86 protein-coding genes and 38 pseudogenes (2 of these 124 cut by a window edge) are annotated in these 115,343 nt (G+C 52.4%); 68 read left to right on the forward strand and 56 right to left on the reverse strand.

What is annotated here, in order from left to right:
• Positions 1-914, forward strand: a protein-coding gene (locus ACWWJF_RS10500) for an IS3 family transposase (protein WP_455869403.1) whose coding sequence is annotated in 2 segments (ribosomal slippage) — position 1 and positions 1-914 — 1,170 coding nt in all (it extends 255 nt beyond the left edge of the window). Because the reading frame shifts where the segments join, the coding sequence is not laid out codon by codon here.
• A gap of 164 nt (positions 915-1,078) precedes the next feature.
• Here the strand turns inward: ACWWJF_RS10500 and ACWWJF_RS10505 are convergent.
• Together ACWWJF_RS10505 and glpC (ACWWJF_RS10510) are read right to left on the reverse strand one after the other, a co-directional pair.
• Positions 1,079-1,774, reverse strand: coding sequence for a pirin family protein (locus ACWWJF_RS10505; RefSeq protein ID WP_455869404.1), 696 nt, complete (start codon positions 1,772-1,774; stop codon positions 1,079-1,081).
• A 273-nt stretch (positions 1,775-2,047) separates the two neighbouring features.
• Positions 2,048-2,836 (reverse strand): annotated as a pseudogene (gene glpC, locus ACWWJF_RS10510) (anaerobic glycerol-3-phosphate dehydrogenase subunit GlpC); the annotation flags it as partial.
• Between the two features lie 102 nt (positions 2,837-2,938).
• On the opposite strand from glpC (ACWWJF_RS10510), the gene ACWWJF_RS10515 reads away from it, so the two are divergent.
• Complete coding sequence (locus ACWWJF_RS10515) at positions 2,939-3,973, forward strand: IS481 family transposase (protein WP_455869405.1); 1,035 nt, start codon at positions 2,939-2,941, stop codon at positions 3,971-3,973.
• Between the two features lie 59 nt (positions 3,974-4,032).
• Here the strand turns inward: ACWWJF_RS10515 and glpC (ACWWJF_RS10520) are convergent.
• The 9 genes and pseudogenes from glpC (ACWWJF_RS10520) to glpA form a co-directional block, all read right to left on the reverse strand.
• Positions 4,033-4,203, reverse strand: a pseudogene (gene glpC, locus ACWWJF_RS10520) (anaerobic glycerol-3-phosphate dehydrogenase subunit GlpC); the annotation flags it as partial.
• 200 nt (positions 4,204-4,403) lie between these two features.
• Positions 4,404-5,723 carry an IS4 family transposase gene (locus tag ACWWJF_RS10525; RefSeq protein WP_455869406.1) on the reverse strand — a complete coding sequence of 440 codons (1,320 nt, stop codon included), beginning with the start codon at positions 5,721-5,723 and terminating at the stop codon, positions 4,404-4,406.
• 126 nt (positions 5,724-5,849) lie between these two features.
• Positions 5,850-6,041: pseudogene (glpC, locus tag ACWWJF_RS10530) on the reverse strand (anaerobic glycerol-3-phosphate dehydrogenase subunit GlpC); the annotation flags it as partial.
• Positions 6,042-6,196: 155 nt separating this feature from the next.
• Positions 6,197-6,478, reverse strand: a pseudogene (locus ACWWJF_RS10535) (helix-turn-helix domain-containing protein); the annotation flags it as partial.
• 78 nt (positions 6,479-6,556) lie between these two features.
• Complete coding sequence (locus ACWWJF_RS10540; RefSeq protein ID WP_455869117.1) at positions 6,557-7,888, reverse strand: IS4 family transposase; 1,332 nt, start codon at positions 7,886-7,888, stop codon at positions 6,557-6,559.
• Positions 7,889-7,991: 103 nt separating this feature from the next.
• Positions 7,992-8,108: pseudogene (locus ACWWJF_RS10545) on the reverse strand (hypothetical protein); the annotation flags it as partial.
• Positions 8,105-9,385 carry a glycerol-3-phosphate dehydrogenase subunit GlpB gene (glpB, locus tag ACWWJF_RS10550; protein WP_455871033.1) on the reverse strand — a complete coding sequence of 427 codons (1,281 nt, stop codon included), beginning with the start codon at positions 9,383-9,385 and terminating at the stop codon, positions 8,105-8,107. The gene glpB and the pseudogene ACWWJF_RS10545, both read right to left, overlap by 4 nt.
• Before the next feature lie 10 nt (positions 9,386-9,395).
• Positions 9,396-10,603, reverse strand: a protein-coding gene (locus ACWWJF_RS10555) for an IS3 family transposase (protein ID WP_455871034.1) whose coding sequence is annotated in 2 segments (ribosomal slippage) — positions 9,396-10,282 and positions 10,282-10,603 — 1,209 coding nt in all. Because the reading frame shifts where the segments join, the coding sequence is not laid out codon by codon here.
• Between the two features lie 92 nt (positions 10,604-10,695).
• A pseudogene (gene glpA / locus ACWWJF_RS10560) lies at positions 10,696-12,135 on the reverse strand (anaerobic glycerol-3-phosphate dehydrogenase subunit A); the annotation flags it as partial.
• 306 nt (positions 12,136-12,441) lie between these two features.
• Between glpA and glpT the strand changes: the two are divergent.
• The gene (glpT, locus tag ACWWJF_RS10565; protein WP_455869407.1) at positions 12,442-13,773 is read left to right on the forward strand and encodes a glycerol-3-phosphate transporter; all 1,332 of its coding nucleotides are present in this window, start codon (positions 12,442-12,444) and stop codon (positions 13,771-13,773) included.
• 66 nt (positions 13,774-13,839) lie between these two features.
• On the opposite strand, the gene yigL is transcribed toward glpT, so the two are convergent.
• Positions 13,840-14,646, reverse strand: coding sequence for a sugar/pyridoxal phosphate phosphatase YigL (gene yigL, locus ACWWJF_RS10570; protein ID WP_455869408.1), 807 nt, complete (start codon positions 14,644-14,646; stop codon positions 13,840-13,842).
• Positions 14,647-14,697: 51 nt separating this feature from the next.
• Entirely contained in the window at positions 14,698-15,708 is a 1,011-nt protein-coding gene (gene pldB, locus ACWWJF_RS10575) for a lysophospholipase L2 (protein WP_455871035.1), read from the reverse strand.
• Positions 15,709-15,922: 214 nt separating this feature from the next.
• Here pldB and rhtB point away from each other — a divergent pair, with 214 nt between their 5' ends.
• The gene (gene rhtB, locus ACWWJF_RS10580; protein ID WP_455869409.1) at positions 15,923-16,543 is read left to right on the forward strand and encodes a homoserine/homoserine lactone efflux protein; all 621 of its coding nucleotides are present in this window, start codon (positions 15,923-15,925) and stop codon (positions 16,541-16,543) included.
• A 62-nt stretch (positions 16,544-16,605) separates the two neighbouring features.
• Here the strand turns inward: rhtB and rhtC are convergent, their stop codons facing one another.
• The 4 genes from rhtC to pldA all read right to left on the reverse strand — a co-directional run bounded on the left by rhtC (position 16,606) and on the right by pldA (position 21,532).
• On the reverse strand, positions 16,606-17,223 hold the full coding sequence (gene rhtC, locus ACWWJF_RS10585) for a threonine export protein RhtC (protein WP_455871036.1): 618 nt from the start codon (positions 17,221-17,223) through the stop codon (positions 16,606-16,608).
• Between the two features lie 274 nt (positions 17,224-17,497).
• A complete protein-coding gene (locus tag ACWWJF_RS10590) occupies positions 17,498-18,517 on the reverse strand; it encodes an IS110 family RNA-guided transposase (RefSeq protein ID WP_455869238.1) in 1,020 nt (339 codons plus the stop codon).
• A gap of 187 nt (positions 18,518-18,704) precedes the next feature.
• Positions 18,705-20,537 (reverse strand): ATP-dependent DNA helicase RecQ, encoded by a 1,833-nt coding sequence (gene recQ / locus ACWWJF_RS10595; RefSeq protein ID WP_455869410.1) that lies wholly within the window; start codon positions 20,535-20,537, stop codon positions 18,705-18,707.
• A 128-nt stretch (positions 20,538-20,665) separates the two neighbouring features.
• Positions 20,666-21,532 (reverse strand): phospholipase A, encoded by an 867-nt coding sequence (pldA, locus tag ACWWJF_RS10600; RefSeq protein ID WP_455869411.1) that lies wholly within the window; start codon positions 21,530-21,532, stop codon positions 20,666-20,668.
• Positions 21,533-21,719: 187 nt separating this feature from the next.
• Here pldA and ACWWJF_RS10605 point away from each other — a divergent pair, with 187 nt between their 5' ends.
• The 4 genes from ACWWJF_RS10605 to rarD all read left to right on the forward strand — a co-directional run bounded on the left by ACWWJF_RS10605 (position 21,720) and on the right by rarD (position 26,189).
• Positions 21,720-22,739: an IS110 family RNA-guided transposase gene (locus ACWWJF_RS10605; protein ID WP_455869238.1), complete on the forward strand. Its 1,020-nt coding sequence runs from the start codon at positions 21,720-21,722 to the stop codon at positions 22,737-22,739.
• A 422-nt stretch (positions 22,740-23,161) separates the two neighbouring features.
• Complete coding sequence (locus ACWWJF_RS10610) at positions 23,162-24,181, forward strand: IS110 family RNA-guided transposase (protein WP_455869238.1); 1,020 nt, start codon at positions 23,162-23,164, stop codon at positions 24,179-24,181.
• Positions 24,182-24,627: 446 nt separating this feature from the next.
• On the forward strand, positions 24,628-25,134 hold the full coding sequence (locus ACWWJF_RS10615) for a thioesterase family protein (protein WP_455869412.1): 507 nt from the start codon (positions 24,628-24,630) through the stop codon (positions 25,132-25,134).
• A 146-nt stretch (positions 25,135-25,280) separates the two neighbouring features.
• The gene (rarD, locus tag ACWWJF_RS10620; RefSeq protein ID WP_455869413.1) at positions 25,281-26,189 is read left to right on the forward strand and encodes an EamA family transporter RarD; all 909 of its coding nucleotides are present in this window, start codon (positions 25,281-25,283) and stop codon (positions 26,187-26,189) included.
• Here rarD and ACWWJF_RS10625 read toward each other — a convergent pair.
• The 10 genes from ACWWJF_RS10625 to lptM all read right to left on the reverse strand — a co-directional run bounded on the left by ACWWJF_RS10625 (position 26,160) and on the right by lptM (position 36,481).
• Entirely contained in the window at positions 26,160-27,218 is a 1,059-nt protein-coding gene (locus ACWWJF_RS10625) for an AbrB family transcriptional regulator (RefSeq protein ID WP_455869414.1), read from the reverse strand. The genes rarD and ACWWJF_RS10625 overlap by 30 nt on opposite strands.
• 134 nt (positions 27,219-27,352) lie before the next feature.
• Positions 27,353-28,303 carry a magnesium/cobalt transporter CorA gene (corA, locus tag ACWWJF_RS10630; protein ID WP_195314450.1) on the reverse strand — a complete coding sequence of 317 codons (951 nt, stop codon included), beginning with the start codon at positions 28,301-28,303 and terminating at the stop codon, positions 27,353-27,355.
• A gap of 424 nt (positions 28,304-28,727) precedes the next feature.
• Positions 28,728-29,935, reverse strand: a protein-coding gene (locus ACWWJF_RS10635; protein WP_455871037.1) for an IS3 family transposase whose coding sequence is annotated in 2 segments (ribosomal slippage) — positions 28,728-29,614 and positions 29,614-29,935 — 1,209 coding nt in all. Because the reading frame shifts where the segments join, the coding sequence is not laid out codon by codon here.
• A 112-nt stretch (positions 29,936-30,047) separates the two neighbouring features.
• The gene (locus ACWWJF_RS10640; protein ID WP_455869415.1) at positions 30,048-30,794 is read right to left on the reverse strand and encodes a cyclase family protein; all 747 of its coding nucleotides are present in this window, start codon (positions 30,792-30,794) and stop codon (positions 30,048-30,050) included.
• Positions 30,795-30,842: 48 nt separating this feature from the next.
• On the reverse strand, positions 30,843-33,005 hold the full coding sequence (gene uvrD / locus ACWWJF_RS10645; RefSeq protein WP_455869416.1) for a DNA helicase II: 2,163 nt from the start codon (positions 33,003-33,005) through the stop codon (positions 30,843-30,845).
• A gap of 83 nt (positions 33,006-33,088) precedes the next feature.
• On the reverse strand, positions 33,089-33,805 hold the full coding sequence (gene yigB, locus ACWWJF_RS10650) for a 5-amino-6-(5-phospho-D-ribitylamino)uracil phosphatase YigB (RefSeq protein WP_455871038.1): 717 nt from the start codon (positions 33,803-33,805) through the stop codon (positions 33,089-33,091).
• Positions 33,805-34,722, reverse strand: coding sequence for a tyrosine recombinase XerC (gene xerC, locus ACWWJF_RS10655; protein ID WP_455869417.1), 918 nt, complete (start codon positions 34,720-34,722; stop codon positions 33,805-33,807). Before xerC ends, yigB begins: the two co-directional genes overlap by 1 nt.
• A complete protein-coding gene (locus ACWWJF_RS10660; protein ID WP_455869418.1) occupies positions 34,719-35,423 on the reverse strand; it encodes a DUF484 domain-containing protein in 705 nt (234 codons plus the stop codon). Before ACWWJF_RS10660 ends, xerC begins: the two co-directional genes overlap by 4 nt.
• A complete protein-coding gene (gene dapF / locus ACWWJF_RS10665) occupies positions 35,420-36,244 on the reverse strand; it encodes a diaminopimelate epimerase (protein ID WP_455869419.1) in 825 nt (274 codons plus the stop codon). The genes ACWWJF_RS10660 and dapF overlap by 4 nt, the downstream gene beginning before the upstream one ends.
• An 81-nt stretch (positions 36,245-36,325) precedes the next feature.
• Positions 36,326-36,481, reverse strand: a complete 156-nt coding sequence (gene lptM, locus ACWWJF_RS10670; RefSeq protein ID WP_455869420.1) for an LPS translocon maturation chaperone LptM — start codon at positions 36,479-36,481, stop codon at positions 36,326-36,328.
• A gap of 77 nt (positions 36,482-36,558) precedes the next feature.
• On the opposite strand from lptM, the gene cyaY reads away from it, so the two are divergent.
• Entirely contained in the window at positions 36,559-36,894 is a 336-nt protein-coding gene (cyaY, locus tag ACWWJF_RS10675; RefSeq protein WP_438814118.1) for an iron donor protein CyaY, read from the forward strand.
• A 41-nt stretch (positions 36,895-36,935) separates the two neighbouring features.
• Here the strand turns inward: cyaY and ACWWJF_RS10680 are convergent, their stop codons facing one another.
• Positions 36,936-39,491: a class I adenylate cyclase gene (locus ACWWJF_RS10680; protein WP_455869421.1), complete on the reverse strand. Its 2,556-nt coding sequence runs from the start codon at positions 39,489-39,491 to the stop codon at positions 36,936-36,938.
• Positions 39,492-39,825: 334 nt separating this feature from the next.
• On the opposite strand from ACWWJF_RS10680, the gene hemC reads away from it, so the two are divergent.
• The 5 genes and pseudogenes from hemC to ACWWJF_RS10705 all read left to right on the forward strand — a co-directional run.
• Entirely contained in the window at positions 39,826-40,767 is a 942-nt protein-coding gene (gene hemC / locus ACWWJF_RS10685; RefSeq protein WP_455869422.1) for a hydroxymethylbilane synthase, read from the forward strand.
• Entirely contained in the window at positions 40,764-41,504 is a 741-nt protein-coding gene (hemD, locus tag ACWWJF_RS10690; RefSeq protein ID WP_455869423.1) for a uroporphyrinogen-III synthase, read from the forward strand. The genes hemC and hemD overlap by 4 nt, the downstream gene beginning before the upstream one ends.
• Before the next feature lie 46 nt (positions 41,505-41,550).
• On the forward strand, positions 41,551-42,696 hold the full coding sequence (gene hemX / locus ACWWJF_RS10695; protein WP_455869424.1) for a uroporphyrinogen-III C-methyltransferase: 1,146 nt from the start codon (positions 41,551-41,553) through the stop codon (positions 42,694-42,696).
• 2 nt (positions 42,697-42,698) lie between these two features.
• Positions 42,699-43,889, forward strand: coding sequence for a protoheme IX biogenesis protein HemY (gene hemY / locus ACWWJF_RS10700; protein WP_455869425.1), 1,191 nt, complete (start codon positions 42,699-42,701; stop codon positions 43,887-43,889).
• Positions 43,890-44,339: 450 nt separating this feature from the next.
• Positions 44,340-44,905 (forward strand): annotated as a pseudogene (locus tag ACWWJF_RS10705) (helix-turn-helix domain-containing protein); the annotation flags it as partial.
• Between the two features lie 4 nt (positions 44,906-44,909).
• Here ACWWJF_RS10705 and ACWWJF_RS10710 read toward each other — a convergent pair.
• Positions 44,910-46,078 (reverse strand): IS3 family transposase gene (locus ACWWJF_RS10710; RefSeq protein ID WP_455869426.1). Its coding sequence is split into 2 segments (ribosomal slippage): positions 44,910-45,823 and positions 45,823-46,078, totalling 1,170 coding nucleotides; the frame shifts between segments, so codons are not numbered across the junction.
• Positions 46,079-46,152: 74 nt separating this feature from the next.
• Here ACWWJF_RS10710 and ACWWJF_RS10715 point away from each other — a divergent pair.
• From ACWWJF_RS10715 to ACWWJF_RS10735, 5 genes and pseudogenes are all read left to right on the forward strand, one after another.
• Positions 46,153-46,632, forward strand: a pseudogene (locus tag ACWWJF_RS10715) (integrase core domain-containing protein); the annotation flags it as partial.
• A 73-nt stretch (positions 46,633-46,705) separates the two neighbouring features.
• Positions 46,706-48,145 carry a glycoside hydrolase family 1 protein gene (locus ACWWJF_RS10720; protein ID WP_455869427.1) on the forward strand — a complete coding sequence of 480 codons (1,440 nt, stop codon included), beginning with the start codon at positions 46,706-46,708 and terminating at the stop codon, positions 48,143-48,145.
• Between the two features lie 482 nt (positions 48,146-48,627).
• Positions 48,628-49,796, forward strand: a protein-coding gene (locus tag ACWWJF_RS10725) for an IS3 family transposase (protein WP_455868400.1) whose coding sequence is annotated in 2 segments (ribosomal slippage) — positions 48,628-48,883 and positions 48,883-49,796 — 1,170 coding nt in all. Because the reading frame shifts where the segments join, the coding sequence is not laid out codon by codon here.
• Positions 49,797-49,804: 8 nt separating this feature from the next.
• Positions 49,805-50,497 (forward strand): annotated as a pseudogene (locus ACWWJF_RS10730) (IS110 family RNA-guided transposase); the annotation flags it as partial.
• 98 nt (positions 50,498-50,595) lie between these two features.
• The gene (locus tag ACWWJF_RS10735; RefSeq protein WP_455869428.1) at positions 50,596-50,862 is read left to right on the forward strand and encodes a transposase; all 267 of its coding nucleotides are present in this window, start codon (positions 50,596-50,598) and stop codon (positions 50,860-50,862) included.
• On the opposite strand, the gene ACWWJF_RS10740 is transcribed toward ACWWJF_RS10735, so the two are convergent.
• Complete coding sequence (locus ACWWJF_RS10740) at positions 50,809-51,048, reverse strand: hypothetical protein (protein WP_455868475.1); 240 nt, start codon at positions 51,046-51,048, stop codon at positions 50,809-50,811. The genes ACWWJF_RS10735 and ACWWJF_RS10740 overlap by 54 nt on opposite strands.
• Before the next feature lie 79 nt (positions 51,049-51,127).
• On the opposite strand from ACWWJF_RS10740, the pseudogene ACWWJF_RS10745 reads away from it, so the two are divergent.
• A pseudogene (locus ACWWJF_RS10745) lies at positions 51,128-51,844 on the forward strand (IS5 family transposase); the annotation flags it as partial.
• A gap of 53 nt (positions 51,845-51,897) precedes the next feature.
• Here the strand turns inward: ACWWJF_RS10745 and ACWWJF_RS10750 are convergent.
• Positions 51,898-52,358 (reverse strand): annotated as a pseudogene (locus ACWWJF_RS10750) (IS5 family transposase); the annotation flags it as partial.
• A gap of 398 nt (positions 52,359-52,756) precedes the next feature.
• On the opposite strand from ACWWJF_RS10750, the gene ACWWJF_RS10755 reads away from it, so the two are divergent.
• Genes ACWWJF_RS10755 through ACWWJF_RS10770 form a run of 4 tightly spaced genes read left to right on the forward strand, consistent with a single transcriptional unit; the run spans position 52,757 to position 56,706 of the window.
• Positions 52,757-52,996, forward strand: a complete 240-nt coding sequence (locus ACWWJF_RS10755; RefSeq protein ID WP_455869429.1) for a hypothetical protein — start codon at positions 52,757-52,759, stop codon at positions 52,994-52,996.
• Between the two features lie 27 nt (positions 52,997-53,023).
• Positions 53,024-53,749: a YjbF family lipoprotein gene (locus ACWWJF_RS10760; RefSeq protein ID WP_455869430.1), complete on the forward strand. Its 726-nt coding sequence runs from the start codon at positions 53,024-53,026 to the stop codon at positions 53,747-53,749.
• A 9-nt stretch (positions 53,750-53,758) separates the two neighbouring features.
• A complete protein-coding gene (locus ACWWJF_RS10765; RefSeq protein ID WP_455869431.1) occupies positions 53,759-54,538 on the forward strand; it encodes a capsule biosynthesis GfcC D2 domain-containing protein in 780 nt (259 codons plus the stop codon).
• The gene (locus tag ACWWJF_RS10770; RefSeq protein WP_455869432.1) at positions 54,538-56,706 is read left to right on the forward strand and encodes a YjbH domain-containing protein; all 2,169 of its coding nucleotides are present in this window, start codon (positions 54,538-54,540) and stop codon (positions 56,704-56,706) included. Before ACWWJF_RS10765 ends, ACWWJF_RS10770 begins: the two co-directional genes overlap by 1 nt.
• Positions 56,707-56,976: 270 nt before the next feature.
• Here the strand turns inward: ACWWJF_RS10770 and ACWWJF_RS10775 are convergent, their stop codons facing one another.
• On the reverse strand, positions 56,977-58,017 hold the full coding sequence (locus ACWWJF_RS10775) for an IS481 family transposase (RefSeq protein ID WP_455868673.1): 1,041 nt from the start codon (positions 58,015-58,017) through the stop codon (positions 56,977-56,979).
• A 69-nt stretch (positions 58,018-58,086) separates the two neighbouring features.
• Here ACWWJF_RS10775 and ACWWJF_RS10780 point away from each other — a divergent pair.
• A pseudogene (locus ACWWJF_RS10780) lies at positions 58,087-58,821 on the forward strand (IS4 family transposase); the annotation flags it as partial.
• Between the two features lie 53 nt (positions 58,822-58,874).
• Here the strand turns inward: ACWWJF_RS10780 and ACWWJF_RS10785 are convergent.
• Positions 58,875-59,569 (reverse strand): annotated as a pseudogene (locus ACWWJF_RS10785) (IS1 family transposase).
• Between the two features lie 58 nt (positions 59,570-59,627).
• Between ACWWJF_RS10785 and ACWWJF_RS10790 the strand changes: the two are divergent.
• Together ACWWJF_RS10790 and ACWWJF_RS10795 are read left to right on the forward strand one after the other, a co-directional pair.
• Positions 59,628-59,774, forward strand: a pseudogene (locus tag ACWWJF_RS10790) (transposase); the annotation flags it as partial.
• Positions 59,775-59,786: 12 nt separating this feature from the next.
• Positions 59,787-59,999, forward strand: a pseudogene (locus ACWWJF_RS10795) (IS110 family transposase); the annotation flags it as partial.
• On the opposite strand, the gene ACWWJF_RS10800 reads toward ACWWJF_RS10795, so the two are convergent.
• The gene (locus tag ACWWJF_RS10800) at positions 59,946-60,185 is read right to left on the reverse strand and encodes a hypothetical protein (protein WP_455868475.1); all 240 of its coding nucleotides are present in this window, start codon (positions 60,183-60,185) and stop codon (positions 59,946-59,948) included. The pseudogene ACWWJF_RS10795 and the gene ACWWJF_RS10800 sit on opposite strands and share 54 nt — an antisense overlap.
• Before the next feature lie 79 nt (positions 60,186-60,264).
• Here ACWWJF_RS10800 and ACWWJF_RS10805 point away from each other — a divergent pair.
• Positions 60,265-60,981, forward strand: a pseudogene (locus ACWWJF_RS10805) (IS5 family transposase); the annotation flags it as partial.
• 25 nt (positions 60,982-61,006) lie between these two features.
• Here the strand turns inward: ACWWJF_RS10805 and ACWWJF_RS10810 are convergent.
• Positions 61,007-62,167: pseudogene (locus ACWWJF_RS10810) on the reverse strand (IS3 family transposase).
• Between the two features lie 72 nt (positions 62,168-62,239).
• On the opposite strand from ACWWJF_RS10810, the pseudogene ACWWJF_RS10815 reads away from it, so the two are divergent.
• The 3 genes and pseudogenes from ACWWJF_RS10815 to ACWWJF_RS10825 form a co-directional block, all read left to right on the forward strand.
• Positions 62,240-62,464, forward strand: a pseudogene (locus ACWWJF_RS10815) (class II aldolase/adducin family protein); the annotation flags it as partial.
• A gap of 233 nt (positions 62,465-62,697) precedes the next feature.
• The gene (glpD, locus tag ACWWJF_RS10820; protein WP_455869433.1) at positions 62,698-64,197 is read left to right on the forward strand and encodes a glycerol-3-phosphate dehydrogenase; all 1,500 of its coding nucleotides are present in this window, start codon (positions 62,698-62,700) and stop codon (positions 64,195-64,197) included.
• 713 nt (positions 64,198-64,910) lie between these two features.
• The gene (locus ACWWJF_RS10825; RefSeq protein WP_455869434.1) at positions 64,911-65,561 is read left to right on the forward strand and encodes a ferredoxin-like protein; all 651 of its coding nucleotides are present in this window, start codon (positions 64,911-64,913) and stop codon (positions 65,559-65,561) included.
• On the opposite strand, the gene ACWWJF_RS10830 is transcribed toward ACWWJF_RS10825, so the two are convergent.
• Positions 65,536-66,230, reverse strand: a protein-coding gene (locus ACWWJF_RS10830; protein ID WP_455868638.1) for an IS1 family transposase whose coding sequence is annotated in 2 segments (ribosomal slippage) — positions 65,536-65,987 and positions 65,987-66,230 — 696 coding nt in all. Because the reading frame shifts where the segments join, the coding sequence is not laid out codon by codon here. The genes ACWWJF_RS10825 and ACWWJF_RS10830 overlap by 26 nt on opposite strands.
• A gap of 58 nt (positions 66,231-66,288) precedes the next feature.
• Between ACWWJF_RS10830 and ACWWJF_RS10835 the strand changes: the two are divergent.
• Positions 66,289-66,435: pseudogene (locus ACWWJF_RS10835) on the forward strand (transposase); the annotation flags it as partial.
• 216 nt (positions 66,436-66,651) lie between these two features.
• On the opposite strand, the pseudogene ACWWJF_RS10840 reads toward ACWWJF_RS10835, so the two are convergent.
• Positions 66,652-67,359: pseudogene (locus tag ACWWJF_RS10840) on the reverse strand (tyrosine-type recombinase/integrase); the annotation flags it as partial.
• A 12-nt stretch (positions 67,360-67,371) separates the two neighbouring features.
• On the opposite strand from ACWWJF_RS10840, the pseudogene ACWWJF_RS10845 reads away from it, so the two are divergent.
• Both ACWWJF_RS10845 and ACWWJF_RS10850 read left to right on the forward strand, forming a co-directional pair.
• Positions 67,372-67,599, forward strand: a pseudogene (locus ACWWJF_RS10845) (transposase); the annotation flags it as partial.
• Positions 67,600-67,779: 180 nt separating this feature from the next.
• Positions 67,780-68,759 (forward strand): annotated as a pseudogene (locus ACWWJF_RS10850) (IS3 family transposase); the annotation flags it as partial.
• Positions 68,760-68,795: 36 nt separating this feature from the next.
• On the opposite strand, the pseudogene ACWWJF_RS10855 reads toward ACWWJF_RS10850, so the two are convergent.
• Positions 68,796-68,909, reverse strand: a pseudogene (locus ACWWJF_RS10855) (Arm DNA-binding domain-containing protein); the annotation flags it as partial.
• A gap of 538 nt (positions 68,910-69,447) precedes the next feature.
• On the opposite strand from ACWWJF_RS10855, the gene ACWWJF_RS10860 reads away from it, so the two are divergent.
• A protein-coding gene (locus tag ACWWJF_RS10860; protein ID WP_455869435.1) for an IS3 family transposase occupies positions 69,448-70,616 on the forward strand; the annotation gives its coding sequence in 2 pieces (ribosomal slippage) (positions 69,448-69,703 and positions 69,703-70,616; 1,170 coding nt in all).
• A 203-nt stretch (positions 70,617-70,819) separates the two neighbouring features.
• Here the strand turns inward: ACWWJF_RS10860 and mltC are convergent.
• The 3 genes from mltC to mutY all read right to left on the reverse strand — a co-directional run bounded on the left by mltC (position 70,820) and on the right by mutY (position 73,368).
• On the reverse strand, positions 70,820-71,893 hold the full coding sequence (mltC, locus tag ACWWJF_RS10865; protein ID WP_455869436.1) for a membrane-bound lytic murein transglycosylase MltC: 1,074 nt from the start codon (positions 71,891-71,893) through the stop codon (positions 70,820-70,822).
• Between the two features lie 90 nt (positions 71,894-71,983).
• On the reverse strand, positions 71,984-72,256 hold the full coding sequence (locus tag ACWWJF_RS10870; RefSeq protein WP_196905913.1) for an oxidative damage protection protein: 273 nt from the start codon (positions 72,254-72,256) through the stop codon (positions 71,984-71,986).
• A 29-nt stretch (positions 72,257-72,285) separates the two neighbouring features.
• Complete coding sequence (gene mutY, locus ACWWJF_RS10875) at positions 72,286-73,368, reverse strand: A/G-specific adenine glycosylase (RefSeq protein ID WP_455869437.1); 1,083 nt, start codon at positions 73,366-73,368, stop codon at positions 72,286-72,288.
• 169 nt (positions 73,369-73,537) lie between these two features.
• Here mutY and trmB point away from each other — a divergent pair, with 169 nt between their 5' ends.
• The 4 genes and pseudogenes from trmB to ACWWJF_RS10895 form a co-directional block, all read left to right on the forward strand.
• Positions 73,538-74,257, forward strand: a complete 720-nt coding sequence (gene trmB, locus ACWWJF_RS10880; protein ID WP_455869438.1) for a tRNA (guanosine(46)-N7)-methyltransferase TrmB — start codon at positions 73,538-73,540, stop codon at positions 74,255-74,257.
• Positions 74,257-74,604 (forward strand): YggL family protein, encoded by a 348-nt coding sequence (locus ACWWJF_RS10885; protein WP_455869439.1) that lies wholly within the window; start codon positions 74,257-74,259, stop codon positions 74,602-74,604. Before trmB ends, ACWWJF_RS10885 begins: the two co-directional genes overlap by 1 nt.
• A 23-nt stretch (positions 74,605-74,627) precedes the next feature.
• On the forward strand, positions 74,628-75,341 hold the full coding sequence (locus ACWWJF_RS10890) for a DUF2884 domain-containing protein (protein ID WP_455869440.1): 714 nt from the start codon (positions 74,628-74,630) through the stop codon (positions 75,339-75,341).
• Between the two features lie 293 nt (positions 75,342-75,634).
• Positions 75,635-76,588, forward strand: a pseudogene (locus tag ACWWJF_RS10895) (IS256 family transposase); the annotation flags it as partial.
• A gap of 15 nt (positions 76,589-76,603) precedes the next feature.
• On the opposite strand, the gene ACWWJF_RS10900 reads toward ACWWJF_RS10895, so the two are convergent.
• From ACWWJF_RS10900 to ACWWJF_RS10915, 4 genes and pseudogenes are all read right to left on the reverse strand, one after another.
• Positions 76,604-77,295 (reverse strand): IS1 family transposase gene (locus tag ACWWJF_RS10900; protein ID WP_455871039.1). Its coding sequence is split into 2 segments (ribosomal slippage): positions 76,604-77,055 and positions 77,055-77,295, totalling 693 coding nucleotides; the frame shifts between segments, so codons are not numbered across the junction.
• A 103-nt stretch (positions 77,296-77,398) separates the two neighbouring features.
• On the reverse strand, positions 77,399-78,436 hold the full coding sequence (locus ACWWJF_RS10905) for an IS481 family transposase (RefSeq protein WP_455869441.1): 1,038 nt from the start codon (positions 78,434-78,436) through the stop codon (positions 77,399-77,401).
• Between the two features lie 103 nt (positions 78,437-78,539).
• Positions 78,540-79,519 (reverse strand): annotated as a pseudogene (locus tag ACWWJF_RS10910) (IS3 family transposase); the annotation flags it as partial.
• A gap of 186 nt (positions 79,520-79,705) precedes the next feature.
• Positions 79,706-81,037 (reverse strand): IS4 family transposase, encoded by a 1,332-nt coding sequence (locus ACWWJF_RS10915; RefSeq protein ID WP_455869442.1) that lies wholly within the window; start codon positions 81,035-81,037, stop codon positions 79,706-79,708.
• 267 nt (positions 81,038-81,304) lie between these two features.
• Here ACWWJF_RS10915 and ACWWJF_RS10920 point away from each other — a divergent pair.
• A protein-coding gene (locus ACWWJF_RS10920; protein ID WP_455868400.1) for an IS3 family transposase occupies positions 81,305-82,473 on the forward strand; the annotation gives its coding sequence in 2 pieces (ribosomal slippage) (positions 81,305-81,560 and positions 81,560-82,473; 1,170 coding nt in all).
• A gap of 10 nt (positions 82,474-82,483) precedes the next feature.
• Here the strand turns inward: ACWWJF_RS10920 and ACWWJF_RS10925 are convergent.
• Positions 82,484-82,633: pseudogene (locus tag ACWWJF_RS10925) on the reverse strand (transposase); the annotation flags it as partial.
• Positions 82,634-82,806: 173 nt separating this feature from the next.
• On the opposite strand from ACWWJF_RS10925, the pseudogene ACWWJF_RS10930 reads away from it, so the two are divergent.
• The 15 genes and pseudogenes from ACWWJF_RS10930 to ACWWJF_RS11000 all read left to right on the forward strand — a co-directional run.
• A pseudogene (locus tag ACWWJF_RS10930) lies at positions 82,807-83,067 on the forward strand (transposase); the annotation flags it as partial.
• Between the two features lie 219 nt (positions 83,068-83,286).
• A complete protein-coding gene (locus tag ACWWJF_RS10935) occupies positions 83,287-84,570 on the forward strand; it encodes a PrgH/EprH family type III secretion apparatus protein (RefSeq protein ID WP_455869443.1) in 1,284 nt (427 codons plus the stop codon).
• 13 nt (positions 84,571-84,583) lie between these two features.
• Complete coding sequence (locus ACWWJF_RS10940) at positions 84,584-84,850, forward strand: type III secretion system needle complex protein (protein ID WP_455869444.1); 267 nt, start codon at positions 84,584-84,586, stop codon at positions 84,848-84,850.
• 21 nt (positions 84,851-84,871) lie between these two features.
• Complete coding sequence (sctI, locus tag ACWWJF_RS10945) at positions 84,872-85,174, forward strand: type III secretion system inner rod subunit SctI (protein ID WP_455869445.1); 303 nt, start codon at positions 84,872-84,874, stop codon at positions 85,172-85,174.
• Positions 85,175-85,176: 2 nt separating this feature from the next.
• Complete coding sequence (locus ACWWJF_RS10950) at positions 85,177-85,986, forward strand: EscJ/YscJ/HrcJ family type III secretion inner membrane ring protein (protein WP_455869446.1); 810 nt, start codon at positions 85,177-85,179, stop codon at positions 85,984-85,986.
• A gap of 16 nt (positions 85,987-86,002) precedes the next feature.
• Complete coding sequence (locus tag ACWWJF_RS10955; RefSeq protein ID WP_455869447.1) at positions 86,003-86,572, forward strand: hypothetical protein; 570 nt, start codon at positions 86,003-86,005, stop codon at positions 86,570-86,572.
• On the forward strand, positions 86,556-87,269 hold the full coding sequence (locus tag ACWWJF_RS10960; RefSeq protein WP_455869448.1) for a hypothetical protein: 714 nt from the start codon (positions 86,556-86,558) through the stop codon (positions 87,267-87,269). Before ACWWJF_RS10955 ends, ACWWJF_RS10960 begins: the two co-directional genes overlap by 17 nt.
• Positions 87,270-87,272: 3 nt before the next feature.
• On the forward strand, positions 87,273-87,473 hold the full coding sequence (locus ACWWJF_RS10965) for a hypothetical protein (RefSeq protein WP_455869449.1): 201 nt from the start codon (positions 87,273-87,275) through the stop codon (positions 87,471-87,473).
• Complete coding sequence (locus ACWWJF_RS10970; RefSeq protein WP_455869450.1) at positions 87,439-88,035, forward strand: hypothetical protein; 597 nt, start codon at positions 87,439-87,441, stop codon at positions 88,033-88,035. The genes ACWWJF_RS10965 and ACWWJF_RS10970 overlap by 35 nt, the downstream gene beginning before the upstream one ends.
• A gap of 528 nt (positions 88,036-88,563) precedes the next feature.
• Positions 88,564-89,505 (forward strand): winged helix-turn-helix domain-containing protein, encoded by a 942-nt coding sequence (locus tag ACWWJF_RS10975; protein WP_455869451.1) that lies wholly within the window; start codon positions 88,564-88,566, stop codon positions 89,503-89,505.
• A gap of 66 nt (positions 89,506-89,571) precedes the next feature.
• Positions 89,572-89,757 (forward strand): annotated as a pseudogene (locus tag ACWWJF_RS10980) (ISL3 family transposase); the annotation flags it as partial.
• A 91-nt stretch (positions 89,758-89,848) separates the two neighbouring features.
• Positions 89,849-91,056 (forward strand): IS3 family transposase gene (locus ACWWJF_RS10985; protein WP_455870930.1). Its coding sequence is split into 2 segments (ribosomal slippage): positions 89,849-90,170 and positions 90,170-91,056, totalling 1,209 coding nucleotides; the frame shifts between segments, so codons are not numbered across the junction.
• Between the two features lie 36 nt (positions 91,057-91,092).
• Positions 91,093-91,482 (forward strand): annotated as a pseudogene (locus tag ACWWJF_RS10990) (helix-turn-helix domain-containing protein); the annotation flags it as partial.
• A gap of 72 nt (positions 91,483-91,554) precedes the next feature.
• Positions 91,555-91,677, forward strand: coding sequence for a hypothetical protein (locus tag ACWWJF_RS10995; protein WP_455868630.1), 123 nt, complete (start codon positions 91,555-91,557; stop codon positions 91,675-91,677).
• 147 nt (positions 91,678-91,824) lie between these two features.
• Positions 91,825-92,903: pseudogene (locus ACWWJF_RS11000) on the forward strand (IS3 family transposase); the annotation flags it as partial.
• A 31-nt stretch (positions 92,904-92,934) separates the two neighbouring features.
• Here ACWWJF_RS11000 and ACWWJF_RS11005 read toward each other — a convergent pair.
• The 3 genes and pseudogenes from ACWWJF_RS11005 to ACWWJF_RS11015 all read right to left on the reverse strand — a co-directional run bounded on the left by ACWWJF_RS11005 (position 92,935) and on the right by ACWWJF_RS11015 (position 95,273).
• Positions 92,935-93,776 (reverse strand): annotated as a pseudogene (locus ACWWJF_RS11005) (IS5 family transposase).
• Between the two features lie 313 nt (positions 93,777-94,089).
• Positions 94,090-94,350, reverse strand: coding sequence for a hypothetical protein (locus ACWWJF_RS11010; protein WP_455869452.1), 261 nt, complete (start codon positions 94,348-94,350; stop codon positions 94,090-94,092).
• 326 nt (positions 94,351-94,676) lie between these two features.
• Positions 94,677-95,273 carry a hypothetical protein gene (locus tag ACWWJF_RS11015; protein WP_455869453.1) on the reverse strand — a complete coding sequence of 199 codons (597 nt, stop codon included), beginning with the start codon at positions 95,271-95,273 and terminating at the stop codon, positions 94,677-94,679.
• 168 nt (positions 95,274-95,441) lie between these two features.
• Between ACWWJF_RS11015 and ACWWJF_RS11020 the strand changes: the two genes are divergently transcribed.
• The 3 genes and pseudogenes from ACWWJF_RS11020 (at position 95,442) to ACWWJF_RS11030 (ending at position 99,316) form a co-directional block, all read left to right on the forward strand.
• A complete protein-coding gene (locus ACWWJF_RS11020) occupies positions 95,442-96,773 on the forward strand; it encodes an IS4 family transposase (RefSeq protein WP_455869454.1) in 1,332 nt (443 codons plus the stop codon).
• Between the two features lie 182 nt (positions 96,774-96,955).
• Positions 96,956-98,163, forward strand: a protein-coding gene (locus ACWWJF_RS11025; RefSeq protein ID WP_455871030.1) for an IS3 family transposase whose coding sequence is annotated in 2 segments (ribosomal slippage) — positions 96,956-97,277 and positions 97,277-98,163 — 1,209 coding nt in all. Because the reading frame shifts where the segments join, the coding sequence is not laid out codon by codon here.
• 107 nt (positions 98,164-98,270) lie between these two features.
• Positions 98,271-99,316: pseudogene (locus ACWWJF_RS11030) on the forward strand (IS481 family transposase).
• 57 nt (positions 99,317-99,373) lie between these two features.
• Here ACWWJF_RS11030 and ACWWJF_RS11035 read toward each other — a convergent pair.
• Positions 99,374-100,192, reverse strand: a pseudogene (locus ACWWJF_RS11035) (IS4 family transposase); the annotation flags it as partial.
• Positions 100,193-100,403: 211 nt separating this feature from the next.
• Here ACWWJF_RS11035 and ACWWJF_RS11040 point away from each other — a divergent pair.
• Together ACWWJF_RS11040 and ACWWJF_RS11045 are read left to right on the forward strand one after the other, a co-directional pair.
• Entirely contained in the window at positions 100,404-100,826 is a 423-nt protein-coding gene (locus ACWWJF_RS11040) for an aminotransferase class I/II-fold pyridoxal phosphate-dependent enzyme (protein WP_455869455.1), read from the forward strand.
• 20 nt (positions 100,827-100,846) lie between these two features.
• The gene (locus ACWWJF_RS11045; protein ID WP_455869456.1) at positions 100,847-101,422 is read left to right on the forward strand and encodes an aminotransferase class I/II-fold pyridoxal phosphate-dependent enzyme; all 576 of its coding nucleotides are present in this window, start codon (positions 100,847-100,849) and stop codon (positions 101,420-101,422) included.
• Positions 101,423-101,482: 60 nt separating this feature from the next.
• Here ACWWJF_RS11045 and nifJ read toward each other — a convergent pair.
• Positions 101,483-104,504, reverse strand: a pseudogene (nifJ, locus tag ACWWJF_RS11050) (pyruvate:ferredoxin (flavodoxin) oxidoreductase); the annotation flags it as partial.
• Between the two features lie 73 nt (positions 104,505-104,577).
• On the opposite strand from nifJ, the gene ACWWJF_RS11055 reads away from it, so the two are divergent.
• The 3 genes and pseudogenes from ACWWJF_RS11055 (at position 104,578) to ACWWJF_RS11065 (ending at position 107,749) form a co-directional block, all read left to right on the forward strand.
• Positions 104,578-105,746 (forward strand): IS3 family transposase gene (locus ACWWJF_RS11055; protein ID WP_455868400.1). Its coding sequence is split into 2 segments (ribosomal slippage): positions 104,578-104,833 and positions 104,833-105,746, totalling 1,170 coding nucleotides; the frame shifts between segments, so codons are not numbered across the junction.
• 8 nt (positions 105,747-105,754) lie between these two features.
• A pseudogene (locus ACWWJF_RS11060) lies at positions 105,755-106,108 on the forward strand (transposase); the annotation flags it as partial.
• Positions 106,109-106,168: 60 nt separating this feature from the next.
• The gene (locus ACWWJF_RS11065; RefSeq protein WP_455871040.1) at positions 106,169-107,749 is read left to right on the forward strand and encodes a methyl-accepting chemotaxis protein; all 1,581 of its coding nucleotides are present in this window, start codon (positions 106,169-106,171) and stop codon (positions 107,747-107,749) included.
• A 43-nt stretch (positions 107,750-107,792) separates the two neighbouring features.
• Here the strand turns inward: ACWWJF_RS11065 and ACWWJF_RS11070 are convergent, their stop codons facing one another.
• Positions 107,793-107,948 carry a hypothetical protein gene (locus ACWWJF_RS11070; protein ID WP_455869457.1) on the reverse strand — a complete coding sequence of 52 codons (156 nt, stop codon included), beginning with the start codon at positions 107,946-107,948 and terminating at the stop codon, positions 107,793-107,795.
• Positions 107,949-108,077: 129 nt separating this feature from the next.
• Here ACWWJF_RS11070 and ACWWJF_RS11075 point away from each other — a divergent pair, with 129 nt between their 5' ends.
• Positions 108,078-109,409, forward strand: a complete 1,332-nt coding sequence (locus ACWWJF_RS11075) for an IS4 family transposase (RefSeq protein WP_455869458.1) — start codon at positions 108,078-108,080, stop codon at positions 109,407-109,409.
• On the opposite strand, the gene ACWWJF_RS11080 is transcribed toward ACWWJF_RS11075, so the two are convergent.
• Positions 109,374-110,066 carry an MATE family efflux transporter gene (locus ACWWJF_RS11080; RefSeq protein WP_455869459.1) on the reverse strand — a complete coding sequence of 231 codons (693 nt, stop codon included), beginning with the start codon at positions 110,064-110,066 and terminating at the stop codon, positions 109,374-109,376. The genes ACWWJF_RS11075 and ACWWJF_RS11080 overlap by 36 nt on opposite strands.
• Positions 110,067-110,134: 68 nt before the next feature.
• Positions 110,135-110,855 (reverse strand): annotated as a pseudogene (locus tag ACWWJF_RS11085) (IS5 family transposase); the annotation flags it as partial.
• A gap of 76 nt (positions 110,856-110,931) precedes the next feature.
• Here ACWWJF_RS11085 and ACWWJF_RS11090 point away from each other — a divergent pair.
• Entirely contained in the window at positions 110,932-111,171 is a 240-nt protein-coding gene (locus ACWWJF_RS11090) for a hypothetical protein (RefSeq protein WP_455868475.1), read from the forward strand.
• Here the strand turns inward: ACWWJF_RS11090 and ACWWJF_RS11095 are convergent.
• Both ACWWJF_RS11095 and ACWWJF_RS11100 read right to left on the reverse strand, forming a co-directional pair.
• Positions 111,118-112,122 carry an IS110 family RNA-guided transposase gene (locus ACWWJF_RS11095; RefSeq protein WP_455871041.1) on the reverse strand — a complete coding sequence of 335 codons (1,005 nt, stop codon included), beginning with the start codon at positions 112,120-112,122 and terminating at the stop codon, positions 111,118-111,120. The two genes, ACWWJF_RS11090 and ACWWJF_RS11095, sit on opposite strands and share 54 nt — an antisense overlap.
• Before the next feature lie 67 nt (positions 112,123-112,189).
• Positions 112,190-112,360 (reverse strand): annotated as a pseudogene (locus ACWWJF_RS11100) (transposase); the annotation flags it as partial.
• Between the two features lie 289 nt (positions 112,361-112,649).
• Here ACWWJF_RS11100 and eptA point away from each other — a divergent pair.
• The 3 genes and pseudogenes from eptA to pmrB form a co-directional block, all read left to right on the forward strand.
• Positions 112,650-114,017, forward strand: a pseudogene (eptA, locus tag ACWWJF_RS11105) (phosphoethanolamine transferase EptA); the annotation flags it as partial.
• A complete protein-coding gene (pmrA, locus tag ACWWJF_RS11110; RefSeq protein WP_455869460.1) occupies positions 114,014-114,682 on the forward strand; it encodes a two-component system response regulator PmrA in 669 nt (222 codons plus the stop codon). The pseudogene eptA and the gene pmrA, both read left to right, overlap by 4 nt.
• Positions 114,679-115,343: the 5' portion of a two-component system sensor histidine kinase PmrB gene (gene pmrB / locus ACWWJF_RS11115; RefSeq protein WP_455869461.1), read on the forward strand. 427 nt of this gene lie beyond the right edge of the window; 665 of the gene's 1,092 nt are visible here — the first part of the coding sequence; the start codon lies at positions 114,679-114,681; its stop codon lies off the right edge, out of view. The genes pmrA and pmrB overlap by 4 nt, the downstream gene beginning before the upstream one ends.

Raw genomic sequence — 115,343 nt, forward strand, 5'->3', positions numbered from 1 at the left:
GCTACGGCGCTCTTAATGTCGGACTCACTCAACGGTTCACGGTAGTCGACAGGCTGAGGGCGCGATACCCGGTCACGGCGTTGTGCCAAACTTTTGAGGTACATCGCAGCAGCTACAGGCACTGGCAGGCTTCCGCTAATGAACCCGACGGTGAGCGCGTGGTTAAGTGTAGCCGCGTCATGGAAGCCTGGAACGCCAGCGGCGGCTCTGCCGGCGCTCGAAGTATCGCGACCATCGTCACCGGCAGCTCTGGTGTCAAAATGGGGCGCTGGCTGGCTGGCAAGCTGATGAAGGAGCTGGGTATCGCCAGCTGCCAGCGACCGGCTCACAAATACAAACGCGGCGGCAATGAACACGTTGAAATACCGAACTATCTCAACCGCCAGTTCGCGGTTACCGCGCCGGATCAGGTCTGGTGCGGCGATGTGACCTACATCTGGACGGGCAAATGCTGGGCTTACCTTGCGGTGGTGCTAGATCTGTTCGCCCGCAAACCGGTGGGCTGGGCCATGTCGACGTCGCCGGACTCGGCGCTGACAGTTAAAGCGTTGCAGATGGCCTGGGAACTCCGGGGACAACCAACAGGAGTCATGTTCCACAGCGACCAGGGCAGCCACTATACCAGCCGTCAATACCGGCAAGCCCTGTGGCGCTGCCGGATAAAGCAGAGTATGAGTCGGCGGGGTAACTGCTGGGATAATGCGCCAATGGAGCGGTTCTTCCGCAGCCTGAAGACAGAATGGGTGCCGACAAAGGGTTACAACAGCTTCAGCGAAGCCCAGGACGCGATTATCCGCTACATCACGGGGTATTACAGCGCTATCCGGCCTCACTGGTATAACGGCGGCTTAACTCCAAACGAATCTGAGCGACTGTTCTACATACAGTCTAATGCGGTGGCCAATATTAGTTGACCACTACAATACCTGGCATGAAGAGAAAAGTGTCATCACCACGCAATCCTATGAAGATGTCGATGCAGTGTAGACCGACAGTGCAGCACTTTGCACGCTGCTTCCCGCAGAGGTTCCCTGAGAAAAGCAAAAAACGGTGCGTCACAGGTACGCACCGTTCTTGGTTACACCGGCGGCAGATCGAACAACAAGATTTCACTCTGTTGCGTGGCATGAATTGAGAGGGTTTCTTCATCCCATATCGCCAGCGCATCGCTTTCGCCTGCTGCCTGACCGTTGATTTCCACCTCTCCCCGTACCACCTGAATCCACACGCGACGGCCTGCCGGCACCTGATATACCGACTGCTCTTGGGCTTTCAGCGCCCAACGCGACAGCGTCATGTCCTGATATACCTTCAGCGAACCTTCACGTGCATACGGTGACAACACCAGTTGACGGCCCTGTGGTGCGTCAAAGCGTCGTTGTTCATAACGCGGCGTGATACCCGCTTTTTCCGGAATGATCCAAATCTGATACAAATGCAACAGCTCATCCTGACTGGCATTGTATTCCGAATGGCGAATCCCGGTGCCTGCACTCATGATCTGAAATTCACCCGCCGGAATCTGCTCCTTGTTTCCCATGCTGTCCTGATGTTCCACCGTACCGGACAGCACATAAGTCAGGATTTCCATGTCTTTGTGCGGGTGGGTGCCAAACCCTTGCCCACCTTCAATGCGGTCCTCGTTGATCACACGTAACGCAGATAACCCCATAAAGTTGGGATCGTAGTAGTCTGCAAAGGAGAAACTGTGCCAGCTATCCAGCCAACCGTGGTTCGCATGACCACGCGCCTCAGCCTGTCGTAAATAAATCATATCGCCTCCACAAATTTTGTCGTTATGTTAAGTCTACCGGGAGGTGGCGAATAAGAAAGCGTAAAAAACTCATCGCTCAGTTCAAAAAATTTAAAAGAGGCGGGGAGGATAAGCAAAAAAAAAGCCAGCACCCGAGCTGGCTAAATAAACACTGGAAGCAATGTGAGCAATGTCGTGCCTTCACAGCGAGGTCGTCAACGCATGAAAAGACATACGAGCGTCTCTCTGGAATGCATAACAATAATAATCATTATCATTCGCGTCTGTAAAGGATTATTTTTCCGTCGCCAGTGCGCGTGCTAATAACGTGATCGGGTGCTCACAAGGTTTACTGGTCGACATCTCTACCTGCCATTTGCAGGTTTCACAATCCGTGATCACCATATCCACTCCACTCTCCTCTATGTGGCGGAACAGCGGCGCGCCAATGCCCTGCGAGGTAGTGTCATTTTCCTTTTTAAAACCGTAAGTTATGGCGATACCGCAGCACTGGGATTCCAGCACCACCAGTTCCATCCCGGGAATACGGCGCAATAAATCCAGTGTGTAGGACGTCCACCCCATTTTCTCCATATGGCACGGCGTGTGATAAGCCACGCGTAGCGGCAGCGGATTCAGCGGCAGCGTTTTGCCTTGCTCTAACAGGCGATACAGCTCACGTGTTACCAGCGTAATGCTATCGCGTACCGCATGGTTATCGACCCCCAGCAAATGCGGGTATTCGTCACGCAGCGTTGCCGTACAGCTTGATGACGTCGCTACCACGGTAAGGTTTTTACCCTGAACCGCGCCTTCCAGATAGCCCACGTTTTGTTGCGCCTGCTTTCTGGCCTTGGTATGAAAACCGTTAGCAATCAGCGGTACACCGCAGCACTTCTCTTTTTCCAGCAGTTGCACGCCAATCCCCATCGCATTGAAGATGCGGATCAGGTCTTTGCCCAACTGCGGATGGTTGTAATTAACGTAGCAGCCGTGGAAGTATGCGATTTGCTCGCCAAACTGTTTTTGCGCTTCGGCTTGTTGACGATACCAGCGGCGGAAAGTGCCGAACGAGTATTTAGGTGTATTAGTCGCGACTTGATCTGACACTGGACCTTGAAAGGTTGAGAGTTACCGGTTTTGATATGGGTGTCGAATCCTTATACAAAACACGAGGTAACTCTCATGCTTCATACTAACAATCCCATCATCAAACACAAAGTCGGCCTGCTCAATCTCGCCGAAGAACTCGGTAACGTATCAAAAGCCTGTAAAATCATGGGGGTGTCACGCGACACGTTTTATCGCTATCAGGAACTGGCGGCAGAAGGCGGCATTGACGCTCTGGTTAACCAAAACCGCCGGGTTCCCAACCTGAAAAACCGTGCTGATGAAGCCACTGAACGTGCGGTTGTTGATTACGCCATTGAGTTCCCGGCTCATGGCCAGCACCGGACCAGTAATGAGCTGCGTAAAAAAGGCGTCTTCATTTCTGGCAGCGGTGTGCGCTCCATTTGGCAACGACACGATCTGGAAAACTTTCGTAAGCGCCTGAAGGCACTTGAGGAAAAAGTTGCCAGAGAAGGCATCGTACTTACTGATGCTCAAATCGCTGCACTGGAGAAGAAGGCGCACGACGACGAAGCCTGTGGTGAAATAGAGACTGCTCACCCGGGTTATCTGGGGTCGCAGGACACCTTCTACGTGGGTAATCTGAAAGGTGTTGGCCGTATCTACCAGCAGACGTTCGTGGATACGTACTCGAAAGTGGCGCACTGCAAGCTTTACACGAGTAAAGCACCGATCTCTGCCGCCGACCTGCTCAATGATCGCGTGCTGCCGTTCTACGAAGCTCAGGGGCTGCCAATGCTAAGAATACTGACGGACAGGGGGACGGAGTACTGCGGTAAAGTGGAACAACATGACTATCAGCTGTACTTGGCTATCAACGATATAGACCATACGAAAACGATGTCTCCGCAGACAAACGGTATCTGCGAGCGCTTCCATAAAACTATTTTGCAGGATTTTTATCAGGTTGCGTTCCGTAAGACGTTATACGAGGACCTAGAAAGTCTACAAAAGGATCTGGACAACTGGTTGTGGCATTACAATAATGAGCGAACTCATCAGGGTAAAATGTGCTGCGGGCGTACGCCAATGGCCACGTTACTTGATGGTAAACGAGTCTGGGCAGAAAAAAATCTGAACCAGATTTAATCTGACAGACACCTGTATAAATAACCGGTAACTGTCAGATCAGGTCTGAGCTAATACAATTTAGGCAACTGACGTCGATGGTCAATTTTCAGTGCTTTATCCAGCAACTGGCGCACCGGTTTCAGCCCGGTCGCCGCGTTCACTAATGGCGCAAACGGCTTGGATACCGTTCCCATCAGGTCGGTATGACTGAGGATGGTGTCACGCAGTGAAGGACGATGCGGGTTATAGCCATATCGTTATACACATCTTTTGGCCATTTTTGAACAGGATGCTCAGAACCCCGTGAATTAAGGCATTCAAGCCATCCCATTGGCTTTTTGAGGTTCAAAATGCTACTCTGAGATAAACCCGTAACTCATTGATTAAACAGTGCGTTAGAAAGATGTGTATAACGATATGGGTTATAGCCACCTCGTTATACACATCTCTATTCGTGCCTGAGCGCGCGTAGCGTTTCGGCGGCCGTCATGACTTTCTGCAAGCCTTTCCAGATAGTTTTTGCGCCTGGTTCACCGTCGCCTTTTCGAGCAAGAAAGCCTCCGAGTTGCGCAACTAAGCGCAATACTTCGTTTAGCTTAGGGCGGCCCTTGGGCATACGCTTGTTCATCAGTAGGTAAGCTCCATGAGTCTCGTCGGAATCAAAGAACAACATTGCGTCTAGCTCTGGACAGGTTCGTCCCATACGCATTAAATAGGCGATGCGCCATGCCACGATCATGAACAGCGCCAATGCCCGCTCAATGCGATCCACGGTCGATAACTGTAACGCTTCGACACAGCAGCCGTTCTTCAGCACATTGAAGAACATCTCGATTTCCCATCTAGCCCGATACCAGTCGATCAGCTCCACGATATCTTCTCGTCCTTCAGGTACGCGATTGCTCAGCAACCGCCACTCGACCGGCTTCACGCCTGCTGGCGGCTCAATTTCCTTGGCTATCACACAAGTCACTGCCAACCCGCAACGCAGCGACACTCGCTTCACGCGCAGCGCCTGTTTCACCGTACGCGCCTTCTGCCCCGCGCGAGCCGCCATAACGAATTGGATTTCTCCCACCGGCACGGTCTTTCCAACCTTCTGCCAAAGCTTCTCATTACAGTCCAGACTGCGATTATGAGTCGAGCGGATCAACCAGTCAGCCGGAGTGCCAAGGTCATCAGCGAGCTGCATCAACGCCTTGATATCCGCTTCGCGATCGGCTAAGTACACCAGACGTGTGTTTGGCAACTCCGAGGCGAGTTCAGCAACTCGCTCGTATCCCTCGAGCCAGCGCGTACTCTCCTTGATCCCATCGCGTTTTCCGTCTGCATCCTTCGGCTCTCTTGCCCACATCCACGCATCCAGTACGCCCAACCCCACGCGATCCGGACTGACCGCGTAGGTCGGATGCAGGTACAGACCACGCCTGGCTTCGTAGTTCAAGGGACCCAAGCCTTGGATTTGCTGCCCGTTGAAGTCAAGCTCGGTAGTGTCTTGGATACACAGCACAACCTCGTGTTCTCGGATCCTTTCCTGCGTACGCTGCCAGTGAGGTTGCAGAATGTCTCGCCATTCGAATGCTTGGTTCTCCATGAAGCGGTAAGCACCCAGCGTCTCAGACCATCCGAGGCACGCATGCGGAATGCTGGCTTGCGGATTCTCAGCCAGCCGTATCAAAAGCCCTTTGGCACGCTTATTGAGCCTCGTGTCACCAAGATTTACCCCTTCCAGTTCTTGGTGTGCCCAGCCATCTGAATCCCGTGTCATTTTTCAGCGCCGTAAATGGCGATAGTACACGTCGGTTTCACTTCATTTACAACCCCACCGGCTGCCTATTTCAGCCCGCTAACCCTTGGCATATAAGGCGTTGCGGACTTGTGTATAACGAGGTGGGTTATAGCGTGCTTTGGCGCGCTGAATGATATCACCAATTTTGACATCCGACGGGCAGGCCACTTCGCAGCGTTTGCAGTTGGTGCAATATTTCAGCGCCTCGTCATACTGTGCCGGATCTTTCAGACGCAGGCGTTCACCGTCCGGTCCGGTCTGTTTCGGCCCCGGATAAAGACATATCGTTATACACATCTTTCTAACGCACTGTTTAATCAATGAGTTACGGGTTTATCTCAGAGTGGCATTTTGAACCTCAAAAAGCCAATGGGATGGCTTGAATGCCTTAATTCACGGGGTTCTGAGCATCCTGTTCAAAAAATGGCCAAAAGATGTGTATAACGATATGGCTCATTACTGGTCCGGTGCTGGCCATGAGCCGGGAACTCAATGGCGTAATCAACAACCGCACGTTCAGTGGCTTCATCAGCACGGTTTTTCAGGTTGGGAACCCGGCGGTTTTGGTTAACCAGAGCGTCAATGCCGCCTTCTGCCGCCAGTTCCTGATAGCGATAAAACGTGTCGCGTGACACACCCATGATTTTACAGGCTTTTGATACGTTACCGAGTTCTTCGGCGAGATTGAGCAGGCCGGCTTTGTGTTTGATGATGGGATTGTTAGTATGAAGCATGAGAGTTACCTCGTGTTTTGTATAAGGATTCGACACCCATATCAAAACCGGTAACTCTCAACCTTTCAAGGTCCAGTGTCAGATCAAGTCGCGACTAATACATATTAGTTGACCACTACAGGCGGCCGTCATGACTTTCTGCAAGCCTTTCCTGATAGTTTTTGCGCCTGGTTCACCGTCGCCTTTTCGAGCAAGAAAGCCTCCCAGTTGCGCAACTAAGCGCAATACTTCGTTTAGCTTAGGGCGGCCCTTGGGCATACGCTTGTTCATCAGTAGGTAAGCGCCATGAGTCTCGTCGGAATCAAAGAACAACATTGCGTCCAGCTCTGGACAGGTTCGTCCCATACGCATTAAATAGGCGATGCGCCATGCCACGATCATGAACAGCGCCAATGCCCGCTCAATGCGATCCACGGTCGATAACTGTAACGCTTCGACACAGCAGCCGTTCTTCAGCACATTGAAGAACATCTCGATTTCCCATCTAGCCCGATACCAGTCGATCAGCTCCACGATATCTTCTCGTCCTTCAGGTACGCGATTGCTCAGCAACCGCCACTCGACCGGCTTCACGCCTGCTGGCGGCTCAATTTCCTTGGCTATCACACAAGTCACTGCCAACCCGCAACGCAGCGACACTCGCTTCACGCGCAGCGCCTGTTTCACCGTACGCGCCTTCTGCCCCGCGCGAGCCGCCATAACGAATTGGATTTCTCCCACCGGCACGGTCTTTCCAACCTTCTGCCAAAGCTTCTCATTACAGTCCAGACTGCGATTATGAGTCGAGCGGATCAACCAGTCAGCCGGAGTGCCAAGGTCATCAGCGAGCTGCATCAACGCCTTGATATCTGCTTCGCGATCGGCTAAGTACACCAGACGTGTGTTTGGCAACTCCGAGGCGAGTTCAGCAACTCGCTCGTATCCCTCGAGCCAGCGCGTACTCTCCTTGATCCCATCGCGTTTTCCGTCTGCATCCTTCGGCTCTCTTGCCCACATCCACGCATCCAGTACGCCCAACCCCACGCGATCCGGACTGACCGCGTAGGTCGAATGCAGGTACAGACCACGCCTGGCTTCGTAGTTCAAGGGACCCAAGCCTTGGATTTGCTGCCCGTTGAAGTCAAGCTCGGTAGTGTCTTGGATACACAGCACAACCTCGTGTTCTCGGATCCTTTCCTGCGTACGCTGCCAGTGAGGTTGCAGAATGTCTCGCCATTCGAATGCTTGGTTCTCCATGAAGCGGTAAGCACCCAGCGTCTCAGACCATCCGAGGCACGCATGCGGAATGCTGGCTTGCGGATTCTCAGCCAGCCGTATCAAAAGCCCTTTGGCGCGCTTATTGAGCCTCGTGTCACCAAGATTTACCCCTTCCAGTTCTTGGTGTGCCCAGCCATCTGAATCCCGTGTCATTTTTCAGCGCCGTAAATGGCGATAGTACACGTCGGTTTCACTTCATTTACAACCCCACCGGCTGCCTATTTCAGCCCGCTAACCCTTGGCATATAAGGCGTTGCGGACTTGTGTATAACGAGGTGGGATAAAGAGGATTCACCCGGGAAACCGGGCAGTAAGTGGTACACACCGTACACTTGATACAATTATCAAAACTGGTGTCATTGAGCAGGCTCATGCAACCGCCCCTTGCAGTAACGTATCGGCAACCGACAACGCGCCCAATAAAGATACCCCCGCGCCACAGCCCTGCGCCAGAGGATCAAACCCTGCCAATACTGCGCCAATCGCATAGACGCCGGGCACCGTGACGTCCTTGATACGCGGGCGCAACTTCTCGTCGGTTTTCACACCGAACAGGCGATACGGCTGAGGTGCCAGTACCTGTTCCCGGCTCCAGTCGCTACGCAGCGCGGCATAGTGCACATCAAAACCAAACACCGGCTCCACAACGCGATCACACTCTGCCACCAGCCCGTTGTTAAAGAAGCTACCGCTGGCTAGCACCACATGCTGAGCCCACAACGGGATCTCGACATGATTACGGGTATAAAGCGCCTTTTCTGTTATTCCCAGGACGGCACGCTCGACTTTATCGCCCGGCATCACCATGCCGCCCAATTGGCGGAAACGGCGCACCATCGCCTGATGCAAGCGAACCCCTGGTAACGACGGCGGAAGTGTCGGCAATAGACTGACAGGTTTGCCCAAGGCACTTTGCAGCATAGCCACGGCATCCGGCGTATCCAGTCCCAGGCAAGCCGGTAAAATGACGGCATCGTGATCAGCGCTCAGCCGCGTCAATTCCGCCAGCAATGCGCTGGCGTTTTCCGGCAGATCCAGCACGCGAGCAATATTTACCGCGCGGAACTCGCTGGGGTTACCGCGCAGACGATCCAACGCGGGTAGACGTAAATCGGCACTCTTTGCCGCAATGCCCTGCGCTTGCAGCGCATCAGCCACGATAGAGGCCTGGAAATCCAGAAAGCCTTCAATGCCCACAATCAGCGGAGCGCGCCATGCCAGCGGTTTGCCCTGTTCCCGCGTGACAATTTCCGGTGGACTCAGCCAGCATGGGCGATATTTTCCGAGCGGCGTCAAACGCAGGTGGTTTTGTTGATGGCTGCCCGTCATGGTCGCGCCACAGCGCGCCAATAAGGCTTCGGCTTCTGGCACCCAACGGCGTACAGCGGCCTCACCCATCAGCGAATAGGGATGCCCGGGAGCCTGACTTGCCAGCGCTGACAGCGCCTCAAGGGGATGGTGAACCGGCTCACCATCCGGCAGAAAGGACAGCAGATCCAGCGATCCCGAAGAGAAATGCAAGGCGCTTTGTCCTGAACTGACAATGGCGCAGTGTTTTCCTTGCTCAGCCAAACGAATACCGCAGGTGAGCCCGGCTAACCCGCCACCGATAATGACGACGTCTGATCTTGACCCACCATCTCCGGACAGCTTTTGTATCTTAAGTTAACGATGCCCGCTGGCGCCGATATTCTCTTGGGGAGTTGTATCCCAGCGCACTGTGCGGATGGTTTTCATTGTAATGATTGAACGCCGCTGCAAGATTCTTCAGCGCTGTTCGCACATCGGGTTTTGGCATGAAGGCGATGTAATCTTCCTTCATCGTCTTCACGAACCGTTCTGCCATGCCGTTACTCTGTGGACTGCTCACTGCTGTTGTGCAGGGCTCCAGATTCAGTTCTCTGGCGAACTTCCGCGTTTCATGCGCTGTGTACGCTGAACCATTATCCGTCAGCCATTGCACTGGTTTATCCGGCAGCGCGCTACCGAAGCGTTTTTCCACCGACCTCAGCATCACATCCTGCACGGTTGAACTGTCATAACCCCTGGTGCTCGCTGCCCAGTCTATGGCCTCCCGGTCGCAGCAGTCCAGTGCGAACGTCACCCGCAGCTTCTCGCCGTTGTCACAACCGAACTCGAAGCCATCTGAGCACCAGCGCATATCGCTCTCTGCTACCGCGATTTTGCCTTTATGCTCCCGCTTCGGACGTTCAGTTTTATCATGCAACAACAGCAGGTTATGCTCGCTCATTATCCTGTAAAGCCGTTTGGCGTTCACCGGTGGAAGTCCCTCTGCACGACGTTGCTTACGCAGGATACCCCACACTCGGCGGTAACCGTAACTGGGCATGTCGCTGATGATACGGAGGATGTCCGATAATATCTCAGCATCAGCTTCGTCATTACGCCGGTTGCTGCGCCTGTCCAGCCAGTCGGCAGAACGGTTAACCCGCAGTGACAGCTGCGCACGCGACACGCTCATGGCGCGGCTGACCAGAGCTATTCCCCGTCCTTTGGCAACAAGGGCGCGTGCGCTATCCATTTTCGCGACTGGCGGTACTCCACTGCTTCTTTGAGGATCTCAACTTCCATCGTCTTCTTACCCAGAAGGCGCTGTAGCTCCCGGACCTGCTTGAGGGCAGTCGCCAGCGCCGAAGCTGGAACCACTTCTTCTCCGGCCGCAACGGCGGTGAGGCTTCCTTCCTGGTATTGCTTCTTCCACTTAAACAAAAGGCTGGGCTGGATGCCATGCAGGCGGGCTACATGGGAGACGTTCATCCCCGGCTCCATTGTCTGCTGAATGATGGCGATTTTCTCTTGCGGAGTTTTACGCTTACGGACTTCTTGCCCTAACAGGATCCCGGTCATTTCAAAATTAGCATGATTGTTAGACATATATCTAAGCCTATCTCTTATCTGGAGATACAGCGACTGTCTGGTGTTACAGGGGGCTACATCACACAGAGCTCGCCCTGACAGGTTCCCATCCCGACACGGGTACGCCGCCGCAGATCAATCAGGTTGTTAACCTTGAGTGCTTCCACGGCATAGCGAACTTCCCCCGCCGTCACCGCTTCGCATTCTCACACCAGACTGCTGTCGGCATATTCTCCAGACAGCACTTGCGCGGCGCGATCGCCGTGGCGGTAAATCGCGGACCCGCGCAGCGGTGCAGAAAATGCGCGCTTGCCAGACGTTGCGGCAGCAGGTTGTTGCGTAGACGAGCTGGAGGAGCCTGGCAGTGGTCGTTCCGCTGTGGTGCAGCGCGCACTGTGCCCCAGCTTTTCACACTCCTTGTCGGTGACCCACTCCGCCATCAGGCGGTACGTCATTAATTTGCCGCCGGTAATGGTGACAAACCCTTCCAACCCGTCGCGACTGGCATGGTCAAGCAGCACGATGCCGCGACTTACGCTGCGCCCGCTCGGATCATTGTCGCTTGCCACCAGCGGACGCACGCCCGCATAGGCGCGCAAAATGCGCGTCTGGGCCATCATCGGCGCCAGCTTCGCCCCTCCACGCATCAGGATCTCTACCTCTTGCGGCGTGACGGACATGTTGTCTATCTGGTCATAGTCCACGCGGGTTGAGGTTGTACCGATCAGCGAAATGGTGTCACCCGGCACCAAAATGTCGGCATCGGCAGGCTTACGGCAGCGGTTGATCACCATATTGTTGATACGGTGGCCTAGAATCAGCAATGCGCCTTTGGCAGGGAACATACGCACGCGCAAATCCGCATATTCGGCAATGAGCTGTCCCCAGATGCCAGCGGCGTTAATCACCACCTGCGCATAGAGATCGAGAGTACGTTGTTGTTTATGGTCGAAAACGCGCACGCCGGTGACACGATCGCCCTGACGTATCAGTCCCAGCACTTCGTGGTAGGTCAATACTTCCGCCCCGTGTTCGCAGGCATCCATCATATTGGCGGTGGTGAGTCGGAACGGATCAACGGTGCCATCCGGCACCCGCACCGCGCCAATCAACTGCGGGTTAGCGGCAGGCTCGAGGCGCAGCGCTTCCTGCGGATCAATCGCCTGTGCATTGATACCCGCCTGCTGACAGGCCGCGATAAACTGGGATTGATAAGCCAGATCGTCTTCAGGCAGTGTCAGGAACAGGTCATCGGTTGGCTCCACGCAGTGCCGAGCGATGCGTCGTAAAATCTGGTTTTCTTCAATACATTCGCGCGCGGATTCACTGTCAGTTACCGCATAGCGAGAACCGCTGTGCAGCAACCCGTGGTTACGCCCGGTCGCGCCTGTCGCGATGTCGAAGCGCTCCAGTAGCAAGCAACGCAGTCCCCTGAGTGCCAGGTCACGCAAGGTTCCCGCGCCAGTCGCGCCGCCGCCAATCACGATAACGTCGGTTTCGCGGTAGGCTGTGCTGTTTTCCATGATGGTGTCACCTTTCCGGATCTTCATTAAGGGTATTCAGACACAGAAAAGAAATGATTGATAAAGAGCAAATTCGAGCAAAAAACGAAAATAACGAACCGGATATGTAACCGTTTCGCGATAAAAGTCACACCAAAATGAGGTCTATCGGGGGGCATTTTGTTAAGTAAAGCACAATAATTGAACGACCGTCATAAAAATGTAACATTTTAGCGGTGGCTCACATTGAAACCCTGCGCCATTTCGCTAACATACGCGCGATTTAGCACAAAATAATTATCGCTTTTAAGCGTATTGGAGAACGTTATGCTGAGTATTTTTAAACCCGCCCAGCACCAGCCCAGAGTGAGCGACGATCGGGTCGATCCTCTATACCGTCGTCTGCGCTGGCAGATTTTTTTTGGGATCTTTTTCGGTTATGCCGCTTACTATCTAGTAAGAAAAAACTTCGCATTAGCCATGCCGTACCTGATTGAACAGGGGTTCTCTCGCGGTGACCTTGGCTTTGCGTTATCAGGGATTTCTATCGCCTATGGTTTTTCCAAATTTATAATGGGCTCCATCTCCGACCGTTCCAACTCGCGCGTATTCTTGCCCGCAGGGTTGATTCTGGCGGCGGCAGTGATGCTGTTTATGGGCTTTGTGCCTTGGGCAACATCAAGCATCGCTATCATGTTTGTACTGCTGTTCCTGTGTGGCTGGTTCCAGGGCATGGGGTGGCCGCCGTGCGGGCGCACCATGGTGCACTGGTGGTCGCAGAAAGAGCGCGGCGGTATTGTTTCTGTCTGGAACTGCGCCCACAACGTGGGTGGCGGGATCCCACCGCTGCTGTTCCTGCTGGGGATGGCCTGGTTCCATGACTGGAGAGCAGCGCTCTACATGCCGGCGTTTGGCGCGATCCTGATTGCGGTGTTCGCTTTCGTGATGATGCGCGACACCCCGCAATCCTGCGGTCTGCCACCGATTGAAGAGTACAAAAATGACTACCCGGTGGACTACACCGAAACCTCAGAGAAGGAACTGACGGCAAAAGAGATCTTCATGCAGTATGTGTTCCCGAACAAGCTGCTGTGGTATATCGCGATTGCCAACGTGTTCGTCTACCTGCTGCGCTACGGTATTCTCGACTGGTCACCGACCTACCTGAAAGAAGTGAAACACTTCGCACTGGATAAATCCTCCTGGGCTTACTTCCTGTACGAATATGCGGGGATCCCTGGCACGTTGCTGTGCGGTTGGATGTCTGACAAGGTGTTCAAGGGCAATCGTGGTGCTACCGGGGTGTTCTTTATGACGCTGGTCACCATTGCCACCGTGGTTTACTGGCTGAACCCGGCGGGCAATCCGGGCATCGATATGGCCTGCATGATTGTTATCGGTTTCCTGATCTACGGCCCTGTCATGCTGATCGGCCTGCACGCGCTGGAACTGGCACCGAAAAAAGCGGCGGGTACAGCGGCAGGCTTTACCGGACTGTTCGGTTACCTCGGCGGCTCCGTTGCAGCCAGCGCCATCGTCGGCTACACCGTTGACTTCTTCGGTTGGGACGGCGGCTTTATGGTGATGATCGGCGGCAGCGTCATAGCGGTAGTACTGCTGTTTATCACCATGATCAATGAGAAAAAACATAAGGCGTAAATGGAGAAACGCGCCTAATCGCAAGCTCCTTCTGTCTGCTGGCGGCCTTGGCCGCCAGCAACACCCTCACACCGCAGAGAGAAACAGACGACGCAACGCGTGCGCTACCGCATCGTCCGCATTGCTGCCAATGACTTCCAGTTGCGGCAGTAAATCTTTCAAGCGCTGATGCGCCTTGCGCATAATGCATCCTTTACCGGCCATCGACAGCATTTCAAAATCGTTCATGCCATCGCCAAACGCAATGCACGACGTCAGGGTATGCCCCACCAGTTTGGCGACTTGCTCCAACGCATGGCCTTTGGATACGCCGCCCGCCATCACTTCCAGACAGCTCAGCGTGGAAAAGCTCACGTTAACCCGATCGCCCCAGCGTGCATTGATCGCCTCTTCCAACGGCAGCAGCTTCTCATGGCTGTCACAGGTGAAGAACACTTTACTCACACCATCAGTGCCGAGCAGGCCCGGTTCAAACAGTTTGTATTTGAATACTGACTCCTGAAAAAAGCGTTCCTCTTCTGGACGAGAACGGCTCATAAACCATTCATCGTCACGGTAGACGTGCGTCAGCATCTCCGGGTTGCGGTACACCATGCCGTAGAGGTCGTGTGCAATATCCTGATCCAGATTGTGACTGAAGATCAGTTCCCCCTGGGTGTTGTGCACGCGCGCGCCGTTAGAGGTGATCATAAAAGCGCTGATGCCAAGCCCGTCACGAATCTGCGCTACATCCAGATGATGCCGCCCGGTGGCAAACACAAAGTGGATGCCCTGTGCGGTCAACAGTTTCAGGGTCTCTTTGGCGAATGGAGACAGCGTGTGGTCTGACGACAGCAGCGTGCCATCTAAATCGGAAGCAACGACGTGATACATAACAGTGAACTCTCACCTCTAAGGGAAATGGCGCGGCGTTGGCCGCAACATTTACGGATATTGTGCAAAATGGTTGAGAATATGGGTAAACACCTGCGCCCGAATCCCATCTTCTTCGAATAACAGTTCATGGCGGGCACCCGCAATCACCACCGGAGTACCACCAACGCAGGGGTGTCCGGCTTCAGCCAACGCCTGACAAAACGCATCCTGACTGTGATTATCCACCACGATATCCTCCTGTGCCTGAAGCAGCAGCAAGGGGGTGGTAATGTGCGCAGCCAGTGCCATCAGTTCACGCCCGGCAGCCATCGATTCCCGCATCCAGTGATAGGTCAGGCCGCCAACACGCAGGCCGGGTTCATCGGCATAGGCACGCACGCTGCGACGGTAACGCTCACGGCTGTGCGTTAGCACGTTGATCAAATAGGGCAGCGGACGCCATTGCCCAGTGCCGATAGCATAATAATCGCGAATGCGCGGGTGCAGTTCCGCCCTGGCAACAATGCGTGAAGCCAACCAGCCCGGCATCGGCAATTTAATGCCACACATGGGCGCACACAGCGCCACGGCATCGAATGCATCCGGCCGACGTGCCAAAAAATGCCCCAGGATCGCACCGCTCATTGAGTGGGCGAGCGCAAAGCAGCGCTGGTAGCGCAAGGGCTCGGCCGTTTTCACCGCATCCACATGGTGCAACCAGAATTGCTCGACGTCGTCTACGTAGTCACCAAAGCGTACCACATGGCCACGATCACCGTCTTCCAGCATCCGCCCGGAGCGCCCCTGGCCGCGATGATCCATGATCAGCACATCATAACCCGCCTGGAACAAATCGTAGGCGACTTCACCATACTTTACATAGCCTTCGATGCGGCCGGGAAACACCACCACCAAACGCGCGTGCTCTGGAGCGGTAAAGCGTACAAAGCGGATCGGCACATCATCAACGCCGGGAAATTCTCCCTCTTCACGCTGACGCCAGAAATCCAACAGCGTCCCGGTGACAAAGGCAGAAAACTGTTTTTCTCTTAATAATAGGCCGGAAATTTCGGGTGACATCACGTTTCTCCTTGCTGCACGGCACCGCGCTAGCCCCCTGCCACGCGGGGACTACCAGAGAGTTTTGTGATCGCTGGCACAACAATCAGCAATGGCGTATTGTGGCACATTCGGTCGCAATGTTTAACCACGTAACGCATCGGTAAACCCTTCAGTCTCCGTTGCGGCGATCGCAAACAATGCCAATGCAACAACATGCAATCAGGAAGCAGCTATGACCCTCGACTGGTGGTTAACCTATCTTCTCACAACGCTTATTCTCAGCCTTTCTCCGGGGGCCGGTGCTATCAATACCATGAGCACTGCCATCAGTCACGGCTATCGCGGTGCGGCGGCATCCATCGCCGGTCTGCAAGTCGGGCTGGCTATCCATATCGTATTGGTAGGTATCGGTCTTGGCGCGCTGCTATCGCAATCGCTGCTGGCTTTTGACATTCTGAAATGGCTTGGTGCCGCTTATCTGATCTGGCTCGGTATCCAGCAGTGGCGCGCGGCTGGTTCACTCGATCTGCATGCGCTGGCGGGCACCCTGCCCCGCCGCCAGCTGTTTCGTCGTGCCGTTCTGGTCAACCTTACCAACCCGAAAAGCATCGTTTTTCTGGCGGCGCTGTTCCCACAGTTTATCGTGCCGCATCAGCCGCAGGTTGCTCAGTATCTGATTTTGGTGGTGACCACTGTGGCGGTCGATATTGTGGTGATGATCGGTTACGCCACGCTCGCCACTCGCATTGCTGTATGGCTGAAAGGGGCGCGCCAAATCCGCCTGCTCAACCGGCTGTTTGGCTCGTTGTTTATGCTGGTCGGCGCGCTACTGGCAACGGCGCGTAAGGTGTAATCCGTCACTCGCCGCCAACCGGCGGCGAGGACAAAACAGCGGGAGTGCTACGCCATGCTCGCTTAGCGCGAAATAATCAGATGTAGCCCAAAGCCGGTAAACAGCACCCCCGCCAGACCATCAATCCATTTAGCCAAACGCTGATAGCCGCGGCGCATTGCAGGCAAGGCAAACACCATTGCCACCAGGCTAAACCACAGCAGCGTTTCCAGAGAGATTAATGCAAACAGCCCCCAGCGCGCACTGGTGCCAACGCTATCGCCCACAAACAGAGAGAATACGCTGCCGAAATAGATAAGCGCTTTCGGGTTGGCGAGGTTGGTCAGCAAACCGCGCATAAAGGTTTTCCCTTTCGAAGGCAGTTCTACCGTTTCAACCGTTTGCAGCTCCCCTTTGCGACGCGCTGCGCGCAACATCTGCAATCCCATCCAGCACAGATACAATCCACCGCCGATGGTAATAGCATCGTGCAACCACGCCATTTTTTGCAGTAACAGGTGCAACCCCATCAACGCAATGGCCGCCCACACCATTACCCCAAGAGAAATCCCCAAAACGCCCATCATGGCTTCTTTGCGCGAGCGACTCGCCGCCGTCTGGGAAACAAAAAAGAAATCCGGTCCCGGGCTCATCAATGCCACGAAGTGCACCATCGCCACGGTCAAAAACAACATCATGATATTTATATGAACGCATCCCGTTTGCAAGGCATCCATTATTTTGACATTGACGGGTAGGTTGCAGCTTTATATCCGGCTTTTTTGCAGCCATAAAGCTGCGAGCCCCTACGTAATCCGCTGATTCACGCCTCATTTCCTTAGCGAGCTTTAAGCTCAAAAAATCATTCAGGTTTAGCGAGTCCCGGTCTTACCTGTCTTTGTCATCACGCTGGCCACCAGAGCAACCTTTTTGCATTCACCCTTTTTAAGAGTAAATAGTTATCGGTATCAGCGATTAATAGGGCCTGATACTGACATGATTTTTATCGTACTTACGCTCATGGGCGGCTAGCGCCCACACAGTTCGCGCCAGCTTATTTGCCATCGCCACGATAGCCACACCGGTCGGACGCCGTTTTTTAAGTTCCGTTATCCATGGCCCAGGCTCTTTAGCAACTAACGAAGCGGCTCTTGCCCCATGGATAAACAGCGTTCGCAGATAGGTGTCACCACGTTTGCTTATCCCCAGCAGCCGAACTTTCCCCCCGGAACCCGTCTGCTTCGGCACCAGACCGACATAAGCAGCGAACTGTCTGCCGGATTTAAACGCTGAGGCTTCCCCCATGGTGGCAACTGCCGCTGTGGCGATTAACGGCCCCACGCCGGGAATTTCCATCAGCCGTTTACAGGTTTCGTTCTGCCGGGCCACGCTGTTAAGCTGTTTTTCAAGGCCATCTATCAGCATGTCCAGCTCATTCAGTCTGTTGTACTGGTCTTCCAGCACGGTGATGAGATACGGCGGCAGCTTCGTTTTCAGCCGCTCCAGTGCAGCCGGTAGCTCCCTGTCCATCGCTGCCCGACCTTTATGGATGGTTTCGCCAAACTCCAGTAATGTTCCGTGCAGCGCGTTAATCTGTGCAGTTCTGAACTTCACCAGTTGTCTGCGTGAACGGTGCAGAACCAGTACCGATTGCTGTTCTTCCGTTTTTACGGCTATCGCCTTGCCTGGCTGCTGTACCGCCATCCAGATAGCGCGGGCATCCATGACATCATTCTTGTTGCCCATGACGAACGCCTTGACGAACCGTCCCTGCATCAGCCGGACTTTATGCCCCAGCTTTTCCAGTTCCCGGGCCCAGTGCTGAGAGCCTCCACAGGCCTCCATGCCAATCAGGCAAGGCTCCCGGTTACTGAAGAACGTCAGAAAATCCTTGCTGCGCAGCTGCTTGTCCACCACTTCACCTGTGTGCTCATTGACGAAGTGAACCTGAATCAGATGCTTTGCGATATCAACGCCAACCGGTGTATATTTCATGCTGTGGAGTCTCCAGTCTGAGGGAGCTTTATGCATCCCGTATTGGGCACCATGATGCCGGAAATCTGCGAGGCTCCACACCTGCCGACTTCACTCTTTCAACCATCATTCTGCTCCGCGCTTAAAGAGGTGGGATGCGTTCATTACATTTCCTTTTTTACCACAGAGTCTAGAAATTCAAGTCCGATCAGCGCACATCGTCACCATCGTCCAGATGTTCACGGATCAGCGACATAAATGGCGTACCGAATCGCTCCAGTTTACGCTGCCCGACGCCGTTAATCGTCAGCAATTCGCTTGCCGTCACCGGCAAGCGATCAGCCATTTCCAGCAGCGTGGCATCACTGAACACCACATAAGGCGGGATATCGCCCTCATCAGCAATGGCTTTGCGTAGTTTGCGCAGTTTGGCAAACAGCTTGCGATCGTAAAGCCCGGTGTACGATTTTTGGTTCGCTTTCGGCTTCAGGTTAACCACGCGAGGTACCGCCAACTGCAAAGGTATCTCACCGCGCAGCACCGGACGGGCCGATTCGGTCAGTTGTACCGCTGAGTGCAATGCAATATTTTGCGTGAGGAACCCCAGGTGAATCAGTTGGCGCAGCACGCTGACCCAATGCTCATGCGATTGCTCACGGCCAATGCCGTACACTGGCAGCTTGTCGTGTCCCCATTCGCGAATACGCTGGTTATTAGCCCCGCGCAACACTTCCACCACATAGCCCAGGCCAAAGCGCTGCCCCACCCGATATACGCAGGAGAGCGCCTTTTGCGCATCCACCAGGCCATCATAGCGCTTAGGTGGATCGAGGCAGATATCACAGTTACCGCAAGGGGCATGCCGCCCTTCACCAAAATAGTTAAGCAACACCAGACGGCGGCAGGTTTGCGCCTCCGCGAACGCCCCCATCGCGTTCAACTTGTGTCGTTCAATTTCTTGCTGCGGGCCCGGCGGTTTTTCCTCAAGGCAGCGGCGCAACCACGCCATGTCAGCCGGATCGTAAAACAGCGCGGCTTCCGCAGGCAGGCCATCTCGCCCGGCACGCCCGGTCTCCTGATAGTAGGATTCGATCGTGCGTGGGATATCAAAGTGCACCACAAAGCGCACGTTGGGTTTGTTAATACCCATGCCAAAGGCGACGGTGGCTACCACCACTTGCAAATCGTCACGTTGAAACGCTTCCTGTACCTGCGCACGCCGTTCGTTGTCCAAGCCAGCATGATAGGCCGCCACGCTGAGGCCACGATTTTGCAGACGCGCACTGATATCCTCCACCTTCGCCCGGCTGTTGCAATAAATGATGCCGCTTTTACCGCGCTGACCCTGCACAAACATCCACAGTTGATCGAGCGGTTTAAATTTCTCCACCAGCGTATAGCGGATATTGGGCCTGTCGAAGCTGCTCAGATGAATATGCGGTTCGTGCAGATCGAGCAGGCGCACAATATCACTGCGCGTAGCGTCGTCGGCGGTTGCCGTCAAGGCAACCACTGGCAGCGTGGGGAAACGCTGCTTGATTTGCCCAAGGGCGCGGTATTCCGGGCGGAAATCATGCCCCCACTGGGAGATACAGTGCGCTTCGTCGATGGCAATCAGTGCCGGATTCCACTGAGCAAGCTGGTCAAAGAAGCTGTCCGTGGTTAAACGCTCCGGCGCGATATACAGCAGCTTGATTTCACCGCTGCGACAGCGGGTCATCACGTCCCACTGCTGCTCACGAGTCTGGGTCGAGTTCAGGCAGGCGGCAGTCACGCCGTAGGCAAGAAGCTGATCCACCTGGTCTTTCATCAAAGAGATCAGCGGAGACACCACCAACGCCAGGCCATCCAGCACCAATGCGGGGATCTGGTAGCACAGCGATTTCCCGCCCCCGGTCGGCATGATCACCAGACAATCCTGACCGTTGACCGCAGTCCGAATGACCGCATCCTGGCCGGGACGGAATTGCTGATAACCGAACGTATCGCGTAGAACCTGAGCCGCTAACGCTTCCTTATTTAACACTTCCGCCGTAGACACGCGTTCCCCGATCCTCTTTGCATCACATCAGCCCGTGGCCGATAAAATCAAACAGGCGCTATTTTCAGCGCCTGTGATAAAAACTGCAATCTTTTGACCACGAGAATTATTTTTTCTGAAAACGCGCCTCAAAAGATATCGTTCAACATCACACCGACACCGTAACGCGTCTGCCGATGGTTGTAGTCGATCATCGATTCGCCGTAGCCGCTAAACACCTTGGTATAGAAGCGTACATGCCTGGTTATCGGATAGCTCCACCCCAACTCTGCGTTGCCGTAACCGCTGTTCCAGTTGTAATGCCCTGCGACGCTGAAAATGCTGTCGCCCCAAACGTAGCCAACACGAACTCGATAATACCCCAGATACTTGGTGATATCCGGGTTGTCATCCTTGCGGTCTGGGATCAGGAACCAGGGTTTAAGATCCACCTTCCAGTTGCCGTTTTGCGCCATCAGGCGCATATAGGCGCGATCCCAACTGCGCGAAGTTGGATCTGCCTTGCCGTTAGATTGATGATTCAGCCCCACTTCCACATCGCGCAATGTCCATCCGCCCAAACTGTAATCGGTCGCCCAGCCAAGAAATATCTGTGGTTCATAGTTAGTTTCACGAAACGGTGAGGATTCATCGGCATTCGACATCTGCCACCAGGATTGCTGGGTATAAGAGACGCCCAACAGCGAATTGTCGCCCATGATGCCGCGCCAGATGGGGAAGGCCAGACTCAACTGAAAATTCACTTCATCTTTACGCGCTTCTTTGGCCCAGTCGTAACTGCTGATCGCTTGTTTATTGATGTTGGTGGTGTAGGTATAAAGCAGATAGTTGCTTTCATAAGGATAAAGGATAAAAGGGTTATCATGGTCTTGCAGCAAATTGGCAATAATGCTGCCACGCACTGCGTGCCTGTCGTGTACAACTTGAACTTTTGCTTCTTCTGCCTGAACTTGTGCCGCCAACAAGAGCGCCACTACGCCCGCAATTTTGCGCATACGGTATCTCCGACCAACATGAAAGTAAGGAAATGTAATGAACGCATCCCACCTCTTTAAGCTTAAGCGCGGAGCAGAATGATGGTTGAAAGAGTGAAGTCGGCAGGTGTGGAGCCTCGCAGATTTCCGGCATCATGGTGCCCAATACGGGATGCATAAAGCTCCCTCAGACTGGAGACTCCACAGCATGAAATATACACCGGTTGGCGTTGATATCGCAAAGCATCTGATTCAGGTTCACTTCGTCAATGAGCACACAGGTGAAGTGGTGGACAAGCAGCTGCGCAGCAAGGATTTTCTGACGTTCTTCAGTAACCGGGAGCCTTGCCTGATTGGCATGGAGGCCTGTGGAGGCTCTCAGCACTGGGCCCGGGAACTGGAAAAGCTGGGGCATAAAGTCCGGCTGATGCAGGGACGGTTCGTCAAGGCGTTCGTCATGGGCAACAAGAATGATGTCATGGATGCCCGCGCTATCTGGATGGCGGTACAGCAGCCAGGCAAGGCGATAGCCGTAAAAACGGAAGAACAGCAATCGGTACTGGTTCTGCACCGTTCACGCAGACAACTGGTGAAGTTCAGAACTGCACAGATTAACGCGCTGCACGGAACATTACTGGAGTTTGGCGAAACCATCCATAAAGGTCGGGCAGCGATGGACAGGGAGCTACCGGCTGCACTGGAGCGGCTGAAAACGAAGCTGCCGCCGTATCTCATCACCGTGCTGGAAGACCAGTACAACAGACTGAATGAGCTGGACATGCTGATAGATGGCCTTGAAAAACAGCTTAACAGCGTGGCCCGGCAGAACGAAACCTGTAAACGGCTGATGGAAATTCCCGGCGTGGGGCCGTTAATCGCCACAGCGGCAGTTGCCACCATGGGGGAAGCCTCAGCGTTTAAATCCGGCAGACAGTTCGCTGCTTATGTCGGTCTGGTGCCGAAGCAGACGGGTTCCGGGGGGAAAGTTCGGCTGCTGGGGATAAGCAAACGTGGTGACACCTATCTGCGAACGCTGTTTATCCATGGGGCAAGAGCCGCTTCGTTAGTTGCTAAAGAGCCTGGGCCATGGATAACGGAACTTAAAAAACGGCGTCCGACCGGTGTGGCTATCGTGGCGATGGCAAATAAGCTGGCGCGAACTGTGTGGGCGCTAGCCGCCCATGAGCGTAAGTACGATAAAAATCATGTCAGTATCAGGCCCTATTAATCGCTGATACCGATAACTATTTACTCTTAAAAAGGGTGAATGCAAAAAGGTTGCTCTGGTGGCCAGCGTGATGACAAAGACAGGTAAGACCGGGACTCGCTAAACCTGAATGATTTTTTGAGCTTAAAGCTCGCTAAGGAAATGAGGCGTGAGTCAGCGGATTACATAGGGGCTCGCAGCTTTATGGCTGCAAAAAAGCCGGATATAAAGCTGCAACCTACCCGTCAATGTCAAAATAATGGATGCCTTGCAAACGGGATGCGTTCATATAAAATGTAATGAACGCATCCCACCTCTTTAAGCGCGGAGCAGAATGATGGTTGAAAGAGTGAAGTCGGCAGGTGTGGAGCCTCGCAGATTTCCGGCATCATGGTGCCCAATACGGGATGCATAAAGCTCCCTCAGACTGGAGACTCCACAGCATGAAATATACACCGGTTGGCGTTGATATCGCAAAGCATCTGATTCAGGTTCACTTCGTCAATGAGCACACAGGTGAAGTGGTGGACAAGCAGCTGCGCAGCAAGGATTTTCTGACGTTCTTCAGTAACCGGGAGCCTTGCCTGATTGGCATGGAGGCCTGTGGAGGCTCTCAGCACTGGGCCCGGGAACTGGAAAAGCTGGGGCATAAAGTCCGGCTGATGCAGGGACGGTTCGTCAAGGCGTTCGTCATGGGCAACAAGAATGATGTCATGGATGCCCGCGCTATCTGGATGGCGGTACAGCAGCCAGGCAAGGCGATAGCCGTAAAAACGGAAGAACAGCAATCGGTACTGGTTCTGCACCGTTCACGCAGACAACTGGTGAAGTTCAGAACTGCACAGATTAACGCGCTGCACGGAACATTACTGGAGTTTGGCGAAACCATCCATAAAGGTCGGGCAGCGATGGACAGGGAGCTACCGGCTGCACTGGAGCGGCTGAAAACGAAGCTGCCGCCGTATCTCATCACCGTGCTGGAAGACCAGTACAACAGACTGAATGAGCTGGACATGCTGATAGATGGCCTTGAAAAACAGCTTAACAGCGTGGCCCGGCAGAACGAAACCTGTAAACGGCTGATGGAAATTCCCGGCGTGGGGCCGTTAATCGCCACAGCGGCAGTTGCCACCATGGGGGAAGCCTCAGCGTTTAAATCCGGCAGACAGTTCGCTGCTTATGTCGGTCTGGTGCCGAAGCAGACGGGTTCCGGGGGGAAAGTTCGGCTGCTGGGGATAAGCAAACGTGGTGACACCTATCTGCGAACGCTGTTTATCCATGGGGCAAGAGCCGCTTCGTTAGTTGCTAAAGAGCCTGGGCCATGGATAACGGAACTTAAAAAACGGCGTCCGACCGGTGTGGCTATCGTGGCGATGGCAAATAAGCTGGCGCGAACTGTGTGGGCGCTAGCCGCCCATGAGCGTAAGTACGATAAAAATCATGTCAGTATCAGGCCCTATTAATCGCTGATACCGATAACTATTTACTCTTAAAAAGGGTGAATGCAAAAAGGTTGCTCTGGTGGCCAGCGTGATGACAAAGACAGGTAAGACCGGGACTCGCTAAACCTGAATGATTTTTTGAGCTTAAAGCTCGCTAAGGAAATGAGGCGTGAGTCAGCGGATTACATAGGGGCTCGCAGCTTTATGGCTGCAAAAAAGCCGGATATAAAGCTGCAACCTACCCGTCAATGTCAAAATAATGGATGCCTTGCAAACGGGATGCGTTCATATAAAAATGATAGACACGCTCGTTATTATTCTAGCTTCATAATCTGTACTTGAATCATCCACTTCCTAGTTATTCATGCTTTTCTCAAAAGAAACAGAAGCGCATCATAAAACAAACAAAAATTTAACGTTAAACTATCCTTATTCTCTGTTCCGATCGTTACTGAGGGCCGCCCGCTATGTCATTACCGCTTGTCCAGCAGGATGACACGCTTCCCCCTGATGCCATGCTGCCTCAGGAGAGCGTTCGCCAACGCGTCAGCGACATATTTATTTATCAGATGCCCTTCAACCGGGAACTGGGGCTTGAACTGCATGAGTTTGAAGCCGACCATGCCATTTTGGTGTTTGATCGTCAGGAGCGATTGGTCGGCAATGCGTTGCAAAAAATTCTCCACGGTGGTGTGATCGCCGCCGGGCTGGATGTGGCCGCCGGGCTGGTCTGCGTTGGCAGTGCGCTGTTACGGCACCGCAGTATCAGCGTTCAGGAATTTCACCAGCGACTGGCACGCATGGGCACCATTGATGTGCGCGTGGACTATCTGCGCCCGGGCCGCGGCGAGCACTTTACCCTGACCTGCACGCTGCTGAGTGGGGGCAATAAAATCGCCGTGGCGCGCGCCGAGTTGCACAACGAGGCACGGGTGCATATCGCCATTGCCACGGCCACCTATATCGTCGGATAACGCCGAATTATTCGCACGGTAACGATATAAAAGGCTGAATAATCCTATTTTACCAAAACGAAGCACCAAAACGGGAAGGAAAGATGAAAGTCACTGCGGTTTAGCGTAGAGTACTCCCTCTTCAGTCCGTTGAGTAAGCCTTCCACATGAATGAACAGCAATCACGCCAGGGTGTGTTATTCGCCCTTGGTGCCTATTTTATTTGGGGCATCGCACCCGTCTACTTCAAGCTGATTGGCGCAGTGCCTGCCACAGAAATTCTTACGCACCGGATTATCTGGTCGTTTCTCTTCATGCTGGTTTTGGTGAGCATCAGCCGCAAATGGCGTCAGGTACAACACGTCATGGGATCACCCAAAACGCTGCTGATGCTGGCACTGACCGCCGTGCTGGTGGGCGGCAACTGGCTGCTCTACATTTGGGCGGTAAACCATAATCACATTCTGGAAGCCAGCCTGGGCTATTTTATCAATCCACTGGTTAACGTGATGCTGGGAATGATTTTTCTCGGTGAGCGCTTCCGCCGCCTGCAATGGTGCGCGGTACTGTTGGCGTTCAGCGGCGTGTTGATTCAGCTCTGGCAGTTTGGCTCCGTGCCGGTGATTGCTCTAGCGCTGGCCTTTAGTTTTGCGATCTATGGCCTGTTGCGTAAGAAACTCGGCGTAGACGGCCAGACCGGCATGCTGATTGAAACCCTGTGGTTGCTGCCTGCGGCAATTATCTATTTGTTTTTTATCGCCGATACACCGAGCAGCCACCTTGGCAATAACAGCACGACGCTCAATCTGCTGTTAGTCAGCGCAGGCATCGTGACCACCGTGCCGCTGCTGTTTTTCACCGCCGCCGCCGTGAGAATGCGCCTGTCTACGCTCGGGTTCTTCCAGTACCTCGGCCCGACGCTGATGTTTATCATCGCTGTCACGCTCTATGGCGAGCCGCTCGGCAGCGACAAAATGGTGGCATTTGGCTTTATCTGGGCGGCGCTGGCGTTGTTTATCATCGATGCCCTCATCGCCCAGCGGAAATTACGTCGCGTTCAGCGCCGTGTGGCGTGAGATGTAGCGTGACAACACCGGGCTAAACAGCAGCGTCGAAAACAGCCTCAGGGTTTGCATCGCAATAACAAAGGCCATGTCAACGTGACTGCCCGCTGCAATGACCGCAATGGAGTCCAGCCCACCAGGGCTGGTCGCCAGATAGGCGGTAAGAATATGCACCGGCAGCAACAGCGTTACCCCGTAAGCCATCCCTCCACACAGTACCATCAGGCCGACGATAGAGGCCATCATCTGTGGCAAGGTGCGGATGGCCAGCAGAAAAATCGGGCGAGTAAAGCTTAAGCCCACACTCCAACCGATAAATGCATAGGCCAATGACAGTATCCACTCCGGCGTTTGCAGCGTCAGCTTACCCGTCGAGTGTAGCGCGGCACCGAGGATCATCGGTCCCAGCAGTGCGCCGGACGGCAGGCGCAGCCAGCGCCCCAACAGCACGCCGCAGCATGCCACACCGAGTGTGGCAAAAAAACGCCAGTCGAGAGCAGGAAACCAGATCAGCGCGGCGGTATTATGCGCTGCCGTTTCACCAAGGCTCAAGCGCGCTACAAATGCGGCAGCAGCCGTCACCATCAGCACGCGCAGGTATTGCATAAACGCCACCAGACGCACGTCGGCACCAAATTCGCTCGACATAGCAACCATGGCCGAGGCACAGCCGGGTGATGCGCCCCAGGCCCCAGTGGTGCCGGGCAAGGCGCTGAACTTAACCAGTAACCAGCCAGAAAAGCCGCTGGCGGCAAGGGTTGCCACCAAAATGCCCAACACTAACGGCCATTCTTGCAACAGCGGGCTCAAGATAGAGAGGGAAAGGCTCTGCGCCACCAGACAGCCAAGGATGGCATTAGCGGCCCAAAAATACGCAGGAGGCATACGGATCGTCGCCCCTTTCAACCCCATGGCGACGCCGACCATCATCGGCCCTAACAGAAACGCGGCCGGAACATGGAACCACTGCAATACCAACCCCAGCAGCAGAGAAGCAACCAACAGCACTCCCCACTGCGCCAAGGGCGAAACCCTTCCCATAGCGACAATCTGATATGACAATACCTGTAGAGGTTTTATTCTAAACAGAAGGGAGGGCTAATGAATATGGAAATGATCGTAGAAGCCAAAAATGAGCGCGTTCCCGGCTTACGCCGGGAAGCATAGCACTATGGTTACAGCCAGTTTTTGCGCTTGAAGTAGAGATACGGAGCCAATCCTGCCAGGATCATCAGCACGATAGCCCCCGGGTAACCAAACGACCAGTGCAGTTCCGGCATAAACTCAAAGTTCATCCCATAGCTGGACGCCACCAGCGTCGGCGGCAGAAACACCACGGAAACCACCGAGAAGATCTTGATAATGCGGCTCTGCTCGATATTGATAAAGCCCATCGCCGCCTGCATCAGGAAGTTAACCTTCTGAAACAGAGATTCATTGTGCGGCAACAGGGATTCGATATCGCGCAGGATCTCACGCGCCTGTTCCAGTTGCCCGCTCGGCAGGCGCGCGCGACGTACCAGAAAATTCAACGCACGTTGGGTATCCATCAAACACAGGCGTACCTTCCAACCCACATCTTCCAATTCCGCCAGCGTCGAGAGCGCTTCGTCGTACTCTTCGCCCTGACGCCCTTCCATGATCACGCGACTGAGCGATTCCAGATCGCTATAGATGTTTTCGATTTCATCGGCCAGCTGTTCAATCTTGGTTTCAAACAGATCGAGCAACAGTTCGTAGGCGTTACCGTCTACCAGCGTCTGGTTGCGCGCGCGCATCCGGTACAGACGAAAGGCCGGTAACTCGCGCTCACGCAGCGTGTACAAACGCCCGTCGCGAATGGTGAATGCCACGGTGGAGTTTCCAGCGTGATCGTCCGCGTCTTCGAAGAAGAAAAAGGAGTGGATATGCAGGCCGTCTTCGTCTTCGAAGAAACGAGCCGATGCTTCGATATCTTCCAGTTCAGGGCGCGTTGCCAGGCTCTGCCCCAACCGGTTTTGCACCAGCTCACGCTCTTCATCTTCAGGCTCGACCAAATCCACCCACACGGAGGCGGCAATATCATCGGTGTCGTCCAGTTCCAGACGGGATAAACGGCAGTTATCCAGTTTAAATGCGCTCAGCATAGGCCATTTGCTCCTAGTGCGATAACAGAGAAAGACGGACGCGTTGAAGCACAGAAACGGTGATGACAGGGCACCAACAGGTTTCGAACCGACGGTGCTGACTCAATTTGATGACGGAGGGATACAACATCACCGATAACCACCGGGGCTACCGATATAACAGCGGGAAGCCTTAGAAATGGTTAGTAATCAATTGATTAATGAGCCAGTATCGACTGGGTGTGTCCAAGGCGGGGCCCTCCGGGAATAATGATGGGAGCATGTTACGCCGAGATGAAAAAGCCTGTCAACTTTTAAACTGTGACAGTTAAAAGATGCCCGAATTGTTCAATTCTGCCTAGAACGATAAGCACATGCGGCGAAGGTGACTTTCCCGCTCCGCCTCCATGATCTTGACCCACCATCTCCGGACAGCTTTTGTATCTTAAGTTAACGATGCCCGCTGGCGCCGATATTCTCTTGGGGAGTTGTATCCCAGCGCACTGTGCGGATGGTTTTCATTGTAATGATTGAACGCCGCTGCAAGATTCTTCAGCGCTGTTCGCACATCGGGTTTTGGCATGAAGGCGATGTAATCTTCCTTCATCGTCTTCACGAACCGTTCTGCCATGCCGTTACTCTGTGGACTGCTCACTGCTGTTGTGCAGGGCTCCAGATTCAGTTCTCTGGCGAACTTCCGCGTTTCATGCGCTGTGTACGCTGAACCATTATCCGTCAGCCATTGCACTGGTTTATCCGGCAGCGCGCTACCGAAGCGTTTTTCCACCGACCTCAGCATCACATCCTGCACGGTTGAACTGTCATAACCCCTGGTGCTCGCTGCCCAGTCTATGGCCTCCCGGTCGCAGCAGTCCAGTGCGAACGTCACCCGCAGCTTCTCGCCGTTGTCACAACCGAACTCGAAGCCATCTGAGCACCAGCGCATATCGCTCTCTGCTACCGCGATTTTGCCTTTATGCTCCCGCTTCGGACGTTCAGTTTTATCATGCAACAACAGCAGGTTATGCTCGCTCATTATCCTGTAAAGCCGTTTGGCGTTCACCGGTGGAAATCCCTCTGCACGACGTTGCTTACGCAGGATACCCCACACTCGGCGGTAACCGTAACTGGGCATGTCGCTGATGATACGGAGGATGTCCGATAATATCTCAGCATCAGCTTCGTCATTACGCCGGTTGCTGCGCCTGTCCAGCCAGTCGGCAGAACGGTTAACCCGCAGTGACAGCTGCGCACGCGACACGCTCATGGCGCGGCTGACCAGAGCTATTCCCCGTCCTTTGGCAACAAGGGCGCGTGCGCTATCCATTTTCGCGACTGGCGGTACTCCACTGCTTCTTTGAGGATCTCAACTTCCATCGTCTTCTTACCCAGAAGGCGCTGTAGCTCCCGGACCTGCTTGAGGGCAGTCGCCAGCGCCGAAGCTGGAACCACTTCTTCTGCGGCCGCAACGGCGGTGAGGCTTCCTTCCTGGTATTGCTTCTTCCACTTAAACAAAAGGCTGGGCTGGATGCCATGCAGGCGGGCTACATGGGAGACGTTCATCCCCGGCTCCATTGTCTGCTGAATGATGGCGATTTTCTCTTGCGGAGTTTTACGCTTACGGACTTCTTGCCCTAACAGGATCCCGGTCATTTCAAAATTAGCATGATTGTTAGACATATATCTAAGCCTATCTCTTATCTGGAGATACAGCGACTGTCTGGTGTTACAGGGGGCTACATCACCCGCTCCGCCTCCATACCGTTTAGCACTCATCGTCAGGCAGATAGGCAATCGCCCGAACCGGAAAGCCCGGCACACCGGCAAAATTGGGAAAGCTGACCTGAAGATACGCCCCGACAGCAGGCACCTGATCCAGGTTGTTCATCACCTCGACCTGCCAGGCATCGCGATCGAGCACATAGAATTCGCCAATCAGCCCATTGTTGCGACGAAAATCCACGGCGGCATCAGTGTCCAGTGTTTCATGGCCGACGGCAGCAATCTGGCGCTGTTCAAACAAAAAGCGCAATGCCTCTATGGACCAACCCGGCGTATGGCTATTGCCTTCGGCATCGTTGTTGGCAAAGGCCTGCGCATCCGGCCAGCGCTTGCTCCAACCGCTGGCGAACGCCACAAAGCAACCCGATAGGATCTGACCGTATTGTTGCTCGAAATCCACAATGTCCTGAACACCGAGACGGTAGTCGGCATCCTGTGCCACAGCCTCCTGCTTGTGGATCACGCGCAACGGCAGCAACAATGCCTTGTTGGCAAGACCATCCAGACAGCGTTTGCCCAGAGAAAAATGCGCAGGGGCATCAATGTGCGTACCCGTCTGGGTTACAAAGGTGAGCTGTTGGGCAAAAAAGCCATCCTGCTCAACCGTATACAGCGTGTTACGCTGCACGCCGGGAAACGCGCTAAAGATCGGGATTGATTCTGTTACGCTGTGCGTCAGGTCTACCCATTTCTTGCCACGCAGGGCAGTGATTATCTCGTCTAACGTCATCCCGGTTGCTCTCCTTTTCTGTCAAACGCGACAGTGTTGATGCCTGCGCTATACCGTCTCCAACCGCGCATAGGCGGCGACCAGCCACTTGATACCTTGTCCCTGGAAAGCGACCTGTAAACGGCAATGCTCACCGCTGCCTTCCAGATTGATGATGGTCCCTTCGCCAAATTTGTCATGGCGCACCCGCTGGCCCAAAGCATAGCCGCTGTCACTTTGGCTCACTGGCGTACCCAAGCGCTGGTGATTGACTGGACGAGACACGCTGGCACGCAGGCGCACTTCCTCCACGCACTCGACAGGCAGTTCACCAACAAAACGCGATGGGCGATGATAGGTTTCCTTGCCGTACAACCGCCGGCTTTCGGCATAGGTCAGGGTGAGCTTCTGCATGGCGCGCGTCACGCCGACATAGGCCAGACGGCGCTCCTCTTCGAGACGCCCGCCCTCATCCAGCGACATCTGGCTCGGGAACATGCCCTCTTCCATGCCAACGATAAATACCTGAGGAAACTCCAGCCCTTTAGCGGAGTGCAGCGTCATCAGTTGCACCGCATCCTGATAAGCATCAGCCTGCCCTTCCCCCGCTTCCAATGCTGCGTGAGAGAGAAACGCCTGCAACGGCATCAGGTCCATGTCTTCTTCCTGATAGCTGAACTGGCGCGTTGCCGTCACCAGTTCTTCCAGGTTTTCTACCCGCGCTTGCCCTTTCTCGCCGTTCTCCTGCTCATACATCTGCCACAGGCCGGAATCTTTGATAGCGCGGTCGGTTTGCACGTGCAGCGGCAAATCGGCGGTTTCATAGGCCAGTGCTTCCACCAACTCGAGGAAGCGCTGCAACGCCGAAGCAGCTCGCCCTGCCAGCGCTTTTTCCTGCAACAGCACGCGGCTGGATTGCCACAGCGTCACCTGTCGATCGCGCGCAGTTTGACGAACCACATCCAAGGTGCGATCGCCAATACCGCGCGTTGGGGTATTCACCACGCGCTCAAAGGCAGCATCATCATTGCGGTTGGCAATCAGGCGCAAATAGGCGAGCGCATCTTTGATTTCCTGACGTTCGAAGAAGCGCATGCCGCCATAAATTCGGTACGGCATGTTCTGTTGTAGCAAGGCCTCTTCCAGCACGCGTGATTGGGCGTTGCTGCGATACAGGATGGCGTTTTCCTTGAGTGCGCCGCCATTTTCCTGCCACACCTTGATGCGATTAACCACAAAACGGGCTTCATCCAGCTCGTTAAACGCGCAGTACAAGGAGATCGGGTCCCCCTGCGCATCTTCCGTCCACAGGTTTTTACCCAACCGCCCGCCGTTGTGTGCAATCAGCGCATTAGCCGCAGTAAGAATATTGCCGGTGGAGCGATAGTTCTGCTCCAGACGAATGGTTTCGGCTTTGGGGAAGTCATTTAAAAACAGCTGGATGTTTTCTACCTGCGCCCCGCGCCAGCCATAAATTGACTGATCGTCATCACCGACGATCATCACGCTGGCGGTGTCTCCCGCCAGCATGCGGATCCAGGCGTACTGAATACGGTTGGTATCCTGAAATTCGTCCACCAGAATATTGGTGAAGCGCTCGCGGTAGTGACTGAGAATATGGGGTTTATTCAGCCACATTTCGTGAGCGCGCAGCAGGAGTTCGGCAAAATCGACCAGTCCGGCGCGATCGCACGCTTCCTGATAGGCCTGATATACCTTGAGCCAGGTTTGCTCAACGGGATTGCCATAGCTTTCGATATGCTGTGGGCGCAGACCTTCGTCTTTCTTGCCATTGATGTACCACATCGCCTGGCGCGCCGGCCACTGTTTGTCATCCAGATTCAGCGCCCGAATCAGGCGCTTGAGCAGACGCAGTTGATCTTCACTGTCCAGAATCTGAAAATCCTGCGGCAAACCGGCATCAAGATGGTGAGCGCGCAGCAGGCGGTGCGCCAGACCGTGGAAAGTGCCGATCCACATGCCGCCCTGACTGGTGCCGATCAAATGCTCGATACGGTGACGCATCTCCGCCGCCGCCTTGTTGGTAAACGTCACCGCCATGATGGAATAGGGTGAGCACTGCTCAACGGACGTCAACCAGGCGATACGATGCACCAGCACCCGCGTTTTGCCGCTTCCGGCGCCCGCCAGTACAAGAAGATTCCCACGCGGCGCGGCAACCACATCGCGCTGTTTATTGTTCAGGCCATCAAGAAGTTCAGAAACGTCCATCGGTAGAGTTATCCGTTAACAGACAAGCAGTAACCCCAGGGGCACTTACTTCACTGGTAATTTATACAGCTAAATTAGCAGAATTATAGCAGCGTTGTGAGCAATGCCAACCGTGAAATTTCCACATGCGGCAATAGCCGCGCATCGTCAATCTTCATCAGGTTGCCTTCATGCCGGTTAATCCAGCACGCTTGCAAGCCATTACGCACCGCACCGGCCACGTCGGTGGTCAAGTCGTCACCCACGTGCAGAATCTGCCCCGGAGCCACGCCCATCGCCTGCGCTGCCCGATGATACATATCACCAAAGGGTTTGGCGCGACCGTCCGGCCCCGCGCGCAAGATAAACCGAAAGTAGCGATCCAGCCCGAAGCGGCTGGGATCGGCATTGCCATTGGTGATAGCCACCAGCGGCCAGCGCTGGGACAAGGCGTGCAACGTATCATGGGTTTCCTGCGTCGGGGTAATCTGGCTGCGCCAGTGAGCAAAGTGCGCCATCGCCTGCGCTGCACCTTGGCTCGCCGTCACCGCGTCCAGCCCCGCCTCCAGCAACAATTGCGCGACTGCCCGCCGACGCCACTCGGTGACATCATGGTATATCTCCGGCTCCTGTTCACGCAGCACTTCGCGAATACGCTGTAAATCGCTGGACTGCACCGCGCTCATAGCAGGGTGAAAGGCTTGCAGAAAGCGCACCGATTCCAGTTGGGTGCGCTGAATTACTTCACGGTTATCGTACAGCGTATCGTCTAAATCAAACGTCATGGCGGCTATCGGTGCCAGTGGACGGTAAAAATACATCATGTCTTCCCTCGTTTGGCACGCGGATGTGCGGCATCGTACACCGTCGCCAAATGCTGAAAATCCAAATGGGTATAAATTTGCGTGGTAGAAAGATTGGCATGCCCCAGCAGTTCCTGCACCGCGCGCAAGTCACCGCTTGATTCCAACATATGGGTGGCAAAAGAGTGGCGTAGTTTATGCGGATGGACGTGGCTGTTCAGCCCCTGCTTGATCCCCCACTCTGCAAAGCGCTTTTGCACGTTGCGCATCGAAATGCGCTTGCCCTGTCGGGTAATGAAGATGGCATCATCTTCCGGGCCAAACAGCTCACGGCGTTCCAGCCACTCACGCAGCCAGTGCACGGCGGTGCGCCCCAGCGGCAGCTTGCGCTCTTTGCTGCCCTTTCCCACGACCCACACTTCGCCGCCGTCCAAATCGACATGACGGCACTCCATACCGACCAGTTCCGCCAAACGTAAGCCCGTACCGTACATCACTTCCAGCATGGCGCGATCGCGTACCGCAAGCGGATCGTTGAGATCGATCTCCAGCAGGCGATTTATTTCATCCACATCCATGTTTTTCGGCAGATGTCGGCCCGCTTTGGGCGCAGAAATACCGCGCGCCGGGTTAGCGGTTAACACCCCTTGCGCCACCTGCCAATCAAGAAAACTGCGCAGTGCCGAAAGGCGCAGCGCCAGACTTGCCGCTTGCAACCCACCGCGTTTGCTGCGCGCAACCACTGATCTCACCCCCCCCGCATCCAACGTGTGCCAGTCGGTGATGCCCATTTCATCCAGCATGGCGGCAATGGCACCCAGTTGACGGCAGTAATTTTCCTGCGTCAGCGGGCTGAGTTGGCGTTCCGCTTTCAAATAACGTAAAAACGCTGCGACCGAGGTCAACAATGGTGAAGGCAGCGCGGCGTCGCTCATGCCCGTTCAACCCAACGCGCCAGCATATCCGGCAGCAGGTTGGCCAGGTGTTGCAACAGCACGGTGCCCATGCCGTCTTGATAGTGATGACTGTCACGACTACTGAAAATCACCAGGCCCAGCGAGTCGTTTTTTCCCAACAGCGACAGCGCTACAGAGCCCACCTGCCGCGCCTGCGGTAGCAGTAATAGCAGTTCCGGCCCGTTAAGGCTGCCAAGATAGTGGTTACTGTCACGCAAACGCTGTATGCGCAGTGGTTCAAACAACGAACGCGACAGCGCCAAATGGGTAAAGCGCGAAGGCGCGCTGATACGCCACTTATCACTGAACAGGCGAATATCCGCGCCAACCAACCCTTGTTGGCGTGCCCAGTGCTGTAGGCGTTCAAGCAAGTCATGCAGCCCGGTAGCCGCTGACAAATCGGTCTGTAACGCCAGCAGACGACGGAACAACACTTCGTTGCCGCGCGCCTGCTCCATCAGCAAGGTGATCTCTTCTTCCAACTGCGCAATGTGGTGCCGCTGGCGCGCTAACTGCCATTCAACCAGCGAGACCGTCCCACGCACCGGGTGCGGAATGTGCATCTGCTCGACCTGGCGCGCATTGCGAATAAAGAAATCAGGGTTCTGTTGCAGGAACTGCAAAATCAGTTCGTCACTCAGTGCGCTCTGGCGTTCTGCCTGTTCCTCGACCTGCTTCATAAATGAATAAATCCATCATAGACATGGGTGGCAGGACCGGTCATATAAAGCGGATGCCCGACCCCTTTCCAATGGATATCAAGATCGCCCCCCGGTAACGAGACGCGAACTTCATCCGCCAATAGCCCTTGCTGAATGCACACCGCCACGGCGGCACAGGCACCGCTGCCACAGGCCTGCGTTTCGCCCGCGCCACGCTCGTAGACCCGCAGGCGTATGTGGCTACGGTCAATAATCTGCATAAACCCGACGTTGACGCGCTCAGGAAAACGCTCATGGCTTTCCAGCACCGGGCCAAGGGTTTCCACATTGGCCGTATCAACATCGTCAACCTGAATCACACAGTGGGGGTTACCCATTGAAACCACACCGCACAACACCGTATTATCGTTGGCGCGCAGGATATAGGTTTTTTCCGCCTTGGCGGCCCGAAACGGCACGCGCTGCGGTTCAAAATCCGGCTCGCCCATGTTCACCCGCACCAGTTCATCATCTGTGACGCTGAGCACCATGCGCCCGGTATGAGTACTCACCGCAATATCGCGTTTGTTGGTCAGCCCTTTGATACGCACGAAACGGGCGAAACAGCGCGCGCCGTTACCGCACTGGGCCACTTCACTGCCGTCCGCATTGAAAATACGGTAGTGAAAATCCAGCTCAGGATCGTAAGGCGGCTCGACCACCAGCAATTGATCAAACCCTACCCCGCGGTGGCGATCCGACAAACGGCGAATCAGCTCCGGCGAAAAATAGACATTTTGTGTAACGGCATCGACAACCATAAAATCATTGCCCAAACCGTGCATTTTAGCGAACTGCATTATACTGACTCCGCTCATGTAACCGGGCGCGGTAATTGCTATCGTGACCTGTTATCCGTGATTAAAATGCAACCGTGCCGGTTACGGACGCATCGACGGCTTTTGATGCGTATTCTTCTGTGAGTCTGGGATGTTGGTCGGCTCACCGTTCGGCATATAAAGCGACCCTTTCAACCCGCAACCCACCAATCCCAGCAGCATCAGCGCCAGAGAAAATGAACGAAATACCTGCTTCATGTCATTAAGACCTGTCAATCATCTATGCATGCTCTCTATAATCGCAGGTGGATCATGAAAAGCAATAGGAATCGAAAATGAACGACAGTGAGTTTCATCAATTAGCGGATGCGTTAATGTTGACGATCGAAGAAGCGTTGGACGACTTCGATGGTGATGCCGATATCGATTACGAAACCAACGGAGGCGTGATGACTCTGAGTTTCGAAAACGGCAGCAAGATTGTCATCAACCGCCAGGAGCCACTGCATCAGGTATGGTTGGCGACCAAAGCCGGTGGCTACCACTTTACGTATCAGCCGGACAAGGGTCAGAAGGAACAGTGGATCTGCGATCGCAGCGGCGAATCCTTTTTTGCGCTGCTGGCGCAGGCATGCAGTGCGCAGGCCGGTGAGGACGTCTCTTTCGATTAACGCGGGAAAACGCTCTGTTGCCACCAAGGACAACCAGAGCGTTACAGCATGTGCAGCCGCTGTTTGATCGCGGGCGACGCGCTTTCTTTGCCCGGAGATATGTTCAAATGAGATAGCGTCGTACTGCGAAAAGGAATCACCTGTGCCCGTCCATCCAACTGCACAATCTGATAGAACTGCGGCAGGTTGAAATTGATAAAGCTGGAGCCATAGGTAAAGCGGTCATGGGACGAGGAGTAAAAACGGCTCACGTCACGTACCAGTTCTTCCTTGCTGCCTTCACAGTGGTGATAAACCTCAACGCGGTTCGATTCATCCAGAATAAAGATATTAAATCCTTGCTCTTCCGGCAGATCTTCAAAGAAGAACTGGATGATCCCTTCGCTCGCCACGCCGTCGATGACTGCTGGCAGATGGATATGGTTGGTCTCCACCTGCGTGGGCAACCCTTGCAGTTTGTTGTTGGAAATCGCGCCGTAGAACTCCACCGCATTTTCCAGCTTCTGCACCGATACGCTCAGACGTTCGAAGAACAGACCCCAAGTCTGCCCTGCCACTTTTACCGCTTTGAAACGGCCCGGCTCTTGTCGGGTGCTGGACAGGCGTAGTTCAATGCACTCAGACACCAACTGCTGCACGCGCGTGCGAATCAAACCGCGCAGGTGTTGGCTGTAGCAGAATACTTCCAGCGATTCCGGCAGCGTCGCATCCTGATGCATTTTACCCAAAATGGTTTTCAGCGCTTCAAGCACTGACTGTTCGCCATTGAAATGCAGGGTTCGCACTTCATTCCACGAATTGCGGTACAACAGGTCAATGCTGCCCACCAGACACTGCTGCTGCTCGCCGAAACTGAACACGTCCAGATGGCGGAAATCAAAGTGCACAACTTGATTGCGGAATGCCGCCGTTGGATCGTGCTCCAGATTGACGATAATCGCCAGATGCCGAATTTCGCACGGGCTGTACAGCGCCTTGGGCGTAGGTGCCGGTAAACGCAGTGGGAAGTGGCAGGAGACGTCATCCACCAACTCGCGCAGGCGGGCAATATCGATCTGTTCGCTGCCCTTGATGTGCAAGCGCGTGTTCGGCGTCAGCAGCCCGTTAAAATAGGCCCACGCCACCAGTTTGTTCAGATAGCGGTTATATTCCAGCGGCTGATGGCTGATGATGGCATCCATAGACGGTGCCTGATTGTACAGATACCAGCCAGAGCGGTTGGCGCGACCCGCCGGAACATAGATAAAGGTCAGATCCGCTTCGGACAAGTCAGGCGAAATTTGTGGATTAAGCAGCGTCACTTTACCCGGCAGCGCTTCAAAGGCGGCATACAATTTACGCGTCAGTACACCGATATCCTGCGGACTGGCACTCACGCTCAGGTTGTTGCGCCGCGCAAAGCGGATCAGGTTGCGATAGGTTTGCATCATCGCATCGAGCAATTCATTGTGCGCTTCACGCACGCGCTCAATTTTCCAGTTGGCGCGATTATCCAGTATGGCAAGGTGTTCGCTGCTCCAGCCCCACTCTTGCACCAGTTGGCTTAGGATCTGCCGCCGCCAGCCGACGCAGGCTTTTTCGCGCGACAGTTTTTCGCAGACTTTGAGATAAAAACAACGCCGCGCCAGATCGAGGCGCGTGGGTTCTTCTATTTGCCTGAGGTATTCGGTTACCCGATCCAGCATCATACAATAAGGATCGAGTCCAAACGCCACGATCTCCCCTTTGTGCAGCCGGGCTTTGATATCCATCGACAGCAAGCGCGTGTCAGGGTATTGCCAGGAATAGGCCTCAAGCAGCAGGGTCTTCAGTACCGCTTTGTACGGGGAATCGATACTTTTATACAGTTGCCACAGACTGGCGCCGAAATACTCTTCCGCCGAGAGCGAACTCAATCCGCCCAGGTCCAGCCACTCGTTGGGCGCAAGCGCACCCTGCGCGTAAAGCGACAGGACGTATTCGTCGTAATGCTCTTCTTCTTCAACCGGCACCATATGCCAAAGCAGGCGTTTACCGGCCATGCGCACGGCAGTGCGATAAAATTCGTCCAGCAACAGGATATGCTGCGTCGAACCGCAATCTTCTCCGCCCAGGCTGCCACTTTCATTGTGGCGAAAACGGTTCTCGTCAATCAGGAAGAAGCTGACGTCCACCCCTTGCGCCGCAGCCCATTGCTCCAACAGGGTACATTTCTGCTGTAAGCGCTGGTGCTCCTCGTGGTCTAGCCAGGATTGGTGGCACACCCAGATATCCAGATCGGAAGAGCAACTCTGGCCGATGGACGAAGTGCTGCCCATGGAGTAAACGCCGGTAATCGGCAATTCACCTTGGGAATTGATGGCAGGGATCTCTCCCCAGCGCAGTTCAATGCTGTCGATGTAGCGCTGTTGGTTTTCATCAGGCGTGAAGGTGCACACACCGTGCGGAACCTTACCTTCAAGGTAGCCCGGCATGAGCGGATGATGGTGATGCAATAATACGGGCAGAAGGCGATAAACCTGCTGAAAAGCGTGTTTCATTGCTTCCAGAGCGCGGTCAACTCGCAGTTGGTTGATCGCGTCCAGTCTCTGCTTCAAAGTCTCGATGTAGAAGTACAAGACGGTCCGCCTGATTATCCCAGTGCCTAGAAAAAACCCCGTGTTCCAAACTCATCAGCAATAGAATTAGAGGAGTGACTGATAAGATAGTGCTGGAAACGTGATCAATTTAACACCTTGCTCATTGAGCGTAAAGAAACTAAAGAAAGTTAGCCACGATTAGCTTACTTTCTCTTATTGTCCCTCGCTCTCTGGCATGATTACGCCGCGATCCCCCCACCTCATGGTGAAAACACGCACCTTACCGTCGCTATCCAGCACCTTCAGCGCCGGAACGCTGACACCTGAGCGTCTCAGTGATACGATGGGCTAAATGATAAAAACGGTATTAAGCATGGTAGACAACACCCTTAGAATTGCCACCCGACAAAGCCCACTTGCACTGTGGCAAGCTCATTATGTGCAACAACAGTTGCAGCAATACTACCCCACGTTGCAGGTTGAACTGGTTCCCATGGTGACGCGCGGCGACATCATCCTGGACACGCCGCTGGCAAAAGTGGGCGGCAAGGGGCTGTTTGTTAAAGAGCTGGAGCGCGCCTTGCTGGAAGGCCGCGCGGATATCGCCGTGCACTCGATGAAGGATGTGCCGGTATCGTTCCCCGACGGGCTTGGCCTGTATACCATTTGTGAGCGTGACGATCCGCGCGATGCCTTTGTTTCGAATCAGTATGCCAGCGTGGTCGATCTCCCGCTCGAAAGCTGTGTCGGCACCTCCAGCCTGCGCCGCCAGTGCCAGTTGCGCGCTCGCCGACCCGATCTGATCATCCGCGATTTGCGCGGGAACGTTGGAACTCGCCTGAGCAAGCTGGATAACGGCGACTATGACGCCATTATTTTGGCCGTTGCCGGGCTGTCACGTCTGAATCTGTCAGAACGCATCCGCACGCCACTCACCCCGGAAGAGTCGCTGCCCGCCGTCGGTCAGGGTGCGATTGGTATCGAATGCCGGGAAAATGACGCCCGCGTGCGCGAACTGCTGGCACCGCTCAACCATGAACAGACCGCCTGCCGCGTTCTTGCTGAACGCGCCATGAATCTTCGCCTCGACGGTGGCTGCCAAGTCCCGATCGGCAGCTATGCTGAACTCAATGCGGGGCAACTCTGGCTAAGAGCCTTGGTTGGCGCACAGGATGGCAGCAAGATGATTTGCGGTGAGCGCATCGGCCCCGCCAGCGAAGCGGAACGCATGGGCATCGATCTGGCTGAAGAGCTGTTAGCCAACGGCGCAGACGCTATTATGCACGCCGTTTATCAGGGCGCAGGCTCATCATGACCATTCTGGTGACCCGCCCGTCACCAGCGGGGGAGGCACTGGTGGAACGGCTGCGCAAGCTGGGCCACGCGGCTTGTCATAGCCCGCTTATCGATTTTTCCCCCGGCAGTGAATTGCCTTCCCTGTCAGCACGGCTGGCGGCGTTACGCGAGGGAGATATGCTGTTCGCGCTATCGCAGCACGCCGTGCGCTACGCCGCCGCCGCACTCACGCAAGTGGGTTTATCCTGGCCCGCCATCCCGGTTTATTACGCCATCGGACGTACCACCGCACTGGCGCTGCATCAGGCCACTTCTCGCGCCGTTGCCTATCCGCCCGAGCGGGAAACCAGCGAAATGCTGCTGCAACTGCCAGAATTACAAAATATTAGTTGCAAAAACGCGCTATTATTACGAGGGAATGGCGGCAGAGAGCTGCTGGCAACAACGCTCGCTGAACGCGGCGCACAAGTCAGTTATTGTGAATGTTATCAGCGCAGTCCGGTCTATTATGATGGGCCGGAACAGAGCCGACATTGGCAGCAACTCGGTATCGATCGTCTGGTGATCACCAGCGGCGATATGCTGCATCAGCTGTATGCGCTGGTGCCACATTATTATCGCGAATCCTGGCTGCTCCACTGCCAGGTTATCGTTGTTAGCGAACGGTTGGCGCTAGAGGCACGCCAGCTTGGCTGGCGTGATGTGCTTATCGCGGACAATGCCGATAACGACGCGCTTGTGCGTCTGCTATCGTGACTGCACGGCCAACCGTACAACAAACCAGACCATGGGATGACCCATTATGACGGAACACCATACCCCTTCAACCCCATCGGAAACGGTGACAGAACGCCCTGATGCCACGTTTTCGTCCTCCGACGCCGCGTCAACGGATGAATCGCGCCGGGACCGTGCGGGACATGGCCGCGTGCTGGGTGGCATTGCCATTGCTATCGCCCTGCTGTTAAGCGGAGGCGTGTACTATCTCGGACAGCAGCAGGAGAAACAAAACGCCGCGTCCATGGCACAAATGAAGGGCGAGTTGTCAGCGCTACAGCAACAGTATCAGCAGGATAAAACGGCGTGGCAGGCCGCGCTGGCACAACAAAAACAGTGGCAGGACAGCACCACGAACCAGTTGAACGGGGTCACGCGGGAATCCAGCGAACTTAGCCAGAAACTGGCCTCCCTTTCCAACCACGACACCAGCACCTGGCTGCTGGCGCAGGCGGATTTTCTGGTCAAACTGGCCGGACGCAAGCTGTGGAGTGATAAGGATGTACTGACCGCGGGCGCACTGCTGAAAAGCGCCGATGGCAGTCTGGCTGACATGAACGATCCTAGCCTGCTTGAGCTGCGCCGCGCCATTGCCAATGATATCAGCGCGCTGGCGTCAGTCGGTCAGGTGGATTTCGACGGCATTATTTTGCGGGTGAATCAGTTAACCGATCAGGTAGACAATCTGCGTCTGGCCGATAACACACAGGACGATGATGCGCCAATGGATGAAACCGACGGCGAGCTTTCAGCCACACTCAGCGAATGGCGACAGAATCTGAGCAAAAGCTGGCACAACTTCATGTCCGATTTTATTACCATTCGCCGACGTGACAGCAATGCCGAACCCCTGCTGGCTCCGAATCAGGATTTCTACCTGCGTGAAAATATCCGAGCGCGCCTGCTGACCGCCGCACAGGCCGTGCCGCGTCATCAGAACGAGACCTTCAAACAGTCGCTGGAAGCGGTATCAACCTGGGTGCGGGCCTATTTTGATACCAGCGATCCCGGCACCAAAGCCTTTCTGGAACAGGTTGACAGCTTAAGCCAGCAGCCCGTCTCTCTGGATGTTCCTACGACGCTGCAAAGCCAGCCGCTGCTGGAAAAACTGATGCAAACGCGAGTGCGTAATCTGCTGGCGCAATCGCCGGCGCAGCAACATGAGGGCTGATCATGCTGAAAGTGCTGTTCTTGTTCCTGATCCTTATTGCTGGCGTAGTGCTTGGCCCGATGCTCGCAGGACGTCAGGGCTATGTACTGGTGCAAACCGACACCTACAACATCGAAACCAGCGTTACCGGATTGGTTATCATGCTGGTGCTGCTGTTAGTCGTCCTGTTTGCACTGGAGTGGCTGTTGCGCCGCGTATTTCGCACCGGCGCGCGCACCCGCGGCTGGTTCCTGGGCCGTAAACGCACACGCGCCAGAAAACAGACCAAAGCAGCCCTGCTTAAACTGGCTGAGGGCGATTATATTCAGGTTGAAAAACTGCTGACGCGTAACGCGGATCACGCAGAGCAACCGGTGATGAACTATCTGCTGGCCGCCGAAGCCGCGCAGCAGCGCGGTGATGAATTTCGTACCCGGCAGTATCTGGAGCGAGCGGCTGAAATGGCCGACACCGATCAGTTGCCGGTAGACATCACCCGCGTACGCATCCAACTGGCTCGTAATGAGGATCACGCCGCACGCCATGGCGTCGATCGTTTGCTGGCATACGCACCGCGCCATCCTGAAGTATTACGGTTAGCGGAACTGGCGTTCCAACGCACCCACGCTTACGGTGCGCTGTTAGATATTCTGCCTGCCATGCGCAAAACCCAGATTCGTACTGAGGAGGAGTTGGAGGCATTGCACCAATCCGCCCTGCTCGGTCTGATGGAACAAGCGATGGCGGAAGGCGGCAGCGAAGGCCTGAAGCAGTGGTGGAAGGAACAAAGCCGTAAGGTACGGCAAGATTTGCCATTGCAAGTGGCGATGGCGGAACACCTTATTGCCTGCGACGATCACCATACCGCCCAGCAGATTGTGATCGACGGATTGAAACGTCACTACGATGAACGTCTGGTTCTGCTAATGCCACGTCTGGCCGCAGGCGAACCGGCCTCATTGGAAATACTCCTGCGCCAGTTGCTAAAACAGCACGATAACAGTGCGTTACTGCACAGTACCCTGGGACAGTTAATGCTGAAACAGGGGGAGTGGCAGCAGGCCAGCGATGCGTTTGCTGCGGCGTTGGCGCTGCGCCCGGATGCCTTTGATTACGCCTGGCGCGCCGATGCCTTTGATCATCTGCGCCAACCGGAAGAAGCGGCACAGATGCGTCGCGAAGGGCTGTTACTCACACTACAAACCCCGTCTTAATCGCGCTCCCCGCTGCCCCACATTCTGGGGCAGCGCTATCCCATCAGCGAAAGAGACTCTTTTTTATACCGTTACGCAATATACCCTAAATAATTCGAGTTGCAGGAAGGCGGCAAGCGCTGGTCCGTAGGGTGAACCTCAGGAATGAGGTTCATTCATCCCTATGAGCTTACTCAGGTAAGTGATTCGGGTGACAAATCTGCCGGGAGCAGATTTGAACGCCGCGTGCGGCGGCCTCGTAAGAGGTGAGGCCTAGGGATGGGCCGAATAACGAGTGTAGCCAACGCACATGCAGCTTGAAGTATGACGGGCATAAATGAAACCGGTTTCATTTTGGATAACAAAAGGTGTATTAGTCGCGACTTGATCTGACACTGGACCTTGAAAGGTTGAGAGTTACCGGTTTTGATATGGGTGTCGAATCCTTATACAAAACACGAGGTAACTCTCATGCTTCATACTAACAATCCCATCATCAAACACAAAGCCGGCCTGCTCAATCTCGCCGAAGAACTCGGTAACGTATCAAAAGCCTGTAAAATCATGGGGGTGTCACGTGACACGTTTTATCGCTATCAGGAACTGGCGGCAGAAGGCGGCATTGACGCTCTGGTTAACCAAAACCGCCGGGTTCCCAACCTGAAAAACCGTGCTGATGAAGCCACTGAACGTGCGGTTGTTGATTACGCCATTGAGTTCCCGGCTCATGGCCAGCACCGGACCAGTAATGAGCTGCGTAAAAAAGGCGTCTTCATTTCTGGCAGCGGTGTGCGCTCCATCTGGCAACGACACGATCTGGAAAACTTTCGTAAGCGCCTGAAGGCACTTGAGGAAAAAGTTGCCAGAGAAGGCATCGTACTTACTGATGCTCAAATCGCTGCACTGGAGAAGAAGGCGCACGACGACGAAGCCTGTGGTGAAATAGAGACTGCTCACCCGGGTTATCTGGGGTCGCAGGACACCTTCTACGTGGGTAATCTGAAAGGTGTGGCCGTATCTACCAGCAGACGTTTGTAGTGGTCAACTAATATTGGCCACCGCATTAGACTGTATGTAGAACAGTCGCTCAGATTCGTTTGGAGTTAAGCCGCCGTTATACCAGTGAGGCCGGATAGCGCTGTAATACCCCGTGATGTAGCGGATAATCGCGTCCTGGGCTTCGCTGAAGCTGTTGTAACCCTTTGTCGGCACCCATTCTGTCTTCAGGCTGCGGAAGAACCGCTCCATTGGCGCATTATCCCAGCAGTTACCCCGCCGACTCATACTCTGCTTTATCCGGCAGCGCCACAGGGCTTGCCGGTATTGACGGCTGGTATAGTGGCTGCCCTGGTCGCTGTGGAACATGACTCCTGTTGGTTGTCCCCGGAGTTCCCAGGCCATCTGCAACGCTTTAACTGTCAGCGCCGAGTCCGGCGACGTCGACATGGCCCAGCCCACCGGTTTGCGGGCGAACAGGTCTAGCACCACCGCAAGGTAAGCCCAGCATTTGCCCGTCCAGATGTAGGTCACATCGCCGCACCAGACCTGATCCGGTGCGGTAACCGCGAACTGGCGGTTGAGATAGTTCGGTATTTCAACGTGTTCATTGCCGCCGCGTTTGTATTTGTGAGCCGGTCGCTGGCAGCTGGCGATACCCAGCTCCTTCATCAGCTTGCCAGCCAGCCAGCGCCCCATTTTGACACCAGAGCTGCCGGTGACGATGGTCGCGATACTTCGAGCGCCGGCAGAGCCGCCGCTGGCGTTCCAGGCTTCCATGACGCGACTACACTTAACCACGCGCTCACCGTCGGGTTCATTAGCGGAAGCCTGCCAGTGCCTGCAGCTGCTGCGATGTACCTCAAAAGTTTGGCACAACGCCGTGACCGGGTATCGCGCCCTCAGCCTGTCGACTACCGTGAACCGTTGAGTGAGTCCGACATTAAGAGCGCCGTAGCCTTTTTTAGGATTTCGTTCTCCATTTCAAGGCATTGGACTTTTTTCTTCATCTCACGCAGCTCGAGCTGTTCAGGGGTAAGAGGAAGTCCCGTTGGCGTTTTTCCCTGTCGTTCAAGGCGAAGCTTATTGACCCAGCGACTAATGGCAGAATGGCTGACATTAACCGCCTCTGCGGCCTTAACGTATGTGTAGCCGTGGTCGACAACCAGCTTTGCGGCTTCGAGCTTAAATTCCGCCGTAAAATGTTTACCCATGAGGTCACCTGTCGTGTTGATGAGGTGAGCATATCACCTCCGCTCAGGTGGCCAGTATCAGTGTGCCACTACAGTTCGTGGATACGTACTCGAAAGTGGCGCACTGCAAGCTTTACACGAGTAAAGCACCGATCTCTGCCGCCGACCTGCTCAATGATCGCGTGCTGCCGTTCTACGAAGCTCAGGGGCTGCCAATGCTAAGAATACTGACGGACAGGGGGACGGAGTACTGCGGTAAAGTGGAACAACATGACTATCAGCTGTACTTGGCTATCAACGATATAGACCATACGAAAACGAAAGCGATGTCTCCGCAGACAAACGGTATCTGCGAGCGCTTCCATAAAACTATTTTGCAGGATTTTTATCAGGTTGCGTTCCGTAAGACGTTATACGAGGACCTAGAAAGTCTACAAAAGGATCTGGACAACTGGTTGTGGCATTACAATAATGAGCGAACTCATCAGGGTAAAATGTGCTGCGGGCGTACGCCAATGGCCACGTTACTTGATGGTAAACGAGTCTGGGCAGAAAAAAATCTGAACCAGATTTAATCTGACAGACACCTGTATAAATAACCGGTAACTGTCAGATCAGGTCTGAGCTAATACACAAAAGGAGCAGCCCATGAGTACACGATTTCCTCCCGCATTCCTTTGGGGCGGAGCCACCGCCGCCAATCAGGTAGAAGGCGCATACGATGAAGCGGGAAAGGGACTGTCGATTGTGGACACCCTTCCAGGCGGCAAAGCACGATTAGCCATCGTTGCGTCCGAATCCTTCGATTTTTCGCTGGATACCGCGCGTTATACTTACCCTAACCACAAGGGCATCGACCATTATCACCGTTTCAAGGAAGATATCGCGCTGTTCGCTGAAATGGGCTTCAAGTGTTACCGTTTTTCCATTGCCTGGACCCGTATCTACCCTAACGGTGTGGAACAAACGCCCAATGAAGCAGGTATGGCACACTACGATGCGGTTATTGATACCTGTCTTGCCCACGGCATTGAACCGGTCATCACGATTTCTCACTACGAACTGCCTCTGCATCTGGCCACCGTCTATGGCGGTTGGAAAAACCGCGCGCTGGTCGGTTTTTTCGAGAGTTTTTCTCGCACGGTGCTCGAGCGTTTCGGGCACAAGGTCAAATATTGGATGACCTTCAACGAGATCAACAGCGCTGCGCATTTTCCGATCATGAGCCAGGGGCTCGTCGTCAAAACCGGAGCCCGGGACGCACAGGCGAAATTTCAGGCATGGCATCACCAGTTTGTCGCCAGCAGTCTGGCAACAAAAATTGCCCGCGAAGTCAATCCGAACATCCAGATGGGCTGCATGATTATTTATGCCACCACCTACGCCTACGACAGCAACCCGGTTAATCAGTTGGCGGCCATGCAACGCACGCAGTCCTTCAATTTCTATTGTGCCGATGTGCAAGCCAACGGCAAATACCCCTACTATGCGCAACGATTGTGGGACTCGCTCGGCGTCACTTTAGCGATCGAAGCTGGCGATCTTGAACTGCTGGCAAATCATACCGTCGATTACATCGGTTTCAGCTACTACATGTCGACCACCGTGAATGAAACCCACGCGCAGGGTGAAGACACCGAAGGCAATTTACTCGGGGGAACGCGCAACCCGTTTCTCGAGGCGAGCGAATGGGGATGGGAGATCGACCCAACCGGCCTGCGCATCGCGCTGAATCAGCTCTATGACCGATACGGTAAGCCACTGTTTTTGCTCGAAAACGGATTAGGTGCGATCGATAAACCCGACAGCAACCTCTACGTGGCGGACGATTACCGCATCAATTATCTGCGCCAGCATATTGAGGCGATGGCCGATGCCATTGCTGACGGTGTGACACTGATGGGCTATACCCCTTGGGGCTGTATCGATCTGGTCAGTATGTCGACGGGCGAAATGTCCAAGCGCTATGGCTTTATTTATGTCGATCTCGATGACACTCTTTCTGGCAGCGGCGATCGCCACAAGAAAAAATCCTTCTCATGGTATCAAAAGGTCATTGCCACCCACGGCGAAGATCTAACGCCCTAAAAATGGCGCAAAAAAACGCTTGCCAATAAACGGCAAGCGTTGAATAAGATCAGGTCATAAAAGACTACAGTAGAGTGCCTCACTCAACGTAATGTCCGAAAAGTCCGATGGTGTCGTGAAATGCAGTGAAAAGGCTAATCACAACGTCATCTGGAGGTGGACGATAGGCACCTGTAAACGGCTCTGCGTCATTCCCAGGATTATGAAGCCGAAGCAAACATAGAAGGCGGAATGAGCATCTACGGGGTTATAGCATGAACCGTGCCAGATTGTCGTGATATTGAAAAAAAATAAATCAACCTAATTTATTGAAAAATATATAATTTAAAACGCATCAATTTCGCAACCTATCCTCCCGGCTCACAGCTTGCGCCAAGCATGAATAACCCAACTGTCTCCGAATAGAGACTGTAGTGGCACACTGATACTGGCCACCTGAGCGGAGGTGATATGCTCACCTCATCAACACGACAGGTGACCTCATGGGTAAACATTTTACGGCGGAATTTAAGCTCGAAGCCGCAAAGCTGGTTGTCGACCACGGCTACACATACGTTAAGGCCGCAGAGGCGGTTAATGTCAGCCATTCTGCCATTAGTCGCTGGGTCAATAAGCTTCGCCTTGAACGACAGGGAAAAACGCCAACGGGACTTCCTCTTACCCCTGAACAGCTCGAGCTGCGTGAGATGAAGAAAAAAGTCCAATGCCTTGAAATGGAGAACGAAATCCTAAAAAAGGCTACGGCGCTCTTAATGTCGGACTCACTCAACGGTTCACGGTAGTCGACAGGCTGAGGGCGCGATACCCGGTCACGGCGTTGTGCCAAACTTTTGAGGTACATCGCAGCAGCTACAGGCACTGGCAGGCTTCCGCTAATGAACCCGACGGTGAGCGCGTGGTTAAGTGTAGCCGCGTCATGGAAGCCTGGAACGCCAGCGGCGGCTCTGCCGGCGCTCGAAGTATCGCGACCATCGTCACCGGCAGCTCCGGTGTCAAAATGGGGCGCTGGCTGGCTGGCAAGCTGATGAAGGAGCTGGGTATCGCCAGCTGCCAGCGACCGGCTCACAAATACAAACGCGGCGGCAATGAACACGTTGAAATACCGAACTATCTCAACCGCCAGTTCGCGGTTACCGCACCGGATCAGGTCTGGTGCGGCGATGTGACCTACATCTGGACGGGCAAATGCTGGGCTTACCTTGCGGTGGTGCTAGATCTGTTCGCCCGCAAACCGGTGGGCTGGGCCATGTCGACGTCGCCGGACTCGGCGCTGACAGTTAAAGCGTTGCAGATGGCCTGGGAACTCCGGGGACAACCAACAGGAGTCATGTTCCACAGCGACCAGGGCAGCCACTATACCAGCCGTCAATACCGGCAAGCCCTGTGGCGCTGCCGGATAAAGCAGAGTATGAGTCGGCGGGGTAACTGCTGGGATAATGCGCCAATGGAGCGGTTCTTCCGCAGCCTGAAGACAGAATGGGTGCCGACAAAGGGTTACAACAGCTTCAGCGAAGCCCAGGACGCGATTATCCGCTACATCACGGGGTATTACAGCGCTATCCGGCCTCACTGGTATAACGGCGGCTTAACTCCAAACGAATCTGAGCGACTGTTCTACATACAGTCTAATGCGGTGGCCAATATTAGTTGACCACTACAACCCGCACCAAACTCATCGAGTTTCTGGCTACGTGTACACCTACTACCGTTGTAATGGAAGCCTGCGCCGGTGCCCATTTTATGGCTCGTCGGATCAGTGAGCTGGGGCATGAAGTAAAGTTGATCTCTCCGCAGTTTGTCCGCCCTTTTGTCAAGAGCAACAAGAACGATTTCGTTGATGCCGAAGCAATATGCGAAGCCGGATCACGCCCTTCCATGCGGTTTGTGCAGCCAAGAACTGAGGCTCAGCAGGCTATGCGAACCTTGCATCGCGTCAGGGAGTCGTTGGTCAGAGACAACGTTAAAACGACTAACCAAATGCATGCTTTTTTACTGGAGTTTGGTATCAGCATGCCGAAAGGTATTGCGGTAATCAAAAGGCTTTCAGCTGTTCTGGCTGATAATGACTTGCCACCTTATCTGGCACAGTTGCTGCTTCGATTACACGATCATTACCAATATTTGGTTGGGCAGATAGCAGAGCTCGAAAGAGAACTTGGGCATGCACTCTCTCTAGATGAAACTGGCCAGCATTTAATGACCATCCCTGGTGTTGTACCGATAACAGCCAGCGTTTTGTCATCACAGTTAGGCGATGGCAAGCAATATGAAAACAGTCGTAATTTTGCCGCTTCCACCGGTCTTGTACCCCGCCAATACAGTACTGGAGGGAAGAATACTCGGCTGGGTATTAGGCTGTGTCCCTTAATTACCTGACAGGTGAAAAATCGTACAAATTAGACAGTTTCTGACAGTAAAAGCACACGGAATTAGCCAAAAAACGAACATGTTTGATATATTTTCCTCATTTCCAATCAGTGAAAATGAATTGCGGGACACAGCCTAGCAAGCGTGGAGATAAAAACCTTCGCCGATTGCTTGTTCAATGTGCGCGGGTATTTATCCTAAGAATTGGCCATCAATCAGGGAGATTAGCTGATTGGGTAAGGTCTCAGTTGGGCAGGAAACATTCTTGCGTTGTGTGCTGTGCATTAGCAAATAAATTAGCTCGAATAGCTTGGGCAATAACGACACGAAATACCGTGTTTGAACAGTAATGCTGGTCTAACAGTCAGCAATTTAACGAAGTTACCCATCTGGTTTTGCGAAGACTGATTATTGATGACATGAACGGCCTGACGGCCTGATATAAAACCAAAAAATGAAAATGGCTCAATGAAGCCGATGGCCTTTTTAGGAATATCAGGTGCGAAACTCATCGTGGCGCGGGCATCCTTGGCCATAAAGACGCCGGATAGATTTAAGCAAGCCCACCATTAATCAAAGATCAGTGTTGCAAAAATGGGGGTGACCATAGATTCATTGAGGGCTTTACAGGGTTTTGTTGACTCGATTTTTAAACTGATTAAATTGTCGCTGCATTGTCCAGACTATTCGCTGCTCAGCAAGCGAGCAAAGACAGTGAACATCAGCATAAAAACGCCAACCCGTGGTGAAATCTCACATCTGGTCATTGATGGAACCGGCCTGAAGGTCTTTGGCGAAGGCGAATGGAAAGTCCGGCAGCATGGTGCCGACAGACGCAGGGTGTGGCGTAAGCTGCATCTGGCAGTAGACAGTGCGACGCATGAGATTATCTGTGCGGATTTGTCGCTCAGTGGTACGACTGATGCCCAGGCTCTACCGGCACTGATAAACCAGACCCACCGGAAAATCAGAGAGGCATCGGCTGACGGCGCTTACGATACAGGTTACTGCCATGATGCTCTGCTGAGGAAGAAAATAAGGCCGCTTATCCCGCCGCGAAGGGGGGCGCAATATTGGCCGGACCACTACCACGAGCGTAACCACGCTGTTGCAAATCAGCGCCTGAGCGGCAGCAACGATACCTGGAAAAAGAAAGTGGGCTATCACCGACGCTCAGTGGCTGAAACGGCCATGTTCCGGTTCAAAACGCTTCTGGGTGGTCATTTAAGTCTGCGTGACTACGATGCTCAGGTGGGTGAAGCCATGGCGATGGTCAAAGCGCTTAACCGGATCACGCTATTAGGAATGCCGAACAGTATTCGCATCACGTAACAATCGACCTGGGGCACAGTCGTTACAAGTTCTGATTTATTCAACAAAGCCCTCAACACGATGTTTAACGGAAGACCACTTCCGTCTGTAGCCATATGGATTTTGGTGCCAAAACCACCTCGAGAGCGACCCAGCCCATTATCTCCGGTGATATCGGGATGTTTTTTTGAGCACCGGCAGCACATTTCAGCGCCCTGATATTGCTACCATCCAGCGCAGTCGCTGACCAGTCCACGAGGCCATGGGCATCAAATGATGAAAATAACTTATTGAAAATAATGTTAATGACTCCCGATTTTGACCATCGGTTAAAGCGGTTATAAACGGTTTTCCATGGGTCGTATCGCTCAGGTAAATCACGCCATGGGGCACCAGAGCACAGCACCCAGAACATGCCATTGATAATCATGCGATGCTCAGCCCATGGGCGTCCGGCCTGTGGTGTTGCTGGTTCAGCAGGGAGTAAGGGCTGGATGATAGCCCATGCTTCATCGGGAAGGTCGTAGCGAGCCATAGTTCAAAATGATGTAGAAACAAACAGTTAGTATAACTCATGGGATTGAGGGACACAGCCTAATCATTGTGTTATGGATAATTTCCTTTTTCTTGCAGTGCATTTTTGTTAACGTTGACAAGAGCGTAATTTACAATTTTGCTGTTTATTGTAGCGAGATCTTGCTATTTTTAAGCTTGTGTAAAAAAACAGAGTCACATGATGGGGAGCGTTAAGACTCTCTGTCTTATATCTATTGCTGAGAATCTATCTCCTCAGTGAAGCTATGTAGTCGGAGTTGGCTGTGCCGCGCATCGCGGTTAAAGAAGGTTGGGATGCGGTTCCTCGGAACGGTATTCCGCCCTGAAGCGCTTCATTTGTTAATAAAGGAAATCGTAATGAAGAAGACGTTACTTACGTTGGCCCTGGCAGTCGCCATGTCCTCTAGCGCGTTTGCTGCAGCGCCTGGTGCGGCAGTTGGCACCACCACCTCGTCCGTTGTGGCGGCGGGTGCTGCTGGTGCGGGTGCCGCTGCTGGCACCACTGCGCTGATTGCTGTGGGTGTGGCTGCTGCGGTAGCTGTTGGTGTTGCCGTTGCTGTTGCCAGCAATGACGATAACGGCAATACCGCAACTACCACTACCGGTACTGTTCAGTAAAGTCATTTTACAACCAAGGCCACTTCGGTGGCCTTTCTTTTATTATTTCTGGCTGTTTCGCGAGACATTCACGCAATGATAAAAATAACGCTCGTGGCAAAACGCAGTGCGATGATATTACTGCCACTGTTCGCGCTGGCATTGACCGGTTGTTCTCGAAATATGGATGCGTTTCAAAAAACCGCCAAACTGGCGATTTGGGGAACGGATGATGTGCTGGTTTCTGCTGACCGGGTTGAAAAAACGCCTTATGCTTCTGCCTATCTTAAGATTGGCAAGGCTTCTCAGGCCTTTGTAGTGTTGGCCTTCGCAGAAAATAATCAGCTTAAGTGGATCGGTGCAGACAGTAACATTCTGGTGATGCAGCAGGGGCGTATTGTGAAAACGCAGGGCTTTGGTGAAGATATTGCCCACGTGATTAATGTCACGCCCGACCCGCTTGCGGTAGGTCTGCTAAAACCGTCAGCCCCGATGCATTGGCAGGGGAAAATGGCCTGGTCACAGGTGCAGCGCGGTGATTATGCGGTTGAATCCGTGTTTCAGGCACGAGGTAAAGAAACGGTGACGATTCTGGGTAAGCCGCGCCAATTGCTTAAATTTACCGAGCAGGTTTCGGTATCAGCATTAAACGCTGAATATACCAACACCTATTGGCTGGAACCCGGCTCAGGGCAGGTAGTGCAAACCTGGCAATATATGGGGCCGGACATGGCACTGGTCAAATTCACGGTATTAAAACCCTACGTACAATAAGGGACTGACATGTTGGCATTTTCCCGTATGGCACTCCTGATGCTGTTTACAGTGGGGGCGGCACAGGCAGCGCAGTTGACAGTAAAAACCCCACAGCAAACGCTGGCGGTGGTAAAGAAAGCAGATGGCACACGACTGATTGAGTTTTATCAACAGGTGGCGTTTCCTGCCGATGTTAACTGGCGCACTGCGTTGATTTCTGATTACGCCAGTACGAAAAAGATTTATGCGCAGGCAGAAACACTGCGTAAATCGTTGGTCGAGCTTGAAACCCGCTGGCGCAACTCTGGCGATGGCGATCTGGCGATCTCCGCCTGGTTGATGCGTAAAATGTTGGATCAGGTTGACGTGGCCGGGCGAATCTCCACGCCGCTCGATCCCGACAGAATTCGGCTAAATCCACGCGTTAACCGCCCCCTTGTCGGTGACTATGCGCTCTATATTGCACCGTTGGCATCACGTTTTACGTTGGCAGGGCTTATCAACACCGATGCTGATGTGGCTGAGCTGAAAACGGTGGGAGATGTGGTATTGCAATCGGGCTGGACGATTCGGGATTATGTGCTGGATCGTCGTTTTCTGGCGGGTGCCAATCAGGATGCCGGTTACCTTATCGATGGGCAAGGCACATGGCGCAAGGTGCCACTGGCGTTGTGGAACCAGCAGCACATTGAGCCCGCCGCGGGTGAAACGCTGTTTATTGGTTTCAACCCCAGTGTCTTACCCAACGAATTCGCTTCTTTGAACGATCAAATCGCTGATTTTCTAGCTAACCGGATCCCACACTAATGACAAAGAACAGAAGATTTACAATAGGCTGTCTGTCGTTGGCCATCGGCAGCGCATTGGCGGGTCAGGCTATTGCGCAAGATGTCGCCCCGCAAAGCGATATGATTAAGGGCGTCACCAACTCGAATACCCATTTTGACAGTGCAGGCGTATCGCAGTCTGATTTTGGTGGCACCGGGTTGCTGCAAATGTCGACGGCGCGCATGGCGCGCAGCGGTGAGTTTAACCTTAACTACCGCGATAATGATGAATACCGGCGTTATTCCGTGTCGTTGCAACTGTTTGATTGGTTGGAAACCACTGTGCGTTATACGGATATTCGCACGCGAGCTTACAGCAACAACACCGACTTTAGTGGCAACCAAAGCTATAAAGATAAGGCCTTCGATCTTAAGGCTCGGCTGTGGCAGGAAAGCGCATGGCTGCCGTATGTCTCATTTGGCTTACGTGATATTGCCGGTACGGGGCTGTTTGATAGCGAGTACCTGGTTGCCAGCAAGCGTATGGGACCGTTTGATTTCACATTCGGCATTGGCTGGGGCAATATTGGGCAGAGTGGAAATATTAAAAACCCTGCCTGTGAGTTTAAAGCCAGCTTTTGTCAACGTAGTGATAGTTTTAAAACGGGCGGCGGGCAGTTTGAGGTGGGGAACTTTTTCCATGGCCCTGCTGCTCTGTTTGGTGGGATAGAGTACCAGACCCCATGGAATCCGCTGCGCTTTAAGCTGGAGTATGATGGCAATGATTATAGCCATGAAGCTTCGGAGTTTATTACTAGTCGGAAAAAAGCAGACGGAAAAATCAAACAAGACTCCCCCTTCAATATCGGTATGGTTTATCGCGTCAGCGACTATTTTGACACTACCCTTTCCTGGCAGCGTGGCAACACCTTGATGTGGGGCTTTAGCCTGCACACCAACTTTAATGATTTACGTCAATCACACCCTGAAGATGTTCCGCCGGTGTACGCGCCTGTCCATTCAGAGAACGGCACCAACTGGCAGCAGGTAGCGCGTGAGCTGGATGAGAAGGCGGGATACAGCGATGCTGATATTTATGCCGATGCGCATCAGGTCACCATTGTTGCCGATCAGGATAAGTACCGCGATAAGAACGACGCTAATCAGCGTGCGGCCACCGTTTTAGCAAATCATGTGCCCGAGAGCGTAGCGGAATACCACATAGTACGGCGTAACGAGCGTTTGCCGATAGAAAGCACGGCGGTGGATAGCAAAGCGTTCCGTGAGGTGCAAACCGCGTCTACCCCGCTAGGGCAGCCGGAACCGGTCAGCCACCGCGCTGAACCGCTCTCTGATATCAACGGGCAGCCGGTGCTACGCAGCGAGCCATCGCGCTTGACCTATGGTATCGAGCCGACTTTGACGCAATCCGTCGGCGGCGCGGAATCGTTCTATATGTATCAAGTGGCGCTGAAAGGCAGTGCGGATTATCGTCTGAGCGATCACTGGTCTGTGGGTGGTGCAGCGTCATTAAACCTGATCAACAATTACGATCGCTTCAATTACAAAACGCCACCGACTGATACCACTTTACCGCGCGTCAGAACCTGGATTCGTGAATACGTAACCTCTTCAGATTTGCTGCTGACCAACCTGCAATTGACACGCATGGATAACCCGGCAACAGACTGGTATACCCAGGTGTATGGCGGTTATCTGGAAATGATGTACGCGGGCGTTGGTTCAGAAGTGCTGTACCGTCCCTTTGGCGAGCGTTGGGCGCTGGGGCTGGATGTCAACTATGTCAAGCAGCGTGACTGGAATGATATCATGCGCACGGCGGATTATGATGTCGTTACCGGACACCTTACGGCTTACTGGGAAATGCCTTACGTTGAAGGATCTTTTGCGAAAATCAGCGTTGGGCGCTATCTGGCCGGAGACTATGGTGTAACGGTCGATCTGTCGCGTCGCTTTGACAGCGGCATTGTTGCCGGGGTGTTTGCCACCAAAACCGATGTCAGCACTAAAGACTACGGCGAAGGCAGCTTTACCAAGGGGTTCTATATCTCTATTCCGTTCGATTTAATGTTTACCGAACCGACGGTGAAACGCGGTGCTGTCGGCTGGGTGCCGCTGACGCGTGACGGTGGTCAGATGTTGCAACGACGCAACGGCCTCTATGGCGTGGCAGGTGAAATCCGCTAATAGCAATACGTAGAAGGCATCAACTGGCGTTACTCTCTAGAGTAGGGCCGCTACCTTATAAAGGAATATTATCGGCTCACAGTGGACGTTGTGCGAGTTTCAGGTAACGATATAAATAAGAAATTAACTGCGTTAATGTGCAGTGAATGGCATGATTTAGGTCATACTATTCACCCTTTGATGCAATGGAAGAGGCGTCATGTCTGTTAAATTGTATTAGCTCAGACCTAATCTGACAGTTACCGGTTATTTATACAGGTGTCTGTCAGATTAAATCTGGTTCAGATTTTTTTCTGCCCAGACTCGTTTACCATCAAGTAACGTGGCCATTGGCGTACGCCCGCAGCACATTTTACCCTGATGAGTTCGCTCATTATTGTAATGCCACAACCAGTTGTCCAGATCCTTTTGTAGACTTTCTAGGTCCTCGTATAACGTCTTACGGAACGCAACCTGATAAAAATCCTGCAAAATAGTTTTATGGAAGCGCTCGCAGATACCGTTTGTCTGCGGAGACATCGCTTTCGTTTTCGTATGGTCTATATCGTTGATAGCCAAGTACAGCTGATAGTCATGTTGTTCCACTTTACCGCAATACTCCGTCCCCCTGTCCGTCAGTATTCTTAGCATTGGCAGCCCCTGAGCTTCGTAGAACGGCAGCACGCGATCATTGAGCAGGTCGGCGGCAGAGATCGGTGCTTTACTCGTGTAAAGCTTGCAGTGCGCCACTTTCGAGTACGTATCCACGAACGTCTGCTGGTAGATACGGCCAACACCTTTCAGATTACCCACGTAGAAGGTGTCCTGCGACCCCAGATAACCCGGGTGAGCAGTCTCTATTTCACCACAGGCTTCGTCGTCGTGCGCCTTCTTCTCCAGTGCAGCGATTTGAGCATCAGTAAGTACGATGCCTTCTCTGGCAACTTTTTCCTCAAGTGCCTTCAGGCGCTTACGAAAGTTTTCCAGATCGTGTCGTTGCCAGATGGAGCGCACACCGCTGCCAGAAATGAAGACGCCTTTTTTACGCAGCTGATTACTGGTCCGGTGCTGGCCATGAGCCGGGAACTCAATGGCGTAATCAACAACCGCACGTTCAGTGGCTTCATCAGCACGGTTTTTCAGGTTGGGAACCCGGCGGTTTTGGTTAACCAGAGCGTCAATGCCGCCTTCTGCCGCCAGTTCCTGATAGCGATAAAACGTGTCGCGTGACACCCCCATGATTTTACAGGCTTTTGATACGTTACCGAGTTCTTCGGCGAGATTGAGCAGGCCGGCTTTGTGTTTGATGATGGGATTGTTAGTATGAAGCATGAGAGTTACCTCGTGTTTTGTATAAGGATTCGACACCCATATCAAAACCGGTAACTCTCAACCTTTCAAGGTCCAGTGTCAGATCAAGTCGCGACTAATACACATAATCGCAGTCTGGACTGTAATGAGAAGCTTTGGCAGAAGGTTGGAAAGACCGTGCCGGTGGGAGAAATCCAATTCGTTATGGCGGCTCGCGCGGGGCAGAAGGCGCGTACGGTGAAACAGGCACTGCGCGTGAAGCGAGTGTCGCTGCGTTGCGGGTTGGCAGTGACTTGTATGATAGCCAAGGAAATTGAGCCGCCAGCAGGCGTGAAGCCGGTCGAGTGGCGGTTGCTGAGCAATCGCGTACCTGAAGGACGAGAAGATATCGTGGAGCTGATCGACTGGTATCGGGCTAGATGGGAAATCGAGATGTTCTTCAATGTGCTGAAGAACGGCTGCTGTGTCGAAGCGTTACAGTTATCGACCGTGGATCGCATTGAGCGGGCATTGGCGCTGTTCATGATCGTGGCATGGCGCATCGCCTATTTAATGCGTATGGGACGAACCTGTCCAGAGCTGGACGCAATGTTGTTCTTTGATTCCGACGAGACTCATGGAGCTTACCTACTGATGAACAAGCGTATGCCCAAGGGCCGCCCTAAGCTAAACGAAGTATTGCGCTTAGTTGCGCAACTGGGAGGCTTTCTTGCTCGAAAAGGCGACGGTGAACCAGGCGCAAAAACTATCTGGAAAGGCTTGCAGAAAGTCATGACGGCCGCCGAAACGCTACGCGCGCTCAGGCACGAACAGAGATGTGTATAACGAGGTGACTCAAGGTGGGTGTCGGGTGCCGCTTTTTTTGGTAATGACTCCAATTAGTAGAACATGTGTTTTTCGATGAAGGCTCCGATGACTTTTTCGTGGATCTCGACGGAGCGCGAGAAGCAAATCGTTTTACGCGCCAGTCGTTTAATGCGGGTACGGAGCGTCAGGTTATTGCGCTCTATGCGTTGCGTGAAGATCTTGCCAGTCAGATGTTTCTGCTTCGGAACCTCTCTTGCATAGCTGCCCCAGTTGTCACTGGTAATCATGCCGATGTTGAACGGTGTCAACAGAGCCAGCAATTCACGGCAGGTCTCATCGGTTCGGGGGCCAAAAGTGTAGGCCAGAACACCGCCCGTTTTGGTATTGTAAGCGTACCAGAGCCAGTGCTGTAGCGCCTGACTGCCAACGAAGCTCCATTGCTCATCAAGTTCACAGATAAGGGCGACGTCGGCGTGAGCAACGGGAGAAGACGTTATCCTGCGGGGCGAGAGCTTTTTAAAGCCCGGATGACCGTATTGATGCCGATTTTCAACGTTCTGGCGGTATCGCGAACACCGGCACCGTTGAAGGCCATATCAACGATCTGCTCTTTGACTCCCGGCTTTCGCGCTTCATAGCGGTAGGTAAGCTGGAATACACGGCGACATCACTGACACCGGAAGCGTTCGCGCTTAGTTGGACTAAGGCCATGTCGATAAACTTTATCTGAATAGCAGCGAGGGCAATGAACAAAAACAGTAACCACGTGGAAACCTCAAATAGTGGCAGAATATCACAAAAGCCAACTATTTTAAGGCATTACCCGCAATCGGAACGTTGTTGAGCGGTGCTTTGGCCGTCTGAAAGAATACCGTCGCATTGCGACACGTTACGACAAAACGGCGAGGAATTATCTGGCAATGTTGAAACTGGGCTGCATCCGCCTGTTTTACCAGAGGTTATGTAATTAAGGGACACAGCCTAGCAAGCGTGGAGATAAAAACCTTCGCCGATTGCTTGTTCAATGTGCGCGGGTATTTATCCTAAGAATTGACCATCAATCAGAGAGATTAGCTGATTGGGTAAGGTCTCAGTTGGGCAGGAAACATTCTTGCGTTGTGTGCTGTGCATTAGCAAATAAATTAGCTCGAATAGCTTGGGCAATAACGACACGAAATACCGTGTTTGAACAGTAATGCTGGTCTAACAGTCAGCAATTTAACGAAGTTACCCATCTGGTTTTGCGAAGACTGATTATTGATGACATGAACGGCCTGACGGCCTGATATAAAACCAAAAAATGAAAATGGCTCAATGAAGCCGATGGCCTTTTTAGGAATATCAGGTGCGAAACTCATCGTGGCGCGGGCATCCTTGGCCATAAAGACGTCGGATAGATTTAAGCAAGCCCACCATTAATCAAAGATCAGTGTTGCAAAAATGGGGGTGACCATAGATTCATTGAGGGCTTTACAGGGTTTTGTTGACTCGATTTTTAAACTGATTAAATTGTCGCTGCATTGTCCAGACTATTCGCTGCTCAGCAAGCGAGCAAAGACAGTGAAGATCAGCATAAAAACGCCAACCCGTGGTGAAATCTCACATCTGGTCATTGATGGAACCGGCCTGAAGGTCTTTGGCGAAGGCGAATGGAAAGTCCGGCAGCATGGTGCCGACAGACGCAGGGTGTGGCGTAAGCTGCATCTGGCAGTAGACAGTGCGACGCATGAGATTATCTGTGCGGATTTGTCGCTCAGTGGTACGACTGATGCCCAGGCTCTACCGGCACTGATAAACCAGACCCACCGGAAAATCAGAGAGGCATAGGCTGACGGCGCTTACGATACAGGTTACTGCCATGATGCTCTGCTGAGGAAGAAAATAAGGCCGCTTATCCCGCCGCGAAGGGGGGCGCAATATTGGCCGGACCACTACCACGAGCGTAACCACGCTGTTGCAAATCAGCGCCTGAGCGGCAGCAACGATACCTGGAAAAAGAAAGTGGGCTATCACCGACGCTCAGTGGCTGAAACGGCCATGTTCCGGTTCAAAACGCTTCTGGGTGGTCATCTAAGTCTGCGTGACTACGATGCTCAGGTGGGTGAAGCCATGGCGATGGCCAAAGCGCTTAACCGGATCACGCTATTAGGAATGCCGAACAGTATTCGCATCACGTAACAATCGAATTGGGGCACTGTAGTGGTCAACTAATATTGGCCACCGCATTAGACTGTATGTAGAACAGTCGCTCAGATTCGTTTGGAGTTAAGCCGCCGTTATACCAGTGAGGCCGGATAGCGCTGTAATACCCCGTGATGTAGCGGATAATCGCGTCCTGGGCTTCGCTGAAGCTGTTGTAACCCTTTGTCGGCACCCATTCTGTCTTCAGGCTGCGGAAGAACCGCTCCATTGGCGCATTATCCCAGCAGTTACCCCGCCGACTCATACTCTGCTTTATCCGGCAGCGCCACAGGGCTTGCCGGTATTGACGGCTGGTATAGTGGCTGCCCTGGTCGCTGTGGAACATGACTCCTGTTGGTTGTCCCCGGAGTTCCCAGGCCATCTGCAACGCTTTAACTGTCAGCGCCGAGTCCGGCGACGTCGACATGGCCCAGCCCACCGGTTTGCGGGCGAACAGGTCTAGCACCACCGCAAGGTAAGCCCAGCATTTGCCCGTCCAGATGTAGGTCACATCGCCGCACCAGACCTGATCCGGCGCGGTAACCGCGAACTGGCGGTTGAGATAGTTCGGTATTTCAACGTGTTCATTGCCGCCGCGTTTGTATTTGTGAGCCGGTCGCTGGCAGCTGGCGATACCCAGCTCCTTCATCAGCTTGCCAGCCAGCCAGCGCCCCATTTTGACACCGGAGCTGCCGGTGACGATGGTCGCGATACTTCGAGCGCCGGCAGAGCCGCCGCTGGCGTTCCAGGCTTCCATGACGCGGCTACACTTAACCACGCGCTCACCGTCGGGTTCATTAGCGGAAGCCTGCCAGTGCCTGTAGCTGCTGCGATGTACCTCAAAAGTTTGGCACAACGCCGTGACCGGGTATCGCGCCCTCAGCCTGTCGACTACCGTGAACCGTTGAGTGAGTCCGACATTAAGAGCGCCGTAGCCTTTTTTAGGATTTCGTTCTCCATTTCAAGGCATTGGACTTTTTTCTTCATCTCACGCAGCTCGAGCTGTTCAGGGGTAAGAGGAAGTCCCGTTGGCGTTTTTCCCTGTCGTTCAAGGCGAAGCTTATTGACCCAGCGACTAATGGCTGACATTAACCGCCTCTGCGGCCTTAACGTATGTGTAGCCGTGGTCGACAACCAGCTTTGCGGCTTCGAGCTTAAATTCCGCCGTAAAATGTTTACCCATGAGGTCACCTGTCGTGTTGATGAGGTGAGCATATCACCTCCGATCAGGTGGCCAGTATCAGTGTGCCACTACAATCCGCTGCACACACCCGGCATGATTGCCTACCAGCATGGGCCGTTCTGCTGGGGCAAAGATGCAGAAGAAGCGCTGCACAATGCGGTGGTGCTGGAAGAGGTGGCGCGCATGGCCTGGCTCGCCTGCACGCTGAATCCCCATTTACGCCCGCTCGATAGTGCGTTGCAGCACAAGCATTTTAATCGTAAACACGGTCCGAACGCCTACTACGGGCAAAAATAACGCCTTGACGGCCATTCCTCTCCAACGTGAGAAATGGCCGTATTCTCTGCCAATTACGCGCCCTTCCTCGCACCAATCCCCTATACTTTATGTGAAAACCTTCAACAATATGTTATCTGCATCACGCCTAAATGTTTTTATTTGGTTAATCCTTGGCTGTGGTGTTTGTTTTCGATTATGATAATGTTCGAAAATGAAAATTTTGACCTTTTTTGGGACACGGAGGAGAACGCGTGGAAACCAAAGACCTTATCGTAATCGGTGGGGGCATCAACGGCGCAGGCATTGCAGCCGATGCCGCGGGCCGTGGCTTGTCTGTGCTGCTGTTGGAAGCTCAGGATCTTGCTAGCGCCACCTCCTCTGCCAGTTCAAAATTAATCCACGGCGGCCTGCGCTACCTGGAACATTACGAGTTTCGTTTGGTGAGCGAAACGCTCTCCGAGCGTGAAAAATTGCTGAAGATGGCACCGCACATCATATTCCCAATGCGCTTCCGTTTGCCCCATCAGCCGCACCTGCGCCCGGCCTGGATGATCCGTATCGGGCTGTTTATGTATGACAATCTGGGCAAACGCGTCAGCCTGCCCGCCAGCCACGGCCTGAAATTTGGCAAAGATTCAGTACTCAAACCCGAATTAACGCGCGGTTTCGAATATTCCGACTGCTGGGTAGACGATGCGCGTCTGGTGGTGTTGAACGCGCAGGAAGTGGTGAAACGCGGTGGCGAAGTGCGTACCCGCACCAAAGTGACGCGGGCGCGTCGTGAAGGAGATCTGTGGATCATCGATGCCGTCGACAGCGTAACCGGGGAAACCCACACCTGGCAGGCGAAAGGGCTGGTCAACGCCACGGGGCCTTGGGTGAAAGAGTTCTTCGATCACGGTCTGGAGCTGAAATCCCCTTATGGCATTCGCCTGATCAAAGGCAGCCACATTGTTGTGCCTCGCGTACACGATGAACCGCAGGCCTACATTCTGCAAAACAAAGATAACCGCATCGTGTTTGTGATTCCGTGGCAGGATGAGTTCTCGATCATCGGCACCACCGACGTGGAATACCACGGCGATCCGCATGAAGTGAAGATCGACGACAAAGAAGTGGCCTACCTACTGGATGTCTACAACGATCACTTCAAAAAGACGCTGACGAGAGACGATATCGTATGGACCTATTCCGGCGTGCGCCCGCTGTGCGATGACGAGTCGGATTCTCCGCAGGCCATTACCCGTGATTACACGCTGTCAGTGGCGGATGAACACGGCAAAGCGCCTTTGCTGTCGGTATTTGGCGGCAAGCTGACCACCTACCGCAAGCTGGCAGAACACGCGATGGAGAAGCTGGCAAAATACTATCCTCACAGTGGTCAGGCCTGGACGCAAAACGCGGTACTGCCCGGCGGCGATTTGGCCGGTACGCGCGACGAATACGCGGCTGCGCTGCGCCGTCGCTTCAATCTGCCGGAATCGCTGGCGCGTCGCTATGCCCGCACCTACGGCTCCCACAGCGAGCTGATCCTGACGAACGCTACAGGCATTCACGACCTCGGCGAAAACTTCGGACACGATCTCTACGAAGCTGAATTGCGCTATCTGGCCGACAAAGAGTGGGTTGTCAGCGTGGAGGATGCCATCTGGCGTCGTACCAAGCTGGGCATGTGGCTGAATGATGAGCAGAAACAGCGCGTTGCTGACTGGCTAAGTGCCTATCGCCAATCCAAGGTTGCCGCACAATAATTTTCCTGCCAGACCGCTCCTCCAACGACAGGTTACCGAAAGGTAACCTGTTCGTTTTTTACACGAAAGAAACGTTAACATTTCGCGGGATACAACGCCCGTTAACCATGTAAAAAATGTGGTTAATCATTTTTCCCCGCTTCGCGCTAATCGGTTCTCACAGACGCAAGTCAAAACAGTGTCATCTCAAAAAAACAAACCGGGTCAGTAACAGTAAATAATAAACGAATGCTAATAAACATTGCGCACAATGTTATTTATTATGTTAATAGAATTTGAAATTGAGGAATATATTTATCACATGAAGGAAAGCGATGGATAAAATATATATCTGACAGGATGTAAATAAGAATAATAATCAATACACGCAAAAAAATAAATGGTTATTTATTTTTCTACGATATAGCTCACAGAATAAATGCAATAAAATACCCATTCTTATTAATGATTAACGGAGTAATAAATTGCATATCAAGTACTCTATTATTAGTGCTGATAGCAGATCATGACCTCCGTCCTATTCAACATTGCATCGTAAGTCAGTTCGCAAAACAGACGCGGGTAATAAGCCGTTGTGATGAGATATCGTTATTACTTATTTTATATAACGATTAGTGTTTACTGTCACGTTATTTCTTGCCGCCTTGTTGCGTGTTTTGTACTGCGTTGATTTCCGTGCTCATGTATTCGGGTATGCGGAGGATGAAAATTAAATGCCTAATCAGGTTGAGCGTCCTTTATTGGATCTGGGATTAACAAGACTCGAATTCCTGCGGATTTCAGGCAAAGGCCTGACAGGGATCACTATTGCGCCAGCACTGCTTTCACTGTTGGGGTGCCGACAGGAACAGATCGACAGCGGCGTTATCGGGCTGACGACCACCCCCAAAGGCGTGCTGGTGACAAACCGCGCCCGCTGCACTGGGTGCCATCGCTGCGAAACCGCCTGCACGTCGTTTAATGACGGTAGCGTTGGTTCCTATTTTTCACGCGTCAAAATCCATCGCCATTTCTACTACGGCGACGGTGGGCTTGGCTCCGGCGGCGGCCTGTACGGCGATCTCAATTTCACCACTGACACTTGTCGGCAGTGTAAAGATCCCGAATGCATGAAAGCCTGCCCTATCAAGGCGATCGCCTTCAATGAAGAGCATGGCAGCATCGCCGTGGACACCAAGCGCTGCATCTGCTGCGCCGCCTGTACCACCGCCTGTCCCTGGATGATGGCGACCGTTAACCCGAAGACCAAAAAATCGGGCAAATGCATTCTGTGCGGTGAATGTGCGACGGCGTGCCCGACCGGGGCATTATCCATTATCGAGTGGGTAATGACTCCAATTAGTAGAACATGTGTTTTTCGATGAAGGCTCCGATGACTTTTTCGTGGATCTCGACGGAGCGCGAGAAGCAAATCGTTTTACGCGCCAGTCGTTTAATGCGGGTACGGAGCGTCAGGTTATTGCGCTCTATGCGTTGCGTGAAGATCTTGCCAGTCAGATGTTTCTGCTTCGGAACCTCTCTTGCATAGCTGCCCCAGTTGTCACTGGTAATCATGCCGATGTTGAACGGTGTCAACAGAGCCAGCAATTCACGGCAGGTCTCATCGGTTCGGGGGCCAAAAGTGTAGGCCAGAACACCGCCCGTTTTGGTATTGTAAGCGTACCAGAGCCAGTGCTGTAGTGCCTTACTGCCAACGAAGCTCCATTGCTCATCAAGTTCACAGATAAGGGCGACGTCGGCGTGAGCAACGGGCGAAGACGTTATCCTGCGGGGCGAGAGCTTTTTAAAGCCCGGATGACCGTATTGATGCCGATTTTCAACGTTCTGGCGGTATCGCGAACACCGGCACCGTTGAAGGCCATATCAACGATCTGCTCTTTGACTCCCGGCTTTCGCGCTTCATAGCGGTAGGTAAGCTGGAATACACGGCGACAGCACTGACACCGGAAGCGTTCGCGCTTAGTTGGACTAAGGCCATGTCGATAAACTTTATCTGAATGGCAGCGAGGGCAATGAACAAAAACAGTAACCACGTGGAAACCTCAAATAGCGGCAGAATATCACAAAAGCCAACTATTTTAAGGCATTACCCGCAATCGGAACGTTGTTGAGCGGTGCTTTGGCCGTCTGAAAGAATACCGTCGCATTGCGACACGTTACGACAAAACGGCGAGGAATTATCTGGCAATGTTGAAACTGGGCTGCATCCGCCTGTTTTACCAGAGGTTATGTAATTAAGGGACACAGCCTAGGAGGAAACATTTTATAACCGCTTATAACTTTTTTCTCAGAGGATTAATGAAGGTGCGATTTAATTGTGACTTATTAGAGTATAACACTCTCTTTATCATGAAGTTTTTACGATGCCAGCCATTTCCCGCTATTCCTCCCGTAAATCCCGCTTTCTTGACAGCATGGATGTGCTGGTTCCATGGGACGATATTGCTGATATCAGCGGGCAAGACGAAGCTCACTGGCGCACAGGGAAACATGGAGATTACGTTCCAGCGCTAGTAGATTTAGCATCCGACCTTGGTAGCTATCAATCTTCACCAGCAGTTCTGGTAGGCGTTTCAACGGCAGGACAGGGTGATGTTGGGTCACAACGCTATCCAGATCGTAAGCTGGATTGTATTTGATCACGCCTTGCTGCACCGCGTGACGCATGATTTTAGTCAGATGCTGGCGCACCCGACCAGCGACGTCATGCACGCCTTTATCGTCAATCGCTTTAACCAGTTGTGCCAGGTCGCGGGTTTCAATCTGAGCGATATCCATCGCGCCAATCGTGGGGAAAAAGTAGCGTTTCAGGCAGGTAAGAATTTTATCGGCGTGCGCGTCCGACCAAAGCTTAAGGCTGCTGGTGTGCCACGCTGTTGCGATATACCGAAAGGTGCGGGATTCCTCAACGGCGGGATTGTTCGATTTACGAAGCTGAAAAGGGCTGAGTCCAGACGCCAGCAACTTGCGCGCTGCATCGCGCTTTTCGCGGGCTGCTGCCAATGAAATCAACGGGTAAGCGCCAAGGGCGAGGCGGTTCTCTTTACGGTCGAAGGTATAGCGGAAATACCACCGTTTAGCACTGATGTAGCCCCCTGTAACACCAGACAGTAGCTGTATCTCCAGATAAGAGATAGGCTTAGATATATGTCTAACAATCATGCTAATTTTGAAATGACCGGGATCCTGTTAGGGCAAGAAGTCCGTAAGCGTAAAACTCCGCAAGAGAAAATCGCCATCATTCAGCAGACAATGGAGCCGGGGATGAACGTCTCCCATGTAGCCCGCCTGCATGGCATCCAGCCCAGCCTTTTGTTTAAGTGGAAGAAGCAATACCAGGAAGGAAGCCTCACCGCCGTTGCGGCCGGAGAAGAAGTGGTTCCAGCTTCGGCGCTGGCGACTGCCCTCAAGCCATATCGTTATACACATCTTTCTAACGCACTGTTTAATCAATTAGTTACGGGTTTATCTCAGAGTGGCATTTTGAACCTCAAAAAGCCAATGGGATGGCTTGAATGCCTTAATTCACGGGGTTCTGAGCATCCTGTTCAAAAAATGGCCAAAAGATGTGTATAACGATATGCCCTCAAGCAGGTCCGGGAGCTACAGCGCCTTCTGGGTAAGAAGACGATGGAAGTTGAGATCCTCAAAGAAGCAGTGGAGTACCGCCAGTCGCGAAAATGGATAGCGCACGCGCCCTTGTTGCCAAAGGACGGGGAATAGCTCTGGTCAGCCGCGCCATGAGCGTGTCGCGTGCGCAGCTGTCACTGCGGGTTAACCGTTCTGCCGACTGGCTGGACAGGCGCAGCAACCGGCGTAATGACGAAGCTGATGCTGAGATATTATCGGACATCCTCCGTATCATCAGCGACATGCCCAGTTACGGTTACCGCCGAGTGTGGGGTATCCTGGGTAAGCAACGTCGTGCAGAGGGATTTCCACCGGTGAACGCCAAACGGCTTTACAGGATAATGAGCGAGCATAACCTGCTGTTGTTGCATGATAAAACTGAACGTCCGAAGCGGGAGCATAAAGGCAAAATCGCGGTAGCAGAGAGCGATATGCGCTGGTGCTCAGATGGCTTCGAGTTCGGTTGTGACAACGGCGAGAAGCTGCGGGTGACGTTCGCACTGGACTGCTGCGACCGGGAGGCCATAGACTGGGCAGCGAGCACCAGGGGTTATGACAGTTCAACCGTGCAGGATGTGATGCTGAGGTCGGTGGAAAAACGCTTCGGTAGCGCGCTGCCGGATAAACCAGTGCAATGGCTGACGGATAATGGTTCAGCGTACACAGCGCATGAAACGCGGAAGTTCGCCAGAGAACTGAATCTGGAGCCCTGCACAACAGCAGTGAGCAGTCCACAGAGTAACGGCATGGCAGAACGGTTCGTGAAGACGATGAAGGAAGATTACATCGCCTTCATGCCAAAACCCGATGTGCGAACAGCGCTGAAGAATCTTGCAGCGGCGTTCAATCATTACAATGAAAACCATCCGCACAGTGCGCTGGGATACAACTCCCCAAGAGAATATCGGCGCCAGCGGGCATCGTTAACTTAAGATACAAAAGCTGTCCGGAGATGGTGGGTCAAGATCATACCACCGTTTAGCACCATGAGTAGATATCGTTAGATGAAGCCCTAACACATCGGTGAGCTTGTATGATTTTTCGAGGTTTTTTGCTGAGCGGATCTTGCTATCCGTTAACATGGGTGGGTCACTTAGTTCATCGAACTGAATGACCCGTAATTTGACCCACTTTTTTCCGGATACGTAGGGGATAACTAAGAAAGCATCGGGAAAGATTTTTATGCCACTCTGCTTACATTACAGATACATAGGGATTTATAGGAACGTATAGGGAGGCATAAAAAAGGAGAAGTGGTGCCCGGACTCGAACCAAGGACACGGGGATTTTCAATCCACTGCTCTACCGACTGAGCTATCCGGGCAACGGGGCGAATTAAACCGTATTGGGTCAGTGCCGTCAATGAGTTTATATCACATTCCCGTACGAATGCTGTGAATTCGAGCAGTGACGTGCGTTTTTACAGCAAAAATGGCTTTTCTGGGTTTGAATACCTGCCAGGCAAACGTTTTCTTATTCGGCGCAATTGCTATTGGGCGTATTGTGTTTGCAAAAAAATCGTGCCACTATGACGCCGTTTTTTACTCTGTAGTGGCACACTGATACTGGCCACCTGAGCGGAGGTGATATGCTCACCTCATCAACACGACAGGTGACCTCATGGGTAAACATTTTACGGCGGAATTTAAGCTCGAAGCCGCAAAGCTGGTTGTCGACCACGGCTACACATACGTTAAGGCCGCAGAGGCGGTTAATGTCAGCCATTCTGCCATTAGTCGCTGGGTCAATAAGCTTCGCCTTGAACGACAGGGAAAAACGCCAACGGGACTTCCTCTTACCCCTGAACAGCTCGAGCTGCGTGAGATGAAGAAAAAAGTCCAATGCCTTGAAATGGAGAACGAAATCCTAAAAAAGGCTACGGCGCTCTTAATGTCGGACTCACTCAACGGTTCACGGTAGTCGACAGGCTGAGGGCGCGATACCCGGTCACGCCGTTGTGCCAAACTTTTGAGGTACATCGCAGCAGCTACAGGCACTGGCAGGCTTCCGCTAATGAACCCGACGGTGAGCGCGTGGTTAAGTGTAGCCGCGTCATGGAAGCCTGGAACGCCAGCGGCGGCTCTGCCGGCGCTCGAAGTATCGCGACCATCGTCACCGGCAGCTCCGGTGTCAAAATGGGGCGCTGGCTGGCTGGCAAGCTGATGAAGGAGCTGGGTATCGCCAGCTGCCAGCGACCGGCTCACAAATACAAACGCGGCGGCAATGAACACGTTGAAATACCGAACTATCTCAACCGCCAGTTCGCGGTTACCGCGCCGGATCAGGTCTGGTGCGGCGATGTGACCTACATCTGGACGGGCAAATGCTGGGCTTACCTTGCGGTGGTGCTAGATCTGTTCGCCCGCAAACCGGTGGGCTGGGCCATGTCGACGTCGCCGGACTCGGCGCTGACAGTTAAAGCGTTGCAGATGGCCTGGGAACTCCGGGGACAACCAACAGGAGTCATGTTCCACAGCGACCAGGGCAGCCACTATACCAGCCGTCAATACCGGCAAGCCCTGTGGCGCTGCCGGATAAAGCAGAGTATGAGTCGGCGGGGTAACTGCTGGGATAATGCGCCAATGGAGCGGTTCTTCCGCAGCCTGAAGACAGAATGGGTGCCGACAAAGGGTTACAACAGCTTCAGCGAAGCCCAGGACGCGATTATCCGCTACATCACGGGGTATTACAGCGCTATCCGGCCTCACTGGTATAACGGCGGCTTAACTCCAAACGAATCTGAGCGACTGTTCTACATACAGTCTAATGCGGTGGCCAATATTAGTTGACCACTACAATGCTACCCTTTCTCGTCTGTGCTGGCAAAAAAACGTCAGCGGCGGACAAACGCGTGAAAGCATGGCATGTGGAAAGGGCGTGTGGGAACCGGACGAAAGGCTGAAAGGCGTTATCTGAAAAAAATCCCCTTCTGGCGCATCGTGATGCTAAAAGGGAACGTTGATTAACCGCTGCGGTTTTAACCGTGACAGTTTTAACGGCGATAGTTTTTCTGCGTCGAGTTGACCTTGTAGAGATAGCGCCGCGATTCGGCTGACGGGTGCTTGGTGGTCAATGTATCGTAGACTTCACTCGGCGACATTTGGTTGATCAGGCTAACGGCCCTGTCCTTGTCGCTGGAGAATGCGCGCAGCACGCTGCCCGCACCACCGTTATACGCCGTAATAACAGCATAGCGACGTGAGGTAGGGTTCTCGATACCACCCAGATAGGTGTTTTTCAGAATCGCCAGATAAGCCACGCCGGTATCGATGTTATTCTCAGGATCGAACAGGTAGCTACGGCTCGGCTGCCCCCATTTTCCTTTGCTCTTGAACACATCACGTCCGGCGCTGTGCTGCACTACTTGCATCAGTCCTAATGCGTCAGAACGGCTGACCGCGTAAGGGTTGAAACTGGATTCGGTTTGCATGATTGCCAGAATCAGCGATTCTTCAATGCCATAGCGTTCGGAAGCCTGACGAATCAGCGGCAGATATTTATGCGCACGTTTGTCCAGATGGTTTGGCACCAGTTGGAAAGTGACAGACCAGATCACATGCAGTCCGGAGGTCCGTTTCTGCAAGCGGTTTTGCAGCAGATAATCGGCAAAGCTGGCGGCGCGCCCTTCCCAGCGAATGGGTTGTCCGGTGTTGTCTAACACCTGGCCGTATAGCATTGGTTCACGGCTGATTTGAATGTCATTGGCGTCAGAGTAGAGGTCCGTATTGCTGGCGTCATCGCCCATCAACAGTGTGGTGATGATGGCCTGGCGTAAACTCGGGACGTAATTGGTCGCTGAAATGGTCTCGATAGTAATCGTACCGGCATCAAAGTTGATGTGACTACGGGTTTGATATTGATCGGTATACTTGACGTAATCTTTCGGGCCGGCAATCAGCACTTCGTTCAGGCCCCAGATATTCTCGATGTTGTGGGCGAACTGCCCCATCAGAATGTCAAAGGCGTTGGTATCCTTGATGAATTCTTCATTATTGAGATCGCCGCGCTTGCCGGAACAGGAGATCAGCAAGGGCGCAACGAGCAACAACGCTAGCAATTTCTTCATAGATGATTCGTTATAAGTATCTTGTTATTAACGGTTCATTAGCAACGCGGTGTCAGCATAAAGAGACAAAAGGGCCACAAGGCCCTGATATCATGCGCTGGGAGGGGTATAGCCTTCGATGTGGACCTCTTTACCCTCGAACAGGAACTTAATCATCTCTTGTTCCAGCAGTTTGCGGTGCTCCACGTTCATCATATTGAGCTTTTTCTCGTTGATCAGCATGGTTTGCTTGGTCTGCCATTGCGCCCACGCCTCTTTCGAAATTTCCTGATAGATGCGTTTGCCCAATTCTCCCGGATAAAGCTGAAAATCCTGCCCTTCGGCTTCACGTTGTAAAAAAGTACAAAAAATAGTTCTGCTCATGCTGATTCCTCTTGGATAACGCGTGCTGGTCAGATCAAACTGCCGCCGGAGTGTAGCGTTAACATACGTAATAGTCGTTCCACCGGTGCAGCTAGCCCAACGGCGGGCGGTTGCGCCAAGTTATACCAGATACCGGTCTTTTCCTCCATGCAAGCATGGTGCAAAGCGTGAGGAATGTCATTGGGTAATGCGAGCCAGAGCGGAACAATATCCATATGGAAATGGCTAAAGGTGTGGCGAAACGACACCAATTGCTGCACATCTGTGATTTTCAGACCGCGTTGTTGCAGCCAAGGTTCCACATCATCATGGGTGTTGAATTGTGGAAAGCAAAACAATCCGCCCCATAACCCGCTGGCAGGCCGCTGTTGCAGCCATACGTCATTACCTCGTTGCAGTAATAGAAACCAGGCGCTTTTTTCCGGTAACGTCTGCTTCGGTTTTTTACCCGGATAGCTGGCCCAGCTGTGGTTGGCATAAGCGATGCAACCGTTGCTTAGTGGGCAAAGTTCGCATTTGGGGCGGCTGCGGGTGCACACCATTGCACCTAAATCCATCATCGCCTGATTAAACTGGCTAACGCCTTGTGCGGGTGTAACCTGCTCGCTATGGGACCAGAGCTGGTGCTCAACCTCTTTTTTACCCGGCCAGCCGGCTACCGCGTAGCAGCGTGCCAGCACGCGTTTTACATTGCCATCAAGAATCGGGTGATGCTGACCGAGAGAAAGGGACAGCACTGCGCCCGCGGTAGAACGCCCGACACCCGGTAGCGCGCAAACGGCGTCCAATGTGGTAGGAAACTCTCCGCCGTGTTGCTCCACGATGGTTTGCGCGGCTTTGTGCAGGTTGCGTGCACGCGCGTAATAACCCAGCCCGGTCCACAGGTGCAGCACCTCATCCAAGGGGGCGGCGGCAAGGGTGCGTACATCGGGAAAGCGTGCAATAAAACGTTGAAAATAGGGGATGACCGTGGTGACCTGCGTCTGTTGTAACATGATCTCGGAGAGCCATACGGTATAAGGCGTTTTCTCTTGTTGCCACGGCAGTGTCTTGCGGCCATAGCGCTCATACCATGCCAACACCTGCTGCGCGAACGGCTGCGCTTGCATCATAAAAAAGCCACTCTCTTGCCGGGTGAAAAGTCTGACAGCGATTCCAGCACAGAGTGAATGTGCTGTAAACCGGAACTTTCCGAGGTATCCCCCTTGCTAAACCGCGGTATCCTTGCATAATGCGCCTTTCTTTGGGCGAATTTGAACAGGCCATCGGCACACGTTTTTTATGATCAATAACGTCATTTCACCGGAGTTTGATGAGAATGGGCGTCCGCTGCGCCGTATTCGCAGTTTTGTGCGCCGTCAGGGGCGTTTAACCAATGGACAGCAGCAGGCGCTGGATAACTACTGGCCCGTGATGGGGGTAGAGTATCAGGCACAGGCGCTCGATTTTACCGCGCTTTTCGGTCGCGAAGCGCCGACGGTATTGGAAATCGGGTTTGGCATGGGGGCGTCGCTGGTCACCATGGCAGAGCAACACCCTGAGCAAAATTTTTTAGGGATTGAGGTTCATCTTCCCGGCGTCGGTGCCTGCCTGGCAGCGGCGCAGGACGCTAATCTGAGCAATCTGCGCGTGATGTGTCATGACGCGGTAGAAGTGCTGGAGCAGATGATTCCCGACGGGGCGCTGGCCATGGTGCAGCTCTTTTTCCCTGATCCTTGGCATAAAGCGCGCCATAATAAACGTCGTATTGTACAAAAAGCCTTTGCGGAGCGGGTGCTGCGCAAGCTGGCTAAGGGTGGTGTGTTTCATATGGCGACAGACTGGGAGCCTTATGCGGAACATATGCTTGAGGTCATGCGCGATGTGGCGGGATACCGTAATCTCTCTGCCACACAGGACTACGTTCCTCGCCCATCATCTCGCCCGTTAACCAAGTTCGAAGCGCGCGGCCAGCGGTTGGGCCACGGAGTATGGGATCTTATGTTTGAGAGGATAGAATAATGGCACAACAACGCAGTCGTCGTTTGTGCAAAAAGTTACACATTGATGAGTTTCAGGAACTGGGCTTTTCGGTAAGCTGGCGTTTTGCTGAGGGCACGTCGGTCGATACCATCGATGCCACTCTGGATAAGTTTGTTGACGATGTGATTGATCCGGCTGGCCTGGCATTTGAAGGCAGCGGTTATCTGCATTGGGAAGGGTTAATCTGCTTGCAGAAGACCGGCCATTGTACCGATGCGCACCGTGAGCAGGTCGTTGCCTGGCTGAAAGCCCAACAGTTGCAAGAGGTTAAAGTTAGCGAACTGTTCGATATCTGGTGGGATCTGCCGGAAAATCTGCTCTCCTGATTCTGTTTTTATAGGAAGACGACATGTTGCGATCGGTAATGCTCTCTCTGCTGGCTTTGTTTTCCTGGCAGGCACAGGCGGCGTATCAATGTGAAGTGAATCCGCAGGATGACATCTTCATTACACCGCAACAGGTGCAGGTGGTTGGCGCAAGTGGCAATCTGGTGATTTCGCCGCAGGGCGATGTCACCCGCAACCAGACGGCAGTAACGCTTACTGCGGCACAACGTCAGCAGGCGAAAGCGTATCAAGCGGATTTGCGTCAGCAACTGCCGTGGATTGAGCAGGGTGCACAGGCGCATCGGGAAAAAGCGCGCGTGGCGCTGGATGGTGTCATTGCTAAGGAACTTGGAAGTGACAGCAATGTGCGTGCCCGTCTGACCACGTTGGATACCCAACTCAAGCAGCAGATGGCGCGCATTCTCGAGCCGCGCAGCGATGGCATTGCGTTTCATCACCAGGCCGTCAAACAGGTGGAGCAGGATGGCCGCCAGTTGGTGCAGCAAGCCCTTGGCGGTGTGTTGCAAGACAGCCTGAACGAGATGGGTGTAAAGCAGCTTTCCAGCGGCGGCAATCCGTTGCAGGCGATGATGGGTAACCTTGGCAACCTGCAACAAGCGATTCAAACTGAGTGGAACAGCCAGGAACTCACGTTCCAGCGCTTTGGCAAGGATGTATGCCAGCGAGTCATTTCACTGGAAAACCAGCGTAAGCATTTGCTTAAATCCCTGCCGTAATCGTATCTACAGCGCCACTCTGATGAAAACAAGTATTTCGTCAGAGTGGCTTTTTTATGCCCCCGCTTTATCCCCGGAACTTGGCAAGGCGTATAGCCGATTTGTGAAAGCTAGTTATGGTTATACATATATCATGCTTTTACTCGATTCTATTTCTCTCATGCCGTTGTAAAAATAAAGAAGAATAAATGTGAAGTAGTAAGTGGATGACCTTTAAAGGGGACCCTGTACATAAATTTGTGTAATTGCCTGATTTTGATATGTTCAATCCAACATCAAAAACAGGTTAATTTATGGACGAAAAACAGTTGCAGGCTCTGGCTAACGAACTGGCCAAAAATCTCAAAACCCCTGACGATCTCAGCCAATTCGATCGCCTGCTGAAGAAAATCAGCGTTGAGGCTGCTCTCAACGCCGAAATGTCCCACCATCTGGGCTACGATAAAAATCAGCCCAAACCGGGGGCCAACTCCCGCAACGGCTATTCCACAAACACCGTGACCACCGGCGATGGCCCTCTGGAACTACGTACTCCGCGCGATCGTGATGGCTCCTTCGAACCATAACTGGTGAAGAAAAACCAGACCCGGATCACCGGGATGGATAACCAAATCCTGTCCCTGTACGCCAGAGGGATGACCACCCGCGAGATAGCGTCTGCGTTCAAAGAGCTGTATGACGCGGATGTCTCACCGGCGCTGGTCTCGAAGGTCACCGACGCCGTGATGGAACAGGTTACTGAATGGCAAAATCGTCCACTGGATGCAGTCTATCCCATTGTTTACCTTGACTGTATCATCCTGAAGGTCCGGCAGGACAGTCGCGTCATCAATAAATCCGTGTTCCTGGCACTGGGTATCAACATCGAGGGCCAGAAAGAACTGCTGGGTATGTGGCTGGCCGAAAACGAGGGCGCGAAGTTCTGGCTCAATGTGCTGACAGAACTAAAAAACCGCGGCCTGAACGATATCCTCATCGCCTGTGTTGACGGTCTGAAAGGCTTCCCGGACGCCATCAACGCGGTGTATCCGGAAGCCCGCATCCAGCTGTGCATCGTGCACATGGTACGCAACAGCCTGAGGTTCGTCCCTTGGAAGGACTACAAAGCCGTCACACGCGACCTGAAAGCCATTTATCAGGCCGCTACGGAAGAAGCAGGCCAGCAGGCGCTGGAAGCATTCGCCAGCGCATGGGACAGCCGCTATCCACAGATAAGCCGGAGCTGGCAGACGAACTGGAGCAATCTGGGGTAATGACTCCAATTAGTAGAACATGTGTTTTTCGATGAAGGCTCCGATGACTTTTTCGTGGATCTCGACGGAGCGCGAGAAGCAAATCGTTTTACGCGCCAGTCGTTTAATGCGGGTACGGAGCGTCAGGTTATTGCGCTCTATGCGTTGCGTGAAGATCTTGCCAGTCAGATGTTTCTGCTTCGGAACCTCTCTTGCATAGCTGCCCCAGTTGTCACTGGTAATCATGCCGATGTTGAACGGTGTCAACAGAGCCAGCAATTCACGGCAGGTCTCATCGGTTCGGGGGCCAAAAGTGTAGACCAGAACACCGCCCGTTTTGGTATTGTAAGCGTACCAGAGCCAGTGCTGTAGCGCCTGACTGCCAACGAAGCTCCATTGCTCATCAAGTTCACAGATAAGGGCGACGTCGGCGTGAGCAACGGGAGAAGACGTTATCCTGCGGGGCGAGAGCTTTTTAAAGCCCGGATGACCGTATTGATGCCGATTTTCAACGTTCTGGCGGTATCGCGAACACCGGCACCGTTGAAGGCCATATCAACGATCTGCTCTTTGACTCCCGGCTTTCGCGCTTCATAGCGGTAGGTAAGCTGGAATACACGGCGACAGCAGTGACACCGGAAGCGTTCGCGCTTAGTTGGACTAAGGCCATGTCGATAAACTTTATCTGAATGGCAGAGAGGGCAATGAACAAAAACAGTGATCTTGACCCACCATCTCCGGACAGCTTTTGTATCTTAAGTTGTATTAGCTCAGACCTGATCTGACAGTTACCGGTTATTTATACAGGTGTCTGTCAGATTAAATCTAGTTCAGATTTTTTTCTGCCCAGACTCGTTTACCATCAAGTAACGTGGCCATTGGCGTACGCCCGCAGCACATTTTACCCTGATGAGTTCGCTCATTATTGTAATGCCACAACCAGTTGTCCAGATCCTTTTGTAGACTTTCTAGGTCCTCGTATAACGTCTTACGGAACGCAACCTGATAAAAATCCTGCAAAATAGTTTTATGGAAGCGCTCGCAGATACCGTTTGTCTGCGGAGACATCGCTTTCGTTTTCGTATGGTCTATATCGTTGATAGCCAAGTACAGCTGATAGTCATGTTGTTCCACTTTACCGCAGTACTCCGTCCCCCCCCTGTCCGTCAGTATTCTTAGCATTGGCAGCCCCTGAGCTTCGTAGAACGGCAGCACGCGATCATTGAGCAGGTCGGCGGCAGAGATCGGTGCTTTACTCGTGTAAAGCTTGCAGTGCGCCACTTTCGAGTACGTATCCACGAACGTCTGCTGGTAGATACGGCCAACACCTTTCAGATTACCCACGTAGAAGGTGTCCTGCGACCCCAGATAACCCGGGTGAGCAGTCTCTATTTCACCACAGGCTTCGTCGTCGTGCGCCTTCTTCTCCAGTGCAGCGATTTGAGCATCAGTAAGTACGATGCCTTCTCTGGCAACTTTTTCCTCAAGTGCCTTCAGGCGCTTACGAAAGTTTTCCAGATCGTGTCGTTGCCAGATGGAGCGCACACCGCTGCCAGAAATGAAGACGCCTTTTTTACGCAGCTGATTACTGGTCCGGTGCTGGCCATGAGCCGGGAACTCAATGGCGTAATCAACAACCGCACGTTCAGTGGCTTCATCAGCACGGTTTTTCAGGTTGGGAACCCGGCGGTTTTGGTTAACCAGAGCGTCAATGCCGCCTTCTGCCGCCAGTTCCTGATAGCGATAAAACGTGTCGCGTGACACCCCCATGATTTTACAGGCTTTTGATACGTTACCGAGTTCTTCGGCGAGATTGAGCAGGCCGGCTTTGTGTTTGATGATGGGATTGTTAGTATGAAGCATGAGAGTTACCTCGTGTTTTGTATAAGGATTCGACACCCATATCAAAACCGGTAACTCTCAACCTTTCAAGGTCCAGTGTCAGATCAAGTCGCGACTAATACACTTAAGTTAACGATGCCCGCTGGCGCCGATATTCTCTTGGGGAGTTGTATCCCAGCGCACTGTGCGGATGGTTTTCATTGTAATGATTGAACGCCGCTGCAAGGTTCTTCAGCGCTGTTCGCACATCGGGTTTTGGCATGAAGGCGATGTAATCTTCCTTCATCGTCTTCACGAACCGTTCTGCCATGCCGTTACTCTGTGGACGGCTCACAGCTGTTGTGCAGGGCTCCAGATTCAGTTCTCTGGCGAACTTCCGCGTTTCATGCGCTGTGTACGCTGAACCATTATCCGTCAGCCATTGTACTGGTTTATCCGGCAGCGCGCTACCGAAGCGTTTTTCCACCGACCTCAGCATCACATCCTGCACGGTTGAACTGTCATAACCCCTGGTGCTCGCTGCCCAGTCTATGGCCTCCCGGTCGCAGCAGTCCAGTGCGAACGTCACCCGCAGCTTCTCGCCGTTGTCACAACCGAACTCGAAGCCATCTGAGCACCAGCGCATATCGCTCTCTGCTACCGCGATTTTGCCTTTATGCTCCCGCTTCGGACGTTCAGTTTTATCATGCAACAACAGCAGGTTATGCTCGCTCATTATCCTGTAAAGCCGTTTGGCGTTCACCGGTGGAAGTCCCTCTGCACGACGTTGCTTACGCAGGATACCCCACACTCGGCGGTAACCGTAACTGGGCATGTCGCTGATGATACGGAGGATGTCCGATAATATCTCAGCATCAGCTTCGTCATTACGCCGGTTGCTGCGCCTGTCCAGCCAGTCGGCAGAACGGTTAACCCGCAGTGACAGCTGCGCACGCGACACGCTCATGGCGCGGCTGACCAGAGCTATTCCCCGTCCTTTGGCAACAAGGGCGCGTGCGCTATCCATTTTCGCGACTGGCGGTACTCCACTGCTTCTTTGAGGATCTCAACTTCCATCGTCTTCTTACCCAGAAGGCGCTGTAGCTCCCGGACCTGCTTGAGGGCATATCGTTATACACATCTTTCTAACGCACTGTTTAATCAATGAGTTACGGGTTTATCTCAGAGTGGCATTTTGAACCTCAAAAAGCCAATGGGATGGCTTGAATGCCTTAATTCACGGGGTTCTGAGCATCCTGTTCAAAAAATGGCTAAAAGATGTGTATAACGATATGGCTTGAGGGCACCTCGTTATACACATCTCTGTTCGTGCCTGAGCGCGCGTAGCGTTTCGGCGACCGTCATGACTTTCTGCAAGCCTTTCCAGATAGTTTTTGCGCCTGGTTCACCGTCGCCTTTTCGAGCAAGAAAGCCTCCCAGTTGCGCAACTAAGCGCAATACTTCGTTTAGCTTAGGGCGGCCCTTGGGCATACGCTTGTTCATCAGTAGGTAAGCGCCATGAGTCTCGTCGGAATCAAAGAACAACATTGCGTCCAGCTCTGGACAGGTTCGTCCCATACGCATTAAATAGGCGATGCGCCATGCCACGATCATGAACAGCGCCAATGCCCGCTCAATGCGATCCACGGTCGATAACTGTAACGCTTCGACACAGCAGCCGTTCTTCAGCACATTGAAGAACATCTCGATTTCCCATCTAGCCCGATACCAGTCGATCAGCTCCACGATATCTTCTCGTCCTTCAGGTACGCGATTACTCAGCAACCGCCACTCGACCGGCTTCACGCCTGCTGGCGGCTCAATTTCCTTGGCTATCACACAAGTCACTGCCAACCCGCAACGCAGCGACACTCGCTTCACGCGCAGCGCCTGTTTCACCGTACGCGCCTTCTGCCCCGCGCGAGCCGCCATAACGAATTGGATTTCTCCCACCGGCACGGTCTTTCCAACCTTCTGCCAAAGCTTCTCATTACAGTCCAGACTGCGATTATGAGTCGAGCGGATCAACCAGTCAGCCGGAGTGCCAAGGTCATCAGCGAGCTGCATCAACGCCTTGATATCCGCTTCGCGATCGGCTAAGTACACCAGACGTGTGTTTGGCAACTCCGAGGCGAGTTCAGCAACTCGCTCGTATCCCTCGAGCCAGCGCGTACTCTCCTTGAGCCCATCGCGTTTTCCGTCTGCATCCTTCGGCTCTCTTGCCCACATCCACGCATCCAGTACGCCCAACCCCACGCGATCCGGACTGACCGCGTAGGTCGGATGCAGGTACAGACCACGCCTGGCTTCGTAGTTCAAGGGACCCAAGCCTTGGATTTGCTGCCCGTTGAAGTCAAGCTCGGTAGTGTCTTGGATACACAGCACAACCTCGTGTTCTCGGATCCTTTCCTGCGTACGCTGCCAGTGAGGTTGCAGAATGTCTCGCCATTCGAATGCTTGGTTCTCCATGAAGCGGTAAGCACCCAGCGTCTCAGACCATCCGAGGCACGCATGCGGAATGCTGGCTTGCGGATTCTCAGCCAGCCGTATCAAAAGCCCTTTGGCACGCTTATTGAGCCTCGTGTCACCAAGATTTACCCCTTCCAGTTCTTGGTGTGCCCAGCCATCTGAATCCCGTGTCATTTTTCAGCGCCGTAAATGGCGATAGTACACGTCGGTTTCACTTCATTTACAACCCCACCGGCTGCCTATTTCAGCCCGCTAACCCTTGGCATATAAGGCGTTGCGGACTTGTGTATAACGAGGTGTCCTATAACAAGGCCCTCAAGCAGCGCGGTTCTCTAACCGTATGGCTAGATGAATCAGCCATTGCTGCATGTAGTGGCACACTGATACTGGCCACCTGATCGGAGGTGATATGCTCACCTCATCAACACGACAGGTGACCTCATGGGTAAACATTTTACGGCGGAATTTAAGCTCGAAGCCGCAAAGCTGGTTGTCGACCACGGCTACACATACGTTAAGGCCGCAGAGGCGGTTAATGTCAGCCATTCTGCCATTAGTCGCTGGGTCAATAAGCTTCGCCTTGAACGACAGGGAAAAACGCCAACGGGACTTCCTCTTACCCCTGAACAGCTCGAGCTGCGTGAGATGAAGAAAAAAGTCCAATGCCTTGAAATGGAGAACGAAATCCTAAAAAAGGCTACGGCGCTCTTAATGTCGGACTCACTCAACGGTTCACGGTAGTCGACAGGCTGAGGGCGCGATACCCGGTCACGGCGTTGTGCCAAACTTTTGAGGTACATCGCAGCAGCTACAGGCACTGGCAGGCTTCCGCTAATGAACCCGACGGTGAGCGCGTGGTTAAGTGTAGTCGCGTCATGGAAGCCTGGAACGCCAGCGGCGGCTCTGCCGGCGCTCGAAGTATCGCGACCATCGTCACCGGCAGCTCTGGTGTCAAAATGGGGCGCTGGCTGGCTGGCAAGCTGATGAAGGAGCTGGGTATCGCCAGCTGCCAGCGACCGGCTCACAAATACAAACGCGGCGGCAATGAACACGTTGAAATACCGAACTATCTCAACCGCCAGTTCGCGGTTACCGCGCCGGATCAGGTCTGGTGCGGCGATGTGACCTACATCTGGACGGGCAAATGCTGGGCTTACCTTGCGGTGGTGCTAGACCTGTTCGCCCGCAAACCGGTGGGCTGGGCCATGTCGACGTCGCCGGACTCGGCGCTGACAGTTAAAGCGTTGCAGATGGCCTGGGAACTCCGGGGACAACCAACAGGAGTCATGTTCCACAGCGACCAGGGCAGCCACTATACCAGCCGTCAATACCGGCAAGCCCTGTGGCGCTGCCGGATAAAGCAGAGTATGAGTCGGCGGGGTAACTGCTGGGATAATGCGCCAATGGAGCGGTTCTTCCGCAGCCTGAAGACAGAATGGGTGCCGACAAAGGGTTACAACAGCTTCAGCGAAGCCCAGGACGCGATTATCCGCTACATCACGGGGTATTACAGCGCTATCCGGCCTCACTGGTATAACGGCGGCTTAACTCCAAACGAATCTGAGCGACTGTTCTACATACAGTCTAATGCGGTGGCCAATATTAGTTGACCACTACATTCCACTTAAACAAAAGGCTGGGCTGGATGCCATGCAGGCGGGCTACATGGGAGACGTTCATCCCCGGCTTCATTGTCTGCTGAATGATGGCGATTTTCTCTTGCGGAGTTTTACGCTTACGGACTTCTTGCCCTAACAGGATCCCGGTCATTTCAAAATTAGCATGATTGTTAGACATAGATCTAAGCCTATCTCTTATCTGGAGATACAGCTACTGTCTGGTGTTACAGGGGGCTACATCACAATGAACAAAAACAGTAACCACGTGGAAACCTCAAATAGCGGCAGAATATCACAAAAGCCAACTATTTGAAGGCATTACCCAATCTGGCAACGTTCTTCGCTTACCCGGCAGATATCCGCAAAGTCATCGACACAACCAACGCCATCGAGTCGCTGAACAGTGTGATCCGGCATGCGATTAAAAAACGCAAGGTGTTCCCGACTGACGACGCAGTGAAAAAGGTGGTGTGGCTGGCAATCCAGTCGGCCTCACAGAAATGGACGATGCCACTGCGGGACTGGCGTATGGCAATGAGCCGTTTTATTATCGAGTTCGGTGACCGCCTGGACGGTCACTACTGAGAAAGGCATTTACACAGAATCATGTACAGGGTCCGGCCCATCACTCGTTCCGTGTCCCCCCTCTTTACTTCCTCCGTCGCTTGTCCTTTCTAAAAATAACTAATTATATTGACGATATGTAATCTTTTCTATTTGAAGATATACATTCTCATTCTTTTTCTTGACAATCATTAAGTTACAGGTTGCCAAATCTGATGTGAAATCAATTTTCCATTATTATTGAATCAAGATGTTGGTGGCCCGCTGGTATATCTTGTCCAAAGTGAACGTAATGGTATCGATTTCCTTGAGAATTTAGCAATGTTATTGGATGAAGATAGAAATATCGATAAAGAAAAAAGGATAGTCGTTAGGCTTCTTAACGGCGTTTTACGTGGGTGTGAGTTTGCCTTGCTTGAAGGGAACACACTTTTTCTTTCTACTGATGAAGAAACGATTAGCAAGCAATATAATGGCACACAGATGCCTGATAATACTATTTATATTCCTGCTGAACAAACGAATGTAAGTTTCGAGATAATCGTTAAACTGGGTGGCTCATGCGACGTTTACATGCGTGAGATCTCTGACGATGGCTCACCAATGATAGCATTGTCAGAAAATGAAGTTATCACCGTCGGGATGCAAAAATTTGTCTGGCGAAATCAACATTCTGAATTCTCGGACGCTATCTTATCCGGAGAATACCCGGACAGTGCCAAGGTACAATCATCAACGGCAACCGAGATTGTCAAGAATACCAAAAGTTTATGGTATAAAACATTGGCAGCAGTTGTTTTATTGAGTGCCGTGTTTGTCGCGGGCTATGGTTACCTTACGGGAACACAGCGTCAGCTTGATAATGTCTCTACATTATTGAATTTTGCCTCTGATGATTATCAGATAGTTTATGCTCGTGATAATTGGATTTATGTTTTTGCTGGCAGTGAAAAAGCGACTGATTGGGCTATTCAAACCATGGTCAGAAATCCGCTGCGCCAACAGGTTAATGTTGTCAATATTGCCAGTGAAGAAGAGCGAATTTCGCGTTGGGTGGAAACCTATTGGCCTGCATTGAAGTTTCATCAGATACGGTTGAGTGACCCACAACATCCGATTCTTAGAATTAGTACAGAAAGAAATGAATTAAGTGAAAAGGCACGCGGTGATTTTATTGCTGCACTGAAAGAAAAATTTCCTTATATGGATTCAGTAAGGCTAGATAATCTGGAGGATAAAACTATCAGGAGCATTGCCAATCAAGGATTGAAAAAAATGGCGCTCTCTTTTCGTGAGATAGACAATGGCGATACTATCACCTTTGTTATATTGGGCGTCATTGAGGATGGTATGCTCGAAAGTATCAAGAATTTTGTCAATCAATACTATCAACAATGGGGTGGAAGGTATGTTCACTTTTCTGTTGAGCTGGAAACTGATTGGTTCAAAGATAAATCTTTTAAATTTGGCGAACAAAGCTATATAAAGCTTGGCGCTGGACATTGGTATTTCCCAAAAACATAAGTAAGGAGCTTATATGAGTAACATGAAATTAAAAAGTACAGATTTTACATGGGATGGTTATTTGTCGAACAAATCATCAACCTTCAATAATGGTGTGACAAACCTTAATTCTGAATTGGATTCGGCGCTAAAAAAACTGGCAGAAGATCCTTCTAATCCAGAGCTGTTGGCGATTTATCAGTCTCGCTTGTCAGAATATACGCTGTACCGTAATGCACAATCTAACGTTGTGAAGGTATACAAAGACGTAGGCTCTGCGATTATTTCCAACTTCCGTTAATGTTGTTACCAGGAGTAGGATATGAATAATAATACCAGTATGGTGACACAGTTATCTGGCAATTGGCATGATATTACCATGCCAGAATCTGCCAATGTGTCGTTGGAAGATCGTCTGCTTCGCGCTTATGCGCGGGAATCGGTAAATATGTCTGCGGAACAGCGTGACGTAATTTCATTGTTGGAGAACACTAATGCTTCCACAGATCCTGAAATGTTGGCAGAACTTCAACAGCGAACTTCTGACTATAACTTACATGTATCACTCATCAGTACATTGACGCGTAAAGGGGTCAGTGCTGTTGAAACATTATTACGTTCATAATCATGAATAAATACCTGTTATTTCCCATACTGGCAGTTTTTCTTGTAGGTTGTAAGCAAGATATTTTGCTGAAAGGGTTAGATCAACAGCAGGCTAATGAAGTTATTGCGCTGTTACAGCGCAATAACATCAAGGTTGATAAAAATGAGATTAAAAAAGAGGGGTATAGTCTCTCTGTCAGTTCTCAGGATTTTTCGGCTTCTGTTGATTTAATGAATACTTATGGGCTGCCACGCCCTCCAGCAATCGACATTGCGAAGATGTTTCCTGCTGATGCGCTTGTTTCTTCTCCGCGCGCTGAAAAGGCTCGCCTCTATTCCGGAATTGAGCAAAGACTTGAACACTCATTGTTGTCAATTTCAGGGGTGGTTTCTGCTCGCGTACATGTGAGCTACGATATGAGCTCCAGCGATGGTGATAGGAAAAGATCGGCGGTTCATCTTTCAACATTGCTCAATCATGATAATAGCATTACTGATACCACCTTATTAATCAGTGATGTAAAGCGCTTTCTTAAGAATAGCTTCGAGGACGTTAATTACGACAATATTTCCGTCGTGTTATCCAAGATCAATGACGTTCAGCGGTATGCGCCGTTATCCATTCAAGCGACAAAGTCTAACACACCAACGTGGTTAATAAGTCTTGGCGCGGTAACCGTTGCCTTGTTAGCTGCCGTGCTGTTATTTATTAGTCAAAGCCATCATGCATTTTTAGGTAAGCTAAAGAAGCATATTCTGACACAGACTAATAATAAAAGTACACCGGATGATCCTAAACCCCGTGTAGATGCTCCTGAAGATAAAAAATAGCGGATATCTGAATGTCATGGAAAGATTAATGCATAAAGAGCAAAGGGAATGCGGTAATGTTCTGAATATCATATATAATCCGATATCCTGGATTCATCCAAAACGTTTTTCACTGCCACCTGGGTTTTCTACGCCAGGGTGTCATCGAATTATAAATGATATTTTAATCGAAAACTTTTCCCTTTCGGTTGAACCGCTAGATTTAAATAATGAAAGAGAGCTATATTTAGCTGCGCATTGGCATTTGTTATCCAAAGCAGCCTTTATGGTGGCTTGTCAACGGCATAAGATCAATCTTTTTCAGTGTGGCATCTGGTGGAAGCTTGAAAAATCTGTCAGACAGTTTTCATTGTTGAATCTTATTGAAAGTAAACCGATGAATGCATCTCCTTATTCTCTTGAACAATATGCGCTGTGCGCTAAACGAGAGGTTGATTTATTCTCCGCTTCTGTCTCGAGGGTAATGAGAGAACGACTGCCATTATTGTTTTTACCGGGCGACGATATGGAAACTGTGTCGCCAACATTAACTGGTGATAATGAATTAGCAATGAGGATGGCCATTCAATATGCTCAAAGAAGTTGAGACTTCATATGCAAATATGCTGCAAGAAAATGTGCTGTTAACAAACAAGAATCGTGTAGCACATAATCTGAGAATCAGCGTCGTGGCGCAGGCCCGGGAACATGCCAAAAAGATCATCAGCGATGCCAGCCGTGACGCTGAGGCAATACGTCAGCAGGCCTATCGCGATGGTTATGAGCACGGCGTTGTGACGTCAATTGAAACAGTAAACAGTTTTATTGAGGATAAACAAGGTATTGTGAATGAACTCTATGGACAGGTTCGCCAGCGCGCAAAGCGTCTGCTGAGTGACACTGTCAATAAGGAAAGCGTGATTTGCGCCTTGTTTGAAAGTTGGGCCGATGAGATTGATGGTCGAGATGATAAAACGCCTTTTTATATCCTTCTTCCTAGCGACAGACGCCGTTATAAACGCAGATTAATGGCGTATATTGATAGTATGCATCGGGGGGGCGTCATTTTTGAGTATCATCAAAATTTGCGATATGTATTTAAGTATCGTGAGCAACTGGTCGAATTTTTACCAGAGACTTTTGTTGATAATCAAATAGATACGTTTTTTGACACGCAATCATTGTATGAGAGTTGTGAACAACTTTCTCAGAAAACACTGGAAAAACTTCACGAACAACTTGGAACGTATTCACCGTCGCGTGAAGTGTTGGTATCGGATAATGATGATAATCAAGGAAAATAAGCAATGACAACGATTAATTCTCTATCAAACTCCACCGTTTCGCTTTATGAAACTGATGGAGATATCAAAGAAATTAGCCAAATAATCAATGGGTTATATGAAGATGAGATCAATAATTATGCTATGCGGTTTATGTATAACGAGTGGATGCAAAAAGTCTTGTTATCAGATGGGCTCGATCCTGATGAAAATTATGACTGGTAAACCCACTTTTTTCGCAGCCAGCACCCTGTTTCTATCGTTGTTGTTGGTGGGATGTCAGTCTGCGACACGTTCACTTCCAGATAGCGCTGGTAGCGCTAGCAGAAACAGTACAGGCCTTGAGTTTGCAGGACAAACATGTCGTACCGATCCCCTTTATAGTGCTTCTGGGGGGCCCGATGCGCTCTATGCTGAAATGAATGAATGCGTTCGTGCTCAGAAGTTCGACCGAGCTGTATTTCTTTATGCCTTGGCGGGAAGCTACACATGGTTTGATGCAAACCGTATTGGTACACAATATGCCAAGATGGCACATGGAAAACGCTTAGGTGAAGCTTTGGCACAACTGTCCGAAAAGCAGGTGAGTCAATTTTGGGAGCATATTCGCGCGACGATGCAAGATCCCGGCAAAAAATCCATGATATGCGGCAAGGTCAAGCAGGCTGGTATGCCTACGCACAGCATAGATTACATGCGTGTTGAGAAATCTTCGGGTGCGCCTGCCAAACCGAGAGAACAATACCAGTGGGAGATGGATGTAGATAATTACTTGTTATGTAAGTAGTATTATTTTTTTTGATATTAAATTTTGGTTTAATTTATTTTTATAGTATTTTGTGTTAATGAAGGCGTTGTTTTTTTACTTGGGGTGGCTTTGTTGAATAATAGGGAATCGTGCTGTTTTACTATGCCCATTTTGGTAGAAAATGCTTATCACCTCAGGCATTCCGTTTTCTCATGATGCTTAACTGCATGATTTTACGTTGCTGGAAACAATCGTTTTACTGGGCTGGTAGCATAAAATCTGTTTATTCAACAAAGCCACTTGGGGTTTTTAGTGCATTGGTCTGAACTTACCAATGAATTTGGTGATTAAAATTATCGATTCTCGTATATTATCTGTGACATTGGTTCTACCACTTTTGTTCTGCTGATATGCCTGAAAAACGTTTTAAGCAGTGTTTCATCTGTTTGCTCTAAAAAACCGAAGTAAAGTCATTACCGCTTGTTGGGAATAGCTCTGTTAAGTGAGTGTACGTGTTATTCCTTTATTGCGCAAAGTTATGCCTCTATTTCGTAAGGAATAGTAAAAATGGAATTTCATCAATTTATATTTGAAGGTTTTTCTTTTCATAATGGTCAATTACTGACAAAAGATAAAGGCGCTATTTATTTAGCGCCGAAAGAGAGTGCGGTATTACTCTTTATGTTACAAAACGCACATACCGTTATTTCAAAAGATGCAATAATTGAACATGTGTGGAAGGGGGGATTGGTCTCCGATGAGTCATTAACGCGTTGTATTTATGTTTTGCGCCGCACGTTGGGTCACTCAAGAAAAAAAAGATTTATCGATAACATCTACGGCAAGGGCTATCGTTTTGTCCCTGAGGTTCAAGTCGCCAATCTCCCTGAAAAAGCGGTTCAACCGACCTTGACCGCGAACCACAATGACATGACCGCCTTTGATGCTTCCGTTGAAAAGAGAACATGCAATATTGCATTGTTCATCTTTGAGATGCAGCATCGATATCAAGCTATTTCACTCCACGATCAACTGATTGATTGGTTGCATTGTCTGGATTTGCCCATTAACGTTGTTTCGTCTTGTCTGACGCGCAGCGTCCAGGATTACAGTAGCTACCTATCAGCAATCGAAAAATCACAGGCAGACTATTATATTTCTGGTATGGAAATTCGGCATGGTGAAAAATCTATCATCCGTATTGAACTGACTCGGGCAAAGGATCACTCGGTGTTATATCGAGAAGGAGTCCATTTCACGAGCGATCATCACATCAATTACCGGTTGCTATGCAGGGCCATTCTAACGCTTTTGTCTGCGATTGATCCATCGATGGGAACGGATCCGGCAACGATCAATGTGCATCCTTTGAGCTCGAACGTGGCGCAGCATGACGCATTGCAGTTCTCACTTTCAGCGCTTGAGAAATTTATGCCTCAAGCAGTGAAATTAAGACGACATGGCGAAACCAGTATCAGTGAGTTATGCCGCATTGCCGGTTCTTATTAGGGTCTTCTCTTGTTGTGGTGGCTGAAGGCATGATAATGGTGCATTTAATCGCCAGAGGTCACCGCCATGGACGAAAAGTCTCTCTACGCTCATATTCTCAACCTGTCCGTTCCGTGGCAGGTAAGATCCCTTTCTCTCGATGAAAATGCCGGTTCTGTTACTGTCACTGTGGGAATCGCTGAAAACACCCGGTTAGCCTGTCCGACCTGCGGTAAATTCTGTTCTGTTCACGATCACCGTCATCGTAAATGGTGATGTAGCCCCCTGTAACACCAGACAGTAGCTGTATCTCCAGATAAGAGATAGGCTTAGATATATGTCTAACAATCATGCTAATTTTGAAATGACCGGGATCCTGTTAGGGCAAGAAGTCCGTAAGCGTAAAACTCCGCAAGAGAAAATCGCCATCATTCAGCAGACAATGGAGCCGGGGATGAACGTCTCCCATGTAGCCCGCCTGCATGGCATCCAGCCCAGCCTTTTGTTTAAGTGGAAGAAGCAATACCAGGAAGGAAGCCTCACCGCCGTTGCGGCCGGAGAAGAAGTGGTTCCAGCTTCGGCGCTGGCGACTGCCCTCAAGCAGGTCCGGGAGCTACAGCGCCTTCTGGGTAAGAAGACGATGGAAGTTGAGATCCTCAAAGAAGCAGTGGAGTACCGCCAGTCGCGAAAATGGATAGCGCACGCGCCCTTGTTGCCAAAGGACGGGGAATAGCTCTGGTCAGCCGCGCCATGAGCGTGTCGCGTGCGCAGCTGTCACTGCGGGTTAACCGTTCTGCCGACTGGCTGGACAGGCGCAGCAACCGGCGTAATGACGAAGCTGATGCTGAGATATTATCGGACATCCTCCGTATCATCAGCGACATGCCCAGTTACGGTTACCGCCGAGTGTGGGGTATCCTGCGTAAGCAACGTCGTGCAGAGGGACTTCCACCGGTGAACGCCAAACGGCTTTACAGGATAATGAGCGAGCATAACCTGCTGTTGTTGCATGATAAAACTGAACGTCCGAAGCGGGAGCATAAAGGCAAAATCGCGGTAGCAGAGAGCGATATGCGCTGGTGCTCAGATGGCTTCGAGTTCGGTTGTGACAACGGCGAGAAGCTGCGGGTGACGTTCGCACTGGACTGCTGCGACCGGGAGGCCATAGACTGGGCAGCGAGCACCAGGGGTTATGACAGTTCAACCGTGCAGGATGTGATGCTGAGGTCGGTGGAAAAACGCTTCGGTAGCGCGCTGCCGGATAAACCAGTGCAATGGCTGACGGATAATGGTTCAGCGTACACAGCGCATGAAACGCGGAAGTTCGCCAGAGAACGGAATCTGGAGCCCTGCACAACAGCAGTGAGCCGTCCACAGAGTAACGGCATGGCAGAACGGTTCGTGAAGACGATGAAGGAAGATTACATCGCCTTCATGCCAAAACCCGATGTGCGAACAGCGCTGAAGAATCTTGCAGCGGCGTTCAATCATTACAATGAAAACCATCCGCACAGTGCGCTGGGATACAACTCCCCAAGAGAATATCGGCGCCAGCGGGCATCGTTAACTTAAGATACAAAAGCTGTCCGGAGATGGTGGGTCAAGATCAAATGGCGGCACCTCGATACCTGCCAGTTCACCACGCTGGTTGAAGCAGAGGTTCCCCGCATTATGTGTCCGGAGCATGGCTGCCAGACGTTGCCTGTTCCGTGGGCAGGGCCTGGCAGCCGGTATACGCTGCTGTTCGAATCGTTCGTGCTCTCATGGCTGAAAATCAGCACCGTTGATGCTGTCAGGAAACAACTTAAGCTCAGCTGGAATGCGGTTGACGGCATTATGATCCGGGCCGTTAAGCGAGGTCTTGCCCGGATAAAAAAGCCATTATCCTCCCGTCATATGAATGTGGATGAGGTCGCCTTTAAAAAAGGGCATCGTTACATAACGGTGATCTCCGATCGCGATGGACGGGCGCTGGCCTTAACGGATGATCGCGGCACTGTAGTGGCACACTGATACTGGCCACCTGATCGGAGGTGATATGCTCACCTCATCAACACGACAGGTGACCTCATGGGTAAACATTTTACGGCGGAATTTAAGCTCGAAGCCGCAAAGCTGGTTGTCGACCACGGCTACACATACGTTAAGGCCGCAGAGGCGGTTAATGTCATATCGTTATACACATCGTTCTAACGCACTGTTTAATCAATGAGTTACGGGTTTATCTCAGAGTGGCATTTTGAACCTCAAAAAGCCAATGGGATGGCTTGAATGCCTTAATTCACGGGGTTCTGAGCATCCTGTTCAAAAAATGGCCAAAAGATGTGTATAACGATATGGGTTAATGTCAGCCATTCTGCCATTAGTCGCTGGGTCAATAAGCTTCGCCTTGAACGACAGGGAAAAACGCCAACGGGACTTCCTCTTACCCCTGAACAGCTCGAGCTGCGTGAGATGAAGAAAAAAGTCCAATGCCTTGAAATGGAGAACGAAATCCTAAAAAAGGCTACGGCGCTCTTAATGTCGGACTCACTCAACGGTTCACGGTAGTCGACAGGCTGAGGGCGCGATACCCGGTCACGGCGTTGTGCCAAACTTTTGAGGTACATCGCAGCAGCTACAGGCACTGGCAGGCTTCCGCTAATGAACCCGACGGTGAGCGCGTGGTTAAGTGTAGCCGCGTCATGGAAGCCTGGAACGCCAGCGGCGGCTCTGCCGGCGCTCGAAGTATCGCGACCATCGTCACCGGCAGCTCCGGTGTCAAAATGGGGCGCTGGCTGGCTGGCAAGCTGATGAAGGAGCTGGGTATCGCCAGCTGCCAGCGACCGGCTCACAAATACAAACGCGGCGGCAATGAACACGTTGAAATACCGAACTATCTCAACCGCCAGTTCGCGGTTACCGCGCCGGATCAGGTCTGGTGCGGCGATGTGACCTACATCTGGACGGGCAAATGCTGGGCTTACCTTGCGGTGGTGCTAGATCTGTTCGCCCGCAAACCGGTGGGCTGGGCCATGTCGACGTCGCCGGACTCGGCGCTGACAGTTAAAGCGTTGCAGATGGCCTGGGAACTCCGGGGACAACCAACAGGAGTCATGTTCCACAGCGACCAGGGCAGCCACTATACCAGCCGTCAATACCGGCAAGCCCTGTGGCGCTGCCGGATAAAGCAGAGTATGAGTCGGCGGGGTAACTGCTGGGATAATGCGCCAATGGAGCGGTTCTTCCGCAGCCTGAAGACAGAATGGGTGCCGACAAAGGGTTACAACAGCTTCAGCGAAGCCCAGGACGCGATTATCCGCTACATCACGGGGTATTACAGCGCTATCCGGCCTCACTGGTATAACGGCGGCTTAACTCCAAACGAATCTGAGCGACTGTTCTACATACAGTCTAATGCGGTGGCCAATATTAGTTGACCACTACAGATCCGATGATTACCCAAACTTTCTATTTATTCAACAAAGCCAAGAGGCGGATGCAGCCCAGTTTAACCATCGACAGATAATTCCTCGCCGTTTTGTCATAACGTGTGGCAATACGGCGGTATTCTTTTAATCGGCCAAAACATCTTTCCACTACATTGCGATGACGGTAAGCGTCACTGGCGAACCGTGAGCACCCGTCCGAAGCCATTTTTTCATTCGTTTTTCGGGGGATGACTGCCTTTATCCCCTTTCGTTTCAGCTCGTTGCGTAGTGCATGCCCTGAATAAGCTTTGTCAGCCAGCACCGCATAACCACGACGCTTCATGCTGCCATTCTGGCGCTGAACACCAATACCGTCCAGAAGACGTAATGCGAACTGGCTTTCGTGAGCCTGTCCGGGGCTCAGCAGGATGTTTAACGGGAGACCACTTCCGTCTGTTGCCAGATGGATTTTGGTGCCAAAACCACCGCGAGAGCGACCCAGACCGTTATCTCCGGCGATATCGGGATGTTTTTTTGAGCACCGGCAGCACATTTCAGCGCCCGGATATTACTGCCATCCAGCGCCGTGGTAGACCAGTCAACGAGACCATGCGCATCAAGAGCAGAAAGTAACCTGTTGAAAATAATGTTAATCACACCCTATTTTGACCACCGATTAAAGCGGTTATATACGGTTTTCCACGGACCATATCGCTCAGGTAAATCACGCCATGGAGCACCTGAGCACAGAATCCAGAACATACCATTGATGATTTTACGATGTTCTGCCCATGGACGTCCGGCACGTGGTATTGCTGGTTCAGCAGGCAGTAAAGACTGGATGATCATCCATGCTTCATCGGGAAGGTCGTAGCGAGCCATAGTTCAATATACTGTGGAAACATACGGTTACTATAACTCAGGCAATTAAGGGACACAGCCTAGGAATAGATGCATAGAGGCAATACCGTCAACCAACTGCGTTTCTTGATTACATTTACGTAACACGCTGCAGCTATCAAAAATGACGAAAAAATAGCATATAATATTGATAAATATGATAATTAGCTTAAAAAAAACGTTTTAATGCATGAGGAAACGTTATGAAAAATCAACATTCACAAACCGCAAGAATTTAAATAACAACATGAATTTTAAGTAAAAAAACACTTCAAGACCTAGAAGCTTAAAAAAATTAATGTGTCACTTTCCTAATTATCTCCTTTACCTCCATCCTATGCTCAGAATTTTTCTGCATCCTTTGCACAAAAACTCGCTGATAGAGCCACGCATCTATGCACTTTTTCACATCAGCCTTGTCCGGCTGGCAGTGAAATTCGAAGATCATCCTTTTTTCTTTTGAAAACAACACTAAACTACTTTCAAACTCGAGAAAATCAAGATCTTCTATCTGGTAGGCTGTTTTAAACGCAGAGCAGATGTAATGTATATCCATATAATATCCACCATTATTTTTATAACTTCACATCGCTGTATAGCATAAATAGCATTAAACCGTGCATCTTAATCATTTTATTGTGATACACATTTAGTTTGCGTTGAAATATGAGATTCCTTTTCTAGAAAACCCGGCAGTAAGTTAACAATTTCAGGTCATGCCCTCTCAACACTCGCCATCATCTCAAAAGAGCTCATCCTTCCCCGTAAATGCAATCACAAAAAGGGGATAATACTGAATGATGACATCAGCATTTTTAAATAGCATTTAATTTTAATTCATATACTAAAATCAAAACTCATCATTCATTATCAGCACATGTTTTACATCATCCAAGATGCTAAGGAAAAGGAATTTCCAACATGGGCTCTCGAGAATCTCATTTTTTCAGCGATGATTGCTGAATGTTTTGTTGTACCTGGGTGTACAACCCCAGTGACCTCATTGTAACAATACCCGATAAATTCACAAGATAACTTATATTTTTCAATATCCTTAACCAAAGCCCGAGCCTTACATAATTCGCCGAGACGCGCATAGAGTAATGCCAGCAACCCCCGCATGATCGTATTCCCGGGAGAGTCAGTATTGAGTGTATATTCTCCATACCTTACAGCCTCCTGGATATTGCCAAGGAGATAATTGATGATAACACACAATATTTTAGGAGAATAAAATGCATCATTGAGGTCCATACACATATTATTCATTTGCATTGCTTTATCTAAATCACTTTGTCGTACCAGATGGCAAGCATAGTAATAATAAACCTCCGTAATCGTGGGGGCTAATAATATGGCCAAATGAAACTTACTTGCCGCTTCCTTGTTATTTTCAGCGCAAAGTAGCAGCCCTTGTAAAGAAAGGGCAATGACGTTATTAGGTTCGCTCGCTAATATCTTGCCGACAATGATCATCATTTCATGCCGGACGCTTTCATAATCCATCAAGCCCAGATTGACTCACCTCGTTATACACAAGTCCGCAACGCCTTATATGCCAAGGGTTAGCGGGCTGAAATAGGCAGCCGGTGGGGTTGTAAATGAAGTGAAACCGACGTGTACTATCGCCATTTACGGCGCTGAAAAATGACACGGGATTCAGATGGCTGGGCACACCAAGAACTGGAAGGGGTAAATCTTGGTGACACGAGGCTCAATAAGCGTGCCAAAGGGCTTTTGATACGGCTGGCTGAGAATCTGCAAGCCAGCATTCCGCATGCGTGCCTCGGATGGTCTGAGACGCTGGGTGCTTACCGCTTCATGGAGAACCAAGCATTCGAATGGCGAGACATTCTGCAACCTCACTGGCAGCGTACGCAGGAAAGGATCCGAGAACACGAGGTTGTGCTGTGTATCCAAGACACTACCGAGCTTGACTTCAACGGGCAGCAAATCCAAGGCTTGGGTCCCTTGAACTACGAAGCCAGGCGTGGTCTGTACCTGCATCCGACCTACGCGGTCAGTCCGGATCGCGTGGGGTTGGGCGTACTGGATGCGTGGATGTGGGCAAGAGAGCCGAAGGATGCAGACGGAAAACGCGATGGGCTCAAGGAGAGTACGCGCTGGCTCGAGGGATACGAGCGAGTTGCTGAACTCGCCTCGGAGTTGCCAAACACACGTCTGGTGTACTTAGCCGATCGCGAAGCGGATATCAAGGCGTTGATGCAGCTCGCTGATGACCTTGGCACTCCGGCTGACTGGTTGATCCGCTCGACTCATAATCGCAGTCTGGACTGTAATGAGAAGCTTTGGCAGAAGGTTGGAAAGACCGTGCCGGTGGGAGAAATCCAATTCGTTATGGCGGCTCGCGCGGGGCAGAAGGCGCGTACGGTGAAACAGGCGCTGCGCGTGAAGCGAGTGTCGCTGCGTTGCGGGTTGGCAGTGACTTGTGTGATAGCCAAGGAAATTGAGCCGCCAGCAGGCGTGAAGCCGGTCGAGTGGCGGTTGCTGAGCAATCGCGTACCTGAAGGACGAGAAGATATCGTGGAGCTGATCGACTGGTATCGGGCTAGATGGGAAATCGAGATGTTCTTCAATGTGCTGAAGAACGGCTGCTGTGTCGAAGCGTTACAGTTATCGACCGTGGATCGCATTGAGCGGGCATTGGCGCTGTTCATGATCGTGGCATGGCGCATCGCCTATTTAATGCGTATGGGACGAACCTGTCCAGAGCTGGACGCAATGTTGTTCTTTGATTCCGACGAGACTCATGGAGCTTACCTACTGATGAACAAGCGTATGCCCAAGGGCCGCCCTAAGCTAAACGAAGTATTGCGCTTAGTTGCGCAACTGGGAGGCTTTCTTGCTCGAAAAGGCGACGGTGAACCAGGCGCAAAAACTATCTGGAAAGGCTTGCAGAAAGTCATGACGGCCGCCGAAACGCTACGCGCGCTCAGGCACGAACAGAGATGTGTATAACGAGGTGGCTTCACGCCTGCTGGCGGCTCAATTTCCTTGGCTATTGTATTAGTCGCGACTTGATCTGACACTGGACCTTGAAAGGTTGAGATGATGTAGCCCCCTGTAACACCAGACAGTAGCTGTATCTCCAGATAAGAGATAGGCTTAGATATATGTCTAACAATCATGCTAATTTTGAAATGACCGGGATCCTGTTAGGGCAAGAAGTCCGTAAGCGTAAAACTCCGCAAGAGAAAATCGCCATCATTCAGCAGACAATGGAGCCGGGGATGAACGTCTCCCATGTAGCCCGCCTGCATGGCATCCAGCCCAGCCTTTTGTTTAAGTGGAAGAAGCAATACCAGGAAGGAAGCCTCACCGCCGTTGCGGCCGGAGAAGAAGTGGTTCCAGCTTCGGCGCTGGCGACTGCCCTCAAGCAGGTCCGGGAGCTACAGCGCCTTCTGGGTAAGAAGACGATGGAAGTTGAGATCCTCAAAGAAGCAGTGGAGTACCGCCAGTCGCGAAAATGGATAGCGCACGCGCCCTTGTTGCCAAAGGACGGGGAATAGCTCTGGTCAGCCGCGCCATGAGCGTGTCGCGTGCGCAGCTGTCACTGCGGGTTAACCGTTCTGCCGACTGGCTGGACAGGCGCAGCAACCGGCGTAATGACGAAGCTGATGCTGAGATATTATCGGACATCCTCCGTATCATCAGCGACATGCCCAGTTACGGTTACCGCCGAGTGTGGGGTATCCTGCGTAAGCAACGTCGTGCAGAGGGACTTCCACCGGTGAACGCCAAACGGCTTTACAGGATAATGAGCGAGCATAACCTGCTGTTGTTGCATGATAAAACTGAACGTCAGAAGCGGGAGCATAAAGGCAAAATCGCGGTAGCAGAGAGCGATATGCGCTGGTGCTCAGATGGCTTCGAGTTCGGTTGTGACAACGGCGAGAAGCTGCGGGTGACGTTCGCACTGGACTGCTGCGACCGGGAGGCCATAGACTGGGCAGCGAGCACCAGGGGTTATGACAGTTCAACCGTGCAGGATGTGATGCTGAGGTCGGTGGAAAAACGCTTCGGTAGCGCGCTGCCGGATAAACCAGTGCAATGGCTGACGGATAATGGTTCAGCGTACACAGCGCATGAAACGCGGAAGTTCGCCAGAGAACGGAATCTGGAGCCCTGCACAACAGCAGTGAGCAGTCCACAGAGTAACGGCATGGCAGAACGGTTCGTGAAGACGATGAAGGAAGATTACATCGCCTTCATGCCAAAACCCGATGTGCGAACAGCGCTGAAGAATCTTGCAGCGGCGTTCAATCATTACAATGAAAACCATCCGCACAGTGCGCTGGGATACAACTCCCCAAGAGAATATCGGCGCCAGCGGGCATCGTTAACTTAAGATACAAAAGCTGTCCGGAGATGGTGGGTCAAGATCACTTGAAAGGTTGAGAGTTACCGGTTTTGATATGGGTGTCGAATCCTTATACAAAACACGAGGTAACTCTCATGCTTCATACTAACAATCCCATCATCAAACACAAAGCCGGCCTGCTCAATCTCGCCGAAGAACTCGGTAACGTATCAAAAGCCTGTAAAATCATGGGGGTGTCACGCGACACGTTTTATCGCTATCAGGAACTGGCGGCAGAAGGCGGCATTGACGCTCTGGTTAACCAAAACCGCCGGGTTCCCAACCTGAAAAACCGTGCTGATGAAGCCACTGAACGTGCGGTTGTTGATTACGCCATTGAGTTCCCGGCTCATGGCCAGCACCGGACCAGTAATCAGCTGCGTAAAAAAGGCGTCTTCATTTCTGGCAGCGGTGTGCGCTCCATCTGGCAACGACACGATCTGGAAAACTTTCGTAAGCGCCTGAAGGCACTTGAGGAAAAAGTTGCCAGAGAAGGCATCGTACTTACTGATGCTCAAATCGCTGCACTGGAGAAGAAGGCGCACGACGACGAAGCCTGTGGTGAAATAGAGACTGCTCACCCGGGTTATCTGGGGTCGCAGGACACCTTCTACGTGGGTAATCTGAAAGGTGTTGGCCGTATCTACCAGCAGACGTTCGTGGATACGTACTCGAAAGTGGCGCACTGCAAGCTTTACACGAGTAAAGCACCGATCTCTGCCGCCGACCTGCTCAATGATCGCGTGCTGCCGTTCTACGAAGCTCAGGGGCTGCCAATGCTAAGAATACTGACGGACAGGGGGGGGGGACGGAGTACTGCGGTAAAGTGGAACAACATGACTATCAGCTGTACTTGGCTATCAACGATATAGACCATACGAAAACGAAAGCGATGTCTCCGCAGACAAACGGTATCTGCGAGCGCTTCCATAAAACTATTTTGCAGGATTTTTATCAGGTTGCGTTCCGTAAGACGTTATACGAGGACCTAGAAAGTCTACAAAAGGATCTGGACAACTGGTTGTGGCATTACAATAATGAGCGAACTCATCAGGGTAAAATGTGCTGCGGGCGTACGCCAATGGCCACGTTACTTGATGGTAAACGAGTCTGGGCAGAAAAAAATCTGAACCAGATTTAATCTGACAGACACCTGTATAAATAACCGGTAACTGTCAGATCAGGTCTGAGCTAATACAGCTATCACACAAGTCACTGCCAACCCGCAACCGCAACGCAGCGACACTCGCTTCACGCGCAGCGCCTGTTTCACCGTACGCGCCTTCTGCCCCGCGCGAGCCGCCATAACGAATTGGATTTCTCCCACCGGCACGGTCTTTCCAACCTTCTGCCAAAGCTTCTCATTACAGTCCAGACTGCGATTATGAGTCGAGCGGATCAACCAGTCAGCCGGAGTGCCAAGGTCATCAGCGAGCTGCATCAACGCCTTGATATCCGCTTCGCGATCGGCTAAGTACACCAGACGTGTGTTTGGCAACTCCGAGGCGAGCTCAGCAACTCGCTCGTATCCCTCGAGCCAGCGCGTACTCTCCTTGATCCCATCGCGTTTTCCGTCTGCATCCTTCGGCTCTCTTGCCCACATCCACGCATCCAGTACGCCCAACCCCACGCGATCCGGACTGACCGCGTAGGTCGGATGCAGGTACAGACCACGCCTGGCTTCGTAGTTCAAGGGACCCAAGCCTTGGATTTGCTGCCCGTTGAAGTCAAGCTCGGTAGTGTCTTGGATACACAGCACAACCTCGTGTTCTCGGATCCTTTCCTGCGTACGCTGCCAGTGAGGTTGCAGAATGTCTCGCCATTCGAATGCTTGGTTCTCCATGAAGCGTTAAGCACCCAGCGTCTCAGACCATCCGAGGCACGCATGCGGAATGCTGGCTTGCGGATTCTCAGCCAGCCGTATCAAAAGCCCTTTGGCGCGCTTATTGAGCCTCGTGTCACCAAGATTTACCCCTTCCAGTTCTTGGTGTGCCCAGCCATCTGAATCCCGTGTCATTTTTCAGCGCCGTAAATGGCGATAGTACACGTCGGTTTCACTTCATTTACAACCCCACCGGCTGCCTATTTCAGCCCGCTAACCCTTGGCATATAAGGCGTTGCGGACTTGTGTATAACGAGGTGGGGTATGGGTCTGTAGTCAGCGAGTCTCGCCCCGTTCTGAACGTTTTGAGAGGGTCGGTAACTTTGGTGACACCATCCAGATTAATATGGAACTCTCTTCACCGGACCCCGCGTTATTACCTCATCTGGCGGCAGCATTACAACATGCCCTGTCGCAGTCCACGTTAAACAGTTATCAACGAACTGCCATTGTGCCTGAATTGGAGGCGGCGGTTCGCAAACGCTGGCCTTATCCGGCTGAGGCGTTCATTACCTCAAGTGGCGGGTTTGATGCGCTGTACCTGGCGTTGCAGGCATTGATCTTTCCCGGCTCGACGGTGGCTATCGAAAGCCCTACCACCGCGCGTTTACTCGACTTGCTCGATTTGCTGGGAATGAACGCCATCAAGGTGGGCTGTGATGTCAACGGACCTGACATTGAGGAACTGAAACAGGCGCTGCAACAAAAGCCAGTCGCGTTTATTTTCCAGCCCAGCCCAGGACACATTCACACACGGGTTGCGCCGTAAGCCCTGAGCGGCTGGGCGACATGGCCGCTGTACTGGCCGAGCATGAAAATGTGCTGATTCTGAAAGATGATGGTATCGGTGAATTATCAACCTGTCCCGCGATCAGTTTGGGACGCTACCATCCTGAACGTACAATTCATGTTTGCTCTTACTCCAAGGCCTATGGACCGGATTTACGTTTGGCCGTGATATCGGGCAGTAAAACCCGAATGGACCAGCTCCAATCCTTCCGTCATTTTGGCGTCGGATGGAGTAGCAGGATACTGCAAGGGGCGTTGGCTTATTTATTGAACGATACGCAGGCACAGCACGATATTGCACATGCCAAACAGGTCTACCACCGGCGACGTCAGGCGTTAGTGGATGCGCTGGCTCGACGGGGCATTAATGTACCAGAAAGCGATGCGCTTTGTATCTGGTTGCCAGTACCTTCGGAGCGTCATGCGCTGGTAACCTTGGCCGTGCGTGGCATTGCCGTGAGGGTTGGCGTGGGAGCGGGGGTAAAAAGCGGAGAGTTTATTCGGCTCAGTATCAGCCAGTTGCAGGAGCATCAGGTAGAGACAGTGGCCGAAGCCGTCAGCCAGATCTTTCGCTAGCGCGCATTTTCCTTACGAGATCCTCGGCTTGCACTGAGGATCTCGTCGGATATTTCGGCCTTATTCTTGAGTGTTCTTCTCTGCTTTACCTGCCATCATCGTCAGGAAGTCAAAACGACGACGCAGATCCTGTTCCGCTTCTTCATACAACCGCGTGTCTCTTCCGGCATTTGCGTATTCAGCCGACGGAAGCGTTGCTCTTTCAACAGTGTCTCACTCAGGCTGCTGGAGGGCGGACGGGAATCGGTGACCAACGCCGGTTTGCCTTCTTCCACACGACGCGGATCGAAGCGATAGAGTGGCCAGAATCCGGTGGCCGTCAGTTGACGCATCTGATCGTGACTGAACGCCAGATCGTAGCCGTGTTCTTCGCAGGGTCTGTAGGCGATGATTAAGGATGGACCTGGCCAGGCTTCCGCTTCCTGAATTGCTTTCACCGTTTGGTTGATCTGTGCGCCCAGTTAAATCTGTGCGACATAAACGTGGCCGAACATCATCACATTGATGCCCAGATCTTTACGCGCCTTACGTTTACCTTTTTCCCCAAATTTGGTGACCGCACCCAGCGGTGTCGCCTTGGATTGCTGACCGCCCGTGTTGGAATAGCACTGGGTATCCAGCACCAGCACGTTGACGTTTTCTGTCAGGCTCATCACATGATCCAGACCGCCGTAGCCAATATCATAGGCCCAGCCATCACCGCCAATCAGCCAGACGGATTTGTCTACCAGATGGTCGGCATCGTGGCTAAGTTCACGTGCCACCGAATCATTGAGGCTGGCAAGCTGTTCACGCAACTGTGCAATTTGCTGGCGGCGCAGATCTGGCGCAATGTTCTCTTCCTGCAAGGCGCTCACCAGATCGGCGGGGAGCTGCGGTGCTAAATGCAAGAGCTGACGCAAGGCGCGCTGGCGATGTTGATCCACGCTGAGACGGAAACCTAAACCAAATTCGGCGTTATCCTCAAACAGCGAGTTGGCCCAGGCAGGACCACGTCCGTTGGCATCGGTGGTCCACGGCGTGGTGGGCAAATTGCCGCCGTAAATAGATGAGCAGCCGGTGGCGTTGGCGACCAGCAAACGATCGCCATAGAGCTGTGTTAACAGTTTGATATATGGCGTTTCGCCACAACCTGAACAGGCACCCGAGTACTCGAATAGCGGCGTAATCAACTGTGACGTGCGGATATCGATACGTTCCAACTTGCTCTTGTCGATTTCCGGCAATTGCAGGAAGAAATCAAAGTGGGTTTTTTCCACGCTCAGATTATCCAGGCGGGATTCCATGTTGATGGCTTTGATCTCAGGGTTTTGACGGTCTTTCGCCGGGCACAGGTTACATCCCGTGCAATCTTCCGGGGCGACTTGCAATACATACTTTTGACCACGCATATCACGCGCTTTGACATACAGCGATTGCAGCGAATCAGGCGCGTCGCTCATGGCCTCAGCAGGCACTACTTTGGCACGGATAGCCGAGTGCGGGCAGGCGGCGACGCAGTGGTTACACTGCGTACACAGCTCTGGTTTCCAAAGCGGAATGGCCTCTGCAATGTTACGTTTTTCCCACTGGGTGGTGCCGGTGGGCCAGGTCCCATCGGGTGGTAAGGCGGAAACGGGTAAGGTATCACCGAGTCCTGCCAGCATGGTTGCCGTTACCGTTTTAACGAAGTCCGGCGCGGCGTCGGATACTACTGGTAGACGTTGCGGACTTTCAGGATTAACCGCTGCCAGCGCAACGGATTCCAGCGCCGCCAGTGTGGCTTCCAGCGCTTTCCAGTTGCGGGCGACCACTTACTACCATAGCTCTTTTCGATAGCGCTACGCAGTTTCTCTACGGCCGCATCACCAGGCAAAATCTGCTAGAGATGGAAGAATGCCATTTGCATCAAGGTGTTGATACGCGCACCCAACTGACATTCACGGGCTATTTTGGCTGCGTTGATGCAATAGACCCTTGCCTGACGTTGATTCAGGCCTGCCTGAACCTCTTGTGGCAAGCGGTGCCACAGGTCGTCGGCGCTGTAAGGGGTGTTTATCAGGAAGATACCGCCGGGTTTCAAGCGTTCCACCATAGCGTACTTCTCAATGAACTTCCACTGGTGGCACGCGACGAAATCGGCTTGATCGATCAGATAGGCCGAATTTATCGGGTGCGGGCCAACGCGCATGTGCGATACCGTCAGGCTGCCCGCTTTTTTGGAGTCGTAGACGAAATAGCCCTGTACAAACATTGGTGTGCTGGAACCGACAATCTTGATGGCATTTTTGGTGGCGGAGACAGTGCCATCGCTGCCAAGTCCGTAGAACAGCGCTTCCAGTCCTGCGCTGGAGGGGAAGTGTTGTTCCGGCAACGGCAGTGAAAGGTGGGTTACATCATCATAAATCCCTACAGTGAAACGCGGTCTTGGGTTAGCAAGCGCTAACTCATTAAAAATAGCCAGTACACACTGTGGTGTGAACTCTTTGGAAGACAAACCGTAACGGCCACCAATGGTACGCGGTAATGTTGCCCGCTCCCCACGGGAAAAGGCTTCCGCTAGTGCGGTCATCACATCCAGATAAAGCGGTTCTGCCAGAGCACCGGGTTCTTTGGTGCGATCGAGCACAGCGATGCTCTGCGCGGTTTGCGGAAGGGCGGCGAGCAGATGCTGCGCTGAGAACGGACGATACAGACGCACTTTAAGCACACCCACTTTTTCACCACGGGTTAGCAGGGCATCCACCACTTCTTCGCACGTCCCTACGCCCGAGCCCATCAGCACAATCACGCGCGTCGCTTCTGGGTGCCCTTAATATTCAAACGGTTGATAGCGACGTCCGGTAACCTCGGCAAAGGCATCCATCGCCTGCTCAACGTGAGAGTAGGTGTTGTTGTACCACGGATTGGTGGCTTCGCGTGCTTGGAAGAAAGTATCCGGATTGGAGGCCGTGCCACGGATCACCGGACGTTCTGGTGTAAGCGCTCGCTCACGGTGTGCGGCAATTGCATCCTGAGGCAGCAGTTTCAGCAATACTTCATCACTGAGCGGTTCCACTTTATTGATTTCATGTGAAGTACGGAAACCGTCGAAGAAATGGATTGTAGTGGCACACTGATACTGGCCACCTGATCGGAGGTGATATGCTCACCTCATCAACACGACAGGTGACCTCATGGGTAAACATTTTACGGCGGAATTTAAGCTCGAAGCCGCAAAGCTGGTTGTCGACCACGGCTACACATACGTTAAGGCCGCAGAGGCGGTTAATGTCAGCCATTCTGCCATTAGTCGCTGGGTCAATAAGCTTCGCCTTGAACGACAGGGAAAAACGCCAACGGGACTTCCTCTTACCCCTGAACAGCTCGAGCTGCGTGAGATGAAGAAAAAAGTCCAATGCCTTGAAATGGAGAACGAAATCCTAAAAAAGGCTACGGCGCTCTTAATGTCGGACTCACTCAACGGTTCACGGTAGTCGACAGGCTGAGGGCGCGATACCCGGTCACGGCGTTGTGCCAAACTTTTGAGGTACATCGCAGCAGCTACAGGCACTGGCAGGCTTCCGCTAATGAACCCGACGGTGAGCGCGTGGTTAAGTGTAGTCGCGTCATGGAAGCCTGGAACGCCAGCGGCGGCTCTGCCGGCGCTCGAAGTATCGCGACCATCGTCACCGGCAGCTCTGGTGTCAAAATGGGGCGCTGGCTGGCTGGCAAGCTGATGAAGGAGCTGGGTATCGCCAGCTGCCAGCGACCGGCTCACAAATACAAACGCGGCGGCAATGAACACGTTGAAATACCGAACTATCTCAACCGCCAGTTCGCGGTTACCGCGCCGGATCAGGTCTGGTGCGGCGATGTGACCTACATCTGGACGGGCAAATGCTGGGCTTACCTTGCGGTGGTGCTAGACCTGTTCGCCCGCAAACCGGTGGGCTGGGCCATGTCGACGTCGCCGGACTCGGCGCTGACAGTTAAAGCGTTGCAGATGGCCTGGGAACTCCGGGGACAACCAACAGGAGTCATGTTCCACAGCGACCAGGGCAGCCACTATACCAGCCGTCAATACCGGCAAGCCCTGTGGCGCTGCCGGATAAAGCAGAGTATGAGTCGGCGGGGTAACTGCTGGGATAATGCGCCAATGGAGCGGTTCTTCCGCAGCCTGAAGACAGAATGGGTGCCGACAAAGGGTTACAACAGCTTCAGCGAAGCCCAGGACGCGATTATCCGCTACATCACGGGGTATTACAGCGCTATCCGGCCTCACTGGTATAACGGCGGCTTAACTCCAAACGAATCTGAGCGACTGTTCTACATACAGTCTAATGCGGTGGCCAATATTAGTTGACCACTACATCGGCTGACGGCGCTTACGATACAGGTTACTGCCATGATGCTCTGCTGAGGAAGAAAATAAGGCCGCTTATCCCGCCGCGAAGGGGGGCGCAATATTGGCCGGACCACTACCACGAGCGTAACCACGCTGCTGCAAATCAGCGCCTGAGCGGCAGCAACGATACCTGGAAAAAGAAAGTGGGCTATCACCGACGCTCAGTGGCTGAAACGGCCATGTTCCGGTTCAAAACGCTTCTGGGTGGTCATCTAAGTCTGCGTGACTACGATGCTCAGGTGGGTGAAGCCATGGCGATGGTCAAAGCGCTTAACCGGATCACGCTATTAGGAATGCCGAACAGTATTCGCATCACGTAACAATCGACCTGGGGCACAGTCGTTACAAGTTCTGATTTATTCAACAAAGCCATTTAGATGATGAAAAAACTGTCTCAGCTTTCACTGTTAACCAAACTGCTTTCCGGTTTTTCAATATTGATCGTACTCATGTTGTTGCTCGGTAGCGCTGCGTTGTATCAGTTACATCTCAACAACCAGAATATCGAATCCTATCGTGATAGCCGCTTGCCTGGCGTGCGCTACACGCTGGAGATGCGGGGCACGCTGTCCGAAATCCGTTTGCAACAAATTCAATATATTGCCTCGTTCACCGACAAAGAGCGTGAAGGACATCGCGTTGAGTTACTGGAAGATACTGCGATCTTCCAACGAGCGTTGGACAGCTACACCAAGTTGCTTACCGCCAGCGGTCAGAAATCATTGTTAGACCCGATTATTGAAGGCTTAGGGCAATTTAGCGCCGTGAATCAGGACGTGATTGCTGCCGTGAGCAAAGGTCAACTGAAGGAAGCATCCCGCATCAGCGGCGCGGTATCGTCAAAATACCGCAGCCAACTGATGAAAGACCTGGCAAAGCTGGTCGATATGGAAGTGGAGAAAGGCAACGCGGCGGTCCGCGAGGCCAGAAAAGGGTATCAGGACGCGAAGTATACCCTGATCGGCATGCTGTTACTGGCGGTGGTGATGTCATGCCTACTGGCGCTGTTTATTTCTCGTAGCATCTCTCACCAATTGGGCGGCGAGCCGCGCTATGCGATGGAAATCATGAACGAAATCTCCACCGGCAACCTGCTGACGGCCATCGCCCTGCGTCCGGGGGACAACCACAGCCTGCTGGCGGCCATCAGCCATATGAATCAGCGGCTGGCGGATACCGTGCGTAATATTATTGACGGCAGTGAATCCATCACTATGGCGTCAAATGAGATCGCCCAAGGCAACAGCGATCTGTCACAACGCACCGAAGAACAGGCCGCCTCACTGCTACAAACCTCGTCCAACATGCAGCAATTAACACAAACAGTACGACAAAATGCGGATAACGCCCGCAAAGCCAGCTCACTGGCACAAAAAACCTCTGATACCGCGTCTCAGGGCGGAGAAATCGTTAACGATATGCTGGCGCGGATGCAGGAAATTTCTGACAGTTCGCAGAAGATCGTCAATATTATCGCCGTGATCGAAGGTATTGCCTTTCAAACCAATATCCTCGCACTGAACGCGGCGGTGGAAGCCGTCCGTGCCGGCAGCGAAGGCAAAGGGTTTGCGGTGGTTGCTGGTGAGGTGCGCACGCTGGCACAGAAAAGTGCCGATGCCGCCAAGGAGATCAAAGCACTGATCGAGGGCACAGTAGAGAAGATCGCCGAAGGCTCTCAACAGGCTGACAAAGCGGGCAAGGCGATGACCGACGTGGTGGATTCCGTCAATCAGGTATCCAAAATCGTGGCGGATATTTCGATGGCGTCTGATGAACAGCACATAGGTATCAAGGAGATCAGCGTCGCCATCGATCAGATGGATCAGGTCACCCAACAGAACGCCGCGCTGGTAGAAGAATCCGCGACCGCAGCAGAATCGCTGACCGAACAAGGTGAGCAGCTACGTAATGCTGTGCGCTTCTTCCGTGTGGAGCAAGCGTCTGCGCTGCGTTTGCGCTAACCGGATTATCCCCTTCCACCGCATGTGGAAGGGGATAGTGGATTTATACGGCGTGCACGTGACTGAGACGACGGCTCGCGCCAGGCAGCCACAGCAGTAAAAAGCCCGAACGTCCCAGGCTGAATGCCAGATACGCCAGCCACAAACCGTGGTTGCCGTACACCGGTACCAAAAAGTACCACGCGGCAAACCAGGCCATAAGTCACCTAGTTATACACAAGTCCGCAACGCCTTATATGCCAAGGGTTAGCGGGCTGAAATAGGCAGCCAGTGGGGTTGTAAATGAAGTGAAACCGACGTGTACTATCGCCATTTACGGCGCTGAAAAATGACACGGGATTCAGATGGCTGGGCACACCAAGAACTGGAAGGGGTAAATCTTGGTGACACGAGGCTCAATAAGCGTGCCAAAGGGCTTTTGATACGGCTGGCTGAGAATCCGCAAGCCAGCATTCCGCATGCGTGCCTCGGATGGTCTGAGACGCTGGGTGCTTACCGCTTCATGGAGAACCAAGCATTCGAATGGCGAGACATTCTGCAACCTCACTGGCAGCGTACGCAGGAAAGGATCCGAGAACACGAGGTTGTGCTGTGTATCCAAGACACTACCGAGCTTGACTTCAACGGGCAGCAAATCCAAGGCTTGGGTCCCTTGAACTACGAAGCCAGGCGTGGTCTGTATCTGCATCCGACCTACGCGGTCAGTCCGGATCGCGTGGGGTTGGGCGTACTGGATGCGTGGATGTGGGCAAGAGAGCCGAAGGATGCAGACGGAAAACGCGATGGGATCAAGGAGAGTACGCGCTGGCTCGAGGGATACGAGCGAGTTGCTGAACTCGCCTCGAAGTTGCCAAACACACGTCTGGTGTACTTAGCCGATCGCGAAGCGGATATCAAGGCGTTGATGCAGCTCGCTGATGACCTTGGCACTCCGGCTGACTGGTTGATCCGCTCGACTCATAATCGCAGTCTGGACTGTAATGAGAAGCTTTGGCAGAAGGTTGGAAAGACCGTGCCGGTGGGAGAAATCCAATTCGTTATGGCGGCTCGCGCGGGGCAGAAGGCGCGTACGGTGAAACAGGCGCTGCGCGTGAAGCGAGTGTCGCTGCGTTGCGGGTTGGCAGTGACTTGTGTGATAGCCAAGGAAATTGAGCCGCCAGCAGGCGTGAAGCCGGTCGAGTGGCGGTTGCTGAGCAATCGCGTACCTGAAGGACGAGAAGATATCGTGGAGCTGATCGACTGGTATCGGGCTAGATGGGAAATCGAGATGTTCTTCAATGTGCTGAAGAACGGCTGCTGTGTCGAAGCGTTACAGTTATCGACCGTGGATCGCATTGAGCGGGCATTGGCGCTGTTCATGATCGTGGCATGGCGCATCGCCTATTTAATGCGTATGGGACGAACCTGTCCAGAGCTAGACGCAATGTTGTTCTTTGATTCCGACGAGACTCATGGAGCTTACCTACTGATGAACAAGCGTATGCCCAAGGGCCGCCCTAAGCTAAACGAAGTATTGCGCTTAGTTGCGCAACTCGGAGGCTTTCTTGCTCGAAAAGGCGACGGTGAACCAGGCGCAAAAACTATCTGGAAAGGCTTGCAGAAAGTCATGACGGCCGCCGAAACGCTACGCGCGCTCAGGCACGAACAGAGATGTGTATAACGAGGTGGCCATAAGTGCCATCAGCATGGAATTGCGCACTGGCGCAGTGTAGGTAATACCGGTAAACACGCCATAAAAAATAATACCTGCGGCGCCGCACAGCGGAAACACCATCAGCCAGATGCTGTAGCGCTGACACAGCGCCACAATCTCCGCCTGATGGGTAAACCAGCCGATAACGCTGTCGCCCTGCCAGGCCCATAACAACGCCAGCAATCCCGACATCCACAGCGTAGACAGCGCAGAATAGCGGAAGTGTTCAGCGTCGTTAGCACCGCGCGCACGGCCACTGAACACACTGGACGCATTGGCAAAACCGTCAAACAGATATGCCATCAAATAGTGAATCAGAAACAGTACCGCGTTGGCGGCCAGCATTTCTGTGCCAAAGGACGCTCCAGTTGCCACAAAGTGATTCGTCACCACCAGCAGGCATACCGTGCGCAGCATCAGATCGCCATTCACCATCATGATGGCTTTGAACTCGCGCCAGGAGAGCAAGGCGGCAGGTGACATGGCAGCCTTGTGCGGTGTCAGATAGCGATAAATCAGACGCAAGCCCAACAGCGTGCCGCTGATTTGCGCGATCAGCGTAGCACCGGCAATGCCCGGCACGCCCCATTCCAACCCACGCACAAACCACAGCGCCAGCACCATATTCAGCACGTTGATACGGCTTTGTTGAATAAATCAGAACTTGTAACGACTGTGCCCCAGGTCGATTGTTACCTGATGCGAATACTGTTCGGCATTCCTAATAGCGTGATCCGGTTAAGCGCTTTAGACCATCGCCATGGCTTCACCCACCTGATCATCGTAGTCACGCAGACTTAGATGACCACCCAGAAGCGTTTTGAACCGGAACATGGCCGTTTCAGCCACTGAGCGTCGGTGATAGCCCACTTTCTTTTTCCAGGTATCGTTGCTGCCGCTCAGGCGCTGATTTGCAACAGCGTGGTTACGCTCGTGGTAGTGGTCCGGCCAATATTGCGCCCCCCTTCGCGGCGGGATAAGCGGCCTTATTTTCTTCCTCAGCAGAGCATCATGGCAGTAACCTGTATCGTAAACGCCGTCAGCCGATGCCTCTCTGATTTTCCGGTGGGTCTGGTTTATCAGTGCCGGTAGAGCCTGGGCATCAGTCGTACCACTGAGCGACAAATCCGCACAGATAATCTCATGCGTCGCACTGTCTACTGCCAGATGCAGCTTACGCCACACCCTGCGTCTGTCGGCACCATGCTGCCGGACTTTCCATTCGCCTTCGCCAAAGACCTTCAGGCCGGTTCCATCAATGACCAGATGTGAGATTTCACCACGGGTTGGCGTTTTTATGCTGATGTTCACTGTCTTTGCTCGCTTGCTGAGCAGCGAATAGTCTGGACAATGCAGCGACAATTTAATCAGTTTAAAAATCGAGTCAACAAAACCCTGTAAAGCCCTCAATGAATCTATGGTCACCCCCATTTTTGCAACACTGATCTTTGATTAATGGTGGGCTTGCTTAAATCTATCCGGCGTCTTTATGGCCAAGGATGCCCGCGCCACGATGAGTTTCGCACCTGATATTCCTAAAAAGGCCATCGGCTTCATTGAGCCATTTTCATTTTTTGGTTTTATATCAGGCCGTCAGGCCGTTCATGTCATCAATAATCAGTCTTCGCAAAACCAGATGGGTAACTTCGTTAAATTGCTGACTGTTAGACCAGCATTACTGTTCAAACACGGTATTTCGTGTCGTTATTGCCCAAGCTATTCGAGCTAATTTATTTGCTAATGCACAGCACACAACGCAAGAATGTTTCCTGCCCAACTGAGACCTTACCCAATCAGCTAATCTCCCTGATTGATGGTCAATTCTTAGGATAAATACCCGCGCACATTGAACAAGCAATCGGCGAAGGTTTTTATCTCCACGCTTGCTAATACCCAGCCGAGTATTCTTCCCTCCAGTACTGTATTGGCGGGGTACAAGACCGGTGGAAGCGGCAAAATTACGACTGTTTTCATATTGCTTGCCATCGCCTAACTGTGATGACAAAACGCTGGCTGTTATCGGTCCAACACCAGGGATGGTCATTAAATGCTGGCCAGTTTCATCTAGAGAGAGTGCCTGCCCAAGTTCTCTTTCGAGCTCTGCTATCTGCCCAACCAAATATTGGTAATGATCGTGTAATCGAAGCAGCAACTGTGCCAGATAAGGTGGCAAGTCATTATCAGCCAGAACAGCTGAAAGCCTTTTGATTACCGCAATACCTTTCGGCATGCTGAGACCAAACTCCAGTAAAAAAGCATGCATTTGGTTAGTCGTTTTAACTTTGTCTCTGACCAACGACTCCCTGACCCGATGCAAGGCTCGCATAGCCTGTTGAGCCTCAGTTCTTGGCTGCACAAACCGCATGGAAGGGCGTGATCCGGCTTCGCATATTGCTTCGGCATCAACGAAATCGTTCTTGTTGCTCTTGACAAAAGGGCGGACAAACTGCGGAGAGATCAACTTTACTTCATGCCCCAGCTCACTGATCCGACGAGCCATAAAATGGGCACCGGCGCAGGCTTCCATTACAACGGTAGTAGGTGTACACGTAGCCAGAAACTCGATGAGTTTGGTGCGGGTAAACTTTTTCCGCAGTAATGCCTTGCCTGATTTATCCTGACAATGAATGTGAAAAGAATGTTTGCCGAGATCGATACCAATAAGCGTGACGTTTTGCATGATGGCCTTCTCCATAAAGAAACACCCTGTCAGCGTACCGCTCACAGGGTGGGGGTGACCATCTCATTAGGCCAAACACGCGTTTCATCATCAGGACTGTGGTGATGGCCATATCTGAGTAGTGGAGCGGTCGTCCACGCCGTTCAGTAGTCGTTTTTTCCGTCCATGCAGCAATGGCTGATTCATCTAGCCATACGGTTAGAGAACCGCGCTGCTTGAGGGCCTTGTTATAGGACATATCGTTATACACATCTTTTGGCCATTTTTTGAACAGGATGCTCAGAACCCCGTGAATTAAGGCATTCAAGCCATCCCATTGGCTTTTTGAGGTTCAAAATGCCACTCTGAGATAAACCCGTAACTCATTGATTAAACAGTGCGTTAGAAAGATGTGTATAACGATATGGTTATAGGAGGGCCAGTTAGTGATTTTAAAATTTTGTTTTGCCATGGAGACCTGATGTTGAAACAACTATGGTGATCTGATCCGATGATTACCCAAACTTTCTATTTATTCAACAAAGCCGCTGAACTACAGCATTATTATCGATCGCACCATGATACAGAATGTGATGGAAACCAACGTGTCGGAATCTGTCGATCTGTTAACCCCGCAACTGGTACTCTGGGTATTGCTGTTCGGGGTCTTGCCTGCCGGCTTCGCCTTGTGGGTAAAAATAAAACCGACAGCATTTACCATGATTAGTATGGGTCAGCGCTTTTTGATTATCGCACTGTCAGTGTTGACAATATTGCTCGTCGCCGCGCTATTTTACAAAGATTACGCGTCATTAATGCTAAATAACAAGGAGTTGGTGAAATCTATTACCCCCAGCAATGTGATAGCCGCCAATCTTTCCTACTTTAAACATCGGGCGTTGGCTAATCAGCCCTTGGTGCAAATCGGCCTGGATGCACACCAGGGACCACGTCCTGCAAACGCTAATGGTAAGAAAAACCTAATCATTTTGGTGGTAGGGGAAACCGCCCGCGCGGAAAACTTCTCTCTGGGGGGATACAGCAAAGAGACCAACCCGCAGTTGAAAAAAGCCAACGTGATCTATTTTCATAATACCCAGTCGTGTGGCACCTCTACTGGCGTTTCAGTGCCCTGCATGTTCTCTAACATGCCACGCACGCAATACGATGCCGCATTGGCCAGCCATCAGGAAGGGCTGCTGGATATTGTTCAGCGCGCCGGCATCAATGTGTTGTGGCAGGAAAATGACGGCGGGTGCAAGGGCGTCTGCGATCGAGTTCCCAGCAAAGATATTCCCAGTATCGCAGCTCCGGGCTTATGCAGCGGCGGAGAATGCTACGATGAGGCGCTGTTCACTGGCGTGGAAGAGCATATCAATCAACTGAACAGCGACGCCATTATTGTGCTGCACACGATTGGCAGCCACGGGCCGGCCTATTACAAACGCTATCCCGAGGCGTTCAAACACTTTACACCGACCTGCGACACTAACCAGATTTAGAACTGTTCCCGAGCGGCGTTAACCAACACCTATGACAACACGCTGCTTTACCTGGATAACACATTAAACCACGTTATCGAGCTGCTGAAAAACCATCAGGATAAGTTCAATACCGCATTGGTTTATCTCTCCGACCATGGAGAATCATTGGGGGAAGACGGTGTTTATTTACACAGTATGCCCTATGCCGTAGCCCCGTCACAACAAACACATATTCCGATGTTGATGTGGTTATCGCACGACTACCAGCAATAATTTGCCGTGCAGGAGACATGTTTGCGACAACACGCGCAAAAGCAAAGTTATTCGCAAGACAATTTGTTTCACACCATACTGGTAATGCTTAATGTGACTACCAACGAATATCAGCCTGAATGGGATATCCTCAAGGGATGTCGGGATAAAACTGCGTGAGATTGTTGATTGTAGAAGATGATGCCTTACTGCAAGAGGGACTGTTACTGGCGCTCAGCCAGGAAGGGTACGTCTGCGACTGCGCGGGCGGAACCAAGCAGGCGGATGCGCTGTTAAACAGCGCACCATACAGTCTGGTGGTTCTGGATTTCGGGCTACCGGATGGCGATGGCTTGCAACTGCTGGCTCGTTGGCGCAAACAGCACCAGCATATGCCCGTATTAATCCTGACCGCCCGCGATACCGTCGACGATCGCGTCAGCGGGCTGGATTCAGGAGCCGATGACTATCTGGTTAAGCCGTTTGCGCTGACGGAGCTGCTGGCACGCGTCAGAGCTCTGATCCGCCACCACCAAGGCCCAAGCGACAATCTGGTTGTGGTAGGCGATCTCTGTCTTGACCTCACGACTCAACAGGTGAGACTGAAGCACGAATCAGTTATTCTGACGCCCAAAGAGTTTGCGATTCTCGCAAGGCTGGTATTAAAAGCCGGGCAGCCCGTTCACCGTGAACTGCTGCATCAGGATATTTACAGTTGGAATGACGATCCCGCCTCAAACTCACTTGAAGTTCACGTTCATCATTTACGACAAAAAATCGGCAAAGCGCGCATCCGTACCTTGCGTTGCTTCGGTTACCTGTTCACCACCGAGGATGAATCATGAAACGCATTTTCAGCTCGATGTCTCCCCCTGCGGCCAGCATGCGCTGGCGGCTTATCATCGCGCTGGGATGTATTTTGCTGACGTGTCAGCTCATCAGTGTCGCCTGGCTATGGCATGAAAGTAAGGAGCAGATCGAGTTTCTGGTGGATAAAACGCTGAGCGAACACGCGCGCAACGAGCATATCGCCAAGGAAATACGCGAATCGATCGCCTCACTCAGCATACCTAGTCTGGTAATGGTACTGGCTTCTCTGTTTCTTTCTATTCAGGCCGTGAACTGGATTACGCGGCCACTGTCGCGCCTCGCAGCGGAATTAGGCAACCGCAGTGCGGAAAACCTGGAACCGATCGCCGATTATCAGCAGGTGGAAGAGATTGCCGCCGTGACACGCTCCATGAACCAACTCTTTGTGCGCCTGAATGAAACACTGGAACGAGAGCGCCAATTTACCGCTGACGTCGCGCATGAATTACGTACCCCGCTGGCGGGAATACGGCTGCACCTGGAACTCCAGCAGCAGCGTCACGGGATCGATTGCCAACCGCTGATTGCACGCATCGATACCATGACACGAACCGTTGAACAACTGCTTCAGTTGGCGCGCCCCGCCGTAGCGTTTTCCTCCGGCCACTACCAACAGGTTTCGCTGGCTCAGGATGT

It is taken from the genome of Symbiopectobacterium sp. Eva_TO (assembly GCF_053848865.1).

Excerpts from the sequence above, each read along its gene's own strand:
- ACWWJF_RS10625 (WP_455869414.1), bottom strand. The coding sequence starts at position 27,218 with ATGGGAAGGGTTTCGCCCTTGGCGCAGTGGGGAGTGCTGTTGGTTGCT.
- ACWWJF_RS10590 (WP_455869238.1), bottom strand. The coding sequence starts at position 18,517 with ATGAAATATACACCGGTTGGCGTTGATATCGCAAAGCATCTGATTCAG.
- ACWWJF_RS10890 (WP_455869440.1), top strand. The coding sequence starts at position 74,628 with ATGTTGCGATCGGTAATGCTCTCTCTGCTGGCTTTGTTTTCCTGGCAG.
- ACWWJF_RS11095 (WP_455871041.1), bottom strand. The coding sequence starts at position 112,122 with ATGCAAAACGTCACGCTTATTGGTATCGATCTCGGCAAACATTCTTTT.
- glpT (WP_455869407.1), top strand. The coding sequence starts at position 12,442 with ATGCTGAGTATTTTTAAACCCGCCCAGCACCAGCCCAGAGTGAGCGAC.
- ACWWJF_RS10540 (WP_455869117.1), bottom strand. The coding sequence starts at position 7,888 with ATGACACGGGATTCAGATGGCTGGGCACACCAAGAACTGGAAGGGGTA.
- ACWWJF_RS11010 (WP_455869452.1), bottom strand. The coding sequence starts at position 94,350 with ATGGATATACATTACATCTGCTCTGCGTTTAAAACAGCCTACCAGATA.
- dapF (WP_455869419.1), bottom strand. The coding sequence starts at position 36,244 with ATGCAGTTCGCTAAAATGCACGGTTTGGGCAATGATTTTATGGTTGTC.
- ACWWJF_RS10955 (WP_455869447.1), top strand. The coding sequence starts at position 86,003 with ATGGAAAGATTAATGCATAAAGAGCAAAGGGAATGCGGTAATGTTCTG.
- ACWWJF_RS10915 (WP_455869442.1), bottom strand. The coding sequence starts at position 81,037 with ATGACACGGGATTCAGATGGCTGGGCACACCAAGAACTGGAAGGGGTA.
- ACWWJF_RS11045 (WP_455869456.1), top strand. The coding sequence starts at position 100,847 with ATGGCCGCTGTACTGGCCGAGCATGAAAATGTGCTGATTCTGAAAGAT.
- ACWWJF_RS11065 (WP_455871040.1), top strand. The coding sequence starts at position 106,169 with ATGAAAAAACTGTCTCAGCTTTCACTGTTAACCAAACTGCTTTCCGGT.
- ACWWJF_RS11040 (WP_455869455.1), top strand. The coding sequence starts at position 100,404 with ATGGAACTCTCTTCACCGGACCCCGCGTTATTACCTCATCTGGCGGCA.
- yigL (WP_455869408.1), bottom strand. The coding sequence starts at position 14,646 with ATGTATCACGTCGTTGCTTCCGATTTAGATGGCACGCTGCTGTCGTCA.
- ACWWJF_RS10870 (WP_196905913.1), bottom strand. The coding sequence starts at position 72,256 with ATGAGCAGAACTATTTTTTGTACTTTTTTACAACGTGAAGCCGAAGGG.
- ACWWJF_RS10970 (WP_455869450.1), top strand. The coding sequence starts at position 87,439 with ATGGGCTCGATCCTGATGAAAATTATGACTGGTAAACCCACTTTTTTC.
- ACWWJF_RS11075 (WP_455869458.1), top strand. The coding sequence starts at position 108,078 with ATGACACGGGATTCAGATGGCTGGGCACACCAAGAACTGGAAGGGGTA.
- ACWWJF_RS11015 (WP_455869453.1), bottom strand. The coding sequence starts at position 95,273 with ATGATGATCATTGTCGGCAAGATATTAGCGAGCGAACCTAATAACGTC.
- xerC (WP_455869417.1), bottom strand. The coding sequence starts at position 34,722 with ATGAGCGACGCCGCGCTGCCTTCACCATTGTTGACCTCGGTCGCAGCG.
- ACWWJF_RS11020 (WP_455869454.1), top strand. The coding sequence starts at position 95,442 with ATGACACGGGATTCAGATGGCTGGGCACACCAAGAACTGGAAGGGGTA.
- ACWWJF_RS10505 (WP_455869404.1), bottom strand. The coding sequence starts at position 1,774 with ATGATTTATTTACGACAGGCTGAGGCGCGTGGTCATGCGAACCACGGT.
- ACWWJF_RS10605 (WP_455869238.1), top strand. The coding sequence starts at position 21,720 with ATGAAATATACACCGGTTGGCGTTGATATCGCAAAGCATCTGATTCAG.
- mutY (WP_455869437.1), bottom strand. The coding sequence starts at position 73,368 with ATGATGCAAGCGCAGCCGTTCGCGCAGCAGGTGTTGGCATGGTATGAG.
- ACWWJF_RS10740 (WP_455868475.1), bottom strand. The coding sequence starts at position 51,048 with ATGGCCAAGGATGCCCGCGCCACGATGAGTTTCGCACCTGATATTCCT.
- hemD (WP_455869423.1), top strand. The coding sequence starts at position 40,764 with ATGACCATTCTGGTGACCCGCCCGTCACCAGCGGGGGAGGCACTGGTG.
- corA (WP_195314450.1), bottom strand. The coding sequence starts at position 28,303 with ATGCTGAGCGCATTTAAACTGGATAACTGCCGTTTATCCCGTCTGGAA.
- ACWWJF_RS11090 (WP_455868475.1), top strand. The coding sequence starts at position 110,932 with ATGGCCAAGGATGCCCGCGCCACGATGAGTTTCGCACCTGATATTCCT.
- ACWWJF_RS10800 (WP_455868475.1), bottom strand. The coding sequence starts at position 60,185 with ATGGCCAAGGATGCCCGCGCCACGATGAGTTTCGCACCTGATATTCCT.
- mltC (WP_455869436.1), bottom strand. The coding sequence starts at position 71,893 with ATGAAGAAATTGCTAGCGTTGTTGCTCGTTGCGCCCTTGCTGATCTCC.
- ACWWJF_RS10940 (WP_455869444.1), top strand. The coding sequence starts at position 84,584 with ATGAGTAACATGAAATTAAAAAGTACAGATTTTACATGGGATGGTTAT.
- ACWWJF_RS10775 (WP_455868673.1), bottom strand. The coding sequence starts at position 58,017 with ATGCTTCATACTAACAATCCCATCATCAAACACAAAGCCGGCCTGCTC.
- lptM (WP_455869420.1), bottom strand. The coding sequence starts at position 36,481 with ATGAAGCAGGTATTTCGTTCATTTTCTCTGGCGCTGATGCTGCTGGGA.
- hemC (WP_455869422.1), top strand. The coding sequence starts at position 39,826 with ATGGTAGACAACACCCTTAGAATTGCCACCCGACAAAGCCCACTTGCA.
- rhtB (WP_455869409.1), top strand. The coding sequence starts at position 15,923 with ATGACCCTCGACTGGTGGTTAACCTATCTTCTCACAACGCTTATTCTC.
- ACWWJF_RS10960 (WP_455869448.1), top strand. The coding sequence starts at position 86,556 with ATGCTCAAAGAAGTTGAGACTTCATATGCAAATATGCTGCAAGAAAAT.
- ACWWJF_RS10720 (WP_455869427.1), top strand. The coding sequence starts at position 46,706 with ATGAGTACACGATTTCCTCCCGCATTCCTTTGGGGCGGAGCCACCGCC.
- cyaY (WP_438814118.1), top strand. The coding sequence starts at position 36,559 with ATGAACGACAGTGAGTTTCATCAATTAGCGGATGCGTTAATGTTGACG.
- ACWWJF_RS10885 (WP_455869439.1), top strand. The coding sequence starts at position 74,257 with ATGGCACAACAACGCAGTCGTCGTTTGTGCAAAAAGTTACACATTGAT.
- ACWWJF_RS10660 (WP_455869418.1), bottom strand. The coding sequence starts at position 35,423 with ATGAAGCAGGTCGAGGAACAGGCAGAACGCCAGAGCGCACTGAGTGAC.
- hemX (WP_455869424.1), top strand. The coding sequence starts at position 41,551 with ATGACGGAACACCATACCCCTTCAACCCCATCGGAAACGGTGACAGAA.
- ACWWJF_RS10825 (WP_455869434.1), top strand. The coding sequence starts at position 64,911 with ATGCCTAATCAGGTTGAGCGTCCTTTATTGGATCTGGGATTAACAAGA.
- ACWWJF_RS10615 (WP_455869412.1), top strand. The coding sequence starts at position 24,628 with ATGTCATTACCGCTTGTCCAGCAGGATGACACGCTTCCCCCTGATGCC.
- ACWWJF_RS10525 (WP_455869406.1), bottom strand. The coding sequence starts at position 5,723 with ATGACACGGGATTCAGATGGCTGGGCACACCAAGAACTGGAAGGGGTA.
- ACWWJF_RS11070 (WP_455869457.1), bottom strand. The coding sequence starts at position 107,948 with ATGGCCTGGTTTGCCGCGTGGTACTTTTTGGTACCGGTGTACGGCAAC.
- ACWWJF_RS10965 (WP_455869449.1), top strand. The coding sequence starts at position 87,273 with ATGACAACGATTAATTCTCTATCAAACTCCACCGTTTCGCTTTATGAA.
- ACWWJF_RS10610 (WP_455869238.1), top strand. The coding sequence starts at position 23,162 with ATGAAATATACACCGGTTGGCGTTGATATCGCAAAGCATCTGATTCAG.
- rarD (WP_455869413.1), top strand. The coding sequence starts at position 25,281 with ATGAATGAACAGCAATCACGCCAGGGTGTGTTATTCGCCCTTGGTGCC.
- ACWWJF_RS10905 (WP_455869441.1), bottom strand. The coding sequence starts at position 78,436 with ATGCTTCATACTAACAATCCCATCATCAAACACAAAGCCGGCCTGCTC.
- ACWWJF_RS10765 (WP_455869431.1), top strand. The coding sequence starts at position 53,759 with ATGTTGGCATTTTCCCGTATGGCACTCCTGATGCTGTTTACAGTGGGG.
- ACWWJF_RS10515 (WP_455869405.1), top strand. The coding sequence starts at position 2,939 with ATGCTTCATACTAACAATCCCATCATCAAACACAAAGTCGGCCTGCTC.
- ACWWJF_RS10770 (WP_455869432.1), top strand. The coding sequence starts at position 54,538 with ATGACAAAGAACAGAAGATTTACAATAGGCTGTCTGTCGTTGGCCATC.
- ACWWJF_RS10950 (WP_455869446.1), top strand. The coding sequence starts at position 85,177 with ATGAATAAATACCTGTTATTTCCCATACTGGCAGTTTTTCTTGTAGGT.
- uvrD (WP_455869416.1), bottom strand. The coding sequence starts at position 33,005 with ATGGACGTTTCTGAACTTCTTGATGGCCTGAACAATAAACAGCGCGAT.
- ACWWJF_RS10995 (WP_455868630.1), top strand. The coding sequence starts at position 91,555 with ATGGGTAAACATTTTACGGCGGAATTTAAGCTCGAAGCCGCAAAGCTG.
- hemY (WP_455869425.1), top strand. The coding sequence starts at position 42,699 with ATGCTGAAAGTGCTGTTCTTGTTCCTGATCCTTATTGCTGGCGTAGTG.
- ACWWJF_RS10975 (WP_455869451.1), top strand. The coding sequence starts at position 88,564 with ATGGAATTTCATCAATTTATATTTGAAGGTTTTTCTTTTCATAATGGT.
- trmB (WP_455869438.1), top strand. The coding sequence starts at position 73,538 with ATGATCAATAACGTCATTTCACCGGAGTTTGATGAGAATGGGCGTCCG.
- sctI (WP_455869445.1), top strand. The coding sequence starts at position 84,872 with ATGAATAATAATACCAGTATGGTGACACAGTTATCTGGCAATTGGCAT.
- pldA (WP_455869411.1), bottom strand. The coding sequence starts at position 21,532 with ATGCGCAAAATTGCGGGCGTAGTGGCGCTCTTGTTGGCGGCACAAGTT.
- ACWWJF_RS10640 (WP_455869415.1), bottom strand. The coding sequence starts at position 30,794 with ATGACGTTAGACGAGATAATCACTGCCCTGCGTGGCAAGAAATGGGTA.
- ACWWJF_RS11080 (WP_455869459.1), bottom strand. The coding sequence starts at position 110,066 with ATGGTGCTGGCGCTGTGGTTTGTGCGTGGGTTGGAATGGGGCGTGCCG.
- pldB (WP_455871035.1), bottom strand. The coding sequence starts at position 15,708 with ATGTCACCCGAAATTTCCGGCCTATTATTAAGAGAAAAACAGTTTTCT.
- yigB (WP_455871038.1), bottom strand. The coding sequence starts at position 33,805 with ATGTATTTTTACCGTCCACTGGCACCGATAGCCGCCATGACGTTTGAT.